Source organism: Geodermatophilus tzadiensis, from assembly GCF_003002915.1.
Lineage (GTDB): Bacteria > Actinomycetota > Actinomycetes > Mycobacteriales > Geodermatophilaceae > Geodermatophilus > Geodermatophilus tzadiensis.
Genome location: NZ_PVTG01000009.1, coordinates 1 through 115,343 on the forward strand (window position 1 = coordinate 1; position 115,343 = coordinate 115,343).

97 protein-coding genes and 5 pseudogenes (1 of these 102 running past the window's edge) are annotated in these 115,343 nt (G+C 74.1%); 55 read left to right on the forward strand and 47 right to left on the reverse strand.

Going from position 1 to position 115,343, the window contains the following annotated elements; all coding sequences use genetic code 11:
• Positions 1-654 precede the first annotated feature (654 nt).
• A complete protein-coding gene (locus tag LY71_RS12580; RefSeq protein WP_106277994.1) occupies positions 655-1,443 on the reverse strand; it encodes a zinc metalloprotease in 789 nt (262 codons plus the stop codon).
• Between the two features lie 235 nt (positions 1,444-1,678).
• On the opposite strand from LY71_RS12580, the gene LY71_RS12585 reads away from it, so the two are divergent.
• Complete coding sequence (locus LY71_RS12585) at positions 1,679-3,496, forward strand: matrixin family metalloprotease (RefSeq protein WP_106277996.1); 1,818 nt, start codon at positions 1,679-1,681, stop codon at positions 3,494-3,496.
• A 165-nt stretch (positions 3,497-3,661) separates the two neighbouring features.
• Positions 3,662-5,494, forward strand: a complete 1,833-nt coding sequence (locus tag LY71_RS12590) for a DNA/RNA non-specific endonuclease (protein ID WP_106277999.1) — start codon at positions 3,662-3,664, stop codon at positions 5,492-5,494.
• Between the two features lie 24 nt (positions 5,495-5,518).
• Here the strand turns inward: LY71_RS12590 and LY71_RS12595 are convergent, their stop codons facing one another.
• Positions 5,519-5,827, reverse strand: coding sequence for a hypothetical protein (locus LY71_RS12595; protein WP_106278002.1), 309 nt, complete (start codon positions 5,825-5,827; stop codon positions 5,519-5,521).
• Between the two features lie 30 nt (positions 5,828-5,857).
• Positions 5,858-6,823: a zinc metalloprotease gene (locus LY71_RS12600; protein WP_211297308.1), complete on the reverse strand. Its 966-nt coding sequence runs from the start codon at positions 6,821-6,823 to the stop codon at positions 5,858-5,860.
• 261 nt (positions 6,824-7,084) lie between these two features.
• On the opposite strand from LY71_RS12600, the gene LY71_RS12605 reads away from it, so the two are divergent.
• The 4 genes from LY71_RS12605 to LY71_RS12620 all read left to right on the forward strand — a co-directional run bounded on the left by LY71_RS12605 (position 7,085) and on the right by LY71_RS12620 (position 11,910).
• Positions 7,085-7,861, forward strand: coding sequence for a hypothetical protein (locus tag LY71_RS12605; protein ID WP_106278004.1), 777 nt, complete (start codon positions 7,085-7,087; stop codon positions 7,859-7,861).
• A gap of 14 nt (positions 7,862-7,875) precedes the next feature.
• Positions 7,876-8,280: a hypothetical protein gene (locus LY71_RS12610; protein ID WP_106278006.1), complete on the forward strand. Its 405-nt coding sequence runs from the start codon at positions 7,876-7,878 to the stop codon at positions 8,278-8,280.
• A gap of 173 nt (positions 8,281-8,453) precedes the next feature.
• Positions 8,454-8,840 (forward strand): hypothetical protein, encoded by a 387-nt coding sequence (locus tag LY71_RS12615; RefSeq protein ID WP_106278008.1) that lies wholly within the window; start codon positions 8,454-8,456, stop codon positions 8,838-8,840.
• Between the two features lie 1,492 nt (positions 8,841-10,332).
• Positions 10,333-11,910: an esterase/lipase family protein gene (locus LY71_RS12620; protein ID WP_170121332.1), complete on the forward strand. Its 1,578-nt coding sequence runs from the start codon at positions 10,333-10,335 to the stop codon at positions 11,908-11,910.
• A gap of 149 nt (positions 11,911-12,059) precedes the next feature.
• Here the strand turns inward: LY71_RS12620 and LY71_RS12625 are convergent, their stop codons facing one another.
• The gene (locus LY71_RS12625) at positions 12,060-12,812 is read right to left on the reverse strand and encodes a transposase (protein WP_425433029.1); all 753 of its coding nucleotides are present in this window, start codon (positions 12,810-12,812) and stop codon (positions 12,060-12,062) included.
• Positions 12,813-12,916: 104 nt separating this feature from the next.
• Positions 12,917-13,089: pseudogene (locus tag LY71_RS24700) on the reverse strand (transposase); the annotation flags it as partial.
• 154 nt (positions 13,090-13,243) lie between these two features.
• Between LY71_RS24700 and LY71_RS12630 the strand changes: the two are divergent.
• The 4 genes and pseudogenes from LY71_RS12630 (at position 13,244) to LY71_RS12640 (ending at position 19,830) form a co-directional block, all read left to right on the forward strand.
• Positions 13,244-14,220, forward strand: a pseudogene (locus LY71_RS12630) (IS481 family transposase).
• A gap of 224 nt (positions 14,221-14,444) precedes the next feature.
• Positions 14,445-14,732: pseudogene (locus tag LY71_RS24705) on the forward strand (DUF3616 domain-containing protein); the annotation flags it as partial.
• A gap of 64 nt (positions 14,733-14,796) precedes the next feature.
• Positions 14,797-15,477 carry a DUF3616 domain-containing protein gene (locus LY71_RS12635; RefSeq protein WP_281261604.1) on the forward strand — a complete coding sequence of 227 codons (681 nt, stop codon included), beginning with the start codon at positions 14,797-14,799 and terminating at the stop codon, positions 15,475-15,477.
• An 846-nt stretch (positions 15,478-16,323) separates the two neighbouring features.
• A complete protein-coding gene (locus LY71_RS12640) occupies positions 16,324-19,830 on the forward strand; it encodes an NACHT domain-containing protein (protein ID WP_146146133.1) in 3,507 nt (1,168 codons plus the stop codon).
• Between the two features lie 58 nt (positions 19,831-19,888).
• Here the strand turns inward: LY71_RS12640 and LY71_RS12645 are convergent.
• Positions 19,889-20,810 (reverse strand): annotated as a pseudogene (locus tag LY71_RS12645) (IS5 family transposase).
• A gap of 215 nt (positions 20,811-21,025) precedes the next feature.
• Between LY71_RS12645 and LY71_RS12650 the strand changes: the two are divergent.
• Entirely contained in the window at positions 21,026-22,288 is a 1,263-nt protein-coding gene (locus LY71_RS12650) for a hypothetical protein (protein ID WP_211297311.1), read from the forward strand.
• A 68-nt stretch (positions 22,289-22,356) separates the two neighbouring features.
• The gene (locus tag LY71_RS24145) at positions 22,357-22,764 is read left to right on the forward strand and encodes a hypothetical protein (RefSeq protein ID WP_146146134.1); all 408 of its coding nucleotides are present in this window, start codon (positions 22,357-22,359) and stop codon (positions 22,762-22,764) included.
• Positions 22,765-22,835: 71 nt separating this feature from the next.
• Here LY71_RS24145 and LY71_RS24710 read toward each other — a convergent pair.
• From LY71_RS24710 to LY71_RS12675, 4 genes and pseudogenes are all read right to left on the reverse strand, one after another.
• Positions 22,836-23,078 (reverse strand): annotated as a pseudogene (locus tag LY71_RS24710) (RraA family protein); the annotation flags it as partial.
• A gap of 207 nt (positions 23,079-23,285) precedes the next feature.
• Positions 23,286-23,612 (reverse strand): integrase core domain-containing protein, encoded by a 327-nt coding sequence (locus tag LY71_RS12660; RefSeq protein ID WP_170121334.1) that lies wholly within the window; start codon positions 23,610-23,612, stop codon positions 23,286-23,288.
• A gap of 162 nt (positions 23,613-23,774) precedes the next feature.
• Positions 23,775-24,062, reverse strand: coding sequence for a transposase (locus LY71_RS12665; RefSeq protein WP_106278016.1), 288 nt, complete (start codon positions 24,060-24,062; stop codon positions 23,775-23,777).
• 1,538 nt (positions 24,063-25,600) lie between these two features.
• On the reverse strand, positions 25,601-25,963 hold the full coding sequence (locus LY71_RS12675; RefSeq protein ID WP_106278021.1) for a hypothetical protein: 363 nt from the start codon (positions 25,961-25,963) through the stop codon (positions 25,601-25,603).
• A 552-nt stretch (positions 25,964-26,515) separates the two neighbouring features.
• Here LY71_RS12675 and LY71_RS12680 point away from each other — a divergent pair.
• The 5 genes from LY71_RS12680 (at position 26,516) to LY71_RS23770 (ending at position 29,514) form a co-directional block, all read left to right on the forward strand.
• Positions 26,516-27,460 carry a diacylglycerol/lipid kinase family protein gene (locus LY71_RS12680; RefSeq protein ID WP_245887864.1) on the forward strand — a complete coding sequence of 315 codons (945 nt, stop codon included), beginning with the start codon at positions 26,516-26,518 and terminating at the stop codon, positions 27,458-27,460.
• A gap of 487 nt (positions 27,461-27,947) precedes the next feature.
• Positions 27,948-28,730: an SAM hydrolase/SAM-dependent halogenase family protein gene (locus LY71_RS12685; RefSeq protein ID WP_106278025.1), complete on the forward strand. Its 783-nt coding sequence runs from the start codon at positions 27,948-27,950 to the stop codon at positions 28,728-28,730.
• A 180-nt stretch (positions 28,731-28,910) separates the two neighbouring features.
• Positions 28,911-29,075, forward strand: coding sequence for a hypothetical protein (locus LY71_RS23470; protein WP_170121335.1), 165 nt, complete (start codon positions 28,911-28,913; stop codon positions 29,073-29,075).
• A 52-nt stretch (positions 29,076-29,127) separates the two neighbouring features.
• Positions 29,128-29,283, forward strand: coding sequence for a Rossmann-fold NAD(P)-binding domain-containing protein (locus tag LY71_RS23765; protein WP_211297313.1), 156 nt, complete (start codon positions 29,128-29,130; stop codon positions 29,281-29,283).
• 3 nt (positions 29,284-29,286) lie between these two features.
• Positions 29,287-29,514, forward strand: a complete 228-nt coding sequence (locus tag LY71_RS23770; RefSeq protein WP_211297314.1) for an SDR family oxidoreductase — start codon at positions 29,287-29,289, stop codon at positions 29,512-29,514.
• A gap of 52 nt (positions 29,515-29,566) precedes the next feature.
• Here the strand turns inward: LY71_RS23770 and LY71_RS12695 are convergent, their stop codons facing one another.
• Genes LY71_RS12695 through LY71_RS12705 form a run of 3 tightly spaced genes read right to left on the reverse strand, consistent with a single transcriptional unit; the run spans position 29,567 to position 32,770 of the window.
• Positions 29,567-30,466 carry a carbohydrate ABC transporter permease gene (locus tag LY71_RS12695; protein WP_106278027.1) on the reverse strand — a complete coding sequence of 300 codons (900 nt, stop codon included), beginning with the start codon at positions 30,464-30,466 and terminating at the stop codon, positions 29,567-29,569.
• A gap of 14 nt (positions 30,467-30,480) precedes the next feature.
• A complete protein-coding gene (locus LY71_RS12700; protein WP_106278029.1) occupies positions 30,481-31,428 on the reverse strand; it encodes a carbohydrate ABC transporter permease in 948 nt (315 codons plus the stop codon).
• Between the two features lie 13 nt (positions 31,429-31,441).
• Positions 31,442-32,770, reverse strand: a complete 1,329-nt coding sequence (locus LY71_RS12705) for a substrate-binding domain-containing protein (protein ID WP_106278031.1) — start codon at positions 32,768-32,770, stop codon at positions 31,442-31,444.
• 367 nt (positions 32,771-33,137) lie between these two features.
• Here LY71_RS12705 and LY71_RS12710 point away from each other — a divergent pair, with 367 nt between their 5' ends.
• Positions 33,138-35,003: a glycoside hydrolase family 2 protein gene (locus tag LY71_RS12710; RefSeq protein WP_106278033.1), complete on the forward strand. Its 1,866-nt coding sequence runs from the start codon at positions 33,138-33,140 to the stop codon at positions 35,001-35,003.
• Between the two features lie 76 nt (positions 35,004-35,079).
• Here LY71_RS12710 and katG read toward each other — a convergent pair whose 3' ends face one another.
• Positions 35,080-37,299 (reverse strand): catalase/peroxidase HPI, encoded by a 2,220-nt coding sequence (gene katG, locus LY71_RS12715; RefSeq protein WP_211297315.1) that lies wholly within the window; start codon positions 37,297-37,299, stop codon positions 35,080-35,082.
• The gene (locus LY71_RS12720) at positions 37,296-37,766 is read right to left on the reverse strand and encodes a Fur family transcriptional regulator (RefSeq protein ID WP_106278038.1); all 471 of its coding nucleotides are present in this window, start codon (positions 37,764-37,766) and stop codon (positions 37,296-37,298) included. Before LY71_RS12720 ends, katG begins: the two co-directional genes overlap by 4 nt.
• Positions 37,767-37,933: 167 nt before the next feature.
• Here LY71_RS12720 and LY71_RS12725 point away from each other — a divergent pair, with 167 nt between their 5' ends.
• The 3 genes from LY71_RS12725 to LY71_RS12735 all read left to right on the forward strand — a co-directional run bounded on the left by LY71_RS12725 (position 37,934) and on the right by LY71_RS12735 (position 40,795).
• On the forward strand, positions 37,934-38,434 hold the full coding sequence (locus LY71_RS12725; protein ID WP_106278040.1) for a GtrA family protein: 501 nt from the start codon (positions 37,934-37,936) through the stop codon (positions 38,432-38,434).
• A gap of 29 nt (positions 38,435-38,463) precedes the next feature.
• Positions 38,464-39,657, forward strand: a complete 1,194-nt coding sequence (locus LY71_RS12730) for an NAD(P)/FAD-dependent oxidoreductase (protein ID WP_170121336.1) — start codon at positions 38,464-38,466, stop codon at positions 39,655-39,657.
• A 160-nt stretch (positions 39,658-39,817) separates the two neighbouring features.
• On the forward strand, positions 39,818-40,795 hold the full coding sequence (locus LY71_RS12735; RefSeq protein ID WP_170121337.1) for a universal stress protein: 978 nt from the start codon (positions 39,818-39,820) through the stop codon (positions 40,793-40,795).
• On the opposite strand, the gene LY71_RS12740 is transcribed toward LY71_RS12735, so the two are convergent.
• From LY71_RS12740 to LY71_RS12755, 4 genes are all read right to left on the reverse strand, one after another.
• Positions 40,764-41,225: a MarR family winged helix-turn-helix transcriptional regulator gene (locus tag LY71_RS12740; RefSeq protein ID WP_106278046.1), complete on the reverse strand. Its 462-nt coding sequence runs from the start codon at positions 41,223-41,225 to the stop codon at positions 40,764-40,766. The two genes, LY71_RS12735 and LY71_RS12740, sit on opposite strands and share 32 nt — an antisense overlap.
• Positions 41,222-41,503 (reverse strand): hypothetical protein, encoded by a 282-nt coding sequence (locus tag LY71_RS12745; RefSeq protein ID WP_106278048.1) that lies wholly within the window; start codon positions 41,501-41,503, stop codon positions 41,222-41,224. Before LY71_RS12745 ends, LY71_RS12740 begins: the two co-directional genes overlap by 4 nt.
• 87 nt (positions 41,504-41,590) lie before the next feature.
• Entirely contained in the window at positions 41,591-42,052 is a 462-nt protein-coding gene (locus tag LY71_RS12750) for a DUF1905 domain-containing protein (RefSeq protein ID WP_106278050.1), read from the reverse strand.
• Between the two features lie 59 nt (positions 42,053-42,111).
• A complete protein-coding gene (locus LY71_RS12755) occupies positions 42,112-43,845 on the reverse strand; it encodes a GAF domain-containing SpoIIE family protein phosphatase (RefSeq protein WP_170121338.1) in 1,734 nt (577 codons plus the stop codon).
• A 170-nt stretch (positions 43,846-44,015) separates the two neighbouring features.
• Between LY71_RS12755 and LY71_RS24150 the strand changes: the two genes are divergently transcribed.
• A complete protein-coding gene (locus LY71_RS24150) occupies positions 44,016-44,462 on the forward strand; it encodes an ATP-binding protein (protein WP_245887865.1) in 447 nt (148 codons plus the stop codon).
• 5 nt (positions 44,463-44,467) lie between these two features.
• Here the strand turns inward: LY71_RS24150 and LY71_RS12765 are convergent, their stop codons facing one another.
• On the reverse strand, positions 44,468-45,871 hold the full coding sequence (locus tag LY71_RS12765) for an amino acid permease (RefSeq protein ID WP_106278054.1): 1,404 nt from the start codon (positions 45,869-45,871) through the stop codon (positions 44,468-44,470).
• Between the two features lie 183 nt (positions 45,872-46,054).
• Here LY71_RS12765 and LY71_RS12770 point away from each other — a divergent pair, with 183 nt between their 5' ends.
• From LY71_RS12770 to LY71_RS12800, 7 genes are all read left to right on the forward strand, one after another.
• Positions 46,055-46,819 carry an SDR family oxidoreductase gene (locus tag LY71_RS12770; protein ID WP_106278057.1) on the forward strand — a complete coding sequence of 255 codons (765 nt, stop codon included), beginning with the start codon at positions 46,055-46,057 and terminating at the stop codon, positions 46,817-46,819.
• A gap of 10 nt (positions 46,820-46,829) precedes the next feature.
• Positions 46,830-47,633 (forward strand): TIM barrel protein, encoded by an 804-nt coding sequence (locus LY71_RS12775; protein WP_106278059.1) that lies wholly within the window; start codon positions 46,830-46,832, stop codon positions 47,631-47,633.
• A 229-nt stretch (positions 47,634-47,862) separates the two neighbouring features.
• Positions 47,863-48,522: a GntR family transcriptional regulator gene (locus LY71_RS12780; protein ID WP_211297316.1), complete on the forward strand. Its 660-nt coding sequence runs from the start codon at positions 47,863-47,865 to the stop codon at positions 48,520-48,522.
• Positions 48,523-48,742: 220 nt separating this feature from the next.
• Positions 48,743-50,167 carry an MFS transporter gene (locus LY71_RS12785; RefSeq protein ID WP_106278061.1) on the forward strand — a complete coding sequence of 475 codons (1,425 nt, stop codon included), beginning with the start codon at positions 48,743-48,745 and terminating at the stop codon, positions 50,165-50,167.
• A 26-nt stretch (positions 50,168-50,193) separates the two neighbouring features.
• Complete coding sequence (locus LY71_RS12790) at positions 50,194-51,084, forward strand: transketolase (RefSeq protein WP_211297317.1); 891 nt, start codon at positions 50,194-50,196, stop codon at positions 51,082-51,084.
• Positions 51,081-52,124, forward strand: a complete 1,044-nt coding sequence (locus LY71_RS12795) for a transketolase family protein (protein WP_106278063.1) — start codon at positions 51,081-51,083, stop codon at positions 52,122-52,124. Before LY71_RS12790 ends, LY71_RS12795 begins: the two co-directional genes overlap by 4 nt.
• A 34-nt stretch (positions 52,125-52,158) precedes the next feature.
• Positions 52,159-52,920 carry an SDR family NAD(P)-dependent oxidoreductase gene (locus LY71_RS12800; RefSeq protein ID WP_106278065.1) on the forward strand — a complete coding sequence of 254 codons (762 nt, stop codon included), beginning with the start codon at positions 52,159-52,161 and terminating at the stop codon, positions 52,918-52,920.
• 115 nt (positions 52,921-53,035) lie between these two features.
• On the opposite strand, the gene LY71_RS12805 is transcribed toward LY71_RS12800, so the two are convergent.
• Positions 53,036-54,496, reverse strand: a complete 1,461-nt coding sequence (locus LY71_RS12805; RefSeq protein ID WP_170121339.1) for a sodium:solute symporter family protein — start codon at positions 54,494-54,496, stop codon at positions 53,036-53,038.
• A 22-nt stretch (positions 54,497-54,518) separates the two neighbouring features.
• A complete protein-coding gene (locus LY71_RS12810) occupies positions 54,519-55,097 on the reverse strand; it encodes an MBL fold metallo-hydrolase (RefSeq protein WP_106278067.1) in 579 nt (192 codons plus the stop codon).
• 140 nt (positions 55,098-55,237) lie between these two features.
• On the opposite strand from LY71_RS12810, the gene LY71_RS12815 reads away from it, so the two are divergent.
• From LY71_RS12815 to LY71_RS12830, 4 genes are read left to right on the forward strand one after another with little or no spacing between them, the layout of a single operon-like run.
• Positions 55,238-56,758 (forward strand): MFS transporter, encoded by a 1,521-nt coding sequence (locus LY71_RS12815; RefSeq protein ID WP_245887866.1) that lies wholly within the window; start codon positions 55,238-55,240, stop codon positions 56,756-56,758.
• Complete coding sequence (gene nhaA, locus LY71_RS12820) at positions 56,755-59,433, forward strand: Na+/H+ antiporter NhaA (protein WP_170121341.1); 2,679 nt, start codon at positions 56,755-56,757, stop codon at positions 59,431-59,433. Before LY71_RS12815 ends, nhaA begins: the two co-directional genes overlap by 4 nt.
• Positions 59,430-61,124 (forward strand): NAD(P)/FAD-dependent oxidoreductase, encoded by a 1,695-nt coding sequence (locus tag LY71_RS12825; RefSeq protein WP_106278069.1) that lies wholly within the window; start codon positions 59,430-59,432, stop codon positions 61,122-61,124. The genes nhaA and LY71_RS12825 overlap by 4 nt, the downstream gene beginning before the upstream one ends.
• Positions 61,121-62,563: an ATP-binding protein gene (locus tag LY71_RS12830; RefSeq protein WP_245887867.1), complete on the forward strand. Its 1,443-nt coding sequence runs from the start codon at positions 61,121-61,123 to the stop codon at positions 62,561-62,563. The genes LY71_RS12825 and LY71_RS12830 overlap by 4 nt, the downstream gene beginning before the upstream one ends.
• 8 nt (positions 62,564-62,571) lie before the next feature.
• On the opposite strand, the gene LY71_RS12835 is transcribed toward LY71_RS12830, so the two are convergent.
• Complete coding sequence (locus tag LY71_RS12835; protein ID WP_106278071.1) at positions 62,572-63,489, reverse strand: LysR family transcriptional regulator; 918 nt, start codon at positions 63,487-63,489, stop codon at positions 62,572-62,574.
• A gap of 62 nt (positions 63,490-63,551) precedes the next feature.
• Here LY71_RS12835 and LY71_RS12840 point away from each other — a divergent pair, with 62 nt between their 5' ends.
• Entirely contained in the window at positions 63,552-63,752 is a 201-nt protein-coding gene (locus LY71_RS12840; protein WP_106278073.1) for a hypothetical protein, read from the forward strand.
• A 13-nt stretch (positions 63,753-63,765) separates the two neighbouring features.
• Here the strand turns inward: LY71_RS12840 and LY71_RS12845 are convergent, their stop codons facing one another.
• Both LY71_RS12845 and LY71_RS12850 read right to left on the reverse strand, forming a co-directional pair.
• Complete coding sequence (locus LY71_RS12845) at positions 63,766-64,614, reverse strand: SDR family oxidoreductase (RefSeq protein WP_106278075.1); 849 nt, start codon at positions 64,612-64,614, stop codon at positions 63,766-63,768.
• Complete coding sequence (locus tag LY71_RS12850; RefSeq protein ID WP_106278077.1) at positions 64,611-65,240, reverse strand: NAD(P)-dependent oxidoreductase; 630 nt, start codon at positions 65,238-65,240, stop codon at positions 64,611-64,613. The genes LY71_RS12845 and LY71_RS12850 overlap by 4 nt, the downstream gene beginning before the upstream one ends.
• A 57-nt stretch (positions 65,241-65,297) precedes the next feature.
• Here LY71_RS12850 and LY71_RS12855 point away from each other — a divergent pair, with 57 nt between their 5' ends.
• The 3 genes from LY71_RS12855 to LY71_RS12865 all read left to right on the forward strand — a co-directional run bounded on the left by LY71_RS12855 (position 65,298) and on the right by LY71_RS12865 (position 67,911).
• Complete coding sequence (locus LY71_RS12855) at positions 65,298-65,747, forward strand: MarR family winged helix-turn-helix transcriptional regulator (protein ID WP_106278079.1); 450 nt, start codon at positions 65,298-65,300, stop codon at positions 65,745-65,747.
• Positions 65,748-65,892: 145 nt separating this feature from the next.
• Complete coding sequence (locus tag LY71_RS12860) at positions 65,893-67,326, forward strand: aldehyde dehydrogenase family protein (RefSeq protein WP_106278081.1); 1,434 nt, start codon at positions 65,893-65,895, stop codon at positions 67,324-67,326.
• 138 nt (positions 67,327-67,464) lie between these two features.
• Entirely contained in the window at positions 67,465-67,911 is a 447-nt protein-coding gene (locus tag LY71_RS12865) for an ester cyclase (protein ID WP_106278083.1), read from the forward strand.
• Between the two features lie 52 nt (positions 67,912-67,963).
• On the opposite strand, the gene LY71_RS12870 is transcribed toward LY71_RS12865, so the two are convergent.
• From LY71_RS12870 to LY71_RS12885, 4 genes are read right to left on the reverse strand one after another with little or no spacing between them, the layout of a single operon-like run.
• Positions 67,964-69,409, reverse strand: coding sequence for a gamma-aminobutyraldehyde dehydrogenase (locus LY71_RS12870; protein WP_106278085.1), 1,446 nt, complete (start codon positions 69,407-69,409; stop codon positions 67,964-67,966).
• A gap of 40 nt (positions 69,410-69,449) precedes the next feature.
• Entirely contained in the window at positions 69,450-69,818 is a 369-nt protein-coding gene (locus LY71_RS12875; protein ID WP_211297318.1) for a hypothetical protein, read from the reverse strand.
• Positions 69,805-71,370, reverse strand: coding sequence for an FAD-binding oxidoreductase (locus LY71_RS12880; RefSeq protein ID WP_106278297.1), 1,566 nt, complete (start codon positions 71,368-71,370; stop codon positions 69,805-69,807). Before LY71_RS12880 ends, LY71_RS12875 begins: the two co-directional genes overlap by 14 nt.
• A gap of 8 nt (positions 71,371-71,378) precedes the next feature.
• Complete coding sequence (locus tag LY71_RS12885) at positions 71,379-72,881, reverse strand: (Fe-S)-binding protein (protein ID WP_211297319.1); 1,503 nt, start codon at positions 72,879-72,881, stop codon at positions 71,379-71,381.
• 129 nt (positions 72,882-73,010) lie between these two features.
• Between LY71_RS12885 and LY71_RS12890 the strand changes: the two genes are divergently transcribed.
• The 4 genes from LY71_RS12890 (at position 73,011) to LY71_RS12905 (ending at position 77,254) form a co-directional block, all read left to right on the forward strand.
• Positions 73,011-73,790 carry a FadR/GntR family transcriptional regulator gene (locus LY71_RS12890; protein WP_170121342.1) on the forward strand — a complete coding sequence of 260 codons (780 nt, stop codon included), beginning with the start codon at positions 73,011-73,013 and terminating at the stop codon, positions 73,788-73,790.
• Positions 73,787-74,506: a cache domain-containing protein gene (locus LY71_RS12895; RefSeq protein ID WP_106278089.1), complete on the forward strand. Its 720-nt coding sequence runs from the start codon at positions 73,787-73,789 to the stop codon at positions 74,504-74,506. The genes LY71_RS12890 and LY71_RS12895 overlap by 4 nt, the downstream gene beginning before the upstream one ends.
• Positions 74,507-74,669: 163 nt before the next feature.
• Complete coding sequence (locus tag LY71_RS12900; protein ID WP_211297320.1) at positions 74,670-76,211, forward strand: APC family permease; 1,542 nt, start codon at positions 74,670-74,672, stop codon at positions 76,209-76,211.
• Positions 76,208-77,254: an LLM class flavin-dependent oxidoreductase gene (locus LY71_RS12905; protein ID WP_106278092.1), complete on the forward strand. Its 1,047-nt coding sequence runs from the start codon at positions 76,208-76,210 to the stop codon at positions 77,252-77,254. The genes LY71_RS12900 and LY71_RS12905 overlap by 4 nt, the downstream gene beginning before the upstream one ends.
• A 239-nt stretch (positions 77,255-77,493) precedes the next feature.
• Here the strand turns inward: LY71_RS12905 and LY71_RS12910 are convergent, their stop codons facing one another.
• The gene (locus LY71_RS12910) at positions 77,494-79,002 is read right to left on the reverse strand and encodes a PucR family transcriptional regulator (RefSeq protein ID WP_106278094.1); all 1,509 of its coding nucleotides are present in this window, start codon (positions 79,000-79,002) and stop codon (positions 77,494-77,496) included.
• 138 nt (positions 79,003-79,140) lie between these two features.
• Between LY71_RS12910 and gabT the strand changes: the two genes are divergently transcribed.
• On the forward strand, positions 79,141-80,496 hold the full coding sequence (gene gabT / locus LY71_RS12915; RefSeq protein WP_106278096.1) for a 4-aminobutyrate--2-oxoglutarate transaminase: 1,356 nt from the start codon (positions 79,141-79,143) through the stop codon (positions 80,494-80,496).
• Positions 80,493-83,621, forward strand: a complete 3,129-nt coding sequence (locus tag LY71_RS12920) for an NAD-glutamate dehydrogenase domain-containing protein (RefSeq protein ID WP_106278098.1) — start codon at positions 80,493-80,495, stop codon at positions 83,619-83,621. The genes gabT and LY71_RS12920 overlap by 4 nt, the downstream gene beginning before the upstream one ends.
• 37 nt (positions 83,622-83,658) lie before the next feature.
• Here LY71_RS12920 and LY71_RS12925 read toward each other — a convergent pair whose 3' ends face one another.
• A complete protein-coding gene (locus LY71_RS12925) occupies positions 83,659-84,867 on the reverse strand; it encodes a saccharopine dehydrogenase family protein (RefSeq protein ID WP_106278100.1) in 1,209 nt (402 codons plus the stop codon).
• A gap of 109 nt (positions 84,868-84,976) precedes the next feature.
• On the opposite strand from LY71_RS12925, the gene LY71_RS12930 reads away from it, so the two are divergent.
• Positions 84,977-86,485, forward strand: coding sequence for an APC family permease (locus LY71_RS12930; protein WP_106278102.1), 1,509 nt, complete (start codon positions 84,977-84,979; stop codon positions 86,483-86,485).
• Between the two features lie 169 nt (positions 86,486-86,654).
• The gene (locus LY71_RS12935; RefSeq protein WP_106278104.1) at positions 86,655-87,149 is read left to right on the forward strand and encodes an Lrp/AsnC family transcriptional regulator; all 495 of its coding nucleotides are present in this window, start codon (positions 86,655-86,657) and stop codon (positions 87,147-87,149) included.
• Positions 87,150-87,246: 97 nt separating this feature from the next.
• On the opposite strand, the gene speB (LY71_RS12940) is transcribed toward LY71_RS12935, so the two are convergent.
• Complete coding sequence (speB, locus tag LY71_RS12940; RefSeq protein ID WP_106278106.1) at positions 87,247-88,203, reverse strand: agmatinase; 957 nt, start codon at positions 88,201-88,203, stop codon at positions 87,247-87,249.
• 129 nt (positions 88,204-88,332) lie between these two features.
• Between speB (LY71_RS12940) and LY71_RS12945 the strand changes: the two genes are divergently transcribed.
• The 5 genes from LY71_RS12945 (at position 88,333) to LY71_RS12965 (ending at position 93,679) form a co-directional block, all read left to right on the forward strand.
• Positions 88,333-88,932: a helix-turn-helix domain-containing protein gene (locus LY71_RS12945; protein ID WP_106278108.1), complete on the forward strand. Its 600-nt coding sequence runs from the start codon at positions 88,333-88,335 to the stop codon at positions 88,930-88,932.
• A 116-nt stretch (positions 88,933-89,048) separates the two neighbouring features.
• A complete protein-coding gene (locus LY71_RS12950; RefSeq protein WP_211297321.1) occupies positions 89,049-90,494 on the forward strand; it encodes an amino acid permease in 1,446 nt (481 codons plus the stop codon).
• A 2-nt stretch (positions 90,495-90,496) separates the two neighbouring features.
• Positions 90,497-91,294 (forward strand): carbon-nitrogen hydrolase family protein, encoded by a 798-nt coding sequence (locus tag LY71_RS12955; protein WP_106278110.1) that lies wholly within the window; start codon positions 90,497-90,499, stop codon positions 91,292-91,294.
• Positions 91,291-92,991 (forward strand): flavin monoamine oxidase family protein, encoded by a 1,701-nt coding sequence (locus LY71_RS12960; RefSeq protein ID WP_106278112.1) that lies wholly within the window; start codon positions 91,291-91,293, stop codon positions 92,989-92,991. Before LY71_RS12955 ends, LY71_RS12960 begins: the two co-directional genes overlap by 4 nt.
• A 301-nt stretch (positions 92,992-93,292) precedes the next feature.
• Positions 93,293-93,679 carry a type II toxin-antitoxin system VapC family toxin gene (locus LY71_RS12965; protein ID WP_106278114.1) on the forward strand — a complete coding sequence of 129 codons (387 nt, stop codon included), beginning with the start codon at positions 93,293-93,295 and terminating at the stop codon, positions 93,677-93,679.
• On the opposite strand, the gene LY71_RS12970 is transcribed toward LY71_RS12965, so the two are convergent.
• The 3 genes from LY71_RS12970 to speB (LY71_RS12980) all read right to left on the reverse strand — a co-directional run bounded on the left by LY71_RS12970 (position 93,676) and on the right by speB (LY71_RS12980) (position 97,354).
• Complete coding sequence (locus tag LY71_RS12970) at positions 93,676-93,978, reverse strand: hypothetical protein (RefSeq protein ID WP_106278116.1); 303 nt, start codon at positions 93,976-93,978, stop codon at positions 93,676-93,678. The two genes, LY71_RS12965 and LY71_RS12970, sit on opposite strands and share 4 nt — an antisense overlap.
• 395 nt (positions 93,979-94,373) lie before the next feature.
• Positions 94,374-96,314 (reverse strand): primary-amine oxidase, encoded by a 1,941-nt coding sequence (locus LY71_RS12975; protein WP_106278118.1) that lies wholly within the window; start codon positions 96,312-96,314, stop codon positions 94,374-94,376.
• Positions 96,311-97,354: an agmatinase gene (gene speB, locus LY71_RS12980; protein WP_106278120.1), complete on the reverse strand. Its 1,044-nt coding sequence runs from the start codon at positions 97,352-97,354 to the stop codon at positions 96,311-96,313. The genes LY71_RS12975 and speB (LY71_RS12980) overlap by 4 nt, the downstream gene beginning before the upstream one ends.
• A gap of 406 nt (positions 97,355-97,760) precedes the next feature.
• Between speB (LY71_RS12980) and LY71_RS12985 the strand changes: the two genes are divergently transcribed.
• The 3 genes from LY71_RS12985 to LY71_RS12995 all read left to right on the forward strand — a co-directional run bounded on the left by LY71_RS12985 (position 97,761) and on the right by LY71_RS12995 (position 101,359).
• A complete protein-coding gene (locus LY71_RS12985; RefSeq protein WP_106278122.1) occupies positions 97,761-99,293 on the forward strand; it encodes an APC family permease in 1,533 nt (510 codons plus the stop codon).
• Positions 99,294-99,417: 124 nt separating this feature from the next.
• On the forward strand, positions 99,418-99,714 hold the full coding sequence (locus LY71_RS12990) for an antibiotic biosynthesis monooxygenase (protein ID WP_146146136.1): 297 nt from the start codon (positions 99,418-99,420) through the stop codon (positions 99,712-99,714).
• Positions 99,715-99,808: 94 nt separating this feature from the next.
• The gene (locus LY71_RS12995; protein ID WP_106278127.1) at positions 99,809-101,359 is read left to right on the forward strand and encodes an APC family permease; all 1,551 of its coding nucleotides are present in this window, start codon (positions 99,809-99,811) and stop codon (positions 101,357-101,359) included.
• A gap of 4 nt (positions 101,360-101,363) precedes the next feature.
• On the opposite strand, the gene LY71_RS13000 is transcribed toward LY71_RS12995, so the two are convergent.
• Genes LY71_RS13000 through LY71_RS13010 form a run of 3 tightly spaced genes read right to left on the reverse strand, consistent with a single transcriptional unit; the run spans position 101,364 to position 103,990 of the window.
• The gene (locus tag LY71_RS13000) at positions 101,364-102,065 is read right to left on the reverse strand and encodes a hypothetical protein (protein WP_106278129.1); all 702 of its coding nucleotides are present in this window, start codon (positions 102,063-102,065) and stop codon (positions 101,364-101,366) included.
• 7 nt (positions 102,066-102,072) lie between these two features.
• Positions 102,073-102,954: a polysaccharide deacetylase family protein gene (locus LY71_RS13005; protein WP_106278131.1), complete on the reverse strand. Its 882-nt coding sequence runs from the start codon at positions 102,952-102,954 to the stop codon at positions 102,073-102,075.
• A gap of 52 nt (positions 102,955-103,006) precedes the next feature.
• Positions 103,007-103,990, reverse strand: a complete 984-nt coding sequence (locus LY71_RS13010) for an asparaginase (protein ID WP_106278304.1) — start codon at positions 103,988-103,990, stop codon at positions 103,007-103,009.
• 128 nt (positions 103,991-104,118) lie between these two features.
• Here LY71_RS13010 and LY71_RS13015 point away from each other — a divergent pair, with 128 nt between their 5' ends.
• The gene (locus tag LY71_RS13015) at positions 104,119-104,952 is read left to right on the forward strand and encodes an HpcH/HpaI aldolase/citrate lyase family protein (RefSeq protein WP_106278306.1); all 834 of its coding nucleotides are present in this window, start codon (positions 104,119-104,121) and stop codon (positions 104,950-104,952) included.
• Between the two features lie 41 nt (positions 104,953-104,993).
• Here the strand turns inward: LY71_RS13015 and LY71_RS13020 are convergent, their stop codons facing one another.
• The 9 genes from LY71_RS13020 to LY71_RS13055 all read right to left on the reverse strand — a co-directional run bounded on the left by LY71_RS13020 (position 104,994) and on the right by LY71_RS13055 (position 114,804).
• A complete protein-coding gene (locus LY71_RS13020; RefSeq protein WP_106278133.1) occupies positions 104,994-105,704 on the reverse strand; it encodes a class I SAM-dependent methyltransferase in 711 nt (236 codons plus the stop codon).
• 70 nt (positions 105,705-105,774) lie between these two features.
• Positions 105,775-106,710: an alpha/beta hydrolase gene (locus LY71_RS13025; protein WP_106278135.1), complete on the reverse strand. Its 936-nt coding sequence runs from the start codon at positions 106,708-106,710 to the stop codon at positions 105,775-105,777.
• A 41-nt stretch (positions 106,711-106,751) separates the two neighbouring features.
• Entirely contained in the window at positions 106,752-108,782 is a 2,031-nt protein-coding gene (locus LY71_RS13030) for an alpha-amylase family protein (protein ID WP_106278137.1), read from the reverse strand.
• Between the two features lie 56 nt (positions 108,783-108,838).
• Positions 108,839-110,125, reverse strand: coding sequence for a PP2C family protein-serine/threonine phosphatase (locus tag LY71_RS13035; protein WP_106278139.1), 1,287 nt, complete (start codon positions 110,123-110,125; stop codon positions 108,839-108,841).
• 90 nt (positions 110,126-110,215) lie between these two features.
• Positions 110,216-110,659 (reverse strand): DUF5313 family protein, encoded by a 444-nt coding sequence (locus LY71_RS13040; protein WP_245887868.1) that lies wholly within the window; start codon positions 110,657-110,659, stop codon positions 110,216-110,218.
• Between the two features lie 59 nt (positions 110,660-110,718).
• On the reverse strand, positions 110,719-111,213 hold the full coding sequence (locus LY71_RS23775) for a MarR family winged helix-turn-helix transcriptional regulator (protein ID WP_245887869.1): 495 nt from the start codon (positions 111,211-111,213) through the stop codon (positions 110,719-110,721).
• A 37-nt stretch (positions 111,214-111,250) separates the two neighbouring features.
• Positions 111,251-112,042 (reverse strand): hypothetical protein, encoded by a 792-nt coding sequence (locus tag LY71_RS23780; RefSeq protein WP_211297322.1) that lies wholly within the window; start codon positions 112,040-112,042, stop codon positions 111,251-111,253.
• A 4-nt stretch (positions 112,043-112,046) separates the two neighbouring features.
• Entirely contained in the window at positions 112,047-113,924 is a 1,878-nt protein-coding gene (locus LY71_RS13050; protein ID WP_106278147.1) for a bifunctional sugar phosphate isomerase/epimerase/4-hydroxyphenylpyruvate dioxygenase family protein, read from the reverse strand.
• On the reverse strand, positions 113,914-114,804 hold the full coding sequence (locus LY71_RS13055; RefSeq protein ID WP_106278150.1) for a shikimate dehydrogenase: 891 nt from the start codon (positions 114,802-114,804) through the stop codon (positions 113,914-113,916). Before LY71_RS13055 ends, LY71_RS13050 begins: the two co-directional genes overlap by 11 nt.
• A 176-nt stretch (positions 114,805-114,980) precedes the next feature.
• On the opposite strand from LY71_RS13055, the gene LY71_RS13060 reads away from it, so the two are divergent.
• Positions 114,981-115,343: the 5' portion of a TetR/AcrR family transcriptional regulator gene (locus LY71_RS13060; protein WP_106278152.1), read on the forward strand. It continues 318 nt past the right edge of the window; the window shows 363 of its 681 coding nt (coding positions 1-363); its start codon is at positions 114,981-114,983; its stop codon lies beyond the right edge, outside the window.

The window sequence follows — 115,343 nt, forward strand, 5'->3', positions numbered from 1 at the left end:
CTGTCGACCAGGGACACGGCCCGAGCAACGCCGCCGAGGCGAGACAGCCGTACTGAGGCCGCCACGGTAGGGCCGATGCGCCGGCCCCACCGCGGGGACCGAGGCCCGCACAGGACCCAACGGCTACGAGCAGGCCGGGCAGCCGCGCCTGTCCACGCGTGGACGATGCTCTTGGGTGGATGTGACGCATGGATGGCCCGATGCTGTCGATCCTCAGCGTGCGCGGAAGACTGATGTCAGGTCCCGGGCTTGTGGAGCCTTCGAGGACGCGGCGAGACGCCGACGCTCACCGCGCTCGTCCCGACCGCTCGGGCAGCGCGTACTCCGTCGATCAAGCGGTGGGCACGACGACGGCGCTCGGCGCCATCGCCGAGTTCGAGCGTGACCTGATGCACGAGCGAAACCCTCACCGGCCAGGAGACGGCACGGGTCTGGCGCCGGACGTGGAACGGTGCCAGCAGCACGCCGCCCTTGAGGACCACCTCGTCGGTCTGGGCGGAGGATCAGGACGCTCGTCCGCGTCCTCGACGAGGACACGCAGACGAGGACACGCACCTGGCCGCGGTGTGGAACCGGCTGTCCCGGGGGGTGGTGGCCCGGGAGCGGACCCGCCGGCCCCGCTCGGCCGGCGGGTAGTGGCCGGTCTGCGGACCGTCACGGCCGGCCGCTCATCGCGACGAGGCGCGCGGAGTCGGCACCCGAGGCGTTGAACGACCGGACGAGCCGGATGGGGGTGCCGTTGACCTCGGTCAGCCGTCCGCTCCAGGCCTCTTGGTACAGGACTGCCAGATCCGCCAGGTCCGCGTCGGTCAGCCTGCTCTCGCTGCCGTAGTTCATGATCGTGAAGGGCTCGTGCCGTCCGAACACCTCGGCCGGCCAGGCCTGCTCGCGCACCAGGGCGAAGAAGTGGCGGAGCCCGAAGACGTGACCGAGCTCGTGGACGAGCGTCTCGACCCGTTCTTCCTCCGTCTGGTCGAACAGGCGGGGGTAGATCACGAGCTCGTGCCGGCCCGCGTCGGGGAAGAAGGCCCGCGCCAGGACGCAGCCGGCGGGTGAGCACCGGTCGACGTCGCGCACCGAGACCTCGAAGTCCCACGCGTCGTCGTCCCGGGTGAACCTGACCGGTGCGGCCGCCCCCCACCCGAGGATCGCCAGGCCGAGCAGCCGGGTCAGGGCCTCGGCGGCCACCGCCGGCTCGGCGAAGGACTCGAGCGAGCGCTGCTGAAAGCGCCACCGCAGCGTCGTGTGCTCGGCCCAGAGCGGGACGAAGCCCTCGGTGGCGTCCACGACGAGTTCCAGGCGGGACAGGTTGCGCGGGGCCGCGGACCCCCGTGCCTCGGTGTCGCAGACCGCCCCGGGTCCGTAGACGTGCAGGCTCGGCTCGACCGCCCGGCTGGCCTCGCCGGCATCCCGGAGCCGGAATGGATCGTCGTCCTGGGACACATGGACCCTCCTTCGCCGGTGCCGCGTGGAGGCGCGACGCGTTGCTCGGGAACGACTGTGGGCTGCGCTCGTCACGGCGGCGTCACCGGATCGGTGTCCGCCGCGGTCCGACGACCTGGTGACGGCGCAGTGACGCCCGTGTGACGCACGCTCGGGACGCTGGGTCGGCCGCGCCGGGACGCCGAGCATCCGTCGGCGCCGCACGCCGCGAGCCCGGAGGAAGAGGAGCCGACCTGTGGCACAGGACGAGAACCGCAGCGACGGTGCCCGCGAGGCCGATCACGTCGAGCGCGCCGAGGACGTCCCGGCGGCGACGGTGGGCGCGGGGGAGGAGGCCGGCCTGGCGGGCCAGGTCCGGTCGGCGGACCTGGTGGCCGACGTCAACCTGGCGCAGGGCGTGACCTACACCCCCGGGGAGCTGAGGGTGCTCCGGACCGGCTACGTCTTCCGGGTCAACGACGTGATCCGGGGAGAGGTGCCTGGCGAGTACGTCACCGTCAACGACACCGGAGGCGTCCGTCCCGACGGCTCCACCGTCTCCACGGAGCGCTCCTTTCGGCTCGTCCCGGGCGAGCGGTACGTGGTGTTCGCCGACCGGGTCGGAGGCGAGCTGTGGCTCCGGGAGGTCCTGCAGGTCCACGACGACGGGGCGGTCGTGGCGGACGCGTCGGGCAGGGTGCTGGTGGGGTTCCAGGAGGGGGTTCCGCTCGCGGAGGCCGAACCCACCTTCGAGGCGCTGCGGTACGTGCGACCGGTGGCCCGGGCCTCCGCGCCGATGGAAGGCCCTCCGGACGAGGCGTCGGAGCCGCTGCCCGACCAGCAGGGAGGGGCTGCCCTCGAGGCCGGCCGGCACGCCCCGGTCGACCTCGGGGCGGTGGTCGACTACCTGCGCGCCGCTCAGCGCCAGGGCTCGGCCCCACCGGACGTCCTCCCCGGGCAGGGAGGGGGGAGCTCCCCGTCCGCGGCAGGACCACCGGTACGGGAGCCGCCGCACAACATCGAGGGCCACAGCCAGGAGTCGGAGCCGGGCCCTGCGGGTGCCGGTACCGCCGAGGCGGTGCTCTCGGGCAACTACGTCACCGCGTTCCAGAGCCACTTCCACTTCCTGCCGAACGACGACAACTGGGCGTGGAGCAACCACTGCCGGGGGAGCTGGAACGCGCTCGTCGACAACCGCCTCGGCCTGTTCGCATACAAGATCACCACGTCGGACGGCCAGCCCATCCGCGACCGGCTGCCGGTGGCCGGGAACGGCCAGAACAACGTGGGAGTGTTGTCGAACGCCCAGATGACCGCCGGCGGCTACGACACCTGGGACGTGCTGTCCGCCAACGGCGTCTGCTACACCTGGACCAGCGGCAACCGCGTCACCGAGACCGACATCCTCGTCAACCCGGCCATCGCCGGGGACGAGGCGCAGTTCCGGAAGACGCTGACCCACGAGTACGGGCATGCCCTGACGCTCGGCCACGAGTCCGCCCGGATGGCGCTGCTGTACCCGGGGACCTTCCGCCAGCCCCCCAACCACACCTCGCTCTGGTACTCGAGGGCGGACGACCACCACGGCGTGCGCAGCATGCTCGACTGGGTCAACGCGAACGTCGCCGAGGGAACGTGGTCCGTCGCCCGGTTCACCGACATGGCCACGTGGTCGCAGGCCCACGCGGCCCCAGGCACGACCGGGAACCTGGTGATGACGCGCCTCGTGCCCGAGACGGTCGCCCGCGGGGGCACCGCCGCCGTCCAGTTCGTGCACGTCGAGAACCGCGGCAACGTGCCGGCCCAGAACGTGCGGCTCACGTTCTACCTCTCGCCGAACGAGGTCGTGTCCGCCGGTGACCACGAGCTCGCGTCCTTCACCTGGAACACGTTCACGACCTGGTGGAGCGGATCGCTGACCGTCCGGATCCCCACCTCGGTGCCGGCGGGGCAGTACTTCTTCGGCTGGATCGTCACGACCGACACCGCGGAACGGTCGTCGTCCAACAACCAGGCGCTCCTCCTGCGCGATCACACGTCCGGGTTCGCGAAGGTCCGCGTCACCGTCACCTGACCGCGGCCCGACGCCGGCCGAACACTCGTCCAGCGGCGGACCCGCGCCGGGACGGCGAGGAGCAACGACCCGTCGGCAGGGGTTGCCGACGGCGGGACGCAGGGAGGGGCCATGCCCACCGATGCAGACAGCTCCGGGCGCGTCGCGACGACGGACCGCACGAGGATGACCACGGGCGAGTACGAGCGGCTGCTCGCCGCGCTGCGGCGGTTCATCCGCACCGAGGGCGAGAGGTACCTCGCCGATCCCAACATCACCTCCATCGGCATCGGGTACAAGGTCACCGACGGCAGGGAGACCCCAGAGCTCTCGGTCCAGTTCACCGTCGGCGAGAAGCTCGCCGAGCCCGAGTCGCTCGCCGCGCTGGGTACGTCGGCGGTGCCCGAGTCGATCGTGATCGACGGTGTGGCGGTCCCGACCGACGTGCTGGAGCGCCGCTACGCGCCGGCGTTCCGCCTGGTGGCCGAGCCGCCCACCGTCGCGCGGAAGGTCCGGCTCGACCCGGTCGTGCCGGGCATCAGCGTGGGGCACCCGTCCATCACCGCCGGCACGATCGGTGGCGTCGTGTACGACCGGCGGGACGGCACGCCGTACGTGCTGAGCAACTGGCACGTGCTGCACGGGCCGGACGGCTCGGTCGGTGACGACGTGGTGCAGCCCGGTCCGCGCGACGACAACCGCCTCGCCGCCAACCGGCTGGGCCGGCTGGTCCGCTCGTACCTGGGGATCGCGGGGGACTGCGCCGTCGCGACGATCGAGGACCGCCGCTTCGACGCCGTCCACCTGGGGCTGGGCGTAGTACCGGACCGGCTCGGAGAGCCGGAGCTGGGCGACGCGGTGGTCAAGTCCGGCCGCACGACCGAGGTGACGCGCGGGATCGTGCGACGGGTCGACGCGATCGTGCAGCTGGACTATGGCGGGTCCGTGGGGCTCAAGAACATCGGCTGCTTCGAGATCGGCCCGGACCCGGTGCACCCGGCCGCCCAGGGCGAGATCAGCCGGGGCGGTGACTCCGGGGCGATGTGGCTGTTCACCGACGCCGGGCAGCCGACGACCGTGGTGGCCGGTCTGCACTTCGGCGGCGAGGCCGGGCTGGACCCGGACGAGCACGCGCTGGCCTGCCTGCCCGCGTCGGTGTTCGAGAAGCTGGAGATCACGCTGCGCCCGCCGTCGCCCGAGGACGTCATGGTGCCCCACGGCTACGACCCCGGTTTCCTCGGCGTTAGCGTCCCGGCGCCCGAGCCCGGTGCCGCCATCCGCGAGGACGTGGCGTCCACGGTCGACGGCGACACCGTCGTCGAGCACACGCACTTCTCGCTGCAGATGAGCGCCTCCCGGCGGTTCGCGTTCTGGGTGGGTTGGAACATCGACGGCGGCAGCCTGAAGGCGCTCAGCCGCAAGGGGATGAAGTTCCTCAAGGACCCCCAGATCGCCGACGACCTCCAGGTCGGGAACGAGCTGTACGCCGGCAACGACCTCGACCGGGGACACATCGCGCGGCGGGCCGACCTGGTCTGGGGCAGCCTGCCCGTCGCCGAACGGGCCAACCGCGACTCGTTCTTCTTCACCAACATCGCGCCGCAGATGGACGACTTCAACCAGAGCGCCCAGGACGGCGTGTGGGGGAAGCTTGAGGAGGCGGTCTTCGCCGACGTGGACGTGGAGGACCTGAAGGTCAGCGTGTTCGGCGGGCCGGTCTTCGCCGCCGACGACCGGGTCTACCGGGGGGTGCGGCTCCCGCGCGAGTACTGGAAGGTTCTGGCCTTCCACGAGGCCGGTGCCCTGAAGGCACGCGCCTTCCTGCTCACGCAGTCCCTCGACCAGCTCGAGGCGCTGGAGCTGGACGAGTTCCGCGTCTTCCAGGTGACGGTCGCCGAGATCGAGGCCCGCTGCGGGCTGCGGTTCCCGGACGTGTTGCAGGAGGCCCAGCCCCTCGCGCCGGCCGATCAGACGGGGGAGCGGGAGCCGCTGGCCACGCTCGCGGACATCGTCTGGTGAACCGTCGGGCCGTCATCGCCCTGGTCAGGTCTCGACCCGGATGGTGACGCTACGCGTGACGGGCGCCCGGAACGGGTCACCGGTGATGACGTCGACGACCGCGCGCCCCGGCGACCGGGCGCGGAGCAGGACCGCGCCCGGTGCCCCAAGCGGGGTGAGGACCGACCCGTCGGTGCCGACGACGCTCTCGGAGAGCACCCCGAGCAGCTCGACACCGCTGCCCGACCGGATCCGGCCCCCGTTCGCGGCGACCCGGATCACGTCGCCCACGGCGACGACCAGCTCCGGCGGCAGGCCGTCCTCGTCCGGCCGGACGTCGATGAGGCGGCTCATCCGGCCCGCCGTCGGATCAGGACGTGCGGATCACGACGTGAGGACGACGTCCTCCTGCGGATCCCAGTCGACCACGGTCGGGGTGCGCGGGACCGGCACCTCCGCCGCCTCGGTCGTCGTTCCCGCGACCCCCTGGTCGCGGAGGATCTTGGGGTAGATGGTCGCGGTGAAGGAGGCGTCGAGGGGGTTGATGTCCAGCCCCCCGCGGATGGGCTTGCCATCCTTCGTGATCGAGCCGGGAAGCTGGTAGCACATGATGGAGTCCTGGTCGGCCTCGGTCCCGATGATCTTCGTGGGGTCGAGCGGGGTGAGCACCTGCTGGTCCACCATCTCCTTGGGCCAGCCCTGGGTCCGCTTGAAGTACTCGTAGGCCTTCTCCGGGTCGATGCGGTTCACGAGCGCCTGGCGCATGTGCTCGTGCGGGAACCCCAGCGTGTGGCCGGCCTCGTGGCGGACGACCCGGCGGTACTCCTTCTCGTCGGTGCTCATCGTGAACCCCTGCAGGTTCATGGTCTGCCGGTTCGCCGGGATGAGCTTGATGTCGGTGCCGAGGTAGGACCAGTAGCCCCCGGGGCCTCGGGAGATGCGGACGTCGCCGGTCCCCGAGGTCTGGGTGAAGGACATGCCGCCGTACTTCGCCCAAGCGTTCAGGTGTTCGACGATGCGTGCCCGCAGGTCCGCCGCGGTGGCCTCCATGAAGCTCACCGTCAGGGTCTTGGGCACCGGCCCCCAGTACCTGCCCGTGTAGATCGTCAGCTGCAGGGGGTCGAGCACGCCGTCGCCGAGGGCGAGCTCCTGCAGCGGCGCGTTGGTCGGGTTCTCCTTCGCCGCCACTTCCGCGGCCTTCGTCTGCAGCCGGTCGGGCAGGGCCATGACACGGCAACCGGCGTCGGCGTCGAAAGCCCCGCCTCCGTCGGACGAAGCCTGGTCGCCGACCGCCTCGCCCGCGATGCGCGCGATGTCCCGCAACGCCTTCATGTAGCCGGTTTCGTCCATGTCAGTCTCCTCGCAGATCCGGTTCCCAGGTGACGCCGGGAGGCGGAGGGGGCACGCCGGAGGGACCGCGCACAACCGCCCCACCCACCTCGTCCCGACGGCGCCAGAGTTCGCGTCCCCCGTCACCACGGCGTCACCACTCCGTCACGCGGCCCCTGGGGACCGGCAGGTGACGAAGCCGTGACGACGTCGTGACGAGGTGCCCACGACCCTGCCCTCGTCCTCCGCTGTGGCGGCCCGCGAGATGACGACGAGGGTGAGATGCGCTTCGACGGAGTCGAGATCAAGGTGACCCTCGGCCGGGACCTGACCGGTCAGGCGGTCGAGGAGCTCCAGCTCCCGGCGGAGGACCCCTGGCAGATCTGGTTCTGGGAGGACGTCACCCCGGGCGACGGCCCGGGGACGCCACTGCTGGATCGCGGCGTGATCCTGAGGGCTCGCGACAAGGCCCGTGGCGACGACGACGCGACCATCAAGCTCCGCCCCTGCCGGCGCTCCCAGCTGACCGATCGGTGGCTGGCCACCACGAAGGGCAAGACCGGCGGCGAGGAGTGGGAGCTGAAGCTGGAGGCCGATTGGTCGGGTGAGCGGAGGGTGCTCGCGGCCTCGTACAGCTACGACCGGCCGGGCGGCCTCGTGCGGGAGGCCGGTCAGGGGAACCGGCCGGTCCAGGACCTCTTCACCGCCGACCAGTTGCTCTTCCTGCAGGACTGCTCGGGCACCGCCATCAACCTGGCGACCCTGACCGCGCTCCCGCCCGTGACGGCGACCCGGTGGAAGGACGTCCCGGCGGCCCCTCACGGGCTCGATCCGCGGGCCGAGCGGTGGACCGTCGGCGACCTGGACTTCCTCGAGCTCTCGGTGGTCGCCGACCTGGGGCAGGCCTCCAGGCGGCAGGCCGAGCTGACCGCGTTCCTGTGGTCCCGCGGCCTCGCGATCGGTGCGCAGCAGCAGAACAAGACCCGTCAGGTGCTCGAGCACCTCATGGCACGTGCCGTCGAACCCACGTCGACCGGCCGGCCGGTCGAGCACCGGTGAACCGAGGAGGCCCGATGGCTTTTCTCCTGTGCGCGGACTTCTCCCTCTTCCCGGATGACACCGCGCTGGGACCAGGGTTCACCTTCGCCGCGATGGACTTCCAGGACGTCCCGGGCGGGTCCGTGGTCTCCTTCGTCAACGCGACGGCAGGTGAGCGTGGTCTCCAGTTCCCGCACTCCGGGTTGGAGATCGGCCTCCCCGTGCCGGTCCGGTGGGCCCGCCTGCGGATCGGTCAGTTCGCGGGGCCGTACACGGTGGACGGCCTGGATCTCGCGGGGGCTGCCGTCAGCACGTTCGCGATGAACTTCCCGAACACCTACCGGAACGTCCGGCTCCGGGGGCCGGACCTGTTCACCATCCGGTTCACCGGTGGAGACAGCGAGGGGAGCGTGGTGTCGGTCTGCGTTCCGGTCCCGTGAAGCCTCCGCCCGAAGGGACCCATCGCCAGCGAGGATCACACGATGCCGATCAGCTGCGCGAGTGGGTCCGTCACGCCGTCAGGCACCGACGGTGATGCGACCGTGACGCGGCATCCGCCATCCTCGCCTCCTCGGCCGACCCAGCGATGTCCCGTACACAAAGGAGGCCCTCGATGTCGGAGTTGAACCTGCCACGAGCAGCGGACGAGGAAACGCCGGCTGCCAACGTGGCGGCGGCGAGCCGTGAGGACGACGACGCGCGCGTCATGTACGCGGTGGTCGACGCGAACGGCACGCTCGCACGTGGGCGCAGAGCCGTGTCGGCTGCACGACTCGGGACGGGCACCTACGAGGTGGTCTTCCGCAGGGACGTGCGGAGGAGCGCGTACGTCGCGACCATAGGGCTGTCCGGCGCGGCGGGCGCGTCACTCCCCGGCGAGATCACCGTCGTGGGGCGTGCCGGCAACGACCGCGGCGTCTTCGTGACGACGCACAGCAGCGGAGGCGCCGCCGCGGACCTCGGTTTCCACCTCGCCGTCCTCGGCGCGGACGACGACTGACGTCACCGGCCCCGCCGTCTCACGCCCGGTGGTCCGAGCGCCGGCGACCCGTCGTCAGCCGGCCAGGGATGAGGGCGGGGTCCGGCCGACGGTCGAATCGAAAGATGACGACCTCGACCAGCTCTGCCAGCAGGGACATGCGTTCTCTCTTCACCGTGGGGACGCAAGGTCCGGTCCGGTGCGGAGATGGCAGGACTATGACGGGACACGCCAGCGCCTATCTGGCGGTCAAGCTCCTGATCAGGCCTGCGTCGCCGGCCGGGCTGGCGCCGACGACAGCAGGCGTACAAGTTCGCAGCAGAGCACGAAGCCAGTTAGTGCATGGGTCACGCCCACTGTCGCCAACCGTCAGCTCACGATCAGCCAGTTGACCCGGCCATGCTCACAGTCAGGTCAGGTTAGGGGAGCCGTAGGGCGGGCGAGGACACTTTCGATGCCGTCCGCGCATCACCCGCTGCCTGACGTCGTGGGGATGGCGAGCCCACCCTCGAGGGGGCCGAGAGTGGGCTACCTTGGCCCAGCTGGCTGTCGGCTACTAGAAGTTGACCATGCCCTACGCCCCGGCCCTGCTGGGAGGAGAACCGCCCGGCGGCGTTCGAGTTCATCGAGCGCGTCCTGGACCGACCGGAGCGCTGACCGATCGTGATCCGTGCCCAGACCACGTCCGACGCCGCGGTGAGGCATGCCGCCGAGGCCGGGGTGCGGTGACCACGGGTGAGGGCGACGAGCCGGTGGTCGCCCGCGTGACCCCGGAGTCCGGCCGCAGCGTCGCCGAGCTGCTCGGCATGTCCCTGGGGCTCGACGTCTGAGAGCGTCACGTGGATTTCCTGGTCGTCGCCGCGTCCGAGAGTCGGTTGGGCGAGCTGGAGCGGCGTCGGCTGGCCCGGGTCGACCGCTGGGCCACCGCGGCGGACCACGTGACACGGATGCAGGCCCGGCCACCGGCCGACGACGGAGGGGAGTCGCCCGAGGACGAGGATCGACCGTAGACGTCGGAGGTCATGGAGGTGTGGGCGTGCCCGAGTCGGTCTGCCGTTGCCCGAGGGGACAGTCCGGCGCGATCCATCAGCGTGGCCACGGTCTCGCGGATGGACGTGGGTGGTGACCCCGTCGAAGGACGGCCGACCGTGTCGTGCAGAGGCGGACGTCGCCCGGTCCGCTCGGCAGGAGCAGGAGGAAGCGGCTCATGGACGGCGATCCCGTCGAGGTGGAGCCTTCTCGGGTGCCCGTGCCGCCCGATCCGCTGACCACCTACTTACCGCGGGGGCCGGCAGTGCCCGTGGGGCAGGCTCCCCTGGTGACCTCTCCAGCCGCGTGGACGCGTCATTACGACGCCGCCGCGAGAACAGTGCCAACGGTCATCAGTCGCTGCTGAACCGAAGATGCGAACGCGATCCAATCCGTCCGTCCCGTGCAGCAGGGGATGGACGCCGGTACCGCCGCCGCTCCATGCTTGTCCGTGCCCGGTCTTCGGCTGCAGGGGGAGAGCGCCATGGCGACCGCGACCAATCAGCACCTGCCGATCATTCTCGTCCGGGGATTCGGCGGGCTCGACGTCAGTGACGAGAAGCGAATCGCCTACCAGGGGTTCAACAACGGCACGGTATATCCGGGCAAACGTGGCGAGAACTACATCTATGAGGGCATGGTCCTCAAGTTCTTGAAGTCCGACTACACCTACTACGACGCGACCAACGTCATCGGTTACTACGCCGATGCGGTCACCGATCATCCGGAGATCCCGAAGGAGCTCGTCGACCGAAATATATCCGAGAAATTCTTCACTGGCGACCTGGTGATTGATCCCGCGACGGCACTCGCGCTCGTCCGGCGGCCGCCGGAGCAAGTACGTCGCACGTTGTGGGTCTTTCGGTACTACGACCTGCAACGAAAATTTACAGTCTACGCGGAGGCACTCGTGCGGCTCATCGACTTCATCCGGGCACTCGCCCGGGTGGAGGGGGAGACGCCGCCGATGGTGAACATCATCGCCCACTCCATGGGCGGCCTGATCGTCCGCGAGGCGCTGCAGATAACCTATCCGGGTAAGAACAAGAACCCTGAGGACTTCGTCAACAAGGTCGTCACCCTCGGGACGCCGCACAGGGGCATCACATTCCAACTGCTCTCCAAGTGGGTCGGTGTCGACGCCGACGATGAACTGAACCGCTTCAACCCGCAAAACCAGGAGAACGAGAGGTGGCCCGGGTCGTACAAAGATCTACACAAGCATTTCGACCCGCGCCGGATCCTCACGGTAGTCGGTACGAACTATCGTACCTACGACAACCGCATCTCATCCGGGCTCAACCGGCTGTTCTCAGCAGGTGGCGAGTTTGGCCCGCTCTATAACCGCAGCGACGGCCTGGTGAAGCAGCATAGCGCTCAGCTGCCCGGCGCCCCGCGCACCTTCGTGCACAAGTGTCACGGCGGCGAGGACTCACTGGTGACCTCCCGTGAGGCATACGAGATCGCGAGCCGATTCTTCTTCGGCGACGTGCTCGTGCGACTACGGTTGCTCACCGCCGAGATCAAGCACGGCGCGGATCCGCTCGGCGGATCCGAGTTCTTCCTCGGCGCCTCCATCAAGGCCCGCGACGTCGACTTCGAGCTCTTCCACCAGAGCCGTGATGCCGAGAACTGCTACGGGCCCTACCGCCGCGCGACGCTCGACGACGCAGAGCAGGGCGCAGAGGTGGCGTTCCCGCCGCTGCCGGATTGGACGCTGTGGGAGGGCTGGATGGACCGTTCCCGGGTCACCCGTGACACGGGGGACCTGGTGTTCCGGCTCGAGTTGTACGTCGCTGAACGGGACTCCTTCGGGGTGCGCTTCTCCGACGATGTCATCCTGCACAGGCAGCTGTTCGTGCGGGTCGCCCCCAAGGACGGGGGGACGGTGCAGGAGGGAATCGGTGGGATCTCCTGGACCGAGAACCCACGGCTGAGCTCGGACGGCACACTCGGCAAGGAGGCCGAGCCGATCAACGGCGACGGGAACGGCTGGAGGATCAGTCTCGACTATGCCGACTTCTCGGCCACGTTCGCCATCGAGTTGAAACCCGCGGGGTAAGTAGCGAAGTAGATGTGGGACCAGTTGGTCTCTGGTGACGCGCGGGCGAGCGCGCTGCCCGTCCTGTGGGCGGCCGCACTCGACCGTACGACCTCAAGGGCGGCGGCCGGTCCTCAACGGGTGGCCGAAGAAGGCTCATTGATTGAGGGTCAGGGTGTCGCCCGACGATGCGGTGGATCCAGGCGAGCGCCCTCGTCCCCCGGCCTCAGCCTTGGCGGCTTTAAGCGTGTCTGCGCCACATAGGCAGTTGGTGCTGCTGATGTTCGCCGTGCCAGTTGGATGAACTGATCGCTAAGGCCTGTCCTGCGGATCTTCGCGGAGCCAGAGGACGACGGCGGCGAGGACGAGCAGCGCCCGGTAGTAGGCGGCTCGTTTGGCGTAGCGGGTGGCCAGGGCGCGGAACTGCTTGAGTCGGCGAAGCAGCGCTCGATGACGTTGCGCCCGGCATAGACCTGCTGGTCGAAGGCTGGTGGACGGCCGCCGGCCGAGCCTTTGGCCCGGCGGCGGGCGAGCTGGTCGATCCGCTCCGGGCAGGTGAACCGGACGTGCCGAGCACGCAGCGCCGCGCGGGTGGAGGGATGGGAGTAGGCCCGGTCGGCGATCACCCGCTCCGGTCGGCGGCGCGGGCCGCCGGGACCGCGACGAGCCACCGTCACCTGCGCCAGCAGCGGCAGCAGCTGCGGATTGTCGCCGGCCTGCCCGGCGGTGAGCAGCACGGCGATTGGCAGGCCGCGCCCGTCGACGGCCAGGTGCAGCTTGGTGGTCAGTCCGCCGCGGGAACGCCCGAGTGCTTCGCCATCGATGGCGAGGACCTCGACCGAGGCGCTGCAGCCCCCTTTTTCCGCGCTCCGGCGGCGTGCTGATGAGCGCGCACGGCGCTGGAGTCGACGCTGACGGTCCACTGCACCGCGCCGACCGCGTCGTCCTTGGTTACCACCTCGGTGAGGATCCGGTCCCAGGTGCCGTCGGCGGTCCACTTGCGCAGCCGCTCGTGCGTGGTCTTCCTCGGCCCGTAGCGCTCGGGCAGATCCCGCCACGGCACCCCGGTCGCGGCCTGCCCAGGATCGCGTTGATCACCTGCCGGTGATCCCGCCACCGCCCGCCCCGGCGCCCCGTGGCAGGCAGCAGCGGCTCGGTCCGCGCCCAGGCTGCATCGGTGAGCTCATGCCGGCCGACCATGAGTCAGCCTGGCCCACATCGACGAAAGATCGCCAGGACAGGCCCTAGATCTACCTGGCCAGGACGTTGGTGACGGCCGGTCGGGCTTGAACGAAGGAGAACCTCCGAGTGGGGTGTGGCTTGTCGAAGGCCCAGTCCCTGCTCGGAGGTTCTCGTGTCCCACGCTAATGCCCGCACGACCGTCCATGGCCGGAAGCTGATCGTCGAGCGATTCGTCGAGCGATGGCAGCGCGGCTGGCGGCCGGCGCACATCGCCGCGGCGATGGGCATCTCCCGCAAGTGTGTGCGGACCTGGACACTCGCTACGCCGCCGAGGGCGAAGCCGGGTTGGCCGACCGGTCCAGCCGCCCGCACAGCAGCCCGCTACGCACCCCCGTGCAGGTGGAAGACCAGATCGTCGAGCTCCGCACACGGGAGCGCCGGGGCCCGGCGTGGATCGGCGCCGAACTCGACGTGCCGGCGCGCACCGTCTCCCGCGTGCTGACCCGCCGCGGGTTGCCCCGGCTGGCCGCCTTGGACCCGATGACCGGGCAGATCATCCGGGCCTCGAAGACCACCGCGACCCGCTACGAGCGGGCTGTTCCCGGCGAGCTGGTGCACATGGACGTCAAGAAGTTGGCGCGCATTCCCGACAGCGGCGGCTGGCGCGCACACGGCCGCGCCGCCCGCGAACAGACCCGGAACCGCAGGGTCAAGGTCGGCTATGACTACGTGCACTCACTGGTCGATGACCACTCCCGGCTGGCCTACTCCGAGATCCTCACCCACGAGAAGGGCCCCACCTGCGCGTCTTTCCTCGGCCGCGCCGCGGCCTACTTCGCCGCCCACGGCATGCCCCGCATCGAGCGGGTGATGACCGACAACGCCTGGGCCTACCAGCACTCGCTCAAGGCCGTGTGTGCCCAGCTGGGAGCCCGACAGAAGTTCATCCGCCCGCACTGCCCCTGGCAGAACGGCAAGGTCGAACGCCTCAACCGCACCCTGGCCACCGAGTGGGCCTATCGGCAGGTCTTCACCAGCAACGACCAGCGCGCCGCCGCACTCGCGCCCTGGCTCGAGCACTACAACACTCGACGCCGCCACAGCGCACTCGGCGGCCACCCACCCATCAGCCGCCTGGCACCGACCTAATGGCCAAGTACACCTAGATGTCCTGACCGGCAGCGTCGGTGACACAGGCTGACGAGCCTCGCCGCCCTCCCCGCTAACGGGACGACACCGGCGAAACGCCCGCTGACGGCCCTCGCTTCGAGTCCGGCCCCCCCTACGGCGGGCGTCGCGCCGTGACGCGCCGGTGACGATGGTCGAGCAGGCTAGACCAAGCATGACCGGAAGCCGACGCGCGGAAGAGCACAATGACCGCTGGACGTCAGGTCGAGTTGCGATTCGGGGCGGGGGCAGGATCCGACGAGGCCCTCAAGGACCTATCGGCGGTCTGCCACGACGGGGACTTGTTGTGGATCGCCGGGGACGAGGCGCCCCGGCTGGAGCGACTCCGCATGACGGAGGACGGGTCGTACGACGAGCACCGGTCGTTCCTCCTAGGGGACTTGGTGGACCTGCCCCAGGGTCCGGAGGAGGAAGTCGACGTCGAGGGGCTGGACCGCGCTGGGGACCACCTGTGGCTGGTGGGTTCGCACAGCCGGACGCGCAAGCGGATCAAGAAGACCGACGACGACGCCGAGGTGGCTAGGAACCTACGAAACCGTGCGGTCCCATCCAAACCGGCACGTCGTCATCCGGTTCCGGATCGACGACGGCACGCCGGAGCGGGGCGCGCTGCTCGGGAGCGTCGGGGGACTGGCCGACGCGCTGTCCACCGACGAGCACCTCGCCCCGTTCCTTTCCGTCCCGAGCAAGGACAACGGCCTCGACGTCGAGGGCCTCGCCGCCGTCGACGACGGCACCGTGCTCGTCGGGCTGCGGGGACCGGTGCTGCGCGGCTGGGCCGTCGTCCTGGAGCTGAGGCTCAACGAGGTCCCCGGGCGACCGGACCGATTGGCCCTCCGCGACTGCGACAAGTACTTCCTGCGGCTGGACGGCCTCGGGGTGCGGGACCTGTGCCGGGACGGCGACGACCTCCTGGTGCTCGCCGGCCCGACGATGGACCTTGACGGACCGACCCGGCTCTACTGCTGGCACGGCGCAGTCCGGAAGCGGAAGTCGCCGGTGGTCCGCAATGAGCAGCTCACCCGCCTGGACGTGCCGCTGCCGCTGCGCCCGGACAGGGTGGAACCGGAGGAGGGACGCGACAAGGCCGAGGGCGTCACCCCGCTCCCGGATGCCGCCGAGCCCGCGGTGCTGGTCGTCTACGACACTCCAGCCGATGCCCGCCGGCGGAACGATGGCCGGACCGTCCTCGCCGACGTTGTGCCGCTGCCCCGCTGATCGGGTCGGCCGACCGGGGCGGGGCGGTCGGACAGCACCCCGCTGCGCCCGCCGCCGCGTGGTCCTCTTCAGCAGCTCCACTACACGTCCGGAGGTCCTCCCACGACAAGATCCCTCAGTCCGATCCTGTGGTCGCACACACTCGACCAATGTCTCCGGTCAGTGCTCCTAGACCCGCGCGCCGCCTGTCCGGTCGAACGACGGCGGGCCGACAGCCGGTAGTTGTCGCGACCCGGGCGCGCGGCCACCGACGTTGCGGCGGCGCCCGGCTGCACTTCGGGACGCGGATCGGCGTCGGACGGCAGGTCCTCGACCTCGCCGACGGCGGCCCGCGGCGCGTGGCCTGGCCGGGTGCCGCGTCGGGCCTCGCACACCGGTGTGCCTGTCAAGCCGTTGTTCACAGGTGCCTCGGCGGAGGTCGGTTCAGGACACCTCCGCGGGACGTCACCCGCCGCGGTTCGCGGAGTGTTTGAGCTGAGCAAGCTTGGTCGGTCGTTGGCGGCTCGGTGACACAGCGGTGACGGCGGGCCGAGATGATGCTCTCCTGCTGCATCCCGAGGGGCTCCGGTGCCAGCCCAGGCTGGCCGGCGCCGACCAATTAGGACAGGAAACGGTGCCCTGGAACCCTCCTACTGATCGGGGGGACCGCTGGTGATTGGGACCACGCCGACGCCGAGAGCCCGTGTAGTCACTGGCGAGCCGGAAGGAGGTCCCATTCGCGCCGCGTGGGCGCGTGCTCGTCGGCCGTTGATCGCGACCTTCTGGCGGCTACGCCGACGGTGGCTTCTCGACCGTGGTGCCGTGCACGTGCGACGTTGGGGTTCGTCGCCACGCGCAAGAGTGGGCATGGTCCTCAGCGCGCTGCTCACCCTCATCCTTCTAACCTGGGTGCTCCGCGGGATCATCGTCGTCACCTTCTTCAACAAGAAGGACGTGGCGTGGTCGTGGCGCGACTTCAATCCGGATCTGGGGTGCCAGGACGTGCCCACCTCCTGTGCCGCGATCACCGGCGTCCTGATGCCTGTTCTCTTCCTGGCGTGGACGACGGTGCTCTTCCTGTTCTGGCGGCAGCGGCGCGTGCTGCGCTACTACGCACACAGGGCGAAGACGGAGCCGTACCGCCTCGTGCAGACCGCGGGGAGCCTCACCGACGAAGTCATCGGACGCGACCAGCTCTGTGACGCTCTGATCAACAACCTGCGCGATGCCAAGGCTCGCCGCCCGCACGTCGTCGTCGGATCGGTCGGTGTCGGCAAAACTGCGGTGCTGGTCCACCTCACCGCGCGTCTCGCCGCCAAAGGTGCGGTACCCGTGCCCATCCGCATGCGGGACGTCCAAGATGAGGGACACCTCGACTTCTGCGAGCTCGCCCGCGTCCGTTTCACCCAGATCGTGCAGCCCGTCGTCCGGTCCTCTGCCGAGCAGGACCGGATCTGGCGGTGGTTACGGCAGCGGGCCGGCCGCGTTGTCGTGGTCGCGGACGGTCTGGAGGAAGCCCTCGCCGACGAGACGATGGCCGGACAGCGCGACAACCTAATCCGCACCGCGATTCGCAACGCAGACGACGAGGGACTGCCACTCGTCATCGCTTCTCGGCCGCACGACCCGCTGCGGGCCATGCAGGCGGCCATTACCGATCTGGAACCGCTGAGCGAGGAAGCGGCAATGCGTTACATCGCCGCTGGCGGCAGCTGGCGCTCCGAGGCGGTGCTGCTCGACCGCGTGGTGGAAGCGGCCAAGATGGGCGAGTCACCCCTCTACATGCGGTTGGCGCGGGACCTCCACCGTCAGGATCTCCTCGAGCCGTTGTGGCTTGAGGTCGGTGGGCTGGACGTCGTGATGCTGGACCGCTGGAGCTTCCGGCAAGATCTCCTGCAGGCCTGGTTGGACGCGCTGGTCGACGGCAAGATCCATCCCGAGCTGCCCATCGACCAGCGCACGCGGAAGGCGGTGATCGAGTATCTCTCGGCCTTGGCGTGCATCGGGTTGAGGTCGGACAGTGCCACAGTGGCGCTCCGCGACCTAGACCCGTTCCTGACGGCCGGATCAGCGGCTCAGCCGGACACTGAGGCGCGGCCCGATGACTCGGGCCGCGCGTGGAATCGCAGCGTCGCTGCCTACGTCGACGACCGTATCAAGCGCCTGCAGCAGGCCACAAACGACCGGCTGGACGTCGTCGGGGCTGGGGTCGTACAAAGCCCGTGGATGGACGTCCGCCTCGCCGCGACCTGGGGCACCCGGATGGGACTCGTCCGCGAGTACGGCCGCAGCGCACACGGCCCGGCCGGGGGAGGCACCGTTGCCAACGCCACCGTGCATTTCCAGCACAGCATCATTCAGGCGTTTCTGGGGTCACGGGCCTTACGCGGCGTCCTCGGTGAGGTGCGGTCGCCCGTCCCCTCTGGTGGCGGCACTGTCTCGGAATCCTTGGCCGAGCGGAGGAGGATGGTTAGCGCGGCCCTCGACCGCTGTGGCCGCGAGCTGCTCATCGCCTTCGTGCTGAACTCGCGCTCATTGGACGGGCGGTGCAACTGCGTAGGTCCGGACGACGTTCCTACGGACGGGTGTCCGACGCGTTTGGTGAGGGACGCGCTGCAGAACAAGACACTCCGTCTGCTGGAAGAGGCCACCGCATTGCAGGATGTCCTGAAGCGCCAGGCGCGCCAAGAGCGTGAGGAACGACGGAGGATCGGCGAAGCGGCAGGGGAGGTCTTCCGGCACGGTCTACGACTCTGGGCCCTGGAGGTCTTCGGCGCATGCGTGGAGATCGCCAGCGTGGAAGCGGGGCCGGGCCTGGCGGATCTAGTGCATCTAGCCGAGAGCCATTGGGAGCAGTTCGGAGCGGGCGAGGATCCCGTCCGGCTTCGCGAGGAAAAGCTGACCGTAGTCGAGCAGTGCGGAGCCGCCGCCAGCCGAATCGGCTCGGATAATGATGGGCGGGGGACCTACCGGAAGCTCTTCGAGATCGGCTGTGCTGAGCCGGATTACCGCGTGCGACTGGCTATCGCGCAACGTATAGGAACCGGCGGAGAACGGGCATTCAGCGCGGTCTACGACGTCATTCATCAGCACGAGATCGTCGTCAAGGGGGATCGGCCGAAGCGACCTCCGGCGGAAGAACTCACGACAACCCCCGGGCAGCTCGACCCGCGGATGTACCGCGCCTGGTGCAGTCGTCACCAACGCGCGATGCAGCGGCGCGAGCGGGAGTTGGCTGACACGGAGGCGGAAGAGGAGCGGAGGCGTTGGTACGCCGAGACGATGCGGGCGTGGGTGCTACCGATGCTCGTGGACTCGGCGAAGTTGACTCGACACAGCGGCAGCCCATGGGACGACTTAGAGAACTGGATCGTCGATGCCACGAAGGCGAACGAGCCGCGCAACGGAAGGCTGCTGTCGCCAGGCGAGCGGTGCGACCTCGGTGTGGCGCTGGCCCAGGGCTTCAAGTACGCAGCCAACCGGCGGCCCGGCCCACACTCGAACCAGGAGAGCCGGGAGTTCTTGGTCAAGCAGGCGCAGGAGTTGCTCAAGCGCAGCTCCTACTGGTACACCCGGCTGACCCTGGTCCAGGCGCTAACTCTCTGGGCTCTCCCGGATGATGTGAGTGCACCTCAGGCCATCAGGGGTCACGGCGCGGACCCGGCGGGCCAGGTGAGGGAGTGGCTCAAGCTGGAAAGGGACCGCCGTGAGCACCCACTCGTGCAGGAGGCGGGCAAGCTGGCCGTACGCGCCTTACAGACCCGCCGTCCCGAACGCTTCCTCTGGGTGGACGACGGCGCCGTGGCCTCCCAGCTCGGCACGGAGGCTGGCTTCTCGGCACGGCCGAGGTTCCACAACCTCTGGATTCACCCCTCGACCGGATGGACCTCCCTGGACTTCAAGGCCCAGCAGCTCTTGGCCGACGCTCTCCTGCTACTGGTTCTCGGTGAGCGGGGCTACCGGCCGAAGGACCTCTTCCGGTTTCTCGAGCGGGTGACTTCGGACGAGTCGCGACTGCCGTCCTGTCTGACGCGGGACCGAACGAGACTGGACCCCGTGCGGGCGGTGGAGAGCGCGGTGACGCCGGGGGAGTTCTGCCGCGACGATTGCGGTCTGCGGATGTGTCCCTACCCGGCCAAGGCCGAGAAGTACATCCGCCTAGAATTCAACGAGCTGTTCTGCCTGCACCAGCGGGAGCTGCTCCGGACCTGGCAGCCGCGGTCGTGGCTGAACTTCCGCTTTCGTCGTAAGGCTACCTGGCAGCGACGCGTGCCGGTCGCCGGGATGCGCCGGTTTTGGGACCAGATGGGCGAACGGGCGCGGGACGTCGACCCGGACCACGTGCGCGTCTCGGGACGCAATGCCCATCGCTGAGGCGTGATCTACGCCGCGGCTTCGAGATCCGGGCGTGCCCTAGGGAGCGTCTGACGGATCACGGGAGCCAGGTCAGTAGCGCGGCGAGGTTGAGAGCGCCGGCGTAGTTGCGGGCGTGCTTGTCGTAGCGGGGTGGCCAGTCCGCGCCACTGTTTGACCTGGCAGAAGCCGCGTTCGACGACGTTGCGGCGGGCGTAGCGGCCGGTGTCGAAGCCGACCGGGCGGCCGCCGGCGGACCCCTGGCGGCGCCGGTTGGCGGCCTGGTCGCGGGGCTCGGGAATAGTGTGGGCGATGCCCCGGCGGCGCAGCAGCGCCTGATTGGCCCGACTGCTGTAGCCCTTGTCCGCGACCAGGTAGTCCGGGCGGGTCCGCGGCCGTCCCGGACCGGGCGGCCAGCAGCTCGGTGAACATGGTGGTGTCGTTGACGTTGCCCGCGGTCAGCAGCACCACCAGGACCCGTCCGCGGCCATCGGTGAGCGCGTGCACCTTGGTGGTCAGCCCGCCGCGGGAGCGGCCGATGGCGTGATCGGCGGGCTCGGCGAGTACGACTTCGGCCAGCGAATCAACCTCCTCCGGGGCGCCGGCCACGCTCCTGATGGCCTACCCGCGGGCGGTGGCGGCGTTGCCGCCGAGGCGCCAGGCAGCCGCGCCGTGCTGGTGCACCCGCACCAGCGTGGAGTCCGCCGCCACCAGCCAGTCCAGCTCACCGGCGGCGTCGGCGTCGGCTTGGGCCCAGGCCAGCAACTTCGCCCAGGTGCCGTCGCTGCTCCAGTGGGTCAGCCGCTCGTAGGCGGTCTGCCAGGGCCGAAGGACTCGGACAGTTCCCGCCACGGCGAGCCGGTGCGGTACTTCCACGCGATCGCCTCGATCACCTGCCGGTGATCGCGCCACCGCCCGCCCCGGCGTCCGGTCGAGGAGGGCAGCAGCGGCTCCATCCACGCCCACGCCTCATCAGAGACCACGCATCGATGCTGTCGCATCGCCTCGTGACGTTCCGGTGACGGAGGCACCGGATCATCCGGTACCACCTGTTGCCGCTCGGTGAGTGCTGCCGAGGGTCGACACGGACCCGCGCTCCGGAGGGAGTGGCATCCCGATGAGCTCCTCCCGCCGGCCTTGGCGCTGGTTCCGGACCCAGGACGAATCGATAGGGCCGCCACAGGCCGCGGCGGCCGCTATCACCGCGGACACCGCGATGACGCCCGACGCCGGGGGCGCGGGCAGCGGAGGCGACGGGGACGGGCGAGGCAACGGGGACGGGCGAGGCAACGGGGACGGGCGAGGCAACGGGGACGAGCTGAGCGGGGCCGGGCTGAGCGGGGGCGGGCACCTAATCGAGCTGACCACCCGTGCCTGGCGGGAGGAGGCACTGTCGCGGGCCGACGAGATCGAGACCCTATCGCAGTGGATCTGCCACCTGGACGTCAAGGAGCGGGGCATCACCGAAGAGAAGGCCGACAAGCGTGTCGCGGAGGCGATCCGCGGTCACGTCCGGGCGATCAGGTCCGCCGCCCACAGCGGCGGACCCTGGATGCGCAACGGCGCCCGCCTGGGTCGGGTGGCGAGCCATCTGCACGCCGCCGAGGTCGACCTGCTGCGCCGCGCGCCCTCCACCTATGTGCTCGGCGAGGTGCCGAGCCTGGAAGCGCACGTCCGTCGGCACCTGCCGGCGGACGACCCGCGCCGTGTCCGGATGGAGGCGATCGCGCGCAAGGTCGCGGACCGCTGGCCAGCGGATCCCAGAACGGCGAACGGTAGGGCGACGTCCGTCGAGGCGACGGACAGCGCGGCAAGGGGGGCAGCCGCCGGCGCGGGGCTAGACCAGCAGGACCGCGAGACGATCATCGCGGTCGTGCGGGCGGCGAGCTCGGCCGCGGAGCGTGAGCAGCAGCGGATCCGGAGCTTCCGGACCATCGTCGCCGTGGCGACCGTGCTCCTGGTCGTGATCGCCGGCCTTGTCGCCCTGCTGGGAGCGCTGAAGCCGACCCTGATGCCGATCTGCTTCACCCCTCAGCCCACGCCGCCCGACGCGCAAAGGGTCGTGGTCTGCCCCACCGGGCAGTCGCCGCTCGACGGAGACGTGGACGATGTCATCCTCGACACCGTCGACGCGTGGGACATCCCGCTGATCGAGATCGTCGGCGTCGTGACGGCGGGGGTCACCGGCGCCCTCGCCCTGCGCCGCCTCCGCGGATCCTCGTCGCCCTTCGGCGTGCCCGTGGCGCTCATCGCGTTGAAACTGCCCACCGGCGCGCTCACGGCTCTGCTCGGACTGCTGCTCATGCGGGGCGGGTTCGTCCCCGGGCTGAGCGCGCTGGACACGTCGCCGCAAATCCTCGCTTGGGCGGTCGTCTTCGGCGGCAGCCAGCAATTGTTCACCGGGCTCGTCGACCGGCAAGCTCAGACCGTCCTCGACGCGGTCGGCGGCAAGACGTACACGGCCACCGGCGGGAGCTGACGTCCGTGAGCGGGTCGGCTCAGCGGCCTGGTGGATCGCCCTCCCGGATTCGGAGGGCGGCGGATCGCGTGCGGGACGCGATCCTGCACCGTCCCGTGGTGGTCGGGCTCGTGGTCTTCGTCCTGTCGGGGGCCGCGGCCCTGTGGGCTTCAAGGGACGGACCCCTGTGGCCCGCCATGAGCTGGTCGGTGGTGCTGTCGCCGCCGGTCATCGCGGCCGCCTTCGGTCTCACGGCCTTCCTCGTCGCCCGTCTGATGAGGACGTCGGCGGAGGACGGTCGGATGGCGAGGCAACGCGCGGGAGCCTGGCTCGGGGTGCTCGTGGTCGGCGGGGCGGTCGTGGTGCTCGCGTGGAGCCTCGAGGGGTTGCGCCACTCGCCGCACGTCGGCGAGTGGATCGGTCTCGGCCTGGGGCTCCTCCTGGGGTTGCTCACCTGGCTGCTGCTCTGGGAGTTGCGCAGCAAGCAGCGGCGGTGAGCGGTCGACCCGGAGGAGCCGGCTTCCCCGGCGACCTGCAACAAGCCTTCCGGGCGGAGCACGACGACGCCGTCGTCGTCGGACCAGACCCGGTCGCCCGGGTGGAACGTGGCACCGCCGAAGGTGACCGGGATGTCCTGCTCGCCCGCGCCGGTCTTGTCGCTCTTGCTGGGGTGGGAGCTCAGCGCCTTGATACCGATCGGCATGCCGGCGAGGGCGGTGACGTCGCGCACCGCACCGTGGATGACGACCCCCGCCCACCCGTTGTCCACGCCCAGCTGGGCCAGGAGGTCGCCGAGGACCGCCTTGTGCACCGACCCGCGGCGTCGACGACCAGGACGGCGCCGTCCCCGGCTGCTCGAGCACCGACCTCAGCAGCGCGTAGTCCTCGTGGCAGCGGACCGTCCTCGCCGGGCCGGGGAACGGTTCGGTGCCCGTCGCTACATCGCCCTGGGCGTCGATCAGGGCGTCTCCGTCACGAATGTGATGGGCCGGCTAGCTGTACTGACCGGGGAGGTTGGTCAAGCGGCTGATAGGTGGATGACCTCCGATGCCGGTGTGGGCTGGTGGTGGTTATACAGGTGCAGCCAATCAGGAAAGGCCGTACGGCGGGCGGCTTCGCCGATGAACGACTGGGCAAAGGCCCACTCGCTGCCCACCGTCCGTTTGAAGCGCTCGACCTTGCCGTTGGTCTGCGGTCGGTAGGGCCAGGTGCGCTTCGGGTTGACGCCCAGCTCGGCGCAGGACATGGCCCAGTCGCGGCTGTGATAGCAGCCGCCATTGTCGGTGAGCACCCGGCGGGCGGTCACTCCACGGGCGGCGAACCACCCGGTCGCCTGGCGCAGCACGTCGGCGGTGGTTGGGCCGGTCTCGTCCTCGCCAGAGCCGGGGCGCCGCGGCGGGCGGCCCAGTCGTAGAACGCGGACTTGCTGACACCGAGGATCCGGCAGAGACGGCGCACGCCGTAGGTGGCCTTCTCCGCAGCGATGAAGCCGAAGACCGCGCCCCGCTCACCGCCATGTCTCCCGCGAAGAAGACCGCGGCTTTCTCAGGATCTCTTTCTCAGGTTCCAGCTCGGCCACGCGACGCCGCAGCCGGGTCAGCTCGGCCCGCTCATCGTCGCTGACCGGCTCACCGGGCGTGGCCCGCTCCCGCGTGAGCGCACCCACCCGGTTGCGCAGCGTGTCGTGATTGACGTCGAGCTCCCGAGCGACGTCACGGACCGGCCGGTGGTCGTCCACCACGAGCATCGCCGCCTGCTGCCAGAACTCGTCGGAGTACTTGCTGAACCTGCCCAACCGGGACCTCCTCCCTGGCTGCTGCCAAAACTGGAGGTGTCCGGCCCGCAGGGGTCACTTCAGCCGCGGACCGCCCGCGTCTGGTGGTCGCGGGTGGGACGGTGGATCGGGCAGCTCGACCGCACCGCCGCGCACGAGGTGGTCACCTGGCGGGACCGCACGCCCGACGCCCTCCTCGAGGACCGCGCCCTGCTGAGCCGCCGGATGTCGACCGACGCCCCCAGCGGGGACGTGCCGGTCGGCCAGGCGGACTGGGACGCGCGCGGGTCCGCGAGCAGGAGGATCTCGTCCTGGCCAGGGGCCGCACGGTGCTGTCGGCCCTCGCGGTCCGGGACGGCCGGCTGGTCGCCGTCACCGACCTGCACATTCCGCTGGCGCAGCCGCACACGCCCGCCAGGCCGGCACGCTGGTGCTGGGCGAGCACCGCGGGCACCGGCTCGGCGCCCGGGTGAAGACCGCGGTCCTACGCGAGCTCGCCGCGACACTGCCGGAGGTCCGCCGCATCAGCACCCACAACGCCGGCAACAACCGGGCCGATGGTGGCAGTCAATCAAGCGCTCGGCTCCACCGTCGCGGGTGCGCTGTCCACGTGGTCGACCCGGCTCTGGCCGGTGGGCTGCCATGCTCCGACCCGCCACGGGGAGTGGACCGGGGTGCGCGGAGGCAGCCGACAGACTCATCGCGTTCACGCGCTCCGGGAGGTCGTCGTGTGTGGCCTCCGGGGTCGATGACCGGGATGAGGGCTACTCGGTGGCGTCGGGAGCGGCGTCTTGAGGGGGGAGACGAACCAACACACCTCGTGCCGGGTCCGTTGCATCCGGGCGGACAGTCCAGCCGCGAGGCAACTCACGACCAACAAACCACCCTCGACGCCCGACGATGGCCAACGTGAGCCGACGTGGTGAACCGGCTCTGACCTGCGTGTTCATCAACAATCAAGCGCCGCCGACACCCCCAAGATCAACTCGCAGGGTCATTGGTTCGAGTCCAATCGGGGGAGCAACACCGCAGGTCAGCGGCCTGATGTGGTCGCGGGACCGCGCCCCACAACCAATCTACGACCAACAAACGAGCGGACCGCCCACCTCGGGCGAGGGCATCCTTCCCCGAGCGGCGATCACCGAGCGGGTCGGCGAAGAGGACCTACTTGAACCGCGGCGGTCGACCTCCCGAGCTGTGCGACGGGGTCGGAGCGGCTCACCGCGCCCGGAGGCGGACACGCCCCGGCGGCACACTCGTGAGGTGACGGCCCCAGCCGTAGTCGTGCAGCTGCCGCCAGGTGACCGCGGCGCGCCAGCCGAACCCCTCATCGCACAGCCGCTACGCCGTCTGCTCCCCGGACCACCACGGACCGCCGTTCTCCACCTCGACGTCCCGCGGCGGGTCGAAGCGGCGCTCGTCCAGCAGGCGGATGGAGATCGTCACTCGGCGGGACGTCACCGGCTACAGGGCGACTCGGCTGAGTACCCGCCCGGCCGCAACGACCTCCCGAGTAGCAGCGCTCCGTCGGATGTCGCGCCGCTGCTGCACCGGCGCGCTCAGCTCCCGGTCAGACGTCCAGCGTGCTCCTGTTCCTCCGGTCGGACCTCCGATGCCCACGTACCGACGAGCCGCCACGAGACGGTCCCGTCCTCCGGGGTGACGCCCATGCCCGCGGCCAGAGCGTCGTCGATCATCGCCCGCACCCGCGATTCCTCGTCCGGCTCGGCCGCGAAGAGCACCCGCAGCCGAACCTCGTCCCCTGCGCGCTCGGCCCGGGTGTGGTGCGGAGCGAGCGGGCACGGCGGCTCGTGTTCCCGGCTGCCGCACAACGCGACGGTGATGACGCCGCCCGGCGCACGGTCGTCCGCGCCAAGCTCGATCGACAGCAACGCGTCGTGCGCGAAGCGCTCCTTGGACATGTGCTGACTGTGGCAGCACGTCGACGCACCTCGAGGAAGGACGGAGGCGGCACATCCCACCTGGCGCTGAGTGGGCTGCTCGGGGACAGCGGCTCGGGTTCGCCGTGAGGGCCCATGGGCACCCCTTCGCCTGCAGGCAGTCGCGCCCCGAGAAGGCGCTGACGGTCCGGGTGGCGATCTGCCGCCTCGTGGCGATCGCCATGGAGTCACCTGTCAGCAGGGGACGGACCGGACGGACCGCAAGCCCATTCCGGACGCCGAGATGGGCGCGGTCCCCCGTCGCCTCTCCGGCCGTGGCTCCCGCGCATGTCGATGACCCACCGCGGCCGACACCGCTCGCTGAGCAACCCCCAGGAATCCGAAGCAATCTGACCCTTCCTGAAGCCGCCCTCAGGGACTTGCCAGAGGGCCTGCGTTCACCGTCGCAGGAGAGGAATCCTTGACGGACGGGGCTTCCCGGCCTCGGATGAAGGGTCCCGCCGAGGGGTCCGCCGCTGCCGTCTGGCGGCGCTCGAGCGGGGCGGCCACCGCGCCGGGAGGACGGAGATCGTGGTGACGGAACCTGTGCGTCAGCGGTCGAAGACGGCGCTGGACGCCGACATCCGCGTCCGGCGCCGTACCGCGCTGGTCGTCAACGTCCGGTCCCGCCGGGGACGCCGTTCCTTCCCGGCGGTGCACCAACGGCTGCAGGCCACCGCGGAGCTGGTCGACGTGCGCCCGGTCGCCGACCCTCGGGGCCTGCCCGAGGCGCTCGCCGCCGCGGCCGACAGCGGCGCCGACCTCGTGGTGGTGGGCGGCGGCGACGGCACGCTGAGCGAGGCCACGCACCAGCTCGCCCACCGCGACGTCTGCCTCGGCGTGCTCCCGCTCGGCACGACCAACAACTTCGCCCGCGGCCTCGGCCTGCCGCTTCGCCTGCCCGCCGCCCTGCGCGTGCTCACCGACGGCAAGGTCGCCGACGTCGACCTCGGCCACGTGGCCGGGCGGCACTTCGCCAACCTGACCAGCCTGGGGCTGTCGGTGCAGGTCGCCGAGCACGTACCGCACCGGCTCAAGCGGGTGCTCGGCCGCGCCGCCTACCCGCTGACCGCGCTCGCCCTGCTGCCCGGCCACCGGCCCTTCACCGCGCGCCTGCGCATCGGCGACGAGGTTCACGAACTCACGACCCATCAGCTCAACATCGCCAACGGCAGTCACCACGCCGGCCGGGCGATCGCCTCCGACACCGGCCTCGACGACCGCGAGCTGGTGGTGTACCGGCTGGGCGACGCCAACCGGCTCCGGCTGAGCCTCGCGACCGTCCGCCAGACGGTCATCGGACCCCGCCGGCCGCTGGACCGCACCCGGTTCCTCACAGCCGGCGAGGTGTGGCTGGAGACCGACCCGCCCCTCGCGCTCGACGTCGACGGCGAGATCCGCGGACGCACGCCCGTGCGGATCGTGCTCGAGGCCAACGCGCTGCGGGTGATGGTCGGCAGGGACTTCCCGGACCGCTGATCACTGCTCTCCTCGCGGTCAGGGGCCGCTCCTGGGACGAGGAGCGCCGGCTCCGTCCGCCACGGAGCAGGGTGAGTCGTCCGCACCGCCGCCCGCGGGCTCTCCTGTTCTGCGCGTCGGTGACCGCGCCGTGCTCATCGCTTGCACCCTGCAGGCGCGGACGTGGGCCGAGCATCGCTACAACCCGCCTCACGCGGTCGTCGAGGCGTGCGGCGGCTACCGAGGAACCCTGGGCGGCAGGGCGGAGGCGTTGTCCCGCAGGGAGGCGCACAACGGCGACGTTCGGGCGGAGCGGACGGACAAGCGCCGGTGCCCCGCAGGGGATCCCGTCCGGGACACCGGGGAGTGGGATCGCAGCTCGCCACCGGCCGCCCCGGAAGCCGGTCGTGTCGTGGGACCGGACCGGGGTGCTGAGCCCGGCGAGCAGGCCTCCCACAGAGAAGGCGCCAAGCGGTCATGACCACCAGGGCGGCGGGAGACTGCAACGATGCTGCTGCACCTGATCGCTGACTACGGTATGGGAGACCTCGCCTTCGCCGAGGTACGACAGCGCCTGGGGATGCTCCTGCCCGACGCCGCGGTCGTCGTGACGTCCGTGGGACCGTTCGACACGCTCGGCGCCGGCTTCTGCATCGGGCAGCTCGCGCTCAACGACGGCCCGCAGGACATGGTCCTCTACGCGAACATCGCTCCACGACGGGATGAGGAGGACCCGCGGCGGAACAATGCGGGGGAACGGCTCGTCGCAGCCCGGCTGCCCTCGGGCGTCCTGGTCGTGGCGCCGAACGCGGGGTACACGTTCTCGTTCCTGCGGGACGAGGCCGAGGAGCTGCGCGAGGTGGAGGTGCCGGAGTCAGGCTCTCAGTTCCGGTCGCGGGACCTGTTTCCCGACGTCGTGGCCCGGCTGGCCCGGGGAGACGTCGGCCCGTTGGGTCCGCCGCTGCCGAACGAGGCCGTACCTGCGTTCCCCGAGCGCGTCGTCGCCTACACGGACGGATACGGCAACCTCAAGACCACCTGGACCGAGCTGCCGGCCCCACCCGGTACGCGGGTCGGGATCGCAGTCGGTGACCAGCGGGGTTTCGCCGTGGTGAGCGACGGTGCCTTCGAGGTGCCGGTCGGCGAGACGTCCTTCGCGCCGGGGAGCTCCGGGTGGCGACGGCGGTCCGGGGGGTCGGCCGCGTTCCTCGAGCTGTTCCGGAGGGGGAGCAGCGCGGCCGCCATGTTCGGGCACCCGCCGGCAGGTACCCCTGTTGAGGTCGTCGGGTGAGCCTGCGGGCGCAGCGCGTGCCGGGGCGCTCAGTCCCGCTCCAGCTTGGTGAGGGCCTTGACGGGTCGCGCGCGAACGGGGCACTCGCTCGCCCGCCAGGGTGATGCGAGCCGTCCTCGGGTGGCCCGCATCGCCCCGTAGCACGGATCGTTCCCTCCCCACGGGCGGAGGGGAACGAGGATGTGGCTGTGGAACGGCTGGGCCGAGGCGCTGCAGGTGTGGCTGGTCATGGCCGGAGGGGCGGTCATCTTGCTGGCTCTGATCGCCGCCGTGGCATGGCACACGCACGACCGGACCGCGGCAGGTGACGCCGAGGCAGGCCTGACTGGGGAACTGCCGGGGTGAGCATGGCCACCTACCGCGCACCTGGCAGACCGCGGCGGCAGCGGACCTCCGGGTGGTCGAGGAGGCGCTGGCGGTCAACGTCGTCGGCGCGTGGCGGACGGCCGTGGCACTGGCACCGCTGCTGCGACCGGGCGGCCGCCTGGTCGACGTCTCCAGCGGCGCCGGGTCCTTCGCGGAGACCGCGGGCGCCGGTGGTGCGCCCGCGTAGTCGGTGTCCAAGGCCGCGCTGGACGTGCTCACGGTGAAGCTGGCCGCGGACCTCCGCCGCCGCGGCGTGCTGGTCGACGCGGTCTGTCCCGGGTGGGTCGCCACCGACATGGGCGGTGCCGGTGGGCGCCCCGTGGCCGAGGGCGCCGCGAGCGTCCTGTTCGCCGTCGACGTCCCCGACGACGGGCCCAGCGGGGGCTTCTTCCGCGACGGCCGCCCCGTCCCCTGGTGACCGGGCCCCGGGGGCCGCTGGTCGCCGCGTCGCGGAGGACGCTGCTCCGGGGCTACTTGATGCCGGTGTTCGCGACCCCCTGGGCGATCTGCCGCTGCAGGACCAGGAAGACGGCGAGCAGGGGCAGGATGCCGAGGACGGCGGAGGCCATGGTCTCGGCGTACTGGATCGCGGAACCACCGACCAGGCTGCTGAGCCCCACGGGGATGGTCTGCGACTTGGTCTGGGTGAGCACCAGCAGCGGCCAGAGGAAGGCGTTCCAGGACGTGATGAACGTCAGGATCGCCACCGCGGAGATCGCCGGCCGGGACAGCGGCATGGCGATCTGCGAGTAGATCCGCCACCAGCCGGCACCGTCGAGCCGGGCGGCCTCGATGAGGGCCACCGGGATGGCCCTGATGAAGGAGTGGAAGACCAGCAGGGCCACGGGGAGGGCGACCGAGGGCAGGATGACCGCCCAGTAGGTCCCCAGCAGTCCGAGGGTCCGGAACTCGAGGAACTGCGGCAGCACGAGTGCCTCGACGGGCACCATCAGGCCGGCCAGGACGAGCCCGAACACGACGTACTTGCCGCGGAAGTCGAGGTTGACCAGGGCGAACGCGGCCATCGAGCAGACCACCACGGTGAAGACGACCGTCAGGGTGGAGATGACGAAGCTGTTGACGTACCACCAGCCCAGCGGGCTCGAGTTCCACGCGTAGCTGTACGCGTCGAGGTTCCAGTCGTCCGACCACGGGGTCGTGGGGTTCGCGGCGATCTCCTCGTTGGGCCGCAGCGACGTGATGAGCGCCCACAGGAACGGGACCAGCCAGATCAGGGCGAAGAGCGTCACGCACGTGGCGGCGAGCCGGTTGAACAGCTTCCCGCTCGCGTCCTGCTCGCCGCCCCGGCGCGGGCGCCGGGTGCCGGAGCTCTCGGTACCGGCCGCGGGCGCGGCCACCACGGTGGACATCGTCGGGGCTCCCCTCAGGCGTCCGCGGAGTTGCTGCGCCGCCGGACCAGGAACCAGGCGACGCTGACGACGACCAGGACGACGAAGTAGACCATCGTCGCGGCGGCCGCGTAGCCGCCCCGGTAGGCGGAGAACCCGGTGTCGAAGATGTACTGGATGACCGGACGCGTCGTGTAGTTCGGACCGCCGGTCAACAGGATGTAGATCTGGTCGAACACCTTCAGGGACGAGAGGACCTGGAGGATCAGCACCAGGCCGATGGTCGGACGCAGCAGGGGGATGGTGATCATCCGGATCTGCTGCCACGGCCCTGCGCCGTCGAGCGTCGCGGCCTCGTAGACCTCCTCCGAGATCTCCTGGAGGGCCGCGGTGTAGAGGATGAAGTTGAAGCCGAACGTCCACCACACGGTGAGCAGGACGACGGCGAACCAGGCACCCGAGGTGCTGCCGAAGAAGTCGGGGGCGGTGAGCCCGAACCAGCCGAAGGCGTTGGTGATGAGCCCGGTCTCGGGCGTGTACATGAACGCGAAGATGAGGCACACCGCGGCCGAGGGCACGACGTACGGGGCGAAGAAGGCGAGCCGGAAGAACCACTGGTTGCGGGACATTCGCGAGACGAGGACGGCGAACAGCAGCGGCAGCAGCACCAGGATCGGTGTGGTCAGCAGCGTGAACAGCGCCGAGTGCCACATCGAGGCCCAGAAGTCCGCGTTGGTGAGGACGTCGGCGTAGTTGGACAGGCCCACCCAGCTGCCCACGCCGGCCCGCACCGTGGTGGTGTTGAAGAGGCTGATCACGAGCCCGATGACCACCGGACCGATGAGGAAGGCGAGGTAGAGGGCCAGGAACGGTGTGGCGAACAGCCACCCCGCCCGGTTCTCGGACCGCGGGGCCCGCCCCGCGGTCGCCGGCCGCGTGGCCTCGACTCCCGACCTGGGCGCCGGCAGAGCGGTGGCGGTCATGTCGGTCTCCGTCCTACACGGGTGGCCGGGCGGTGGAGAACGTCTGCAGGCTGCTGGTCAGGGCGTCGACGCCACCTGCGGGGTCGGTGGCACCGGTCAGCACGCTGGCGACGACGGAGCCCATGGCGGTCTGGAAGTCCGAGCCCGCTCCGGTGTACCAACCCGGCGGGTCGTAGACCGCGTCGAAGGCCGCCTCCGTGTAGTTGCTCTGCGGCTCGAGCGCGAGGAACTCCTCACTCTCCTGCACCGGCAGCCAGGCGGGGACGTGCCCGCCGTCCGCCCAGGTCGAGCTCTGGTCCAGCAGGCCCCTGACGAAGCGCACGGCGTTCTCGGTCCGCTCGGCAGGGCGTCCGGGACTCGCCGGGACGACCAGCGCGTGCGAGTCGGCGTAGGCGACCGGCTCGGGGCCGAGGAGGGCGGGGAAGGGGACGACGTTGAAGTCGAGGCCCTCGACGTCCCGGTACGTCGGGATCTGCCACACGCCGTCGAAGAGGAAGCCGACCTCGCCGTTGCTGAAGAGGGTCGACGACGTCGTCGCCGTGGCGGTGCGCGGCATCAGCCCCCGCTCCCCGGTGAGACCCTGCAGGAAGGCGAAGGACTCCTCCATCGCGGCGCGGTCGATCGTGACCCGGGTACCGAGGTCCTCGACGATCGGTCCGGCCAGACCGGAGTAGGTCATCAGGAAGAGGCGCCAGCAGGTCGAGGGGTCCACCGTGATCGACGCGACCGCCGCGTACTCGTTGCCGGTCGAGTCCTTCATCGTCTGGAGGGCGGCGACGAAGTCGTCGCTGTTCCTCATCGGCTTGAGGTTCTCGCCGGTCTCGTCGAGCAGGCCGGCCTGCTCCGCCAGTGCGGTGTTGTAGTAGAGGACGAAGGGGTGGGTGTCGAGCGGCACCGCGTAGGTGGTGCCGTCCACCGTGGCCTTCTCCCAGGCGGCGGGCGTGAACTCGTCCTCGGTGATCCCCGCGGCGGCGAACTGGTCGGCGACGGGCTCGAGCAGTCCGGCCTGCGCCAGCAGCGGCACCCGGGACAGGTGCGCGACGGTCACGTCGGGCGGGCGGCCGCTCGAGGTCGACAGCGCCAGCTTGGTGTAGAAGGGGTTGCCCCAGGAGAGCAGCGAGGACTCGACCGACAGGCCGGAGGACTCGCGGAAGGTCTCCAGCATGGTCGCCATGTTCTCGCCGTCACCGCCGCCGAACAGGTGCCAGAAGATGACGTCGGCCGTCCTCGGCTGCCCCCCGGAGAAGCTGGTGGCGATCGGTGACGCGCACGCCGACAGGGCGGCGGCGACCGAGAGCCCACCCCCGGCGGCGAGGAACTGGCGACGTGAGAGTCCAGTCATGGGTACGTCCAGTCCTCGCCCGGCTGCCGGTGTCCAGGACTCTGCACGGCTTCCCGGGGGAGGGCAACAGGAGGATCTTCGCCGCGGCGGGGGTGGGGCCGGACGGCTTCCGGAGGTTCCCCCACCGCGGGGGCTCGATCGACGGTGTCCGCGCTGGTGGCCTCGTCGCAGGCGCCTCGACGGGCCGTCCCGAGGAGCCACCCGACCCCGCCGCGCCGGCGCCGAGGAGGTCGACGGCCTCGACCGGACACGCCGGTGTCCGGCGGGATCCGGGGCACCTGCCAGCATCGACGGTGTGGGCATCGCCACCGGACGGCCGGCCCGGCCCGGGTGACCCGCTCGTCGACCCCCGACCCGAGGAGTGACCATGCCCGTACGCGCCAGCCGGCAGGACGGCACCCACCCCCGCCCGCAACTGGTGCGCGAGGGGTGGACCGACCTGTGCGGCACCTGGCAGCTGGCCTACGACGACGCCCGCGAGGGACTCGACGGGCACTGGGCCGCGCTGGTCGACCTCGCCGACCGCGGCGTCTTCGACCGTGACGTCACCGTGCCCTTCCCGCCGGAGTCCGAGGCGTCGGGCATCGGCGACAACGGTCCCCACCCGGTCCTGTGGTACCGGCGTGCCCTGCGGCTGGCCGACGTCGACGGGGCCGACGCGGTGCACGAGCACGGGCACCGCGTCGTCCTGCGCTTCGCCGCGGTCGACTACCGCGCGCAGGTCTGGCTGGACGGCACGCTGCTGGGCTCGCACGAGGGCGGCCAGACGCCGTTCTCCTTCGACGTGACGGACCTGCTGACGGCCGGGGACGCCGACGAGCACGTCCTGGTGGTGCGGGCGGAGGACGACCCGCGGGACGTGACCCAGCCTCGCGGCAAGCAGGACTGGCTGGACGAGCCGCACGTCATCTGGTACTCGCGCACCAGCGGCATCTGGCAGCCGGTGTGGTGCGAGGTGGTGCCGGCCGTGGCCGTGGAGCACCTGGCCTGGACGCCGGACGTCGCCGCCTCCGCCGTGCACCTGGGCCTCACCCTGCGCGAGGTGCCGGCCCGGCCGGTGACGGTGGCGGTGCGGCTGGAGCTGGAGGGCACGCTGCTGGCCGAGCACCGCGTCCGCGTGCACGAGCAGCGGACGCGGACCACGGTGGCCGTGCCCGCGCTGCTCAACGGCCAGGCGCGCCAGGACGTGACGTGGTCCCCCGAGACCCCACGTCTGGTCGACGCCACCGTGCAGGTGCTCGACGACGGAGACGGCGACGGCGGGGAACGGGTGGTCGACGAGGTCGCCAGCTACCTCGGCCTGCGCACCGCCGGCGTCGGCGGCCGGGCGTTCCTGCTCAACGGCCTGCCGTACTACGTGCGGTCGGTGCTGGAGCAGGGGTACTGGCCGGACTCGCACCTGACCGCGCCGGACGCCGGGGCGCTGCGCCGTGAGGTCGAGCTCATCAAGGAGCTCGGCTTCAACGCCGTTCGGGTGCACCAGAAGGTCGAGGACCCCCGGTTCCTGTACTGGGCCGACCGGCTGGGCCTGCTGGTGTGGGGGGAGACGGCCAACGCGTTCGCCTTCTCCCCGGAGGCCGTGCGGCGGCTCACCGCCGAGTGGCTCGAGGTCGTGCACCGCGACGTCAGCCACCCCTGCATCGTCACCTGGGTGCCGATGAACGAGAGCTGGGGCGTGCACGACGTCGCCACCGACCCGGCCCAGCAGGCCTACACCGTCGCGCTGGCCGCCCTGACCCGCGCGGTGGACCCGAGCCGGCCGGTGGTGAGCAACGACGGCTGGGAGCACACCGACAGCGACCTGTGGACGGTGCACGACTACGCCGACACCGGGGCGGTCCTCGCGCAGCGGTACGGGTCCCCCGAGGTGCGGGCCACGCTGGAGGACTTCTGGCCGGCCGGGCGCCGCGTCCTGCTGCCCGGCGCCGTCGACCGGGGGCAGCCGGTGATGCTCACGGAGTTCGGTGGCGTCCGCTACACCCCCCGGCCGCCCGAGGAGGTGCCCGTGGAGCGCACCTGGGGGTACTCCAGCGCCGAGGACGCCGAGGACTTCGCCGCGCGGCTGGAGGACCTGCTGTCGGCCGTGCACGCCTCGCCGGTGCTGGCCGGGTTCTGCTACACCCAGCTCACCGACACGATGCAGGAGGCCAACGGCCTGCTCGACGAGCGGCGGGAGCCCAAGCTGCCGATCGAGCGGCTGCGCCGGATCATCACCGGCCGCCGCGAGGACTGAACCCCGATCGCGTCGGCCGGACGCGCGGACGCCCCGGCCCGCGGGTGCGGGCCGGGGCGTCCGGTGGAGGGGGCGCCTACCGCAGGTCGAAGCGGTCGTTCTCCATGACCTTCACCCACGCCGCGGCGAAGTCCTGCACGAACTTCTCCTTCGCGTCGTCGGCCGAGTAGACCTCGACGATGCCGCGCAGGATCGAGTTCGAGCCGAACACCAGGTCGGCGGCGGTGGCGGTGCGCACGACGGTGCCGTCGGCGTCCAGCCCCTCGTAGACGCCCTCGGTGTCGACCGAGGTCCGCCACGAGACGCCCAGGTCGAGCAGGTTGCGGAAGAAGTCCTGCGACAGCACGCCCGGGCGGTCGGTGAACACGCCGTGGCGCACGCCGCCGGTGTTCGCGCCGAGCACCCGCAGGCCGCCGACGAGCAGGGTCATCTCCTTGGCGGTGAGGCCGAGCATGTAGGCCCGGTCCACCAGCAGCGTCTCCGGCTCGAGCTTGCTGCCCGGCGCGATCCAGTTGCGGAAGCCGTCGGCCCGCGGCTCGAGCCAGCGGAAGTTCTCGACGTCGGTCTGCTCCTGGGAGGCGTCGGTGCGGCCCGGGGAGAAGGGCACGGTCACCGGCACGCCGGCGTCCGCCGCGGCCTTCTCCACCGCCGCGGTGCCGCCGAGCACGATGAGGTCGGCCAGCGAGATCCGCTTGCCGGTCTGCTGCTCGAACTCCGACTTCACCCGCTCGAGCACCGGCAGCACGTCCCGGACGCCCTCGTTGACCGCCCAGCCGAGCTGCGGCTCGAGGCGGATCCGGGCGCCGTTGGCGCCGCCGCGCATGTCGGTGCTGCGGTACGACGCGGCCGACGACCACGCGGTGTGCACCAGCTGCGGGACGGTCAGGCCGGAGGCGAGCAGCCGCTGCTTGAGGTCGGCGACCTCCGCCTCGCCCACGAGCTCGTGGTCGACGGCGGGCACCGGGTCCTGCCAGATGAGCTCCTCGGCCGGCACGTCCGGGCCGAGGTAGCGGGTCTTGGGGCCCATGTCGCGGTGCAGCAGCTTGAACCAGGCGCGGGCGTACTGGTCGGCGAAGTACTCGGGGTCGTTGTAGAAGCGCTCCGAGATCGCGCGGAACCCGGGGTCGGCGACGAGGGCGATGTCGGTGGTCGCCATCATCGGCGGGTTCTTCTTGCCCTCGACGTGCGCGTCGGGCACGAGCTCCTGCGCCTCGGGGTTCTTCGGCTTCCACTGCTTGGCGCCGGCGGGGCTCTCGGTGAGCTCCCACTCGTAGCGGAAGAGCATCTCGAAGTAGGTGTTGTCCCACGTCGTCGGCGTCGGGGTCCAGGCGCCCTCGAGGCCGCTGGTGATGGTGTCGGACCCCTTGCCGGTGCCGTGCTGGCTGATCCAGCCCAGCCCGTTGCCGTGCACCGGGCAGCCCTCGGGCTCCGGGCCGACGAGCTCGGGGTTGCCCGCGCCGTGCGTCTTGCCGAACGTGTGGCCGCCGGCGATGAGCGCGACGGTCTCCTCGTCGGTCATCCCCATCCGGCTGAAGGTCACCCGGATGTCGTGGGCGGAGGCGGTCGGGTTCGGCTGGCCCTTCGGGCCCTCCGGGTTGACGTAGATCAGGCCCATGGTGACCGCGGCGAGGTGGCCCTCCTCGAGGTCGAGCGGGGCGTCGCCGGCGTAGCGCTCGTCGCCGAGCCAGGTGTCCTCCGGGCCCCAGAAGACCTCCGGGGGCTGCCAGGTGTCCTCGCGCCCGAAGGCGAACCCGAAGGTCTTCAGGCCCATGTCGTCGTGCGCGACGTTGCCGGCGAGCAGCAGCAGGTCGGCCCAGGACAGCTTGCGGCCGTACTTCTGCTTGATCGGCAGCAGCAGGCGGCGGGCCTTGTCGAGGTTGGCGTTGTCCGGCCAGCTGTTGAGCGGGGCGAAGCGCTGCGCGCCGGTGTTGCCGCTGCCGCGGCCGTCGGCGATGCGGTAGGTGCCGGCCGCGTGCCAGGACATCCGGATGAACAGCGGGCCGTAGTGGCCCCAGTCGGCCGGCCACCAGTCCTGCGAGGTGCGCATGACCTCCACGAGGTCGCGCTTGACCGCCTCGACGTCGAGCTTCGCGAACTCGGTCCTGTAGTCGAAGTCCTCGCCGAGCGGGTCGGAGCTCTTCGCCGGCCGGTTGAGCACCGACAGGTCGACCTGGTTGGGCCACCAGTCCCGGTTGCTCTGCGGCCGCCGGTTCGTGGCGGGCGTCGGCGACTTGATCGCCGGGTTCTCGCTCTCGCTGGTGCTCTCGCTGTTGACCTTGTCGACCTCGTTGGTCACGGTCTCCCTCTCTCTGCTGGGGGGTGGGCGGGCGAGTCGGGGAGCTGACCGGCCGCGCAGGACGGGCAGCGTCCCCAGTAGACGACCTCGGCCTCGTCGATCACGAAGCCGCCGTCGTCCGAGGGGGTCAGGCAGGGCGCGACGCCGGTGGCGCAGTCGACGTCGACGATCGCGCCGCAGGACCGGCAGACCAGGTGGTGGTGGTTGTCGCCGACGCGCGCCTCGTAGCGCGCGACCGAGCCCTGGGGCTGGATGCGCCGCACCAGCCCGCTGTCGGTCAGCACGCGCAGCACGTCGTACACGGCCTGGTGCGACACCGCACCCACGCGCTCGCGGGCGGCGCCGATGAGCGTCTCGGTGTCGACGTGCGGATGGGCGTGGACGGCGTCGAGCACCGCCAGGCGCGGGCGGGTGACCCGCAGCCCGGCCGCGCGCAGGGCGCGCTGGAGGGCTGCTGCGTCGGGCACGGCGGCATCCTGGCGCGTTTCCTGGAACGAGTCAAGAAACGAGCCGGCACCGGCTGTGTCGCCCCGGCCCCACCGGGAGGTCCCGGAGCCGGCCGGCGGCCGGGAACCGGGGGACGCCCCGGGTCCTCCCCGATGTGCCGCACCCGGTCGGGCAGCAGCCTGGACGCATGGCACGAACCGCCCCCGGCCGAGCGGCGACGGGCGCGTCCCCGCCGCTCCGTCCGGCGCCCACGCCCGCCGGCGACTCCACCCCGGCCCAGTTCGCCCGGTTCGTCCTCGTCGGCGGCTCGGCGAACGCGGTCTACGCCGGCCTCTTCCTGGTGCTGGCCCCGCTGGGGGACCAGGCGGCCAACCTCGTCGGCGTGGTGGCGTCCACCGCGCTGGCCAACGAGCTGCACCGCCGGCTCACCTTCCGCGCCGGGGACCGGGCCGGCTGGGCGGCGGCGCAGTGGGCCGGTGGAGGCCTGGCCGTCGCCGGGCTGGCGACCTCCAGCCTCACCCTGGCCGCCCTGGAGAGCTGGGCGGACCCGGCCGGGCCGCTCGTGCCGGTGCTGGCGGTCTGCGCGGTCAGCGGCGCGGTGGGGCTCGTCCGCTTCGGAGGGCTGCGGTGGGTCCTGGTCGTCCGTCCGGGACCGGGCGCGCGGGTGCCTGCGGTACACACCTCCTGACAGGAGCACCGACCAGGAGGGAGGCGCACGTGACCCGTGGCCCGGTCCCGCTGTGGCAGGACGAGCCGTACCGCCCGCGGTCCCCGCTGGCGGGCGAGGTGCGGGCGGACGTCTGCGTCGTGGGTGCCGGCGTGGGCGGGCTGGCGACCGCCCGGCGGCTGGCCGACGCCGGGCTGTCGGTGGTCGTGCTCGACCGGCACGAGGTGGCCTCCGGCGCGAGCGGCCGCAACGGCGGCTTCTTCATCGCCGGCGCCGCGCCGATGTACCACGAGACCCGCCGGCTGTGGGGCCGCGAGCGGGCGGTCGCCGTCCACGCCGCGACCCTGGCCGCGCAGCGGGAGATGCTCGCGGTGGCCGACGCCGTCGGCGCGCGCTCGCACTTCCGCGTCGGCGGGCTGCTCCGGCTCGCCGTCGACGCGGCCGAGGCCGACGACGTCCGGGCCAACGCCGCGGCGCTCGCCGAGGACGGCTTCCCGGGGCAGCTGGTGGCCGGCGACGACCTGCCGGCCCCGCTCGCGCGTCCCGGCCGGGCCGGGCTGTTCTTCCCCCACGACGGGTCGGTGCACCCGGTCCGCTGGCTGCGGGCGCTCGCCGGCGCCCTGGAGACCCGCGGGGTGCGGTTCTTCGAGCACTCACCGGTGGTCGCGCCCCCGGCCGGCGACGGCGACCGCGTCTGCGTGCGGACCGCGGCCGGTGCGGTGCGCTGCGACCGGGCCGTGGTGGCCGTGGACGGCGACCTCGCCGCGCTGGTGCCGTCAGCGGGAGCGGTGCGCCCGCGGCGGCTCACCATGCTCGCCACGGCACCGCTGTCCCGGACGGTGCTGCCGTTCCCCGTCTACGCGCGCTTCGGCCACGAGTACGTGCACCAGACGGCCGACGGCCGGATCGCGCTCGGCGGCTTCTCCGACCTCGACGGCGACGCCAGCTGGACCGATCGCGCCGAGGTCTCCGCTCCGGTGCAGGCGCGCCTGGAGCGGTGGCTGGCCGAGGAGCTCGGGGTGGACGCGCCGGTGACCCACCGGTGGGCGGGTGTCGTGGGCTTCGCCGCGGACCCCCTGCCGCGGTGCGGGCCGGTGCCCGGCAGCGACGGGCGGGTGTTCGCCCTCGGCGGCTACAACGGCACGGGGCACGTGCAGGCCTGGGTCGCCTCCCGCGTGGTGGCCGACCTCGTCGTCACCGGCGGCAGCCCGTCCGCCGGGCTGTACGCGGCCGTCGACGCCTGAGGGCCGGTCAGCGGCCCTGCCGGCGACCGGCGGGCGGGGCGCCGGCGTGTGGGGCCGCCGATCCAGCGCGGCGAACGGACCCCGTCCGGAGGTGGTGTCGCGTTACGGTCCACCCGCTGCGAGCCGGGCCACGGCGAGGCCCCTGCAGAGGAGGTCGATCGTGCGCGACGACGACGGACGGGCCACCGGGGCGCTCCCCGGCGGCGGGCGGCCGGTCGTGGTCGGCCTCGGCCCGGGCGACGACGACGGCGACGCGCTCGTCTGGGCAGCCGCCGAGGCCGCGGTGCGCCAGGTGCCACTGCGGGTCGTGCACGTCGTCGCGCACCGGTTCGTCCTCGACCCGTGCGGCGTCCTCCTGTCGGTCGACGGCCTGTCCGGGGTCACCGCCGCGGCCGCCGAGGAGGTCGGGACGGCCCTCGACCGGGTCCGGTCCGTGGCGTCGGGGACCCCGGTGTCCGGGCGCGTGCTGGTCGGCGCGCCGGTGCCGCTCCTGTTGGCGGAGAGCCGGGCGGCGGGACTGCTGGTGCTCGGCGGCCGGGCCCGTCGCCCGGCCGGCCGGGTGTCGTCCCGGGTCGCCGCGCGCGCCGCCTGTCCCGTCGTCGTGGTGCGCGACCGGCCGCGGGTGCCCGCGGGGCCGTGCCGGCCGTCGGTGGTGGTCGGGGTCGGGGCGACCGGGTCGTGTGCCCCGGCGCTCGGGTTCGCCTTCGCGGCGGCGGCGCAGCGCGGTGTCCCGCTGACCGCGGTGCACGCCTGGGGGGTGGACCTCCCCGCCGACCTGGAGGGGGCCTGCGGCGCGCCGGCGGTGGCCGAGGGGGAGGCCCGGGAGGCCCTCGAGCGGGCGCTCGCCCCGCTGCGCCGGCTCTTCCCCGACGTCCCGGTGCAGCGGCGGGTGCCCTGCGCCGACCCCGCGGCGGCGGTGACCGCGGCGTCGTCCGGTGCCGCGCTGGTCGTCGTCGGGGGCCGCCGGCGCGGCCCGCTGCGCCGGGTGCTGTCCCGCTCGGTCGGCCGCGAGGTCGCGCTGCGCGCACCCGCCCCGGTGGCCGTCGTCGGCGCCGACCTGGCCGCGTACCGCGTCCCGCCCGTGCCGGGCGCGCGCCCGCAGGCCGTCAGGCGGTCTCGTGCCAGGCCGGCAGGGTGAGCGCGGCGTCCATCCGCCGCAGCTCGTCGCGGTGCAGCGCCGCGAGCCGGCCGAGGAGGGCGTCCCCCCGGGCGGTGAGGGCGACCCGCACGGCCCGGCGGTCGTCGGGGTCGGGCGTCCGCGCGACGAGGTCCTGACCCTGCGCGCGGGTGACCAGCTCCACCACGCTGTGGTGCCGCAGCTGGAGCCGCTCGGCCAGCTCGCGGACGGTGGCCCACTCGCGTCCGGGGAAGCCCTTGAGGGCGAGCAGCAGCTGGTACTGCTGCGGCGTGACGCCGTGCTGCCGCACGGTCTCCTCGCTGAAGCGCAGATAGCGCCGGATGGCGGCGCGGAACCGGGCCAGCGCCTCGAAGTCCTCCTTGGTCAGGGGGTGGTCGGAGGTCGTCCCGGAGGGGTCCCGCCCGTCATCGCGCGCGGGCCCCGCGGTCACGACTCCCCGGCGGGGCGGACGGCGTCGAGGTAGCCGTCGTAGCTCGCGGCGACGTCCTCGAGCTCGACGACGTCGGGGAAGTCGGCGGCGTCCTGGTGCTGCAGCAGGAAGTCGACCGTGCGGCGGACGAGGTCCTCCTCACCGTCCGGGCCGACGCCGAGGTCCTCCAGGACGCCGGGGGAGAGGCGGAACCAGGACTCGGTCCCCTCACCGTCGCCCTGTAGGCGGACGACGAACTGGTGGTCGCCCTGCGCCTCGACCTCGACGGCCTCGCTCATGCGTGCGGTCCCCTCTCGCGTGTCACCGGCGGTACCTCGGGTCACGATACGCCCGGCGGGGTCCGCGCCGGCCGCACCGGAGGCAGGTCAGGCCAGGGCGGCGAGCACCTTCCCGACCCGGCGGGCCCGGGTCTCGTCCGTCGTGGCGCCGGCGACGGACTCCGCGTGCGCCCGCTGCCTGCTCGGGGAGAGCGCGCCCCAGGCCGCGGTGGCCGCGGGGTCGCCGGCGAGCGCCGCGGCCAGGGCGGGCGGCACCTCGACCGTGCGCGGCGCGTCGTCGACCCGGAGCCGGACCTCGACCTCGTCGCCGGCGTCCCGGCCGGTGGCCGCCCGCGTCGCGGCGTTGAACGACACGAGGTACCGGCCGCCCATCGAGGCGATCGTCGTCCGGTAGGTGTACCCGCCGTCGACGGTCACCTCGACCGGGACCCGCTTGCCCCGGCCGAAGCCGAGCACCACGTCCTCGGGGACGACGATGCCGACGTTGTTGCCGCCGGCCGCCCACAGCGTCGTGCGGAAGACGGCCTCGGCCGGGGGCGGGGTGCTCATCGCGGTCTCCTCGTCAGTCGTGCCGCTCGTCCTGCTGGGACCGGTGGCGGACGGCGGACTCATCGGTCCCCCCCGCCCGCCGGCGCGGTGCGGACGGCGAGGACGGCGATGTCGTCGTCGGCCCGGGCGCCGAGCCGCTGGAGGAGCAGGTCGCACAGCTCGGCGAGCCCGAGCCCGCCCGGCGCCAGCTCGGCGGCCACCTCCGCCAGGCGGTCCAGGCCGGCGTCGAGGTCCTCGCCGCGCCGCTCGACCAGCCCGTCGGTGTAGAGCAGCACGGTCGCGCCCGGCGGCAGGGCGGCGGTGTGGTCCCGGCGGACCGGGCCGGCGCCGTCCAGGTCGAGCCCGAGGACCGGGTCGGGGCTGGTCTCGAGCGAGGACACCGCGCCGTCGGGGGCGAGCAGGAGCGGCGGCAGGTGCCCGGCCGAGGACCAGACGAGCTGCCGGCCGTCGTCGGACACCTGGGCGACGAGCGCGGTGGCGAAGACGGCGGCGTCGAGCGCGCCGGTGGCCGCGTCGACGGCGTCCAACACGGCCGCCGGCGAGCGGGACCCGTCGTGACCGGCCACCCGGACCATCGTGCGCAGCTGGCCCATCAGCGTCGCCGCGTGGATGTCGTGCCCCGCGACGTCGCCGATGACCAGCCGGGTGGTGCCCGCCCGGTCCCGGTAGGCGTCGTACCAGTCGCCGCCCACGACCTGCGCGTTGCCGGCCGGCACGTAGCGGGCGACGACCTCCAGGCCGGGGAACCGGGGGAGCGCGGTGGGCAGCAGGGCCCGCTGCAGGTGGGTGGACAGGCTCCGCTCGTGGTCGTAGGACAGCGCGCGGTCCAGCGCGAGCGCCGCCCGCTCGGCCACCGCCTCGGCCACCTCGACGTCGTCCGGGCCGAAGGGCGCCCGCCGCGACGTCCGGACCAGGGTGAGCACGCCGAGCAGCTCGCCGCGAGCCCGCAGCGCCACGCTGATCTCGCTGGCGGCGTCGAAGCGGTCCCGCAGCGCGCGCTGGCCCTCGGACAGCCCGTCCAGGTGGTCGAGGTCGGGCAGCAGCTCGGTGGCGCCGGTGACGAGGACGCGCCCGGCCCCGTGCCGGTCGCCGCGCCGGCGGGTGAGCACGCCCGCCAGGGCCGCCAGGGGAGGCTGCCGCTCGCGGCTGCGGTGCTCCGCGGCCTGCACGCGCAGCGCCCCGTTCTCCTCGACGGAGGAGACGACGGCGAGGTCGGCGAGCACGGGGAGGGCGACGCGGGCGATCGTGGCCCAGCTGTCGGCGAGGCCGGCGCCGACGGGCAGCACGTCGCCGATGCGGGACAGGAACTGCGAGCGCGCGCGGGCCGCCTCGGCGTCCACCGCCAGCGCCCGCAGCGCGACCTCCTGCGACGCGACGTCGGCGAGCCGGCCGAGCACCTCGACGTCCCGCGCGGTCCAGGCGCGTGCCGCGGTGTCGGCGGCGCACAGCACGCCGGCCACCCGGCCGTCGGGGGCGCGCACCGGGAACCCCGCCCAGGCGAGCACCCCGGTGCGGGCGACGGGGTCCTCACGTCCCCGCTCGTCGGCCCGGACGTCGTCGAGCACCAGCGGGCGGCCCGTGCCGACGACGGCGCGGCAGAGCGGGTCCGGCACCGTGTCGTGCGGCGCGGCACCGGTGACGGTGACCGCGGCGAGCGGCGCGCCGGTCAGCAGCCGGACCAGCGCCGCCAGCCGGTCCCGGCTCGAGCCGGCGCCGTCGTCCGCGGTCGCGACCTCGTCCGGCCGGGCGGGGGAGCGGACCCCGCCCGGGTGCCCGCCCGATCCGTTGTGCACGAGCCGATCATGCCAGGCCGACCGGTGGGGGCCGGTTGCGCGGGCCGAGCGCGGGTACGAGTTCTCGGTCGGGCCTGTAGCAGGACGGGCCGGCCGGACCCCGCACGCCGGTGCGCCCCGGGGCCGCCGAGCCCGCCTGCTCGGCCGAGACCGGACACCGAGGGGACGACGTGCGCGACGAGATCTGGTCACACCGCTCGGCGCCGGCAGCGTGCGCCGCGGACGTCCTGTGGCAGTGCGCCCCGGCCACCGCGTCGGAGCTGACCGACTCCCGCGCCCGGTTGCGGGAGCGGCTGGCCGACGGCGGACCCGCGGCACCCGGCGAGGAGCGGCTCGACCTGCTGATGCTGGCCTACGAGGAGCTGGGCTCCAACGCGCTGCGGCACGGCCTGCCACCGGTGGAGATCACGGTGACGCTGTCGTGCGGCACCTGGGTACTCGACGTCAGCGACGGCGCGCCGGGGCGGGAGCCCACCCCGGCGGTCGACCGCGACCCCGCCGCCGGCGGCCTGGGCCTGCACCTCGTCGCGCGGCTCGCGGCGGCGCACGGCTGGGACAGCCACGACGGGCGCAAGCACGTGTGGGCCTGCATCGACGCCGTCCCCGACGGGGACTGACCCGCTCAGCGTCGCGCCGCGCGCTCCCCGACGTCCTGCCCGGCCGGCGCCACCGGACCGGCGGCCCGGCGCCGGACGACGTAGGCGACGAGCACCAGCGCCCAGGCCAGCAGGCTCAGCACCAGCTGCGAGCGGGTGTCGTCGCGCACCGCCATCTGCACGAGCACCGCGACGATCGCCAGCGCCGTCAGCACGGTGAGCACCGGGTAGAACCACATCTTCACCTTCAGGCTCTCCGCCGGGACCATCCGCCGCAGCCGCAGCTGCGACAGGCAGATGAGCAGGTAGACGAAGAGGATCACCGCGCCGGAGGAGTTGAGCAGGAACAGGAAGACGGTGTCCGGCGAGACGTAGGCGGCGACCACGCACAGGAAGCCGACGACGGTGGAGGTGAGGATCGCCCAGGTGGGCACGCCGCGCCCGCTCAGCGCCAGCATCCGCTGCGGCGCCTCGCGCCGGCCGGCCAGCACGAAGAGCATGCGCGAGGCGGTGTAGAGGCCGGAGTTCAGGCAGGAGAGCACCGCGGTCAGCACGACGACGTTCATGATGTCGGCCGCCGCGGGGATGCCGATCGTCTCCATGGCCGCGACGTACGGCGACTCCCCGAGCTCGGTCGAGTCCCACGGCAGGATCGTGGCCAGCAGGAAGATCGAGCCGACGTAGAAGACCGAGATCCGCAGGACGACGGAGTTGGTGGCCCGCGCGATGCCCCGCTCCGGCTCGTCGGACTCCGCGGCGGCGATGGTGGCGATCTCGGCCCCCACCATCGAGAAGATCACGATGACGATGCCGCCGAACAGGGCCCCGACCCCGTTGGGGAACAGCCCGCCGTGCTCGGTGAGGTTGGAGAGGTCCAGGTCGCGGCCCGGCCACAGGCCCAGGACGAACAGCGAGCCCAGCGCGAGGAACACCACGATCGCGGCGACCTTGATCCCGGCGAACCAGTACTCGAACTCGCCGTAGGAGGTGACCGAGAACAGGTTCGTGGCGGTCATCAGCACCATGAGCGCGAGCGCCATCAGCCACAGCGGGACGTCGGGCAGCCAGCGCTGCAGGATGCCGGCGCCGGCCACGGCCTCGAAGCCGACGACGATGACCCAGAAGTACCAGTACAGCCAGCCGACGCTGAAGCCCGCCCAGCCCCCGAGCGCCCGCCGGGCGTAGTCGGCGAACGACCCGGTCGAGGGGTTGGCCACCGCCATCTCCCCGAGCATCCGCATCACCAGGACGATGAGCACCCCGGTGAGCGCGTAGGTCAGGAACGCGGCGGGACCGACCTCGGCGATGATCGCCCCGGACCCCACGAACAGGCCCGCGCCGATGACACCCCCGATCGCGATCATCGTCAGGTGCCGCTGGCGGAGACCCTTGTGCAGGTCTCCGGGGTCGGTGACGGGGCCGTGGGCCATGTCCGCTCCTCTCCTCCGGGGACGGGGCCGCGGGAGGGGTCGGTGACCGGGCCGCTGCTCGGCCAGGCAGCATCCTGCTGCGGCGTCCGGGGGCTCGCCACCGCACGGCCCCCGGGCCCGGGAGTGTCGGCGGCCGGTCCGGTCTCGGTGGTCGGCGGGCCGGTCGCCCACCACGATGGGCCCGTGGACGACCTCGCACCCCCGGCCGCAGCCCCCCGCACCGCGGTGGTGACCGGCGCCGGCACCGGGCTCGGCCGGGCCATCACCCGGGCGCTGCTGGCCGACGGGTGGGCCGTGGCCCTGCTCGGGCGGCGCCGCGAGGCCCTCGAGGAGACGGCGCGGGACGCCGCGCACGCGCTCGTGCTGCCCGCCGACGTCGCCGACGAGCAGCAGGTCGACGCCGCGTTCGCCGCCGTCCGCGACGCCTGGGGCCGCCTCGACCTGCTGGTCAACAACGCCGGGACGTTCGGCCCGTCGGGCGGGGTGGACGAGGTCGACGTCGCGGACTGGCGGGCGACGGTCGAGGTCAACGTGACCGGCGTCTTCCTGTGCGCCCGCGCGGCGGTGCGCCTGATGAAGGCGCAGGACCCGCCGGGCGGGCGGATCGTCAACAACGGCTCGATCTCCGCGCACGTGCCGCGGCCGGGCAGCGTCGCCTACACCGCCACCAAGCACGCCGTCACCGGCCTGACGAAGGCGATCGCGCTCGACGGCCGCGCGCACCGGATCGCCTGCGGGCAGGTCGACGTCGGCAACGCCGCCACCGAGATGACGTCGGGCATCGCCACCGGCGCCCGCCAGGCCGACGGCTCGGTGCGGCCCGAGCCCACCTTCGACCCCGCACACGTCGCCGACGCGGTGGTGCAGATGGCCCGGCTGCCGCTGGAGGTCAGCGTCCCGTTCACCACGATGCTGGCCACCGGCATGCCCTACCTCGGGCGCGGCTGAGGCGACGCCGGTGCGCTTCGCGGTCAACACCTCGATCCTCTTCGGCGACCTGCCGCTGGAGCGCCGCCCGGCCGCCGCGCGGGAGGCGGGGTTCACCGCCGTGGAGTCGTGGTGGCCCTTCGGCGCCGTCGTCCCCGGCGACCGCGAGGTCGAGGCCTTCGCCCGGTCGGTCGAGGACGCCGGGGTGCGGCTGGTCGCGCTCAACTTCCCCGCCGGTGCCATGGCCGACGGCGAGCGCGGGCTGGTGTCGGTGCCGGGCCGGGAGGCGCAGTGGGGCGACGCGGTCGCGGCGACCGTCGGCGTGGGCGAGCGGCTGGGGGTGCGGCTGTTCAACGCGCTGTACGGCAACCGGGTCGAGGGCGCCGACCCCGCCGCGCAGGACGCCCTCGCCGTCGAGCACCTGGCCCTGGCCGGCCGGGCGGCGGCGCGCATCGGCGGCACGGTGCTCCTCGAGCCGCTCAGCGCCGCGCCGCGCTACCCGCTGCGGACGGCGGAGGACGCGCTCGCCGTCGTCGACCGGGTGGCGGGGGAGGCCGGCGTGCGCGACCTCGGCCTGCTGCTGGACCTCTACCACCTGGCGGTCAACGGCGCGGACCTCGACCGGGAGGTCGCCGTCCACGGACCGCGGGCCGCGCACGTGCAGGTGGCCGACGCGCCGGGGCGCGGTCCGCTGGGCTCCGGCGCGCTCGGCCTCGAGCGGCACCTGCGCCGGCTGGAGGAGGACGGCTACGCCGGCTGGGTGGCGCTCGAGCACCTGCCCGGGGAGGGCGACCCGTTCGCCTGGCTGCCGCGCGAGCAGCGCGCCGCGGGCTGACCGGGGCCGCGGTCCGTCCGGTGCGCGAGGTGTGCCCGTGTCGCGGACGGGGACGTCCCCGGCGCGCGGCGTGTGCACCTGGCGCGGACCGCGGGCGACCGGTCCTCCCGGGCACCTCTCCGGTGTCGAGACACCCGGCGGGTGCGACCCGCCCGGGTGAGCCGCTGTCGACTGTCGCCAGTCCACACCGGGCCGCCGGTAGGATGAGGGCCGACGAGGAGGCTGGTCCGTGAGCGTGGAGTCACTGTCGGCCCTGGACCGCAGCACCCTGCGGGAGCGGTCCCTGGAGGCCCTGCGGGCGGCGATCCTCTCCGGGCGCTACCGCCCCGGCGACCACCTCGGGGAGGTCGAGCTGGCGGGGTCGCTCGGGGTCAGCCGCGGCACGGTCCGCGAGGCCCTGCGCCACCTGCAGCAGGAGGGCCTGGTCACCGCCGGCACCCGCGGCATGCTGCGGGTCAACAGCCTGACCCCCGCGGAGGTCCACGAGCTGTTCCGGGTCCGCGCCGCGCTCGAGGCGCTGGCCGTCCGGGAGGTCGTCGCCTCGCCCCGGCGCGAGGCGGCCGCCGCCGCGCTGCGCGAGGCCGTCGAGCAGCTGTCCGACGAGGCCGACCCCGCGGCGCGCATGGAGGCCGACCTGGCCTTCCACCTGCAGCTGTGCCGGCTGTCGGGCAACTCCATGCTGGTCGAGGCCTGGCAGCGCCTGGAGGGGCGCATGCGGGTCGCGATCCTGAACGGGGCCGACTGGCAGGCGCCGATGATGGCCCGCGAGCGGCACGTGCCGATCGTCGAGGCGATCGAGCGCGGGGACGCCGAGGCCGCCGTCCGCGTCGTCGACGACCACATGAGCGACGCCGCCGAGCACTTCGCCGCGGCCTCCCGCCCGGCCTGACGTCCCCGCGCCGGGGGCGACCCCGGTCGCGACGTCCTCCGCCGGGACGACCGGAGGGCGGGCGCGCCGTCGTCCATCCGTGCTCCGACCTGCACGGACGCGGGTGCCGCTCGCTCGACCCTTGACACGGTGACCCGGGCCACTCACTCTAGTCGCCAGTTGACTGTTAACAGTCAACGACCAACGGGGATCCGACACCCACCGCCCACTGGAGGTCATCGTGACCGAGCGGCACCCACCCGTCCGCGACGGCCACCTCGAGGAGGTCGCCGCCTGGCACCCGATCGAGGGGACGCCGGAGAAGAAGAAGGTCGCCATCGGCTGCTCCGTCGGGGCGACGATCGAGACCTACGACTTCATCGGCTTCGGCATCGCCGCGGCGCTGTACTTCAACACCGCCTTCTTCCCCGCCGACGACCCGCTGTCGGGCACCCTGCTGTCCTTCGCCACGCTCGGCATCGGGTTCGCGGTCCGCCCGCTCGGCGGGATCATCGGCGGCTACCTCGGTGACAAGATCGGCCGCAAGCCGGTCCTCGTCGGCTCCCTGCTGCTCATGGGGATCGCGACGGTGCTCATCGGCGCCCTGCCCACCTACGAGCAGGTCGGCGTCTGGGCCGGGGTCCTGCTGGTCCTCGTCCGGGTCGTGCAGGGGCTCGCGTTCGGCGCGGAGTGGGGCGGCGCCATCCTCATGTGCTTCGAGCACGCCCCCTGGCGCAGGAAGGGCCTCTACACCGGCATCACCCAGGCCGGCTTCCCCGTCGGCCTGCTGCTGGCCAACCTCGCCTTCCTGATCAGCGTCCCGCTGGGCGGCACGTGGGCGTGGCGGGTGCCGTTCCTGCTGTCGGCCGTGCTGATCGTCGTCGGCATCGTCATCCGGCTGAAGGTCGAGGAGTCCCCGGAGTTCGAGGAGCTCAAGGAGGAGGGCGAGCTCTCCAGGAACCCGCTCCTCGAGGTGCTCCGCGACGACTGGCGCAACATCCTGCGGGCCTTCTGCCTGCGGATCACCGAGACCGCCGGCTACGCGGTGTCGGTCACCTTCATGCTGTCCTACGTCGCCGCCGAGGGGCTGGCCGACCGCTCGGTCACCCTGACCGCGACGATGGTCGCGGCCGCCCTCGGCATCGCCGCCACCACGGCCTGGGGCGCGCTCACCGACCGCATCGGGCGGCGCCCGGTCTACCTGCTGGGCACCGCGCTGCACCTGCTGTGGGGCATCCCGCTGTTCCTCGTGGTCAACACCGGCGCCGCCGTCGCGATCGTCGTCGCCTTCGTCGTCAGCTACGCGGTCCTGCAGAACTGCCTGGCCGGCGTGCAGGGCGCCTGGTTCTCCGAGCTGTTCGCGACCAAGACCCGCACGACGGGCGCCTCGCTGGCCTACCAGCTGTCGGCTGTCGTCTCCGGCTTCACCCCGCTCATCACCACCGCGCTCTACGCCGGCTACGGCTGGATCGGCCCGGCGCTGCTGTTCAGCGGCTACGGCCTGCTCGGCCTGGTCGCCGCCCTGCTCACCCGGGAGACCTGGGGCCGCGCCCAGCGCGACGACGTCGCCGCGCTCGAGCGCGCCCTCGCCACCCGGTCGGGCGTCCCCACCCCGCGCTCCGGGACCCCCGAGCGCCACACCACGGCCGCCTCGGCGACCGACTGACCCCCGACGACGACGAGGAGGACACCATGACCTCGCTGACCACACCGACACCGACCACACCGGAGGCCGCGCCCCGCACCGGGGACCGCGCCGAGCGGATCGAGCGCATCCGCCGGGCCGCCCACCGCATCCGCCACAACGCCCTCGACATGGGGGAGGTGCAGGGGCAGGGCTACATCGGCCAGGCGCTCGGCGTGGCCGACGTGCTCGCCACCGTCTACACCGACCAGCTCCGCTTCCGCCCCGAGGACCCGCACTGGCCCGACCGGGACCGCTTCCTGCTCTCCATCGGCCACTACGCGATCGCGCTCTACGCGGCGCTCGCCGAGGCCGGGACCGTCCCGCTCGAGGAGCTGGAGACCTACGGCTCGGACGAGTCGCGGCTGCCGATGTCGGCCATGGCCTCCTACACCCCGGGCGTGGAGATCTCCGGCGGCTCGCTCGGCCACGGGCTGCCCGTGGCCACCGGGATGGCGCTCGGCCTGCGCCACCAGGGCAACGGGGCGCGGGTGCTGAACCTGCTCTCCGACGGCGAGCTCGACGAGGGATCGACCTGGGAGGCGGCCCTGGCCTGCGCCCACCACGGCCTGGACAACGTGACGGCGATCGTCGACGTCAACGCCCTGCAGGCCGACGGCCCCACCGCCGGCGTGCTGCGCACCGAGCCGGTCACCGACAAGTGGCGCGCCTTCGGCTGGCACGCCCTGCGCGTGGACGGCAACGACGTCGGCGCGCTCGTCGACGCCTTCGACGAGCTGCGCGCGCACCGCGGCTCGCCCTCGGTCCTCGTCTGCGACACCCGCATCGGGTGCGGCGTGCCGCTGCTCGAGAGCCGGGAGAAGGCCCACTTCATGCGGGTCGAGGAGCACGAGTGGCAGATCGCCCGCGACCAGCTCGAGGAAGGACTCCCCCGATGACCAGCACGACACCGAAGAAGCGGCTCACCACCTCGGCGATGATCGCCTCGTTCGCCGACCCCGGTCAGCGGACCACGAGCGCCCCCTTCGGGCACGCGCTCAACCGGCTCGCTGAGCAGCGGCCGGAGGTCGTCGGACTGTCGGCCGACCTCGCCAAGTACACCGACATGCACGTCTTCCGCGACGCCCACCCGGACCGCTTCTTCCAGATGGGCATGGCCGAGCAGTCGCTGCTCGGCGCGGCGGCCGGCATGGCCGAGGTCGGGCTGGTGCCCTTCGCCTCCACCTACTCGGTGTTCGCCACCCGGCGCGCCTACGACTTCCTCTGCCTCGACATCGCCGAGCCGGGCCTCAACGTCAACGTGGTGGGCGCGCTGCCCGGGCTCACCACCGGCTACGGGCCCAGCCACCAGGCCACCGAGGACCTCGCGATCCTGCGCGGCTGTCCCGGCCTGACCGTCGTCGACCCCTGCGACTCCGTCGACATCGAGCAGGCCGTCCCCGCGCTGGCCGACCACCCCGGCCCGACCTACCTGCGGCTGCTGCGCGGCGCGGTGCCGACGGTGCTCGACGAGTACGACTACCGGTTCGAGCTCGGGAAGGCCGCCGAGCTGCGCACCGGCCGCGACGTCGTGCTGATCTCGACCGGGCTGATGACGATGCGGGCGCTGCAGGCGGCGGCCCGGCTCGAGGCCGACCACGTCGACGTCGCCGTCCTGCACGTGCCGACCGTCAAGCCGCTGGACACCGAGGCGATCCTGCGCGCGGCCCGGACCGACCGGCTCGTCGTCACCCTGGAGAACCACACGGTCGTCGGCGGCCTGGCCGAGGCGGTCGCCTCGACGCTCGCCTTCGCCGGGGCGACCACCCGCGTGGTGCCGGTCGCGCTGCCCGACGAGTTCCTCGCCGCCGGCGCCCTGCCCACCCTGCACGACCGCTACGGCCTGTCCACCGACGCCGTCGTCGCCCGCGTCCGCGCCGAGCTCGGCGGCGCGACCGCACCCCGCTGGGTCTCCGAGCCCGCCCCCGCCACCGCCTGACCCCCACACCCCGAAGACATCCCGGAGGAACACCGTGACCGTCACCGACAAGACCGCCGTCGTCACCGGCGCCGCGTCCGCCCGCGGCATCGGCCGCGCCACCGCCCACGCCCTCGCCGCCGCCGGGTGGCACGTCGCCGTCCTCGACCTCAACGAGGCCGGTGCCAAGGAGGCCGCCCACGAGATCGCCGACCGGCACGGCGTGCAGGCCGTCGGCACCGCCTGCGACGTCACCGACGAGGCGTCGGTCGAGGGCGCCCTCGCCGTCCTCGACGCCGCGCTGCCCCCGGTCGGCGCGCTGGTCAACAACGCCGGCATCACCTCGCCCACGCCCTTCCTCGAGGTCAGCGGCGAGGAGTGGGACCGCATCTTCGCCGTCAACGTGCGCGGGTCGTTCAACGTGACCCGCCGCCTCGCGCCCGGCATGGCCGAGCGCGGCTTCGGCCGGATCGTGTTCCTGTCCTCGGTGTCGGCCGAGCGCGGCGGCGGCGTCTTCGGCGGGGTGGCCTACTCCGCCGCCAAGGCCGCCGAGCTCGGGTTCACCCGCGCGCTGGCCCGCGAGCTGGGGCCGCACGGCGTCACCGTCAACGCCGTCGCCCCGGGGCTGATCGACACCGACATCACCGGCGGCGCGCTGGAGGGCGAGCGCAAGGCCGCGCTGGTCGCCGGCATCCCGGTCGGCCGCAACGGCCGGGTCGAGGACGTCGCCGACCTCATCACCTACCTCTGCCGCGAGGAGACCGGGTACGTCACCGGCGCCACCTACGACGTCAACGGCGGCTCGCACATCTCCTGACGAAGGACCACCCTCCTCCCCACGCCTCGCACGCTCGGCGCGGGCCCCTGGAGGGCGGCCGTTCCAGCAGTCCCCTGCGCGGCCCGTCCCTCCGGGGGCGGGCCGCGCAGTCGGGTCAGGGGGTCGCGGACGGCGTCCGGGCCGTCTCCCGGCCGGTGAGCCGGCGGTCCCAGGTGGCCAGCACCTGCGGGTCGGTGGGCCGCGAGGCGAGGCTGCCGGCCAGGTAGCCGACCAGCGCCGCGGCCAGGCCGTAGTAGATCGGCTCGTTGGCGTAGATGTCGCCGACGACGACCATCGTCACCAGCGTGGCCACCGTGCCGGCGGCCATCGACACCAGCGCGCCGACGTTCGTCCCGCGCCGCCACACCAGGCCGCCCAGGATCGCCACCAGCAGGCCGCCGACGAGGATGTCGTAGGCGATGGTGAGCGCGGCGACGACGTCCTGCAGCACGCACGCGATCGCGATCATCACCACGCCGAAGCCGGCGACGTAGAACCGGTTGCTGCGCACGTGCTCGTGCTCGCTGCCGGCCTCCGGGTCGCGGCCCCGCAGGCGCGCCACGATGTCCTGGCTGAACACCGTGGCGGTGGCGATGAGCGCGCCGCTGGAGGTGGACATCACCGCGGCCAGGGCGGCGGCGAGCACCAACCCGGCCAGCAGCGCCGGCATGGTGGCCTCCACGACGGCGGCGAACGCGTCGTCGCGGGCGTCGAGCGCCGGCAGGACCACCCGCGCGGCCATGCCGATCACCGCGCCGGCTACGCCGTAGAGCAGGCAGTAGACGCCGGCGGCCGTGCCGGCCCAGCGCGCGACCCCCGGGCTGCGCGCGGTGAACACCCGCTGCCAGATGTCCTGCCCGATGAGCAGGCCGAAGGTGTAGACGACGAAGTAGGTCACGATCGTGCCGCCGCCGATCGTGGTCAGCGACAGGGCATCGGCGGGCAGGCCGTCGGCCAGCCCGCCGAACCCGCCGGCCTCCAGCACGACGACCGGCAGCAGGATCAGGAAGATCCCGACCGTCTTGACCACGAACTGGACGAAGTCGGTCAGCGTGATCGACCACATCCCGCCGAGCGTCGAGTACAGGACGACGACGGCGCCGCCGACGACGATCGACGGCACCCGCCCCAGGTCGAGCAGGGCGCCGAAGATGGTCGCGTAGGCGATCGTCGAGGTGACCGACAGCATCAGCGTGTAGCCGAACATCACCACGCCGGAGAGCACGCTCGACCCGGGGCCGTAGCGCAGCTCGAGCATCTGGCTGACGGTGTAGACGCCCAGGCGCTGGATGCGGCCGGCGAACAGCAGCGACAGCGCCAGGATGCCGGTGCCGATGGCGACCACCAGCCACATCCCCGACAGCCCGTACTCGTAGCCCAGCCCGACGCCGCCGATCGTGGAGGCGCCGCCGAGCACGATGGCGGCCATCGTCCCGGAGTAGAGCAGCGGGCCCAGCCGCCGCCCGGCCACCAGGAAGTCCGACTGGGTGGTCGCCCGGCGCTTCCCCCAGAAGCCGAAGGCGATCATGGCGGCCAGGTACAGGCCGACGACGGCCGTGTCCAGGTGGCTGTCCACTGCGGTCCTCCTCGGGGTCGGGTCAGCGCGGGGTGGCCCCGCTCGGGCGGAACGGCGCGCCGTGGCCGGGGACGACGAGGGTGGCCAGGCCCAGCACCCGCTCGCGCTGGCGGCGCAGCTCGTCGCGGTCGGGGGAGTAGGGATCGTCGGCCGGGCCCTCGCCGGTCCACCACAGGTGGGTCAGCGCGACCACGTCGTCGGCCGTGCCGACCAGGGTCGTGACGTCCTGCGGGGTGTGCCCGGGGGTGGCCAGCAGCCGCACCGACGGGGTGAGCTCGACGCCGTCGGCGGGGCGGCGGGTGAACACGTCGCCCTCGATCACCGACTGGAAGTCGTGCACCGGGACCACCGGGAACAGCGCCACGTTGAGCGTGTGATCGAGGTGGTGGTGGCTGACGACGACGTCGGTGACGTCCCCCGGCTCGACGCCGAGCTCGCGCAGCGGGCGCAGGATCAGCTCGCGGTCGGCGACCATCCCCGGGTCGACGACGACCACCCGGCCGGCGTCGCGGACCAGGCTCACCGTCCCGGCCACGTTCGGCAGGCGGGCGTAGCCCTCGACGAGCACGTCGACGCGGGCGCTGCGGGAGAGGTCGGCCACGCGGCGGACCGTAACAGCGCTGCTCACCCCGCACCGGTCCGCGCACCGGCCATGCGCGACGGTCATCGGGCGGGCTATTGGACAGCACCGCACCGGGAGGACGAGGCTGCCCGGGGAGCGGTCGCGTGGGAGGGGGTCCGGTGACGACGACGGACTCCGCGGGCCTGCGGATGCACACCCCGCAGGCCCGCTGGGTGCTGCTCACCACCGTCCTGGGCTCGGGCCTGGCCATGCTCGACGCGACGGTGGTCAACGTCGCCCTGGAGCGCATCGGCACCGACCTCGGGGCCGGGTTCACCGGGCTGCAGTGGACGGTCAACGCCTACACGCTGACCCTGGCCTCGCTGATCCTGCTCGGCGGCTCGCTGAGCGACCGCTTCGGCCGGCGCCGGGTCTTCGTCGTCGGGGTGACCTGGTTCGCCGCGGCCTCCCTGCTGTGCGGGCTGGCCCCCGACACCGGGACGCTCGTCGCCGCCCGCGCGCTGCAGGGCGTCGGCGCGGCGCTGCTCACCCCGGGCAGCCTGGCGATCATCTCGGCGTCCTTCTCCGGCGAGGACCGGGCGGCGGCGGTCGGCGCGTGGTCGGGCCTGGGCGGGGTCGCCGGCGCGGTGGGGCCCTTCCTGGGCGGCTGGCTGGTGGAGTGGAACTGGCGGGCGGTCTTCCTGCTCAACCTGCCGCTGGCCGTCGTCATCGTCCTCGTCGCCGCCCGGCACGTGCCCGAGACACGCGACCCGGACGCCGCGCCGCGGCTGGACTGGGCGGGCACCGTGCTGGCCGCGGCCGGCCTGGCGGCCCTCACCCACGCGCTGACGACGGCGGGCCGGCCCGGGCAGGGCGCCGTCGTCGCCGCCGGCACCGTCGGAGGGGTGCTGGCGCTCGCGGCGTTCGTCGCGGTGCAGCGCCGGTCGGCGCACCCGCTGGTGCCGCCGGCGCTGTTCGCGAGCTCCCGGTTCACCGCCGCCAACGCGGTGACCTTCCTCGTCTACGCCGCCCTCGGCGTGCTGTTCGTGCTGCTCGTCCTGCAGCTGCAGGTCGTGTCCGGGTTCAGCCCGCTCGCCGCCGGGACCGCGCTGCTGCCGGTCACCGCGCTGATGCTGCTGTTCTCCGCCCGGGTGGGCGCCCTGGCGCAGCGGATCGGCCCGCGGCCGCTGCTGACCGGTGGTCCGCTGCTGGCCGCCGCCGGGCTGCTGCTCATGCTGCGCATCGGTCCGGGGGCGTCCTACCGGGCCGACGTGCTGCCCGCCGCGGTGCTCTTCGGCGCCGGGCTGACCCTGCTGGTCGCGCCGCTGACCGCGACCGTGCTCGACTCCGCGGAGGCCCGCTTCGCCGGCGCCGCCTCCGGGGTGAACAACGCCGTCGCGCGGGCCGCCGGGCTGCTCGCGGTCGCCGCCGTACCCGCCGCGGCCGGGATCGGCGGCGACGACTACACCGACCCCGAGACCTTCGCCGACGGCTTCCGGGTCGCACTGCTCATCTGCGTCGGCCTGCTGCTCGCCGGTGCCGCCGTGGCCGCGACGACGCTGCACCGGCCGCTCGGCGACGTGCCCGCGCCCGCCGCAGCCGGGGAGGCGCGGCTCCGGGTCGAGGAGTGCCCGCACTGCGGCATCAGCGGGCCGCAGCTGCACCCGTCGCGGTCCGGCGCGGGGAGGGGTCCGCGGTGAGCACCGGCACGGGCGAGACGGCCGGCACGACCCGGTCCGGCGACCGGGGCGTGCTCGGGCGGCTGTCGCCGCTGCGGCGCTCGCTGCGCACCGAGGCCGGCGGCGCCGGGCTGCTGCTGGCGGCCACCGTCCTCGCACTCGTCTGGGCCAACTCGCCGATGGGCGAGGGGTACACGGCCTTCTGGCACACCGAGTTCGCCGTCCGGCTCGGCGGCACCGAGCTGGCCCTGGACCTGCAGCACTGGGTCAACGACGGCCTGATGGTGTTCTTCTTCTTCGTCGTCGGGCTGGAGATCAAGCGCGAGCTCGTCATCGGCGAGCTCACCGACCGGCGCCGGGCCGCGGTGCCGGCGCTGGCCGCCGTCACCGGGCTGGTGGTCCCGGCGCTGGTCTACGTGGCCTTCACCCTCGGCGACGAGGCGGCGTCGGCGTGGGGGGTGGTCATCTCCACCGACACCGCGTTCCTGCTCGGCGTGCTCGCCCTGGTGGGGCCGGCCTGCCCCGCGCAGCTGCGGCTGTTCCTGCTGACCCTCGCCATCGCCGACGACGTCGGCGCGCTCACCGTGATCGCGCTCTTCTACACCGAGGACCTGCGGCTGACGCCCCTCGGCCTGGCCGTCCTGGGCCTGGCGCTGATGATCGGCCTGCGCCACCTCAACGTGTGGCGGGGCCCGGCCTACCTGGTGCTCGGTCTCGGGGTGTGGGTGGCCATGCATGAGTCGGGCGTGCACCCCACCCTGGCCGGGGTCGTCATCGCGCTGTTCACCCCCGCCTACGCGGCCCGGCGCGACGAGGTCGCCGACGCCGCGCGGCTGGTGCGGGCCTACCAGCAGTCACCCAACCCGCAGTTCGCCCGGGCGGCGCGGTTGTCGATCGACCGGTCGGTGTCGGCCGGCGAGCGGCTGCAGCAGCTGTGGCAGCCGTGGACCAGCTTCGTGATCGTGCCGGTGTTCGCCCTGGCCAACGCCGGTGTGCCGCTCACCGGGGAGACCCTGCGCGCCGCGGCGTCCTCGCCGGTGACGCTCGGCGTGGTGGCCGGGCTGGTGCTCGGCAAGCTCGCCGGCATCCTGCTCGGCACCGGCCTGGCGGTCCGGCTGGGGCTCGGCCGGCTCGCCCCGGGGCTCACCCCGGCGCAGCTGGCCGGCGGCGCCGCGCTGTCGGGCATCGGCTTCACCATCTCGCTGTTCATCGTCGACCTCGCCTTCGACGACGCCGAGCAGCGGGCGGCCGACCAGGCGCGGGTCGGCGTCCTGGCCGCCTCGGTGCTGGCCGCGCTGCTCGGCTGGGCGCTGTTCCGCCTCGCCGACCGCCGCCGTCCCGCCGGCACCGGCCGGCCGGTGCTGCTCGACCCGCCCGTCGACCCCGACCGCGACCACGTGCGGGGACCGGTCGACGCGCCGCTCACCCTCGTCGAGTACGGCGACTTCGAGTGCCCGTTCTGCGGCCGGGCCACCGGCGCGGTCGACGAGCTCCGGGAGCGGTTCGGCGACCGGCTGCGCTACGTGTTCCGGCACGTGCCGCTGGCCGACGTGCACCCGCACGCCCGGCTGGCCGCGGAGGCCGCCGAGGCCGCCGCCGCCCAGGGCCGCTTCTGGGAGCTGCACGACCGGCTCTTCGCCGAGCAGGACCGGCTCACCCCCGGCGACCTGCTCGAGCACGCCGCCGCGGTCGGCCTCGACGTGGTGCGCTTCTCCCGCGACCTCGGCTCCGGCCGGTACGCCCGGCGGGTGCAGCAGGACGTCGAGTCGGCCGAGGCCAGCGGGGTCGAGGGCACGCCCACCTTCTTCGTCGGCGACCGCCGGCACGCCGGGCCCTACGACGCCGACTCGCTGGCCGCCGCGCTGCTCGAGGCCGCGGGCGGGGACGGCGCGCTGCCGGCACCCCGCGAGGAGCCCGGGACCCCGGTGCTGCCGGCGCTGGGCCCGCGGCGCCGCGACCCGGAGACCGCCCCGGGGACCGCGCCGGTCCCGCTGCCGGCCGACCTCGAGGAGACGCCCGACCGCGACGGCGCCTTCCCGCGGCTGCTCGACGAGCAGCTGGCCCTCCTCGAGCGGCACGGCACCCGCCGCACCTGGGCGCCGGGGGAGACGCTGTTCCGGGAGGGCGATCCCGGCTACGACCTGCAGGTGGTGCTGTCGGGCCTGGTGGCCGTGGTCGAGCACCACGGCCACCCCGACCAGCGGGTCGTCTCCGTGCACGGCGCGCGGCGCTTCCTCGGCGAGCTCGACCTCTTCAGCGACCGCCCGGTGTTCCTCACCGCCGTCGTGCTGCAGCCGGCCGAGGTGGTCACCGTCCCCGACGCGCAGGCGCGGCTGGTCTTCGCCGAGGACCGCGCGCTCAAGGAGACGGTGCTGCGCGCCTTCCTCATCCGCCGCTCGATGCTGCTGGCGCTGGCCGCCGACGTGCGGATCGTGACGAGCGGCCCGTCACCGGAGACCGACCGGCTGCGGCGGTCCGCCGAGGAGCGGGGCCTGAGCGCCGTCGTCGTCGACGTGGAGGCGGAGGACGACGTCGCCGCGCTGCTCGCCGGCCTCGACGTCACCGAGGAGGACCTGCCCGTGGTCGTGTGGCGCTCCGAACGGGTGCTGCGCCGCCCCACCCCCGCCGAGCTCGCCGCGCTCGACGACGCGCCGGACGGCGCGCCGCGCGAGCCGGCCGTCCAGGAGGGCCCGTGACCGAGACCGCCGACGTCCCCGGCCGGGCCGGCCGCCCGGGCCGCCCGGTGCTGCTGACCGTCGACGACGACCCCAACGTCTCCCGTGCCGTCGCCCGCGACCTGCGCCGCCGCTACGGGGAGGACCACCGGATCGTCCGGGCCTCCTCGGGCGAGGAGGGGCTGGCCGCGCTGCGCGAGCTGACGCTGCGCGGAGAGCCGGTCGCCGTGCTGCTGGCCGACTACCGGATGCCGCGGATGAACGGCATCGAGTTCCTCGAGCAGGCGATGGACCTCGTGCCCCGTGCCCGGCGGGCGCTGCTCACCGCCTACGCCGACACCGACGCCGCGATCCAGGCGATCAACCTCGTCGACGTCGACCACTACCTGCTCAAGCCCTGGGACCCGCCGGAGGAGAAGCTCTACCCGGTCGTCGACGCCATGGTCGAGACCTGGCGGGCCAGCCCCGACACCGCCGTCCAGGACGTCCGCCTGGTCGGGCACCGGTGGTCGGCGCCGTCGTTCGCCGCCCGCGACTTCCTCGCCCGCAACGCCGTGCCCTACCGCTGGTACAGCGTCGACGAGCCCGAGGGGCGGCGGCTGCTGGCCGCGGCAGGCGCCGGCCCCGACGACGTCCCGGTGGTCGTGCCGCCCGACGGGCAGCCGGTGCTCAGCCCCACCGAGGCCCAGCTGGCCGCCGCCGTCGGGCTCACCGTCGAGCCCAGCACCGACTTCTACGACCTCGTCGTGGTCGGTGGCGGCCCGGCCGGGCTGGGCGCGGCGGTCTACGGCGCCTCCGAGGGGCTGCGCACGGTGCTCGTCGAGCGGCAGGCCACCGGCGGGCAGGCCGGGCAGAGCAGCCGGATCGAGAACTACCTCGGCTTCCCCGACGGCGTCTCCGGCGGTCAGCTCGCCGACCGGGCGCGCCGCCAGGCCGGCCGCTTCGGCGCGGAGGTGCTCACCACCCGGGACGTGAGCGCGCTGGAGGCCCGCGGCTCGGCGCGGGTGGTGCACTTCGCCGACGGCGGCAGCATCGCCGCCCACGCGGTCGTGCTGGCCACCGGCGTCTCCTACCGGCAGCTCGACGCCGAGGGCGCCGGGGCGCTGACCGGCCGCGGCGTCTACTACGGCTCGGCGCTCACCGAGGCGGCCGCCTGCGCCGGGCAGCACGTGTACGTCGTCGGCGGCGCCAACTCCGCCGGCCAGTCCGCCGTCTTCTTCGCCCGGCACGCCAGCTGCGTGACCCTGCTGGTGCGCGGGCCGTCGCTGGAGGCGTCGATGTCGCACTACCTCATCGAGCAGCTCGCGCAGCTGCCCAACGTCGTCGTCCGCACCGGGACCACGGTCGCGGCCACCCGGGGCGGCGAGCACCTCGAGGAGCTCGAGCTGCGCGACCGCACCGGCCGGGTGGACACCGTCCCGGCCAACCACCTGTTCGTCTTCATCGGCGCCGCGCCCCGCACGGACTGGCTCGACGGCGTCCTCGCCCGCGACGAGCGGGGCTTCGTGGCCACCGGCCCGGACCTGCTCGTCGACGGGCAGCGGCCCGCCGGCTGGCCGCTGCAGCGCGACCCGTACTTCCTGGAGTCCAGCGTCCCCGGGGTGTTCGTCGCCGGTGACGTGCGCGCCCAGTCGGTCAAGCGGGTGGCCTCGGCCGTCGGCGAGGGCGCGATGGCCGTCACGCTCGTGCACCGGTACCTGGAGGAGCGGTGACCGCGACACCCCCCGACGCCCCCGCCCGCCTGGTACCGGACCGGCTGCGGGAGCTGTTCCTCTTCGCCGACCTCGACGAGGCCCAGCTGGACTGGGTGGCACGGGCCGGCCGGGTCGAGTCCTTCCCCGCGGGCAGCGACGTCTCGGTGGAGGGCGAGCCGGCGGAGTGCTTCCACGTGCTGCTGTCGGGGACGCTGCGCATGGTGCGGCGGGTCGGCCGCGACGAGGTCGAGACCGTGCGGTCGGACACGCCGGGGGTCTACAGCGGGGCGGTGCAGTTCTACCTCGGCGACCAGGTCGACCAGGTGTACCCGGCCACGGTCCGGGCGGTCACCGACTGCTCCTTCCTGGCGCTGCCCGCGGCCGAGTTCGCCGCGGTGTTCCGCCGCTGGTACCCGATGGCCGTGCACCTGCTCCAGGGACTGTTCCTGGGCACCCGGAACTCCGAGGAGCTGGTCGGCCAGCGGGAGCGGCTGCTGGCGCTGGGCAAGCTGACCGCCGGCCTGACCCACGAGCTGAACAACCCGGCGGCCGCGGCGTCGCGGGCCACCGCGGCGCTGGGCGAGCGGGTGGCCGGGATGCGGCACAAGCTGGCCCTGCTCGCCGAGGGCCGGGTCGACGGCGAGCAGCTGCGCCGGCTGACCGACCTGCAGGAGCGCTTCGTCGACCGGATCGGCACCACCGGCGAGCTCGACGCGCTCGAGCGGGCCGACCGGGAGGACGAGCTCGGCGACTGGCTCGACGACCGCGGCATCGACCGGCCGTGGGACCTCGCCGCGGTGTTCGTGCCGGCCGGGCTGGATCCCGAGTGCCTGGAGGAGGTGGCCGGCGCCGTCGGGGAGGACTTCCTCGAGCCGGCGCTGCGCTGGCTGGCCTACACGGTGGAGACCGAGACGCTGCTGCGCGAGGTCGCCGAGAGCACCCGGCGCATCTCGCACCTGGTCGACGCCGCCCGGCAGTACTCGCAGCTCGACCGCACCCCGCACCAGCCCGCCGACCTGCACGAGGGCCTCGACGCGACCCTCGTCGTCCTCGGCGCGAAGATCGGCCCGGGCATCCGGGTGGTCAAGGACTACGACCGGGACCTGCCGCGGGTGCCGGCCTACGCCGCCGAGCTCAACCAGGTGTGGACCAACCTCATCGACAACGCGCTCGCCGCGATGGAGGGGCGGGGCACGCTGACCCTGCGCACCGCGGTGGACGGCGACTCGGCGCTGGTCGAGGTGGCCGACACCGGCCCGGGCATCCCGGAGGAGCTGCGGCGGCGGGTGTTCGAGCCGTTCTTCACCACCAAGCCGGTGGGGGAGGGCACCGGGCTGGGCCTCGACGTCGCCTGGCGCGTGGTCACCGTCCGGCACGGCGGGGTGATCACGGTCCGCTCGCAGCCGGGGGACACCCGCTTCCAGGTGCGGCTGCCGCTCGCCGGGAGGGACGGGTGACCGTGCGGTCAGGCGGCGCCCGGGCCGACCGCCGACGCCGCGGCGGCCGCCGCCGTGCAGCTGAGCACGAAGTCCTGCACCGGCGCGCGGCTGTCGCCCTCCCGCCAGACGACGGCCAGGTGGGCCGGCGCCAGGCCCCGCACCGGCCGGACGACGAACTCCGGGCGGCGGTAGATCTCCGCGTTGCCGCCGCTGATCAGCGCCACCCCCAGGCCGCGGCCGAGCGCCTCGACCACCTCCTCGGGGCCGTGCACCACGGAGGCGACCCGCGCCGGGCGCCCGCCGCGCGCGTCCTCGCCGAGCCAGAAGGACCGCAGCGGACCGGCCGACTCGGGGATGGCGAGGAACGGCTCGTCGACCAGGTCCTCGACGGTCACCTCGGCGCGCGCGGTGAGCCGGTGGTCGACCGGCAGGGCGACCAGCCGCGGCTCGGTGAACAGCACCCGGTGCCGCAGCCCCGCGTCGCCGGGGAGGGGCAGCCAGCAGAACGCGACGTCGGCGTCGCCGTCGGCCAGGCCCACCGTGGCGTCGCCGAAGCCGACCTGGCGCAGCTCCACGCGCACCCCGGGGTGGCGCTCCTGGAAGGCGCGGGTCGCCGCCGGCAGCAGGCCCCGCCCGACGCTGATCGACAGCCCCACGACCAGGACGGTCGACCGGGCGGCCACGGCCTCGGCGACGGCCGCCTGCGCCTCGTCCCAGGCGGCCACGACGCGGCGCGCGTGGTCCTGCAGCAGCCGGCCGGCCGCGGTCAGCGCCACCCCGCCCGGCCCGCGGACGAACAGCGGGGTCCGCAGCGTCCGCTCCAGCGCCCGGATCTGCCGGCTCAGCGCCGGCTGGGAGAGGAACAGGCGCTGCGCGGCACGCGTGAAGTGCAGCTCGTCGGCGACCGCCAGGAAGGAGCGGAGGTCGCGCACGTGCACGTCCACGGGGCATGGCTACCACCGCGGACGCCCGGTGTGCAGGGCCCGGCCCCGGTGGGCGGCGCGCGGTGAGCGGCTGGGTGCTCGCGGCCCTCGTCTGGGCGGCGGTCGCGCTGGTCGCCGGCGTCGTCGTCGGCCGGGCCGTGCGGGTCGGCGACTCGCGCGAGGGGACGGACGCCTCGGACGGCGCGCGGCCCGCCCGCGGCCGGCGGGCCCGCCGGGGCCCGGCCGCCGTCCGCGCCCCGGTCGACCCGCGCCGTCCCGGCTGACCGCGCCGACCGCTCACCGCCAGGCGTCGGCGTGCTCCTCGACGAACCGGCGCAGCGTCGTCGGCGAGCGGCCGAGCAGGCGGCCCAGGTCGCCGGTGGTGCGGCTGGCCAGCCCCAGCCGGGTGACCGTGTAGAGGACGGTCATGACGGCGGCCAGCGCGCCCGGGGTGCCGGTGCACCGGGCCCGCCGGAGGAAGGCGAGGGCGCCGGGGTGCCGGTAGACGACCGGGCGGCCCAGCACGGCCGACAGCGTGGCCGCGACCTCCGACCACGTGGGCGCCTCCGACCCGGTCAGCTCGTAGGCCCGGCGCTCGTGACCGGGCCCGGTCAGCGCCTGCACCGCGACCTCGGCGAGGTCGCCGACGTCGACGACGGCGGTGCGCCCCTCCCCGGCCGGCACGGTGATCTCCGAGCGGTCACGGATCTCCGCCCGGTGCACGGTGAGCAGGTTGGACAGGAAGTAGGCCGGGCGCAGGTGCGTCCAGGCCAGGCCCGTCGCCTCCACCCGCCGCTCGAGCGCCCGGTGGGGGAGCAGCGGGTTGCGGCCGGCCGCCTGCACCGAGAGCACCACGACGTGCTCCACCCCGGCGGCCACGACGGCGTCCAGGAACGGCTGCAGCCGGGAGGCCCGCGCCACGTCGGGCGGGCGCAGCAGGAACAGCCGCGAGACCCCGGCGAGGGCCGCGGGCCAGGTCGCGGCGTCCTCCAGGTCCAGGCGGGTCACCGGCACCCCGGCGGGCAGCAGCGCGGCCGCCCGGTGCAGGTCCCGGGCGCCGGCGCGCAGATCGGCGCCCACCGCGACCAGCCGGCGCACCACCGCGCTGCCGACCGTGCCCGTGGCGCCGGCGACGAGGACGGTCACCGGCCCTCCGCGACGACGAACGGGGCCGCGTGCAGCCACTCCCGGCCCTCGGCGAGCTCGACCATCGCCAGCGCGACGTCGGCCTTGCTCACCGCCGCCGCGCGCAGGCCCGGCGCGGCGTCGGTGAGTCGGTAGCGCCCGGTCCCGGGCCGGTCGACGAGCCGGGGCGGGCGCACCTGGGTCCAGTCCAGCGGGGAGGCGGCCAGGACGGCGTGCTCGCCCTCCTTGTCGACGACCAGGTCGCGGGCCAGCCGGTGGGTGAGCCCGGAGACGAGGCGGGCCCCGGCGCCCTTGCGGTCGCCGGGCAGGTCCGCGCCGGCGCCGGAGACCCCCACGAAGCGGCGCACCCCCGCCCCGGTCATCGCGGCCACCAGCAGCGGCAGCGCCGCCCGGCCGACGTCGCCGCCCGACCGGCGGGTCACGCCGACGCACCACAGGACGGCGTCCGCCCCGGCCACGGCCCGCGCCGGCAGCCCGGCGTCCCGGACGTCGCCGGCCAGCTCCTCCGCCGTCCCCTCGCCGGCCGGGGTGCGGGCCACCGCGAGCACCGCGTGCCCGCGCTCCCCGGCCAGCCGCACCGCGGCGCGGCCCACCCCGCCGGCCGCACCGAGCACCACCACGCGCATCGTCCGCTCCCTCGTCGTCAGGTTCCCTGACGCCAGGGTGTCAGGTAACCTGACGACGTGTCGAGCGGAGGACCGCCCCTGGCCGCCCTGCTGCTGATGGCCAGCCGGCAGCTCGACGCGGCGGCCCGCGAGGAGCTCGCCGCGCGCGGCTGGCCGCGGCTGTCGGGGGCGCAGTCGCTGGTGTTCGCCTTCCTCGACCCCGACGGCACGCCGCCGGCCGAGCTGGCCCGCCGGCTGGGCAGCTCCCGCCAGGCCGCCCAGGACCTCCTCGCCGGGCTGGTCCGTCTGGGACTGCTCGAGGTGGTCGCCGACCCGGCGCGCCGCCGGGGCCGGCTGGTGCGCCTCACCGGCTCGGGTCGCGACCTGGCCGCCGACGCCGGCGCCGTCCTGGCCGGCCTGGAGGCGGGGCTGGGGGAGCGGGCGGTCCAGCTGCGCCGCCTGCTCACCGCGCCGCTCGACCTGCCGGCGCCCGCACCGGCCGACGTGTCCCGCCACGAGGCCGGCTGAGCGCAGGGCCCGGCCGTCGGGCGCGGCCGGCCGTCGGGTGCCAGGACGGCGTCCCGGCAGGTGTCAGGTGGACGGAGCGGAGCCTCGTCTCCGGCCGTGCCGTCCGCGACGCTCGGGGCCGGTTCCCACTCCCGAGGAGGCGCGCATGTCCACCCCCTACTGGGTCGCCGGCCGGCCGGCCACCGGCACCGAGGTGCTCGAGGTCCGCTCGCCGCACGACGGCGCCCTCGCCGGCGCGACGACCACCGCCACGGACGAGGACGTCGAGGCCGCCGTCGCCGCCGCCGACCGGGTGCGCGCGGAGCTCGCCGCGACCCCCGCGCACGTGCGCGCCGCCGCCCTCGACTCCGTCTCCCGCCGGCTGGCCGAGCGCAGCGAGGAGGTCGCGGCGCTGATCACCGCCGAGTCGGGCAAGCCGCTGAAGTGGGCCCGGCTCGAGGTCGCCCGCGCGGTGTCGACGTTCCGCTGGGGGGCGGAGGAGGCGCGGCGCTGGTCGGGCAGCCTGCAGCGGCTGGACACCGACCCGGCCGCCTCCGGCCGCCTGGCCCTGGTCCGGCGGGTGCCGCGCGGCCCGGTGCTGGGCATCGCGCCGTTCAACTTCCCGCTCAACCTGGTCGCCCACAAGGTCGCCCCGGCGATCGCCGTCGGCGCGCCGATCGTGCTCAAGCCCGCCCCCGCCACGCCGCTGACGGCGCTGCTGCTCGGCGAGCTGCTGGCCGAGACCGACCTGCCGGCCGGCGCCTGGTCGGTGCTGCCGGTGCCCAACGAGGTCGCCGCGTCGCTCGTGCAGGACCCCCGGCTGCCGGTCGTCTCCTTCACCGGCTCGGTGCCGGTCGGCTGGTCGATCCGCGAGTCGGCGCCGCGCAAGCACGTCACCCTGGAGCTGGGCGGCAACGCGGCGGCCGTCGTGGCCCCGGACCAGGACGACGCGGCGCTGGACTGGGCCGCCTCGCGCATCGCCACCTTCGCGATGTACCAGGCCGGGCAGTCGTGCATCTCGGTGCAGCGGGTGTTCGCCCACCGCGCCGTCGCCGAGGCGCTGACCACCCGGGTGGTCGAGGCCGTGGGCAAGCTGGTCACCGGCGACCCCACCGACGACGCCACCGACGTCGGCCCGCTGATCGACGAGACCGCCGCCCGCCGGGTGGAGAGCTGGGTGGACGAGGCGGTGGCCGCGGGCGCCCGCGTGCTCACCGGCGGCAGCCGCGACGGCGCCTCCTACGCGCCGACCGTGCTCACCGACGTCCCGGCCGGTGCGAAGGTGTCGCGCGAGGAGGTGTTCGGACCGGTCGTCGTCCTGGACACCGTCGACTCGGTGGACGAGGCGTTCGCGCGGGTCAACGACAGCCGCTTCGGGCTGCAGGCCGGCGTGTTCACCCGCGACCTGCAGGTGGCCTTCCGCGCCGCGCAGGTGCTCGAGGTCGGCGGCGTGGTCGTCGGCGACGTGCCGAGCTTCCGCGCCGACCAGATGCCCTACGGCGGGGTGAAGGACTCCGGCACCGGCCGCGAGGGCGTGCACGCGGCGATGGAGGACCTCACCGAGGAGCGGGTCCTGGTGCTCACCGGCATCGCGGTCTGAGGGCGGACCCCGTCCGCCGAGTGGGCAGTCGTCGCCGCCGGTGACGGCGTGCCGCCGCGTGTCGGCGGCGACGACTGCGCTCTCGGCGCCGCGCCGTCGGCACTGGTGGCCCTCCTCCGAGCGGGCCACCCTGGACCGGTGGCCGCTCCCACCACCTTCGACGTCCAGCGTCTCCTGCGGCTGTGGACCGAGCCGCTGCCGGACGGGCCCGCCGCGGAGGAGGCCTTCCGCGCGGTCTACACCGACCCGGTCACCGTCAACGGCCGGGCGCTGACCGCCGCCGACCTGGTGGCCCGCGCCCGCGCCGTCCAGGGGACCTTCGAGGAGGTCGGGCGGGAGGTGGTCGCGGTCGTCGAGGACGGCGACCGGGTGGCCCTCGCCTTCCGGATGGGCGGCCGGCAGGTCGGCCCGTACGAGACGTCGGCCGGACCGCTGCCGCCGACCGGCCGGGACCTGCAGCTGCGCGTCATCGACGTGCTCACGCTCACCGACGGCCGGATCAGCGACATCTGGATGGTCGCCGACGAGCTCGGTGCCCTCGCCGCCCTCGACGCCGTCCGCCTGGTCGCCCCGACGACGCGCTGAGCGCCCCCTCCCGCGCGGGGAGGGGGCGCTCGGCGCATCCTCGAGCGGCCGGTCAGCTGTCGATGTTGGCCATGACGTGCTTGACGCGGGTGTAGTCCTCCAGGCCGTAGAGCGAGAGGTCCTTGCCGTAGCCGGAGTGCTTGAACCCGCCGTGCGGCATCTCGGCGACCAGCGGGATGTGGGTGTTGATCCACACGCAGCCGAAGTCCAGCCGCTTGCTCATCCGCATCGCGCGGCCGAAGTCCTTCGTCCACACGCTGGAGGCCAGCCCCAGGTCCACGCCGTTGGCCCAGCGCACCGCCTCGTCCTCGTCGGTGAAGCGCTGCACGGAGATGACCGGGCCGAACACCTCCCGCTGCACCATCTCGTCGTCCTGCCGCAGGCCCGCGACGACGGTCGGCTCGACGAAGAAGCCGCGGTCGCCCTGGCGGCGGCCGCCCGCGGTGACCTCGGCGTGGCCGGGCAGCCGGTCGAGGAAGCCGGTGACGTGGGCCAGCTGGTTGGCGTTGTTCACCGGCGGCACCAGGGCGTCGGCGTCGTCGGCGCCCTTCTCGTAGGTGGTGGCCGTGGCGCGGGCCTGCTCGGTGAGCGCGGCGACGAAGTCGTCGTGGATGCCCGGGCCGGCCAGCACGCGGGAGGCGGCCGTGCAGTCCTGCCCCGCGTTGAAGTAGCCGGCGACGGCGATCGCCTCGGCGGCGGCCTCGAGGTCGGCGTCGTCGAAGACCACCACCGGCGCCTTGCCGCCGAGCTCGAGGTGCACCCGCTTGACGTCCCTGGCCGCGGCGCCGGCGACCTCCATGCCGGCCCGCACCGACCCGGTGATGGCCACCAGCTGCGGCGTCGGGTGCTCGACCAGGGCGCGGCCGGTGTCGCGGTCGCCGCAGACCACGTTGAGCACGCCGGCCGGGAAGGCCTCCGCGGCCAGCTCGGCCAGCCGCAGCGTGCTCACCGGGGTGGTGTCCGACGGCTTGAGGACGACGGTGTTGCCCGCGGCGAGGGCCGGGGCGATCTTCCAGACCGCCATCATCATCGGGTAGTTCCACGGCGTGACCTGCCCGACGACGCCGATCGGCTCGCGCCGGATCCACGAGGTGTGCCCGGCCAGGTACTCGGTCGCGGCCTTGCCCTCCAGCGTCCGGGCGGCGCCGGCGAAGAACCGGATCTGGTCGACCATCGGGGGGATCTCCTCCGAGGCGGTCAGCCCGGTCGGCTTGCCGGTGTTGCGGCTCTCCAGCGCCACCAGCTCGTCGCCGTGCTCCTCGACCAGGTCGGCCAGGCGCAGCAGCGCCCGCTGCCGCTCCGACGGCGTGGTGTCCCGCCAGGTCTCGAAGGCGTCGGCGGCGACCCGGTAGGCGCGGTCGACGTCCTCGGCGCCCGACACCGGCGCGGAGGCGAACACCTCTCCGGTGGAGGGGTCCACCAGGTCCATCCGGCGGCCGTCGGTGACGTCGACGTGCTCGCCGCCGACGAAGTTGCGCAGCTCGAGCTTCTCGCTCACCGCAGGTCCCTCTCGTTCGACAGTGGTGCTGATCCGGTGGTCATCGTGCCCCGAGACCGTCGGTAGATCCAGTACCGGGGGCCGGTTCTTGCGGATTCCGCACTCCGGCCTCCGCCTCGACCTCCGCCAGGAGCTCCGATCCGGTCACCACCCGCTCCGCGAAGTGCCGGTGCATCCACGCCAGGTGGTCGTGCCGGCTGCGCATGATCCGCAGCGTGTCCCAGTTGGGGAACACCTGCTGCAGCACGTGCTCCTGCATCAGCCGCGGATCGACCTCGTAGACGTGCTCGAAGGTCGTCTGCGCCACCTCGCTCGCCCGCAGCGGGGCCGGCGGGGTGTGCTGTTCGGCGAAGCGGTAGGGGGCCGTGGCCGCCGGGCCGGTGGGCTGGGGCTGGTCATCGGTTCTCATCGGTCGTGTCCCTCCCGTAGGCCCGGTCGAGCAGGTACTTGCCCGGGTTCATCACGTTGTTGGGGTCCAGCGCCCGCTTCACCTCGAGCATCACGTCGAAGCCCTTGCCCAGCTCCTGCGGCAGCAGGTCGACCTCGCCCTCGCGGCAGGACCCGTGGCAGGCGCTCATCGAGCCGCCGTGCGCGATCGCCACCGCGGCGATGTCCCGCTTGGCCTGCACCCAGGCCGCCCAGGCGGCGTCGTCGAGGCGCTGCTCCCAGATGCCGACGTCGATCTCGGTCAGGTAGTCGACCCCGGTGCTGGCCGACGTGTAGGCGAACATGCCCCAGTCGTCGAAGACGTCGGTCTTGCGCCGCAGGTCGGCCAGGATCTCGTGCCAGGCCCGGCTGACCGCCGGCACGTTCGAGAAGTTGACCGCGGCGTCCTCGCAGTGCCACGACATCGGGATGACCTGGCCGTCCTTGGTCCGGCCGTGCAGCGGGGTGGCGTAGCGGTCGTGCCGCGCGGCCCAGTCGCCCTCGGAGATCTCGTCGCCCAGGTAGCGGGCACCGTGCTCCTTGGCGATCCGGAACAGCCGCCTGCCGCCGGCCCGGACCTCGTCCTCGTAGCCGTAGGCGACCGCGCAGACGAGGGCGCGGACGTCGGTGGGCTGGGGGATGTAGGCCTCGTCGTCGCGGCGCAGGTAGGCGACCTTGTGCTCGTCGAAGAGCACCGCGCCGGCGAAGGTGGCGATCCCCGCCCGGGCCAGGGCGCCGGTGCAGGCGTGCGCGGCGGCGTAGTCGTCGAACGCCCAGAACGGCGACAGCTCGGCCTCGGGCTTGGGGAACAGCTTCAGCGTCGCCTTCGTCGCGATGCCGAGCGTGCCCTGGTGCCCCATGAACAGGTGCTTGAGCTGGTAGCCGCTGGAGCTCTTGCTGATCTTCCGGCCGATCCCGTCGCCGACGTGCAGCACCTCGCCGGTGGGCAGCACGTGGTCGAAGCTCAGCACCAGGTCGCGGGTGTGCCCGTAGCGGGAGCCGATCAGCGACCAGCCGCTGGTGCCGATCCGCCCGCCGACCAGCGAGCACGGGTAGGACGCCGGGTCGTCGGGGTAGAACAGCCCGTGCTGGGCCAGCCGCTCGTTGAGCTTCATCATGCTGATGCCCGTGCCGACGGTGACCGTGCGGTTGACCAGGTCCAGCTCGTGGATCTGGTTCATCCTCTTGACGTCGACGACGATGCCGCGCCGCATGGGCACCGCGCCGTCGGTCAGGCCGGTGCCGCCGTCGCGCGGGACGACGGGCACGCGCAGCTCGTTGGCGACCTTGACCACCGCGGCCACCTGCTCGGTGGAGGTGGGCAGGACGACCACGTCGGGGACGCGCTCGGACCAGCGGTGCACGGGGAAGGGCGCCGGCACCCGGGCCCGGTTGTAGCGGTCGGTCTTGGCCAGCAGGATCTGGTCGTCGCCCAGGATCGGCCGCAGCGCGGCGACCAGCTGGTTGAGCCGGTCCTCGCTGAGCGGCTCGCGGCTGAACGGCTCGGTGCCGATCGTGGGCGTGGGCTCGGTCATCGTCATGGTCAGTGCCCTCCGCACCCGCAGCCGCCGGAACCGTTGCCGGACCCACTGCCGCACCCGCCGCCGCAGCCGCCGCCCCCGCAGCCGCCGCGGGAGCTGCCGTGTGCCCGCCGGGCCCGGCCGGGGACGCCGGTGCGCTCCTGGGCCAGCCGGCGGTCGCCGACGTCGCCGCGGGAGCCGCCGACGGTGATGCCGAGCGACTGGGCGAACAGCTCGTGCAGGTCGACGACGTCGATGTCCTGCGCGTCACCGGCCTCCGACAGCGGCCGCTCCGACCACGGGCAGGCGCTGACGAGCGTGTCGACGTCGAGCTCGGCGGCCCGCTCCAGGCGCATCGCGCTGATCTTTGCGGTGAGCTCAGGCTTCTCGATGGGCAGGCCGCCACCGCCGCCGGAGCAGTAGGACCACTGGGTCACCCGGTCGACGTCCTCGAAGTGCAGGCCGGGGATGGCCCGCAGCAGCTCGCGCGGCTCCTGCCAGATCCCCTTGCGCTTGTTGAGGCGACACGGGTCGTGGTAGGTGATCGCCCGGTCCACCGGCACCGACGGGGTGAGCCGGCCCTCGCGCAGCAGCTGCGCCAGGACCTCGATGACGAGGACGACCTCGATGTCGAACTCCTCGCCGAAGTACTTCGGGTAGTCCTCGGTGAAGCTGATGTAGTCGTGCGGGTCGAGGACGAGCAGCCGCTTGGTGCCCGTGGCCCGCCAGTTGTCCAGGTTGTGCCGGGCGAAGCGCTGCGCCTGCTCGGCGTAGCCCATCTCGGCGGCCGGGCCGCCGCAGCACCACTGCTCGCCCATCAGGCCGAACTCGTAGCCGGCCATCTGCAGCATCTGCGCCACCGCGCGCGGCACCGAGGTCCGGTAGAAGGCGGCCTCGCAGTCGACGAACAGGACGGTCTCGCCGCCGATCGGGATGTCGAGGCCCTCGGCCCAGTCGCGCACCTTCTCCTGGCTGACCGGCGTCTCGCCCAGCACCGGCTCGTGCGTGCGCAGGTCGGTGCGCTCGTTCCAGATCTGCCAGCTGGGCTGGTGGACGCCGCTCTCGACCGCCAGCGACCGCACCGCCTTGACGACGTCGACCGTGCGGGTGCGGAACCGGTAGAAGTCGCCGGTGAACAGCGTGTTCGGACAGCGCAGCTCGCAGGCGCCGCACTGGGTGCAGTTGACGTAGTCGGCCGCGATGTCGGCGATCTCGAGCTCGCCGCGCTCCATGGCGACGACGTTGGCGTGGAACGCCGTCGGGGTCCACGACTCGTTGCGCTCCACCTGGGTGACCGGGCAGACCTCGCGGCAGAACTTGTGGCCCGAGGAGAAGCAGTTGTACGAGGTGTTGCGCCACTGCTCGACGAACGCGGCCGTCTTCGGGTCGGCGACCGGCGGGGGCACCGGCCCGGCGAGGGTCTCCGGGAAGTCCGCGAGCTCGGGCGGGTTGGACGGGGCCCCCGGGGTGAACGGCTCCGACAGGGCGTCCGCCCCGGGCGCCCGCTCGGGCTGGACCTGGGTCACTGCGTGCTCCTCGTCACAGGGTGGCTGGGGTCCGGGTCACGCTAACGGCTAAAACCTATGGAATCAACGGTTAACGCTCCGCGCTCCGGGTGGGACACTCCCCGCAGGAGCCGGTCACGGGAGGCGACGGTGCAACTGCTCAGCGGTGACGCCCGGCGGGCGGTCTTCGCGCCGCTCGACGACGGTGCGCTGCGCAGCGAGGCCGTCGTCCGCCGGGTCGGCAGTGCCATCGCCCTCGGCCTGCTCGGGGACGGCGAGCAGCTGCCCACCGAGACCGACCTGGCGACGATGCTGCGGGTCTCCACGGTCACCCTGCGGGAGGCGCTGGCCGAGCTGCGCAAGCTCGGGCTGGTCGAGACGCGCCGCGGCCGGGGCGGTGGCAGCTTCGCGCGGGCGCGGGAGGACGTGCTCGGCGAGCTCGCCGACGCCCGTCTGGCCGAGCTGGGGACCACGGACCTGCGCGAGCTCGGCGACGTGCACGGCGCGCTCGCGGCGGCCGCGGCCCGGCTCGCCGCGTCCCGGGCCTCCCGGACCGAGATCGCCCGGCTGCGCGACATCGTCGACCGGCTGGCCGAGGCCGGGACGGTGACCGGCCAGCGCCGTACCGACGGCCGGTGGTACGTCGAGCTGGCCGCCTGCGCCCAGTCGGTGCGCCTGACCATGCAGGAGATGGACCTGCACCTGGAGCTCGGCCAGCTGCCGTGGCCGCCGGCGCACGCCCCGGGACTGCTCGACGTCATCGTCGCCGGCCACCGGGCCGTCGTCGACGCCATCGAGGACCGTGACGCGGCCCGGGCGCGGGCCCTGGCCGAGGCGCACATCGAGACCCGCACGCTCTGGGCGATCGAGCTGCGGCTGCAGCGGCTCGGCGGCGCCGGCGCAGTGGTCGCCCAGCGGGACGTGTCGTGAGCCGTCCCGGGGCCGGCGAGCTCGCCCGCGTCGGAGCGGCGGTCACCGGCGTCGTGGAGCGGGTCTTCGCCACGGTCGCCCGCGTGCACGACGCGGCGCTGCGCTCGGTCGAGCGCGAGGGTCTGCTGGCCGGCCGGGCGGTGCTCCCGACGGCGGTCCGCGAGCTGCTGCACGAGCCCGGGCAGCTGGCCGTCGGGCTGGGCCTGGTCGTGGCACCGCGGCCGGCGGAGGGACTGCCGCTGCGGCTGGAGTGGTGGCAGGTCGACACCGAGCGCGGGGACCTGCGGACGCTCGAGCCCGACCTGCGGCCGAGCAGCCTCGGCTACTACGACTACACGGCCACCGAGTGGTTCGACGTCCCGCGGCGCACGGGGCAGCGGCACGTCGTCGGCCCGTTCGTCGACGTCCACGGCACCGGGCGCTACGTGCTCACGCTGACCGCGCCCGTCGTGGCCGGCGGGCAGTTCGTCGGCGTGGCTGGCGCCGACGTCCCGGTGCGCCGGTTCGAGACCCACCTGCTGGAGGCGCTCGGGTCGCTCCCCGCGCCCTTCGTCCTGCTCAACGACGAGGAGCGGGTGGTCCTCTCGACCGCCCCGCGCTTCCTCGTCGGCAGCCTGCTGCCACCCGACACCGGGACGCCCGGGGAGGGCACCCCGGTCGCCGGGGCGCCCTGGCGGCTGCTGATGGTGCGCGACGGGCACCGCCTCGCCGGCTGAGCCCGGGGCGGCTCCGCTCGCCGACCGCCACCCGATCGGGACGAGAAGACGGCGTGCGGTGTCTTGTCCTGTGACCTATGGCTCTATAGGTTTTCGCCCGACCTTGTGGCCTGGGGCACAGCGACGTCCGTCGCCCGCCCCGCCACCGAGCCGAGGAGACCCGGTGACACCACCCGGAACGCACGCCGGCGGCACCGCCGACGACGCCCAGCTCGCTGCACTGGGCTACACCGGCCAGTTCGAGCGCAGCATGGGCCTGTGGGCCAACATGGCCCTGGGCTTCACGTACCTGTCCCCGCTGGTGGGTGTGTACTCCCTGTTCGCCTACAGCCTCTCCATCGGCGGGCCCCCGGCGATCTGGTGGATCGTCATCGTCGGCGTCGGCCAGCTGCTGGTGGCGCTGGTCTTCGGCGAGGTGGTCTCCCAGTACCCGCTGGCCGGCGGCATCTACCCGTGGACGCGGCGGCTGTGGAACCGGCGCTACGCCTGGATCGTCTCGTGGGTCTACATCTGGGCGATCATCGTCACCGTCACCGCCGTGGCCGAGTTCGGCGGTGGCTTCGTCGCCGCGCTGTTCGGCATCGAGGCCAGCCCCGGCGTGGCGCTGGCGACCGCGGTGGGGCTGCTCGTCCTCGCCTTCGGCATCAACTACAGCGGCACCCGCACGCTGGCCCGCATCGCGAAGATCGGCCTGGCCGCGGAGCTCGTCGGTGTCGTCGCGCTGGGCCTCTACCTGCTGCTGTTCCGGCGGGAGCAGCCGTTCTCGATCTTCTTCGACACCCTCGGTGCCGGCGGCGGCGGGGCGTACGCGGGCACCTTCCTGGCCGCGGCGCTGTCCGGGCTGTTCCTCTTCTACGGCTTCGAGGCCTGCGGTGACGTCGCCGAGGAGGTCGCCGACCCGACCCGCCGCATCCCGCGGGCGATGGTCCTGACCATCCTGGTCGGCGGGGTGTCGGGCCTCCTCTCCTACGCCGGCTACGTGCTGGCCGCCCCGGACGCCCAGCTGCAGGCGATCATGGCCGGCGAGGACGTCGACCCGATCCCGAGCATCCTGGAGAGCGCGCTGGGCACCGTCGGGTCGAAGGTCTTCCTCGTCGTCACCGTCGTCGCCTTCGTCTCCTGCGTGCTGTCCCTGCAGGCCGCCGGCAGCCGGCTGCTCTACGCCTTCGCCCGCGACCGGATGCTGCCGGCGAGCGGGTGGCTGTCCCACGTCTCCGCACGGCACGCCGTCCCCACGAACGCGCTGCTCGTGGTGTGCGTGGTGCCGGTGCTGATCTGCCTGTTCGTCTTCTGGCAGCCCGACTCCCTGGCCCGGGTCACCGCGTTCGCGGTCCTCGGCATCTACATCGCCTTCCAGGCGGTCGTCCTGGCCGCGCTGCGGCAACGGCTCAAGGGCTGGCGGCCGGCGGGCCTGTGGAACCTCGGCCCGGCCGGCCTGGTGGTCAACGTGCTCGCGCTGGCCTACGGCGTGTTCGCCATCGTGCTGCTGCTCAAGCCGGCCCCGGGCACCGAGACCCTCCTCGACCGCTGGATCGTCGCCATCGGCCTGGCCGTCGTCGCCGGGAGCGGGTTGCTCTACCTGTTCCTCGCCCGGCCGGACCGCCACTCCGCACACGTCCCCGAGGGCGACGCCCGCGAGGTCGCAGCACAGCTCCAGCAGATCCGGCGGAGTGCCGGTGTCCGGGTGAGTGAGGAGATCCGATGAAGTTCAGCTACGCGATGCTGCCCGACTACTCCCTCGAGGAGTGCCTGCGGGCGATCCGGCTGGCCGACGAGCTCGGCTTCCACGCCGTGTACGCCGCCGACGAGACCTGGCACAAGGACCTGTGGCTGCTCTTCGCCGCCGCGGCCGCCCAGACCTCGCGGATCCGGATGGGGCCGAGCGTGTCGCCGGTGACCCTCCGGGAGCCCACGCTGATCGCGCAGGCCGCGGCCACCCTCGACGAGCTCACCGGGGGACGGGCGGAGGTCGTGCTGTCCAGCGGCAACTTCGGGCTGCTGGCGCAGTACAAGCTGGACTGGACGAAGACCAAGCCGCTGTCGCGGGTCGTCGAGGCGGTCCACGTCGTCCGCACCCTGCTCGACGACGGGGCGATCACCTACGACGGCGAGTTCTTCCGCTACGACGGGCTGTTCACCTTCGCCCGGCCGGTGCAGGAGCGGCTGCCGGTCAAGATGGGCGCGATGCGGGGCCCGAAGTCGTTCGAGGCCGCCGCGGAGCACTCCGACGGCTGCCACCACGCGCTCAGCTACAGCCGGGAGGCCTACGAGTACGCCGCCGAGCACCTGCGGATCGGCGCCGAGCGGGCCGGCAAGGACTGGACGACGCTGGACTTCGGCGCCTGGGTGGTCGTCGCCGTGGGCCGGGACTCCGCGGCCGCGAAGGACGCCGCCCGCAGCATGGTCGGCATCTACGCCTCCTCCATGCCGGCCGAGCAGCTGGAGCGGCACGGGGTGGACGCGGCGGAGCTGAAGCCGATCGTCGACGCCATCGCCGCCGGTGACCTCGCGCGGGGCATCGAGCTGACCTCCCCGGAGCTCACCGAGAAGCTGTCGTTCTCCGGGACGCCGGAGGAGGTGACGGCGAAGATCAAGGAGATCGAGCCGACCGGCGTCAACCACCTGATCGCCGCGATCACCGACGCCTCGATCGTCAGGACCTTCACCGGGCGCGAGCTGCCCGGGGTGGCGTCGGTGGAGGAGCAGCTGCAGCTGATCCACGACGAGGTCATGCCCGCCTTCGCCTGAGCCCTGCGTGCACGTCCGCGGAGTTGCCCACGGGCAACTCCGCGGACGTGCACGGGGCAACTCCGCGGACGTGCACGGGGCAACTCCGCGGACGTGCACGGGGCAACTCCGCGGACGTGCACGGGGCAACTCCGCGGACGTGCACGGGGCAACTCCGCGGACGTGCACGGGGCAACTCCGCGGACGTGCACGGGGCAACTCCGCGGACGTGCACGGGGCAACTCCGCGGAGTTGCACGCTCAGGCGGTCGGCGGGTGCAGCGCCAGCCAGAGCTCGGCGCGGACGCCGGGGGAGTCCAGGTCGCGGCCCAGCAGCTCCTCGGCCCGGCGGATGCGCTTGCGCAGGGTGTGCCGGTGCACGCCCAGCCGGGCCGCGGCCGGCTCCCACTGGCCGTGCGCGGCCAGCCAGACCCGCAGCGACTCGACCAGGTCGCCGGGTCCGGCGCGGTCGGCGGCGGCCAGCGGCGCGAGGGCGGCCTCGGCGAAGGCGGTGGTGGCCGCCGGGTCGAGCAGCGCGCCCAGCCCGCGGCCGGCGAGGTCGGCGAAGGCGGTCACCGGCCGCCCGGCGGCGCGGCCGTGCCCGGCGGCCTGGCGGGCCTGCCGCACGCCGTCGGCCAGCCGCGCCCACGGCACGGGCGCGGCGGTGCCCAGGACCGCGCCGGGCACCCGCTCCGGCAGGTCGGCGAGCCGGCCGGCCAGCGCGCCGCCGGCCGGCACCAGGACGACGAGGGCGTCGTCGACCTCGGCCGACAGGACCGGCTCGCGCGAGGCGGCGGCCGCGTCAGCGGCGACGTCGACGGCGGCGGCGCGCTGCTCGGCGCTGCCCAGCACGGCGACGGTCAGCACCGGCTCGTCCGGCAGCCGCTCGCCCAGCGCCGCCACCACGGGCTCGGCCGCGGCGGTCTGCCCGGCCAGCAGCAGCCGCAGGATCGCCGCCCGCAGCGCCGCGGTGCCCGAGTCCAGCGCCCGCGACTGCTCCAGCCGCAGGGTCAGCAGCAGCGCGGCGGCGTTGACCACGTGCCGGTCGCCGGCCGGGAAGGGCCCGGGCCGGCCGACGGCGAGGAAGCCGCGCACCCGCGACCCGGTGCCCAGCGACTGCAGCAGCACCGTCTCCCCGGGCTGGGTGAGCGCGGCCCCGGCCGGCGGGCGGGCGGTGCGCAGCCGGTCGACCGCGCCGGCCAGCGCCCCGGCGCGTGACCGCGCCCCGGCCGGGGCGGCCTCCAGCGGCGTCCCGGCGGCGTCGAGCAGCAGGGCCCAGCCGCCGAGGTGGCGGGCCAGCCGGTCGACGACGGTGCCCGGGGCGCCCGGACCGACCGCGGCGCGGGTCAGCTCCCGCTGCACCGTCGACGTGCGGGCCACCGCCGCGTACTCCTCGGCGGCCAGCGCGGTGGACACCGTCCGCGACAGCGCGATGAACGGCGTCTGCCGCGGCACCTCGAGCACCGCCAGGCCGGACTCGTCGGCGGCGGCCACCAGCTCGTCGGGCACCCGCTCGTGGCTGAGCCCGGTGCCCAGGCCCAGGCCGACCACGCCCGCGCCGGCCAGCCGCCGCACGTACGCGGGGGCGTCCCCGGGGGTCAGGGCCAGGCCGGTGGTCAGCAGCAGCTCGCCGCCCTCGAGGAACGGTGTCGGGTCGGCCAGCTCGCTGACGTGCACCCAGGAGACGGCGCGGTCCACCGGCGCGCTGCGGGTGTGCAGCGCCAGCTCCAGCGACGCGGTCCCCAGCAGGGTCGCCACGGTGACCGGCACGGACGGACCTCTCGACGAAGTGGACACCCGGTCGCCCCCGGGGTGCCGGTCCGGACGGTACCGGGAGAGACGTGCCTCACCCACCCTGGAGGCCAGGACGTCCCCCGTCGGGGGAGACCGACCCGCGAGGAGAGAGCCATGACCACCCTGCTTCCCGGACCGGACACGATCGCCCAGGAGCGGCGCCTGGTCACCGAGCTCCCCGGCCCCCGCTCGCGCGAGCTGGCCGCCCGCCGGTCGGCCGCGGTCACCTCCGCCGTGGGCAGCGTCCTGCCCGTCTACGTCGAGCGCGCCAGCGGCGGCGTGGTCGTCGACGTCGACGGCAACTCCTTCATCGACCTCGGCTCGGGCATCGCCGTCACCAACGTCGGCCACGCCGCCCCCGAGGTGGTCGCCGCCGTCCAGGCGCAGGTCGCGGCGTTCAGCCACACCTGCTTCATGGTCGGTCCCTACGAGGGCTACGTCGCCGTCGCCGAGGAGCTCGACCGGCTCACCCCCGGCGACCACGAGAAGCGCTCGGCGCTGTTCAACACCGGCGCCGAGGCCGTGGAGAACGCCGTCAAGGTGGCCCGGGTGGCCACCGGCCGCTCCGCCGTCGTCGTCTTCGACCACGCCTACCACGGCCGCACCAACCTCACGATGGCGCTGACGGCGAAGAACATGCCGTACAAGAACGGCTTCGGGCCCTTCGCCGGCGAGGTCTACCGGGTGCCGATGTCCTACCCGTTCCGCGACGCGCCCGGGATGACCGGCGAGCAGGCCGCCGCGCGGGCGTTCGACCTGATCGAGACGCAGATCGGTGCCCACAACGTGGCCGCGGTGCTCATCGAGCCGATCCAGGGCGAGGGCGGCTTCGTCGTCCCGGCGCCGGGCTTCCTGCCGGCCCTGAGCGAGTGGTGCCGCCGTTCGGGCGCGGTGTTCATCGCCGACGAGGTGCAGACCGGCTTCTGCCGCACCGGCGCCTGGTTCGCCGCCGAGCACGAGGGCGTCGTCCCCGACCTGGTGGCCACCGCCAAGGGCATCGCCGGCGGCATGCCGCTGGCCGGCGTCACCGGCCGCGCCGAGCTCATGGACGCCGTGCACACCGGCGGCCTGGGCGGCACCTACGGCGGCAACCCGGTGGCCTGCGCCGCCGCGCTGGCCACCATCCGCACGATGCGCGAGCAGGACCTCAACGCCGCGGCCCGCGCCATCGAGGCCACCATGCTGCCGCGGCTGCACGCCCTCAAGGAGCGCACCGGCGTGGTCGGCGACGTCCGCGGCCGCGGTGCGATGCTCGCCGTCGAGCTGGTCAAGCCCGGCACGACCGAGCCCGACTCCGCGCTGACCAACGCCATCTCCAAGGCCTGCCACGCCGAGGGCGTCATCACGCTGACCGCCGGCACGCACAGCAACGTGCTGCGCTTCCTGCCCCCGCTGGTCATCGGGCAGGACCTGCTCACCGAGGGCCTCGACGTCCTCGACGCCGCCTTCGACGCGCACGCCGGGAAGTGAGCGCCCCGGCCGCCGGCGCCCGCCGCCGGCTGACCCTGCGACCGGAGGGCCCGGCCGCCGGCGGCCGGGTCGGCGGCCTGGTCACCTGGCCGGCCGACCGCCCGCTGCTGGCCGACGTGGTGCCGGTCCTCGACCGGCTCGGCGTGCGGGTGGCCGACGCCGTCGCCGTCCCCGGGGACGGCGACGCGCCGGCCACCCTGCTGGAGCTGCTGCTGCCGGCCGGGACGGCGCCGGCCACCGCGCTGCCCCGGCTCGAGCAGGCCCTGGCCGCGGCCTGGGCGGGGGAGACCGAGCTCGACGGGCTGTCCCGGCTGACCGTCGGCGCGGGCCTGCCGGTGCGCGACGTCGCCGTGCTGCGGGCCGCCTGCCGCTACCTCGCGCAGGTGGGCCTGGGCCTGTCCCGCGGCTACGTCGAGGAGACGGTGCTCGCCGCGCCGGAGTTCGCCCGCGCGCTGCTAGCGCACTTCGCCGCCCGGCACGACCCCGACGCCGCCGACCCCGCGGCCGCGGCGTCGGCCGCCGACCACCTGGCCGAGCTGCTCACCCGGACGACCAGCCTGGACCAGGACCGCATCCTGCGCGGTCTGCGCGACGTGCTGGCCGCCGTGGTGCGCACCAACCGCTACCAGGTGGACGCCGCCGGGGCCCCGCGCCCGGCGCTGGCGCTGAAGATCGCCTCGGCGCGGCTGGACCTGCTGCCCGCGCCGCGGCCGGAGGTGGAGACCTTCGTCTGCTCGCCGGTCGTGGAGGGCCTGCACCTGCGCGGCGCGCGGGTCGCCCGCGGCGGGCTGCGCTGGTCCGAGCGCCCCGAGGACTTCCGCACCGAGGTGCTCGGCCTGGTCAAGGCGCAGATGGTGAAGAACGCCGTCATCGTGCCGGCCGGCGCGAAGGGCGCCTTCGTCGTCCGGGAGGACCTGCGCGGCCTCGACCGCGCGGCGGTGCAGCAGCGGGTGGCCGCCGCCTACCGCACGTTCGTCGGCGCGCTGCTCGACGTCACCGACGACCGCGACGGCGACCGGGTGGTGCCCCCGCCGCGCACCGTGGTGCACGACGGCGAGGACCCCTACCTGGTGGTGGCCGCCGACAAGGGGACGGCGACGTTCTCCGACCTGGCCAACGAGGTCGCCGAGAGCCGCGGCTTCTGGCTGGGCGACGCGTTCGCCTCCGGCGGGTCCAGCGGCTACGACCACAAGGCGATGGGCATCACCGCCCGCGGCGCCTGGGTGTCGGTGCGCCGGCACCTGCGCGAGCTCGGCGTGGACCCCGACGGGGAGCTGACCGCGGTCGGCGTCGGCGACATGTCCGGCGACGTCTTCGGCAACGGGATGCTGCTGTCCGACCGGCTGCGGCTGGTGGCCGCCTTCGACCACCGGCACGTCTTCCTCGACCCCGACCCCGACCCGGCGCGATCGGCGGCCGAGCGGCGGCGGCTGTTCGCGCTGCCCGGCTCGTCGTGGGACGACTACGACCGCACCGCGCTGTCGGCGGGCGGCGGCGTGTACCGCCGCGACGCCAAGAGCGTGCCGCTCTCCCCGCAGGTGCGGGCGCGGCTGGGGGTGGACGCCGAGGAGCTGTCGCCGGCCGAGCTGGTGCGGGCGGTGCTGCGGGCACCGGTCGACCTGCTGTGGAACGGCGGCATCGGCACCTACGTCCGCGCCGCCGACGAGACCGACGCGCAGGTGGGCGACCGGGCCAACGACGCGGTGCGGGTGACCGCCGACGAGCTGCGCTGCCGCGTGGTGGGGGAGGGCGGCAACCTGGGGCTGACCCAGCGCGCCCGCACCGCCGCCGCGCGGGCCGGCGTCGCGCTCAACACCGACTTCATCGACAACTCCGCGGGCGTGGACACCTCCGACCGCGAGGTGAACCTCAAGATCGCGCTGTCGGGGGTGCCCCGCGCCGAGCGGGACGCGGTGCTGCGGGCGGTCGAGGACGAGGTGGCCGCCGCGGTGCTGGCCGACAACGCGCTGCAGGCCCGGGCGCTGTCGGTGTGCGCCGCGCAGGCCCCGTTCCTGCTCGACCGGCACGCCCAGCTCATCGGCGACCTCGAGCGGCACGGCCTCGACCGCGACCTGGAGGGGCTGCCGTCGGAGGCGGACGTCGAGCGGCTGCGCCAGGCCGGTGCCGGCCTGACCCGGCCCGAGGCCGCGGTGCTGCTGGCGCACTCGAAGAACCTGGTGCGCCAGGAGCTGCTGGCCAGCGACCTGCCCGACGACCCGTCGGTGGCCGGCGTGCTGGCGGCCTACTTCCCGCGGGCGGTGCGCGAGCGCTGGCCCGACCGGGTGGCCACCCACCCGCTGGCCCGCGAGATCACCGCCACCCAGCTGGCCAACGACCTGGTCAACCGGGTCGGCCCCGGCTTCCTGCTGCGGCTGGAGGAGCGCCACGACGTGCCCACCGCGGTGGCCGCCCGCGCCTACACGGTGGCCACCCGCGTGCTCGACCTCGACCCGCTGTGGGCCCTGGTCGACGGCCTCGTCGGCAGCGAGGTGCCGCTGGCCGTGGAGCGGCTGGCGCTGCCGGAACTGCAGGCGGCCACCGAGCGGGTGGCCGACCGGCTGCTGGCCGCCCACCGGGACCCCGCGGCGCTCACCGCCGCCGCACCGGCGCTGCGGGCCGTCGTCACCGGGCTGGACGCGGCCGGGTGGCTGGCGCGGCCCGGGGCAGCGGGCGAGCGGGCGCGCGCACTGGCCGCGGAGCTCACCGCCGCCGGGGCGGGCCCGGAGCTGGCCGAGCGGGTGGCGGTCCTGGGCTGCCAGGCCGACGTGGTGGACCTGGCCCGGGTGGCCGGTGCCGCGGACGCCGGGCGCGCGCTGGCCGCCGACGCCGAGGTGGAGCGGCTGCTCGGCCTGCCACGGGTGCACGCCTGGACGGTGGAGCGGGCCGGCGACTCGCACTGGGTGGTCGCCGCCCGGGCGGCGCTGCGCGAGGAGGTCGACCGGATGCACTGGGCGCTGGTGGCCGCGGTGCTGCGCGACCCCGACGTGCTCACCGGGCGGCACGGGGCGGCGCTGGCCCGCTTCGCCGCCGTCCGCGACCGGGCCGGGTCCGCGCGCGACGACGTGCTGGGCCGGGCCTGCGTGGTGGTCGCGGAGCTCCGCCGGCTGGTGGAGGCCGTGGGCTGAGGGCGGCTGAGGAGGGACCCCGTGCGGGGGTCCCTCCTCAGCCGCCCTCGCGCATCCCCCAGGGGGAGCCGTAGGCGGTCAGCAGGTCGAGGAACGGGACCGCGTCGAAGGCCTCCGGGCCGAGCACCCCGCTGCCCTGCCACCGTCCGGTGGCCCGCAGCTCGAGGGCGACCACGGGGTTCACCGCGGTCTGCCAGACGACCGCCTGGGCTCCGTACTCGGCCATCGACCAGGCGTTGTCGACCACGTGGTACAGGTACACCTGCCGCGGCCGGCCGTCGGTGCCCGTCCCGCTCACCCACACCCCCGCGCAGGTCCGCCCGGTCATGAGCCCGCCCAGGGAGGCCGGGTCCGGCAGCGCCGCGGCGACCAGGTCACGCGGCGCGACCGCCACGTCGCCGACGCGGACCGGCGTGGTGGAGTCCAGACCGGTCTCGTGCAGCACGCGGAGCACCTCGATGACGTGCGCGCCGAGGCCGTACTTGAAGGTGACGCGACCGGCGTCGATCCAGCGCGGCACGAGGAGCACCTCCTCGTGCTCCACGTTGACGCACTCCACCGGGCCGATGCCCTCGGGGAAGTCGAAGACCTCCGGTTCGCTGAACGGCTCGGTGGTGTACCAGCCGCGGTCCCGCTCCCACACCACCGGCGGGTTGAGGCACTCCTCGATCGTGGTCCAGATGTTGAACGACGGCGCGAACGCGTGGCCCCGCACGGTCAGATCCGCCCCGTCGCGGACGCCGATCTCGTCGATGGTGGCGAACAGGTGGTCGGCGGCGTACCGGGCGAAGACGTCGGACAGGCCCGGCTCCACGCCCATGCCCACCAGCGCCAGCCGCCCGGCCGCCGCCCACTCCGCGGCGAGCGCGAACTGCTCGTCGCCGAGCTTGACCCCGGTCAGCTCGTACGGGCGCTCGGGGTGCGGGCGCGACAGCGACATCGCCATGTCCAGGTAGTCGACGCCGGCGGCGAGCGCCGCCCGGAACAGCGGCACGACGAACCGCGGGTCGGTCGCGTTGAGCAGCACGTCGCAGCCGTGCCCGGCGAGCAGGGCCCGCACGCCGGCCTCGTCGGAGGCGTCGACGCCGGCGGCGACGAACCGCGGGTCGCCCGCCGCGGCGACCGCCTTCCCGGCGCGGGCGGGGTCGACGTCGGCGACGACGAGCCGGTCCACGAAGTCCCGACGCGCCGCGATCGCGGTGACCGCGCTGCCGACGCCGCCGGCACCCACCAGCAGGATGCGCATCGTCCACCTCCACGGGTGGCGGACACCCTAGCGACCAGTTCCCTGGTCAGGGCGGGTCCGCGGGCGCCGGACCCTTGTCCGACGGGTGCGGCGCTGCGATAACCGTCGGATGCAGCCGGACCCCGCCGACTCCGCCGTCCGCCCGGGGGAGGAGGCCACCCTCCGCCCGGGCGTCATCGGGTTCGTCGACGCCCTCGTGATCGGCCTGGCCTCCACCTCGCCGGCCTACACGCTCGCGGCGATCATCGGTGCCCTCGTGGCCATCAGCGGGGTGCACGCCCCGGGCGTCCTGCTGGCCTCGTTCGTGCCGATGGTGCTCATCGCGTCGGCCTTCGCCGCGCTCAACCGCGTGGACCCCGACTGCGGGACGACGTTCTCCTGGGTGACCCGGGCGATGGGGCCGTGGGCCGGGTGGATCGGCGGCTGGGCCATCGCGATGACCGGCGTCCTGATCGTCGGGTCGCTGGCGAACGTCGGCGTCGTCTTCACGCTGCGCCTGCTCGGCCTGGACTCCCTGGCCGGGAACACCGCCGTCGTGCTCGTGCTGACCGTCGGGCTGGTCCTGCTCATGACGTGGATCTGCGTGCTGGGCACCGAGCTGTCGGCGCGGCTGCAGAACGTGCTCATCCTCGCCCAGACCGGGGCGCTGCTGGTGTTCGCCGGGGTCGCCACCTACCGCGGGGTCACCGGCGACAGCCCGCTGGGTGGCCTCGACCCGGGCTGGGACTGGCTGAACCCGTTCGGCGCCGGCGGCGCGGCGCTCAGCGGCGGGCTGCTGCTCGGCGTGTTCGCCTACTGGGGCTGGGAGTCCGCGGTGAACCTGACCGAGGAGACCCGCGACTCCACCACCGCGCCGGGCCGGGCCGCGATCGCGTCCACCGTCGTCCTGCTGGTCACCTACGTCGCCGTGGCGGTCGCCGTCCTCGCGTTCGCGGGCACCGACTACCTGGCCGGGAACGCCGACGAGGAGGAGGCGGTCTTCGGGCTGCTGGCCACCGAGGTGATGGGCGGCTGGGACTGGGTGGTCCTGCTGTCGGTCGCCACGGCGGCGATCGCGTCGACCCAGACGACCATCCTCCCGGCGTCGCGCACCGGCCTGTCGATGGCCCGGCGGTACGCGCTGCCGCGCCGCTTCGGGCACGTCTCGCCGCGCCACCGCACGCCCGACGTGTCCACCTGGTGGGTCGGCGCCATCGCCAGCGTCTGGTTCGTCGGGGTGAGCCTGGTCAGCGAGAACGCGCTGTTCGACTCGATCACCGCGCTGTCGCTGCTGATCGCCTTCTACTACGCGCTCACCGGCATCGCCTGCGCGGTCTACCACCGCCGGCAGCTGACCCGCAGCGTGTCGAGCCTCCTGCTCATCGGGGTGGGCCCGCTGGTCGGGGCCGGGCTGCTGGTCTGGCTGCTGGTGCTGTCGATCCGCGACCTCGCCGACCCGGGGAACTCCTACACCGGCCAGGCGTGGCTGGGCGTGGGCCCGCCGCTGGTCATCGGCGTCGGCATCTTCGTGCTCGGCCTGGTGCTGATGCTGGTCTGGCGGAGCCGGGACGGCCGCTACTGGCGGGAGCGGCCCGGGATCGCCGGCGACCGCATCCAGGTCGACGAGGACCTGCGCTGAGCACCGTGCGGGAGTGACCACGGCTGCTTCGGATCCCGTCGTCGGCGCCGGCTCCCGGCGTCCGAAGCGTGGCGGCGGGCCACCCGTGCGGGCCATGTGGTCGACCGCGTGGCCTGGCTACGATCCGGGGGGCCGGGTCGCCCGGGACGCTGCACGGGGGAGGACCGGCATGAGCATCCGTCGCCAGTTCGTGCTCGACGACGTCTCCCGGGCGATCATCGAGCAACTGCAGGAGGACGGCCGCCGTCCCTACGCGCGGATCGCCACGGCGGTCGGGCTGTCGGAGGCCGCCGTCCGGCAGCGGGTGCAGCGGCTGCTCGACGCCGGCGTCATGCAGATCGTCGGCGTCACCGACCCGCTGCAGGTGGGCTTCTCGCGGCAGGCGATGGTCGGCGTGCGCACCAGCGGCGACGCCCGCACCGCGGCCGAGCGGATCGCCGCCTTCCCCGAGGTCGACTACGTCGTCATCACCGCCGGGACGGTGGACGTGCTCGTCGAGGTGGTCTGCGAGGACGACGACCAGCTGCTCGACGTCGTCGCGCGCATCCGCGGGGTGGAGGGCGTGGAGTCCACCGAGACCCACCTCTACCTGGGCCTGGCCAAGCAGACCTACGCGTGGGGCACCCGCGGCCCGCAGGGTCCCGCGCCCGCCGCCGGCCTCTGAGTCGCGGGCCGGACCTCCCCCTGCGCACCGTCTCCTGCGCGTCGTCGTGCGCTGCCCACCGACTGTGGGCAGAGCACGACGACGCGCGGGAGGAGGATCAGGCCCCGGCGCGGTTGAGCGCCAGCACCGAGAGCAGCTCGTAGCCCACGTGGGCCGCGGCGATGCCGGTGAGCTCGGCGTGGTCGTAGGGCGGGGACACCTCGACGATGTCGGCGCCCACGACGTCGAGGCCGACCAGCCCGCGCAGCGTGTTGAGCAGCTCCCGGCTGGTGAGCCCGCCTGCCTCCGGCGTGCCGGTGCCCGGGGCGTGCGCGGGGTCGAGCACGTCGATGTCGACCGACACGTACACCGGCCCGCCCGCCAGCCGCCGCGTCATCCGCTCGACGATGCTGCGCACGCCGTCGACCTCGTAGTCGTCGGAGCGGATCACCTGGAAGCCCAGGACGGCGTCGTCCTCGAGGTCCTGCTTGCTGTACAGCGGGCCGCGGATGCCCATGTGCAGCGAGCGCTCCAGGTCGATCAGCCCCTCCTCGCTGGCGCGGCGGAAGGGCGTGCCGTGCGTGTAGGGGGCGCCGAAGTAGGTGTCCCAGGTGTCGAGGTGGGCGTCGAAGTGCAGCACCGCGACCGGCCCGTGGTCGCGCGCGAGCGACCGCAGGATCGGCAGCGCGATGGTGTGGTCGCCGCCGAGGGTGAGCAGCTGGGCGCCGTCGGCCCGCAGCGCGGTCACCTCGCGGTCGATGGTCTCGATCGCCTCGCCGAGGTCGAAGGGGTTGACGCCGATGTCGCCGGCGTCGGCCACCTGCTGGGTGCCGAACGGCGTGGCGTCGAGCGCGGGGTTGTAGGGCCGCAGCAGCTTGGAGCCCGCCCGCACGTGGCCCGGGCCGAAGCGGGCGCCGGGCCGGTAGCTCACGCCGGAGTCGAAGGGCACCCCGAGGACGGCGACGTCGGCACGGGACACCTCGTCGAGGCGCGGCAGCCGCGCGAAGGTGGCCGGGCCGGCGTAGCGCGGCACGCGGGTGGCGTCGACGGGGCCGATCGGGGTCTGCTCCTGCACGGGTGCTCCTCCGGGACGGTGCGGTGACGGGCTCCCCCGTCCGGGTCGCCGGTCACTGTCAACTCGTGTTTCCCACTTGTCAACTCCCCGGCGCGGCGAACTAGGGTCGCGGGGGACCGGGGAGGTGCGGTGGAGGCAGTGCTCGACGACGGGGTGCCGCGGATCGGGGCGCGGCTCAAGGCCGTCCGGCAGGCGCGTCGGCTGACCCTGACCGACGTGGCCGACGCCAGCGGCCTGACCAAGGGGTTCCTCAGCAAGCTCGAGCGCGACCAGGCGAGTGCCTCGGTGGCCGCGCTGGTCCGCGTCTGCGCCGCGCTGGGCATCTCGCCGGGCAGCCTGTTCGAGGCCGCGCCCAGCGGGGAGGTCGTGCGGGCGGGCAGCTACCCGCCGATCTCCTTCGGCGGCCAGGGGCTGACCGAGTACCTCCTCACGCCCTCCGGTGAGCGGCGGCTGCAGGCGCTGCTCTCCGAGGTGGCGCCGGGCGGCGGCAGCGGCGCGGAGACCTACGCGCTGCCGGCCGAGGTGGAGTTCGTCTTCGTCCTCGAGGGCGACCTCGAGGTGACCGTCGCCGGCGAGGTCACCGCGCTGGGGACCGGGGACGCGTTCACCTTCTCGCCGGGTGCCGAGCACGGCTTCCGCTCGCTGCGCCCCGACGGTCCCACCCGCGTGCTGTGGGTGTTCGCCCCCGCGCTCTCCGAGGGGCGGGCGGGCGCGTCGCCGACGGTCTAGGAAACCGTGGTTGACATCTGGGCAACCGGTGGTGATGCTCCCTGCGACCCACGCCACAGGAGTCCGTCGGAGGACCCTGGGTGGACGACGCCGGACACGGCCGCAGAGGAGCGCACGTGCACACCACCAGGAGCGGGCCGGGCACCGTGGCCCGGACCCGCCGCAGCCAGCTGTTCCGGCTCAAGCCGGTCGACGCCATCGTCGCCCAGCACGAGGAGGACGGCGGGCACGGGCTGCGCCGGTCGATGAGCCTGTGGCAGCTCACCGCGCTGAGCATCGGCGCCACGCTGGGCACCGGCATCTTCGTCATCCTCGGCGAGGCGGTGCCGCTGGCCGGCCCGGCCGTCGTCCTCGGCTTCGTGCTCGCCGCGGTGACCGCGCTGTTCTCCGCGCTGTCCTACGCCGAGCTGGCCGGCAGCATCCCGGTCTCGGGCTCCTCGTACTCCTACACCTACGCCACCATGGGCGAGCTCGTCGCCTGGGTCTGCGGCTGGTGCCTGATGCTCGAGTACGGCGTCTCGGTGGCCGCGGTCGCCGTCGGCTGGGGCGCCTACATCGACGACCTCGCCTCGAACACCGTCGGCGCGGTGCTGCCCGCCGCGCTGTCGGCGCCGCCCGGCGACGGCGGGGTCGTCAACATCCCGGCGATCGTCGTCGTGCTGCTCGCGATGGCGCTGCTGCTGCGGGGCACCAGCGAGAGCGCCCGCGTCAACGCCGCGATGGTCGTGCTCAAGGTCGGTGTCCTGCTGTTCTTCTGCGCGGTCGCCTTCACCGCCTTCCGCGCCGGCAACCTCGCGCCGTTCGTGCCGATGGGCCTCGCCGGCGTGACCGCCGCGGCCTCGCAGGCCTTCTTCTCCTACATCGGCTTCGACGCCGCCTCCACCGCCGGTGACGAGGCCCGCGACGCCCGCCGCGACCTGCCGCGCGCCATCATGCTGTCGCTGCTCGTGGTCACCGTCGTCTACTGCCTGGTGGCGCTGTCGGCCGTCGGCGCGGTGCCGTGGCAGCAGATCAGCGGCTCGGACGCGGCGCTCGCCGACGTGCTGAGCCTGGCCACCGGCCAGACCTGGACGGCGGTGCTGCTCTCGATCGGCGCGGTCGTCGCCATCGCCAGCGTGGTGCTCACCGTGCTCTACGGGCAGACCCGCATCCTCTACGCGATGTCGCGTGACGGCCTGGTCCCGCCGGTGTTCTCGAAGGTCAGCGCCCGCCGGCGGATCCCGGTGGCGAACACCGTCATCGTCAGCGTGCTCATCGCGCTGCTGGCCGGGCTGGTCCCGCTGGGCGAGCTGGCCAACGCCACCAGCATCGGCACGCTGTTCGCCTTCGCGCTGGTGAACGTGGGCGTCGTCATCCTGCGCCGCACCCGCCCCGACCTGCCGCGCACCTTCCGCACGCCGCTCTACCCGGTCACACCCGTGCTGGGCGTGCTGTTCTGCGTCCTGCTCATGTTCGGCCTCGGCGCCTCGACCTGGGTGGTCTTCGTCGGCTGGATGCTGCTCGGCCTGGCCGTCTACCTCGGCTACGGGTACCGCCGCTCGGCCCTGCGCACGGGCGCCTGACCGTGCGGATCGCGCTGCTGCAGGGCCCGGCGCACACGCCGGACCCGGAGGCCGGGCTGGCGGCGGTCGCCGACGCCGCCGCCCGCGCGGCCGCGGCCGGCGCCCGGCTGCTGGTCACCCCGGAGATGTCGCTGACCGGCTACGCCATCGGCGCCGACCGGGTGGCCGCGCTGGCCGAGCCGGTGCCCGGCCCGCTCACCGACCGGGTGGCCGCGATCGCCGCCGAGCACGGGCTGGCCGTCGCCGTCGGGCTGCCGGTGCGCACCGCGGGCGGGGTGGCCAACACCGTCGCCGTCCTGGAGCGCGACGGCAGCCTGCTGGCCACCTACGCCAAGGCGCACCTCTACGGCGACGTCGACCGTGACGCGTTCGTGCCCGGCGACGTCGGCGTGGTGCAGTTCCGGCTCGACGACCTCACCGTCGGCCTGCTCGTCTGCTACGACGTCGAGTTCCCCGAGGCGGTGCGCGCCCACGCGGTGGCCGGCACCGAGCTGCTCGTCGTCCCCACCGGGCTGATGGACCCCTACGGCCACGTCGGCACGGTGCTGGTGCCCGCCCGCGCCTACGAGAGCCAGGTGTACGTCGCCTACGCCAACCGCACCGGCACCGAGGGCGAGTTCGTCTACTGCGGCGCCAGCTGCGTCATCTCGCCCGAGGGCACCGAGCTCGCCCGCGCCGGCCGCGGCGAGGAGCTGCTGCTGGCCGACGTCGACCCCGCCGTCCTGGCCGCGTCCCGCCGGCTCAACACCCACCTGACCGACCGCCGTCCCGAGCTCTACCCCACGGAGACCCGCGCATGACCTCCGCCATCCCCGTCAACGCCCACGAGCCGGGCGAGGAGCGCCCCGCCCGGCCGCTGACGATGTTCGGCCCGGACTTCCCCTTCGCCTACGACGACTGGCTGGCCCACCCCGCCGGGCTCGGCGAGGTGCCCGCGGGCGAGCACGGCACCGAGGTCGCCGTCGTCGGCGGCGGCCTCTCGGGCATCGTGACCGCCTACGAGCTGATGCGGCTGGGTCTCAGGCCGGTCGTGTACGAGGCCCACGAGATCGGCGGCCGGCTGCGCTCCACGCCGTTCGAGGGGCACCCCGGCGTGGTCGCCGAGATGGGCGCGATGCGCTTCCCGCCGTCGTCGACGTCCCTGTTCTCCTACGTGCGGCAGCTGGGCCTGCGGACGACGCGCTTCCCCAACCCGCTCGACGTGTCGACCCCGAGCACGGTGGTCGACCTCAAGGGCGAGACCCACTACGCGCAGTCCCTCGACGACCTGCCGCCGCTCTACCGCGAGGTGGCCGACGCCTGGCACGAGACGTTGGTCGACCGGGTGCGGCTCGAGGACATGCAGGCGGCGATCCGCGACCGCGACGTCAAGACGATCAAGGCGATCTGGGACGAGCTGGTCGAGCGGCTCGACGACACGACCTTCTACGGGTTCCTCGCCGCGTCGCCGGCGTTCCGCTCCTTCCGGCACCGCGAGGTGTTCGGCCAGGTCGGGTTCGGCACCGGCGGGTGGGACACCGACTACCCGAACTCGATGCTGGAGATCCTGCGGGTGGTCTACACCGCGGCCGACGACGACCACCTGTCGATCGTGGGCGGCAGCCAGCAGATCCCGGTGGGGCTGTGGCGGCGCGAGGTCGAGGCGCCGGTGCACTGGCCGGCCGGCACCAGCCTGGCCTCGCTGCACGCGGGCGGGCAGCCGCTGCCCGGGGTGACCCGGCTGCACCGGACCGCGCCCAACTGCTTGACCGTCACCGACGCCGCCGGCGGGATCCGCACGTTCCGGGCCGCGGTGTTCACCGCGCAGAGCTGGAACCTGCTGTCCCGGATCGCCTGCGACGAGAGCCTGTTCCCGATCGACCACTGGACGGCGATCGAGCGCACCCACTACATGGGCTCGACGAAGCTGTTCTGCCTGGTCGACCGGCCGTTCTGGAAGGACGTCGACCCCCGGACCGGCCGGCACCGGATGAGCATGACGCTGTCGGACCGGATGACCCGCGGCACGTACCTGCTCGACCAGGGCGAGGGCCGGCCCGGGCTGATCTGCCTGAGCTACACCTGGGCCGACGACTCGCTCAAGTGGCTGCCGCTGTCGGCCACCGAGCGGATGGAGGTCATGCTCGCGTCGCTGCGCGAGATCTACCCCGACGTCGACCTGCGCCGGCACGTCATCGCCTCGCCGGTGACCGTGTCGTGGGAGTCCGAGCGCGACTTCATGGGCGCGTTCAAGGCCAACCTGCCCGGCCACTACCGCTACCAGCGCCGGCTGTTCACCCACTTCCAGCAGGACGAGCTGCCCGAGCAGTACCGGGGCCTGTTCCTCGCCGGGGACGACATCTCCTGGACCGCCGGCTGGGCCGAGGGTGCGGTGCAGACGGCGCTCAACGCGGTGTGGGGCGTGGTGCACCACCTCGGCGGGCGCAGCCACCCGGACAACCCGGGCCCCGGCGACCTGTTCGACGAGCTCGCCCCGGTGCGGCTGCCCGAGGACTGAGCGGCGGGCCGCGAACACACGCTGAGCGCCCGCTCCGCCGTCCGGAGGGGGCGCTCGGCGCGTGTTCGTCCCGGCCGGGACGGAGGGAGCGCCCGCTGTCCGACGATGCCCGACTCCGCCGGTCGCTCCGGGCAGCGGCTCCCACCGCGGACCGATGGCGACGACGGGCACCGGTGCGGGAGGAGGCGGTGCTGGCACGGCTCCCGTGTGAGCTCCGGGGACTGGCGGCGGCAGTGCCCGCCTCGCGGTCCCTGGTCGACGAGCTGCTGGCCGAGCGCCGCGCAGCTGCCGCATCCGGCGAGTGACGGTCCTCGACGCCTCGGCGGTCCTCGCCCTGCTCCACGACGAGCCCGGCGCCGACCTGGTCATCACGGCCCTGGCCGGATCCGTGCTCGGGACGGCGAACCTCGCCGAGGTGGTCGGCAAGCTGGTCGATGCCGACGTCGGCGCCGATCCAGCGCGCCTCCGTCAGCTGCTGGCCGCCGCAGGTGTGCGGGTCGAGCCGGTCACCGAGGCCGATGCCGAACTGGCCGGTGCGCTGCGCGCGCTGCCGGGTGGACGTTCGCTGTCACTGGGCGACCGGTGCTGCCTGGCCCTCACCGTGCGGAGCGACCCGCCCGAGGTGCTCACGGCTGATCCGGCGTGGTCCGATCTGGACCTGCCGATCCGCGTCCGGCTGATCCGCTAGGGACGACGCAGGACCGGGCTCACGGCGCCGAGCCCGCGGACGGCGGCCAGCAGCAGCGCGACCACCGCCAGCAGGCCCGCGACCGGCCCGGCCCAGGCGGCCAGGCCGGTCGCGGCGGAGTGCACGTGACCGCCGGCGACCGGCGGGTGGGCGAGCAGCATCGCCGTCGTCAGCACGACGTGCGCCGCCCACGCCGCCCGGCCCGGCCGCCGCCACAGGTGCACCGCGCACACCAGGCAGGCCGCCGACAGCAGCGCCGTCCCGGCGTGCGGTGCGGCGAGGAGGGCCAGGCCGTGCACCGCGGCGCAGCCCGCCGCGGCCCCCGCTGCGCTGTGCGCGAGGAACCGCGGCAGGGCCGCCGCACCGAGCGGCAGCAGGACGTCCGGCCCCGCTGCGGGGGCCCGCCGCGAGCCCGCGAGCGGTGGGAGGCCGGGAGTGCTTGTCCGCGGCCCCGCTGCAGGGTCCCGCCGCGAGCCTGCGAGCGGTGGGGGGCCGGGAGTGCTTGTCCGCGGCCCCGCTGCAGGGTCCCGCCGCGAGCCTGCGAGCGGTGGGGGGCCGGGAGTGCTTGTCCGCGGCCCCGCTGCAGGGTCCCGCCGCGAGCCTGCGAGCGGTGGGGGGCCGGGAGTGCTTGTCCGCGGCCCCGCTGCAGGGTCCCGCCGCGAGCCTGCGAGCGGTGGGGGGCAGCGGGGTCCTTCTAGTGGCACGTGCCGGGGGCCGGGGGAACGTCGAGAGCCGGGTTGCGGTCGAAGAAGCCCACCGGCTTGAGCTCGAAGCTCACCACGTCGACCGGCATGACCGGCCAGTCCTCCGGCCGCGGCACGTGGTGGATGCCGAACACGTGCCAGAGCACCAGCTCCGTGTCCACCAGCGAGCGGTCGGCCTCCTGCCACACCGGCAGACCGGCGTCGCGGCGGCTCTGGTTGCAGAACTCGCCCGAGGGCCAGCGCTGCTCCTCGTCGAAGCGGCTCACCCACACCGGGTGGTCGATGACCTGCGCGCGCTGCCGGAACGGCGCGTCGGCGTGCGCCATCGAGGGCAGCGCCGAGTTCGGGTAGAGCTTGTAGCCCGGCGCCGTCCCCAGCCGGTTGGGCTTCGTCCGGTTGACCACCTTGAACGACCGCTGGGTGGCGAAGTCGAGGTCGAGGCGCCCCTCGGACTCGCGCTCCACCGGCCGGCTCCGGGTGACGACGGCGAGCCCGTACGGGTTGTCCTCCGACACCGGCAGCGCCTCGCTCTCGGTGACGACGACGGTGTTCTCCGGGCCGTCGACCTCCATGTCGAGCCGCGCCACGACGAAGTGCTGGTGGATGGGCGCGTAGGTGCGCTCGTCGACGACGGTGCCGTAGGCCGGCGGGGTGCCCTCGAAGGCGCTGGTCACCATGATCCCGGTGGCGCGGACCTCGCACTGGATCGTGCCGTCCTGGTAGAAGCGCCAGTACGTCAGGTACTCGTAGTTGGCCACCGTCGCGTGGAACGAGACGACCATCCGCCGCGACCGGCGCACCTCCGAGCCGGCCTGCTCGTCGACGTGCTTCCACAGCACGCCGTCGTCCTCCTCGTGCAGGCAGATGGCGTTCTCGATGGTGTACGGCTCGCCGCGGGTGTCGTGCAGGACGGCGTCGACGTAGGTGATGTCGCCGAGGCAGTCACAGCCCAGCTTGAGCGAGGTGGTCATGAAGCCCAGGCCCCACTCGCCGATGTCGAAGGCGGTGCGCCGGTGGTGGTCGGGGCTCGGGTCGCGGTAGGGCACGACCATCTCGGCGAACGACATCCGGTGCGCCACGGGGCGGCCGTCGTAGGACACCCGGTGGATGACCAGGCCCTCGCGGTGGTTGAAGCCCAGCCGCATCGACCAGTTCTGCCAGCGCAGCTCGTGGCCGTCGAGCTCGAAGGAGACACCCTCGGGCTGGGTGATCTCCAGCGGCCGGACGTCGGTGCGCTGCTGCAGGCCCGGCACCAGCGCGGGCAGGTACTCGCCCATCACCGGGGCCGGCTGCGGCGGGGCGCTGTCCTCGGTGTGCAGCAGCTCCATCGTGTTGAGGTCGACGACGAAGTGCAGGCCCATCACCGGGTTGGCGTAGGGGTTGCCGTTCGGGACCGAGCGCCGCCAGACGTCGGTCCAGCCGACCCGGCGGTCCTGCAGCCCCTGCGGGATGAGCGAGTGGCCGTAGGCCCAGGTGTCGATGAGCACCAGGTCGAGGTCGGTGATGCCGCGCCGGGCCAGCGCCGCGACCACGTCGGGGTGCCGGATGAGCACCTCGTGGGCCTCGTGCCACTCGTCGAGGGTCATGTTGGCCTGCTCGCCCGGCACCGCCTCCCACGAGAGGACGGCGTCGTCGGTCAGCGAGACGACCGCCTTGTACGGCGTGCCCTCGTCGCGGCTCCACACGGTCACCCGGGCCTCGCGGCGGATCGGGTCGCCGGGGGAGAACGCGCGGACGACGTCCTTGGCCGGCTCGCGCAGCTCCATCGAGGCGAACCGCCAGCGCTCGTCGACCCCCTTGTCCCGGCGCAGGACCGCCGCCGCGGCGCGGAACTCCTCCGGTGTCAGCGGGTCCAGCGGGTGCGGGGTGCCGGCGGCCGCGCGGGCGCCGGCCGAGCCGGAGGCGTGGCAGGACGACGCGAGCTCGGTCATGACGGGTTCTCCTGGGGGGTGGTGTCGGGGCGGTTCGCGAGCAGGGGGACCGACGGGTCCCAGCGGGTGCCGTCGCGGGCGTCGCGCCGGCGGCGGGCCAGCGCCGAGAGTGCTTCGAGGACGACGCGGTTGGCCAGCGCCGCGGTGATGTCGGCGTGGTCGTAGGGCGGGCTGACCTCGACGACGTCGATGCCGACCACCGGCAGCTCCAGGCACAGCCGGCGGACGGCGTCGAGCAGCTGGCGGGCGGTGAGCCCGCCCGGCTCCGGCGTCCCGGTGCCCGGCGCGTGCCCGGGGTCGCAGACGTCGATGTCGACGGAGAGGAAGACGCCGTCGCACTCGTCGGTGGCGATGGCGGAGGCCTCGGTGAGGCAGGCGTCGAGCCCGCGGTGGCCGATCTCGGTCATCTCGTAGGACCGCATCCGCTGCGCGGCCATCCAGTCCAGCGTCTCCGGCGGCGGCCAGTAGCCGCGCAGTCCCACCTGCAGGAACCGGTCGCCGCGCAGCGCGCCGGACTCGATGAGCCGGCGCATCGGCTGACCGTGGCCCCACAGCGAGCCGAACTCGATGTCGCCGGTGTCGGCGTGCGCGTCGAAGTGGATCATCGACACCCGGCCGTGACCGAGGACGTTGGCCACCCCCTTGGCGTCGGCGAAGGCGATGGAGTGGTCCCCGCCGAGCACCACCGGGATCGCGCCGGACCGCGTGACGGTCTCCACCGCGGCCTCCAGCGCGGGCAGTGCGGTCTCGATGTCGCCGGAGTACATCTCCACGTCGCCGGCGTCGAGCACGCGCAGGTCGCGCAGCCCGTCGGTGCGCAGCGCCAGGCTGGGCCGCGACCCGTCGTGCGGCAGGTAGTCGGTCATCCGGATCGCCTGCGGGCCGAAGCGGGTGCCCGGGCGGTGCGACGTGCCGCCGTCGAAGGGGGCGCCGAGCACGACGACGTCGGCGCCGGCGAAGGAGGCCGGGTCGTCGAGGTCGCAGCGGTCGACACCCAGGTAGGTGATGTCGGGCCCGAACTGGGCGCCGTAGCGGGTCATGACGTCGAGGTCCGATCCGTGTGCGGTGGAGGACGGCGGGTCGGAGCGCTCCCGAGCCGTCAGGACGACGGAATCCGTGTCGCATGACACGTTAAGCGACGGTTTCCGCGATGCCAAGTGTCGGCGCCGGTGTCGGGCGATTCGGGTCACCCCCGGGGGTCGGCTGCCTCGACGGAATGAGTCACCGGTGCGCCGACACGCGCACGAAACAGCGGTGGTGCATGCTCCCGGCGCTCGGATCCGTGCCGACGTCCATGCCGGACTGTCGACGCGGGCCGGGCACGGTGTACATCGTGGCCTCTTCCGCGCCGGGCGGGGGAGTGGCCTCCTGTCCCGTGTGAGGCGCGGCACACCTGCCGTGTCCGGTGACCGGCCGCCGACGGCGGTGCGACGAGAGGAGGGCCGCATGGCGGTGGGACAGGACCGGGGGACCGGGCAGCAGACCGATCTGCGGACGAAGGGGCTGGCGGGCGGCTCGGTGGGGCTGCTGGCGAGCGTGGTCCTGGGGGTCTCGAGCATCGCGCCGGTCTACGCGCTCACCGCCACGCTCGGTCCCACGGTGACCGAGGTGGGCCTGCAGATGCCCGCGGTGTTCCTGGCCGGCTTCCTGCCGATGCTGCTGGTGGCCTACGCCTACCGGGAGCTCAACCGGGTGGCGCCGGACTGCGGGACGTCGTTCACCTGGACGACCAAGGCGTTCAACCCCTACGTCGGCTGGCTGGCCGGCTGGGGCGCGCTGCTGGCGACGATCATCGTGCTGTCCAACCTGGCCGGCGTCGCCGTCTCCTTCTTCTACCTGCTGCTCGGGGAGATCACCGGGTCGGAGTCGCTGGCGACCCTCGGCGACGACGCGGTCGTCAACGCCCTCACCTGCGTGGCGTTCGTCGCCCTCGCCACCTGGGTCACCTACCGCGGGGTGGAGGCCACCAAGCGCGTGCAGTACGTGCTGGTCGGCTTCCAGATGGTCGTGCTGCTGGTGTTCGCGGTCGCGGCGCTGGCCAAGGCCGGCTCGGCCCCGGGCGGGATCTCGTTCGAGTTCTCCTGGCTCGACCCGACGGCGATCACCTCCTTCAGCGCGTTCACCGCCGGCCTGTCGCTGTCGCTGTTCATCTACTGGGGCTGGGACACCTGCCTGACGGTCAACGAGGAGACCGCCGGCAGCGCCCGCACCCCGGGCCGCGCCGCCCTGCTCACCATGCTGGTGATCATCGTGACCTACGTCGGCGTGGCGATCGTCGTGCAGATGTACGCCGGCGTCGGCACCGAGGGCACGGGCCTGGGCAACCCCGACACCAGCGACAACGTCTTCGCCGCGCTGGCCGGACCCGTCCTGGGCCCGGGGCTGGCGTTCCTGCTGTTCCTCGCCGTCGTCGCCAGCTCGGCGTCGTCCCTGCAGACCACGTTCCTGCCGACCACCCGGACCATGCTGGCCATGGGCACCTACGGGGCCCTGCCGCAGCGGCTGGCCGAGGTGCACCCCCGGCACCGGGTGCCCTCGACGGCGACCCTGGTCGCCGGCGCCGCGACCGCGGCGTTCTACGTCGGGATGACGATCATCAGCGAGAACGTCCTCATCGACACGATCTACGCGCTCGGCCTGATGATCTGCTTCTACTACGGCCTCACCGCCTACGCCTGCGTCTGGTACTTCCGCCGCGAGCTGTTCCGCAGCGCCCGCGACCTGGTGTTCAAGGGCGTGCTGCCGCTGCTGGGCGCGCTCATGCTCACCGCGGTGTTCGTGCAGACCGCCGTCGACACCCTCGACCCCGCCTACGGCAGCGGCTCGTCGGTGTTCGGCATCGGCAGCGTCTTCGTCATCGGCATCGGCCTGCTGCTGCTCGGCGTGGTGCTCATGCTCGCCTGGCGGGCGCGGCACCCGGAGTTCTTCCGCGGGCAGACGCTGCGGGTGGACACCCCGTCGCTGGTCTTCGACGAGTGAGCCGAGGGGGCGTCGCGATGATCAGGTGACCTGATCCCCGAGCGTCCTACCCGACCGTGGGAGGTCGGGTAGGACGCTGCACGATCAGGTCACCTGATCATCGCCGCCCCCGAGGAGGAGATGCGTGTTCGCCGTCGTCTACCGCTGGCGCCTGCACCCCGGCGCCGAGGACTCCTTCGTCGAGGGCTGGCAGCGGGTCACCCGCGCCATCCACGCCACCTGCGGCAGCTACGGGTCGCGGCTGCACCGCGCGGACGACGGCACCTGGGTCGCCTACGCGCGCTGGCCGGACGCCGCCACCCGCGACCGCTGCCGGCACGGGGAGGCCGAGGGCGAGCGGATGATGGCCGAGGCCGTCGCCGAGCACCTCGGCGCGACCACGATGGTGATCACCAGCGACCTGCTCGCCGAACCCGGCTGAGCGGCCGCCGGGCCGGACCCGCGATACGGTCCCCGCCGACCAGGGGGCCCGTCGGGGGGGACGGCGTCCGCACCTCACGACCGGACGGACGGCCATGAGCGCGCAGCACCCGAAGGACGCCGACTCCCACCTCGCCCAGCTGGGCTACCAGCAGCGGCTCGACCGCAGCATCGGCGGCTTCTCCAGCTTCGCGGCCGGCGTCAGCTACATCTCGATCCTGACCGGCACCTTCCAGCTGTTCTACTTCGGCTTCGGTGCCGGCGGCGCCGCCTACGTCTGGTCCTGGCCGATGGTCTTCGTCGGGCAGCTGATGGTGGCGCTGTGCTTCGCCGAGCTGGCCGCCCGCTACCCGGTGGCCGGCTCGCTCTACAACTGGACCAAGCGCCTGGGCAGCCGGACGACGGCGTGGATGACCGGCTGGATGATGCTCACCGCGTCGGTCGTCACCCTGTCGGCGACCGTGCTCGCCTACCAGATCACGCTGCCGCAGCTGTGGTCGGGCTTCCAGCTCGTCGGCGACGGCACCGGCACCTACGACTTCGCCGTCAACGCGGTCGTCCTGGGCAGCGCGCTCATCCTGTTCACCACGCTGGTCAACGCCTACGGCGTCCGGCTGATGGCGCGGATCAACAGCGCCGGGGTGTTCATCGAGCTGGTCGCCGCCGTGCTGATCGTCGTCATCCTCGCGCTCGCGGTGACCCGCAGCCCGGTCGAGGTGCTCACCGACACCGGCGGCCGAGGCGCGGGGGAGGACGGCGGCTACCTCGGCGCGTTCCTCGTCGCGGCACTGGCCTCGGCCTACGTGATGTACGGCTTCGACACCGCCAGCTCGCTGGGCGAGGAGACGATCGAGCCGCGCCGCACCGCACCCCGGGCGATCCTGCGGGCGGTCACCGCGTCCTTCGTCCTCGGCGGGCTGATCCTGCTCACCGGGCTCATGGCGGTGCGCGACCTGGGCGACCCGGCGCTGTCGTCGAGCACCGGCGGGCTGCAGTACGTGCTGCTGCAGGCGGCCGGGCCCGGCCTGGGCAAGGCGTTCCTGGTCTGCATCGTCATCGCCATCACCGTGTGCTGCCTGGCGGTGCACACCGCCACCATCCGCATGGCCTTCGCGATGGCCCGCGACAACAACCTGCCCTTCAGCAGCCGGCTGGCGCGGGTGGACCCCAAGCGCAAGACGCCGGTGGTGCCGGCCGTGGTCACCGGGGTGCTCGCGGTGTCGATCCTGCTGGTCAACATCCGGCAGCCGCAGATCTTCACGGTGCTCACCAGCATCGCGATCATCATGGTGTACCTGGCCTACCTGCTGGTCACCGTCCCGATGCTGCTCGCCCGGCTGCGGGGACGGTGGCCGGGGCCCGAGGCGGCCGGCGACCGGCGCTGGTTCTCCCTGGGCCGCTGGGGCCTGCCGGTCAACGCGCTGGCCGTGCTCTGGGGGGCGGGCATGGCGCTCAACCTCGCCTGGCCGCGGCGTGAGGTCTACAACGCCACCGAGCCCCACCGCTGGTACCTGCAGTGGGGCGCGTTCGTGTTCATCGGAGCCATCGCGGCCGTGGGGCTGGCCTACTACCTGCTGCGTCAGCGGCACCGCACGGGCGTGCTGCCCGAGCACGCGCTGGTGACGGCGACGCCCGCGGAGGCCTGACCGCTCAGTGCCCGGCAGTCCCAGCGGCAGCGGCAGCGAAGGAGAGCACCCGCCGGCCCAGCGCTTCCAGCACCACCGGGGTCCCGTCGACGTCGACGGCCGTGCGGGTCCGCTCGTGCGGCGACCGGCCGGCCAGCCGCAGGGCCAGCAGCGCGGCCAGCGCCGGCACCCGGTCGACGGCGACCGCGCCGGGGACACCGGGCAGCCGGGCGGCGGTGCCCGGGCCGAAGACCTGCCCGACCAGGCCGGCGATCCGCAGCGAGCGGCGCAGCGGGTCGCTGAGCAGCCGGTCGAGGACGGCGGTGGGCTCCGCTGGTGCGGCCAGCACGAGCGGCGGCCCGCACGGCGGGACCCGCTCGGCCCAGCCGGCGTCGCGGGTGTCGACCGCGCCGTCGCCGTCCCCGTGCACCAGCGTGACGGGCCGCCGGTGGTCGGGCGGGGGCGGTTGCGCACCGGGCGCGGGCGGCAGCCCGGCGTCGGCGTCGGGGTCGGGTGCCGCGGCGGTGAGCAGGCCGCTCAGCGTGCCGACCACGACGGCCGCCCCTGTCGGGCGGCGCACCGTCCAGCCGCCGGGGACGGCGCGCACCGCCGTCCCCCGCGCGGCGGCGGCGGCGAGCACCGCCGCCGCGGCCGCGCGGGCCGGGCGCGAGCCGAGGACGGGCGAGGCCCAGTCCTCGGCCGGGGAGCCCCCGCAGGCGCCGCACACGTCGCGGTCAGGCCCGGCGCGGCGAGCGCGCGGCGAAGTCGTGGGCGATCTGGTCGAACGTGCACCAGCGCACGCCGGCGTGGGTGTCGATGTGCGCGATGAGCCGCTCGAGCATGAGCAGCACCTGCGGGCGGCCGGAGACGTCGGGGTGGATCGTGAAGGTGACCACGGCGTGGTCCATCTCCCGGTAGACCCAGTCGAACTGGTCGGTCCACATCTCGCCGAGGTGGCGGGGGCTGACGAAGCCGTGGCTGTTCGGGCTGGTCTTGACGAACATCATCGGCGGCAGGTCGTCGAGGTACCAGTTCGCCGGGATCTCGATGAGGTCGGTCTCCTCGCCGCGGACCAGCGGCTTCATCCAGGTCTCGGCAGGCTGCGAGTAGTCGATCCTCGTCCAGCTGTCGCCGACCCGGACGTAGTAGCACTCGAAGTCGCGGTGCATGAGCGAGTGGTCGTACGTGATGCCGCGCTCGAGGAGCAGCTCGTTGGTGACGGGGGAGAACTCCCACCACGGGGCGACGTAGCCGGTGGGCCGGCGGCCGGAGCGCTCCTCGATGAGCCCGATGCAGCGGTCGAGCACCGACGCCTCCTGCTCGCGGCTCATGGCGATCGGGTTCTCGTGGCTGTAGCCGTGCACGCCGATCTCGCAGCCGGCCGCCACGCAGGCGTCGAACGGCTCGGGGAAGGTCTCCACGGAGTGCCCGGGCCAGAACCACGTGCTCGGCATCCCGCGGCGGGCGAACAGCTCGAGCAGGCGGGGCACCCCCACCTCGCCGGCGAAGAGGCCGCGGGAGATGTCGTCGGGGGAGTCCTCGCCGCCGTAGGACCCGAGCCAGCCGCCGACCGCGTCGACGTCGACGCCGAAGGCGCACAGGATCTCCTTGGGCATGCCCTTCTCCTCTCGTGGGGCCTCCGTGGGGCCTCGGGTCGTGCGGGGTCGGTCAGCCGGCGGCCTCCCGCCAGCCGGCGCGCACCTCGTCGGGGTCGCGGTGCAGGCCGAGCAGGACCGCCAGCAGCACCCGCGCCTGCGAGGGGCGCAGCAGGCCGGCCGGGAGGGCCCCGGCGGCCAGCAGGTCGGTGCCACCGCCGTCGCCGTACAGCGCGGCCACCGGGCCGGCCGCCACCCGGGTGGAGGTGACGACGACGACCCCGGCGGCGGTGAGCTGGGCGACCGCCCGGCAGATGACCGGGTTGGCGTTGCCCGAGCCGGTCGCCTGCAGGACCAGGCCGCGGGCGCCGGCCGTGGCGAAGGCGTGCAGCGCGGTGGCGTCGGCGTCGGGGTGGCAGGCGACGACGTCGACGCGCACCCCGGCCGGGTCGAAGGCCGCCAGGTCGAACGGCGGGCGGCGCACCGGCCGCCGCTCGACGCGCACCGTCGCGCCGTCCACCCGCCCCAGCGGGCCGGCGTCCGGCGCGGCGAAGGTGTCGGCGGCCAGGGTGTGGCTCTTGCGCGTCCCGCGGGCGGGGAACAGCTGCCCGCCGAAGGCGACGAGGACGCCGAGGTCGCGGGTGGCCGGGGCGGCGGCCACGGTGACCGCGTCGGCGAGGTTGCGGGGGCCGTCGCCGTCGGGCGCGTCGGCGGGGCGCTGGGCGCCGGTGAGCACCACCGGCCGGGGGTCGGCGTGGAAGAGGTCGAGGAGGAAGGCGGTCTCCTCGGTGGTGTCGGTGCCGTGCGTGACGACGACGCCGTCGACGTCCGGGTCGGCGAGCTCGCCGGCCACTGCCCGGGCGACCTCGGTGGCCTGGGCCAGCGTCATGCGGTAGCTGCCGACGCGGAGCACGTCGCGGACCCGCACCTCCGGCAGGGCACCGGGACCCAGCCGGGAGAGGAGGTCGGCCCCGCTGTCCCGCGCGGTGGACACGCCGCGCTCGTCGGTGCGGGTGGCGATCGTGCCGCCGGTCGCGAGCACCGTCACGAGGGACACGGACGCGCCTCCGGTGGTCGCCGGTGTGACACGGGCCACCGTAACGGCCTCCTGCGCCGCCCGCCGGGGGGCGGCGTCGGCACCGGGTCCGCTGTGGCCTGGCGCACACCGCGAGGATGGTGGCCGTGATGGCACGCAGGAGAGTCGGTCCCGAGGACGCCCGTTCGTGGCTGCTGGTCAACGGCGCCCGCCCCGAGCTGTTCGACCCCGCGCACGGGTCGCGCGCCGACCAGGTGGTGCTCGACATCGAGGACGCCGTCGACCCGGCCCGCAAGGACGAGGCGCGCGCCGGGGTGTGCCGGTGGCTGTCCGACGGCGAGCGGTCGGCGTGGGTGCGGATCAACGACCACTCCACCCCGTACTGGGAGGACGACGTCGCCGCGCTGGCCGGCGTCCCCGGGCTGCTCGGCGTGGTGCTGGCCAAGACCGAGGCCGCCGAGCACGTCACCGAGACCTACGACCGCCTCGGCGGCGCCACCCCCGTGCTCGCGCTGGTGGAGTCGGCGCTGGGCATCGAGGAGTCGGTGAGCATCGCCCGCGCCCGCGGCACCTTCCGGCTGGCCTTCGGCAGCGGCGACTACCGCCGCGACACCGGCACCAGCGCCGACGACCTGGCGATGGCCTACCCGCGCTCCCGGCTGGTCGTGGCCAGCCGCATCGGCGAGCTGCCCGGCCCGATCGACGGGCCCACGGTCACCCACAGCCTCCCGGTGCTGCGCGAGCAGAGCGCGGTGACGGTCTCCCTGGGCCTCACCGGCAAGCTCTGCCTCGACCCCGACCAGGCGCCGGTGCTCAACGAGATCATCAGCCCGGCGCCCTCCGACGTCGCCTGGGCGCAGGACTTCCTGGCCGACTTCGACGCCCGCGACCAGGTCATCCGCGACGGCAGCGACCTGCCCCGGCTGGCCCGCGCCCGCAAGATCACCCGGCTGGCCGAGACCTTCGGCGTCCAGCCCGCCTGAGTCCGGCGGTCCGGCGGTCCCGCGGGGCCGCCGGACCGGCCTCAGACCGCGGTGGCGGTGACGAACGTGCAGACGCCGTCGCCGGAGCGGGGACGCCGGGCGCGGATCCCCAGCAGCGCCAGCACCGCCATCTCCAGCCGGAAGGCCAGCCGCATGGCGCCGCGGTAGAAGTGGTCGCCGCCGGTGCTGACCCGCAGGTCGTCGAACCCGGCCTGCCGGACGTGCTCGGTCAGCGCCCAGTCCGGCAGCAGCGTGATGTGGCCCGGTGCGTGGTAGAAGCGCGGCCCGAAGACGTAGGGCGCGCCGCGCAGCAGGGTGAGCAGGCGCGAGTGCGGGTGCGTCACGTTCGGCGTGCTCACCAGCAGCCGGTCACCCGGCCGCAGCAGCGCCCGGATCGACCGCAGCACCTGCCGCGGGTTCTCCACGTGCTCCAGCGTCTCGACGCACACCACCAGGTCGAAGGGACCGCGCGTCTCGTCGGTCCAGTCGGGGTCGTCGAGGTCGAGCCGGGCGATCCAGTCGTGCGGCGGGTCGAGGTCGGTGGGGACGACGTCGAGGCCGGCGTCGCGCAGCCGCAGCGCCAGCGCGCCGCAGCCCGAGCCCACCTCGAGCACCCGCCCGCCGTCGGGGAGCGCGGCCCGCACCAGCTCCAGCGCGTACTCGTGCACGCCGGGCGCGGCGTGGATGCCGTGCCCCTTGTAGCTGGACACGGCGGGGGTCCGGGATCCGCTGGCCTGCTCGACGTCTGCCACGCCCCCACCTTGTCAGTCCCGCCGTCCACCCGCCGACGGCACCCCCGGCGCGCCACGCCGCCGGGTGTGCTCAGGCCAGCGCGGCCGCCTGCTCCGCGCACAGCTCGGCCAGTGCCTGCGGCGCCGAGCGGCACAGCCGCGGGAAGGCGAGGAACCCGTGCGGCATGCCGACGTACTGCGTGAGGCGGACCGGCACGCCGGCCGCGCGCAGCACCTCGGCGTAGCGGTACCCGTCGTCGCGGATCGGGTCGTGCTCGGCGACCTGGACGAGCGCTGGCGGCAGCCCGGTGTGGTCGGCGGCGAACAGCGGCGAGGCGTGCGGCGCCCGCGGGTCCTGCCCACCCAGGTAGTGGTCGCGGAAGGCCAGGCAGTCGGCCGCGGTGAGGATCGGCGCGGAGGCGTTCTCGTCCATCGACGGGCTGCTCATCGTGAGGTCGACCGACGGGTAGACCAGCCCCTGGTGGGTGATCCGCGGGCCGGACCGCTCGCGCGCCATCAGGCTGACGACGGCGGCCAGGTTGCCGCCGGCGCTGTCGCCCATGACCGCCACCCGGCCGGCGTCCGCGCCGAACTCGGCCGCCCGCCCGACGACGTCCACCAGGGCCGCGTAGCAGTCCTCGGCCGCGGCCGGCCAGCGGTGCCCCGGCGCGAGCCGGTAGTCCACCGAGACGACGACGGCGCCGACCGTCGCCGCGACGTTGCTGCACAGCCAGTCGCCGGAGTCCAGGTTCCCCAGCGTCCAGCCGCCGCCGTGGAAGTGGACGACGAGCGGGAGCGTGCCGGCCGCGCCCGCAGGCCGGTAGGTGCGGACGGGCACCGGGTCCGCCTCGCCGCGCGCCGTCCCGTCGGTCAGGCCGACCCCGCGGGCCACGCCGCCCAGCAGGAGGTCGGTCACCGGGTTGTGGCCGATGCGCTGGGTCTGGGCGCGGCGCAGCCGCTCGTCGTCCATCGTCGCGACCGACAGCCGGGACAGGGCCCGGCCGAGCAGCCGCACCCGCAGGTCCATCCGTGCCACGCGTCCTCCTCGGGGTCGTGCAGGGCGTCGGGTCAGGGCTCGGCGAACCAGGCGAAGCCGAGCCCGGGGACGGTCAGCCGGCCGCCGCGCACGCCGAGCCGGCCGTCGCTGCCGTGCACCTGCACGAAGCTGCCGAAGCCGGTGACGGTGTCGGCGTCGACCTCCTGCGGGCGGGGCGAGAAGTTGGCGACGCCGACGAAGGCGCCGCTGCGCGGGTGCCGGCGCCGCCAGGCCAGCACCGCGTCGCTGCCGGCGTCGAGCAGCTCCGGCTCGGTGCCCCCGCGCAGTGCCAGCAGGGAGCGGCGCACCCGCCCGAGCTCCCGGACGGCGGCGAACACGCGGCCCTCCAGGCTGCCCGGGTCGGTGCGCCGGGCCGCGGCGGCCCAGTCCATGGGCGGGCGGTGCATCCAGCGGTTGTCCGGTGCCCGCGCGGGGTCGGCGACGTAGCCGGTGTCGTTGCGCAGGGCCAGCTCGTCGCCCATGTAGAGCAGCGGGATGCCGCCGAAGGCGTACGCGACGGAGTAGAGCAGCAGCAGCCGGCGGGTGCCGGCCTCGAGCGCCGCGGCGTCGTCGCGCTCCAGGGCGTCCTCGATGCCGCACAGCGACGCCGCCGAGCCCGAGACGCGGGCGTCGCCGGTGACCTCGTTCTCCTGGAACAGCGCGCCGCGGGCGAAGGAGCCGGGGAAGCGGCCGGAGTAGAAGTCGTTGAGGAAGCGCCGGTGGGCGAAGGCGTCGAGCCCGACGGCGGCGGCGTCGGCGTCGGTGATGGCCCACCCGATGTCGTCGTGGCCGCGCACGTAGGTGACCCACGACGTCGACGGCGGGATCGGCCGCATCCGGCCCAGCGCCTGGCGGGCCAGCCGCACCTCGCCGGTGGCCAGGCTGCTCCACAGCAGCACCATGAGCTGGTTGTGGTAGGCCAGCTCGCACTCCGGGCGGAACCGCTCGTGCGCGCCGAGGTACTGCACGAGGTCGTCGGGGGCGACGATCGCCTCGGCCTTGAACACGACGCCGGGCGCGGCCAGCCGGGTCACCGCGTGCAGCAGCTGCAGCAGCGTGTGCCCCTCGGGCTGGTTCTGGCAGGTGGTGCCCATCCGCTTCCACATGAACGGGACGGCGTCCATGCGGAAGACGTCGACGCCGCGGTTCGCCAGCCAGGTGATCTCGCCGAGCATCGCCAGCGTGACCTCGGGGTTGGTGTAGTCGAGGTCCCACTGGTAGGGCCAGAACGTCGTCCACACCCAGCCGCCGGCGCCGCCGCGGGCCTCGGGCACCCAGCTGAAGGAGCCGGGGGCGCGGTCGGGGAACACCTCGGGGATGGTCGCGTCGTAGGCGTCGGGCAGCGTCCGGTCGGGGAAGGCGGTGTAGAAGCCCGCGTACGCGGGGTCGCCGGCCAGCCACCCCCGTGCCCACGGGTGCTCGCGGGCGGTGTGGTTGAGCACCAGGTCGATGCACAGCGCCATGTCGCGCTCGTGCAGCGCCCCGGCCACCGCCTCCAGGTCGGCCATCGTGCCCAGTCGCGGGTCGACGGCGCGGTAGTCGGCCACCGCGTAGCCGCCGTCGTTCTCGCCCTCGCGCGGCCGGAGCAGCGGCATCAGGTGCAGGTAGGTGGTGCCCAGCTCGGCGAGGTGGTCGAGCTGCCCGGCCAGCCGGTCGAGGGTGCCGCAGAAGCGGTCGACGTAGCAGACGTAGCCCTGCAGCCGGGTGCGCTGGAACCAGCCGGGGTCGAGCTCCCGGCGGCGGTCGAGGCGGCGCAGCGCCCGCGGCCGGTCCGCCGCCGCGGCCAGGGCGGTGCGCAGGACCCGCGCGAACAGGTCGTCGGCCCGGTCGCCGTAGAGCTCGGCCAGCGGCCCGTGGACGTCGACCAGCGCCAGGTCGACGCGGGTGAGGAAGGCGTCGGCCTCGTCCTCGCCCAGCGCCGCGGTGGCCTCGTCGGACAGCCGCCGCCGCAGTGCCGACCACGCGCGGGTGGCGTCGTCCCGGGGGTCGGTCGCGGTGCCGGTGCCGCCCGCCGTCGTCGCTGTCGTCCTCGCCGCCGTCCCGTCGGTCTCCCCGCCTGCCACGGCTGCACCTTAGGAGGACCGCCGTGCGGCCCGCCCCCCGTGTGCCCGGTGTCGGGTCAGTCCGGCAGCAGGCGGACGGCGAGCACGGCGACGTCGTCGTCGGTGCCGTCGGGGACCACGCGGGTCAGCAGCCGGTCGCACAGCGCGTCGGCCGACAGCCCGCCCAGCCCGTGCAGCGCGTCGACCAGCCGCGCCATCCCGGTGTCGACGTCCTGCCGGCCCACCTCGACCAGCCCGTCGGTGACCAGCAGCACCGCCTCCCCGGGCCGCAGCACCGTCTGCTGGTCGCTGCGGCGCGCGGGCTCCTGGGTGCCCAGCAGCCGCTCGGCGGGGGAGGACAGCACCCGCACGGCGGCGTCCGGGGCGACCAGCAGGGGCGGCAGGTGCCCGGCCGACGACCAGCGCAGCGTGCGGGTGCCGTCGGCCGCGGGCAGCTCGAGGCGGGCGACCAGCGCGGTGGCCAGCGTGCCGGTGTGCAGCCCGGAGAGCACCCGGTCGACGCGGTCGAGGGTACGCGCCGGGCTGTCGGGGGAGTCGTAGGCCAGCGTGCGGACGGCGCTGCGCAGCTGGGCCATCGCGGCGGCCGCCTCGACGCCGTGCCCGGTGACGTCGCCGATGACCAGCAGCGTCGCGCCGTCGGGCTGGGCGACGGCGTCGTACCAGTCCCCGCCGACCAGGGCGTGCGAGCCCGCGGGGCGGTAGCGGACGGCGATCTGCAGGCCCGCGCGCTCCGGCGGCGGGGTGAGCAGGCTGTGCTGCAGGGTCTCGGCCACCCGCAGCTGCCGGCCGTAGCGGCGGGTGTTGTCCAGGGCCAGCGCCCCGCGGCGGGCCGCCTGCGCCGCGAGGTCGACCTCCTCGGGCGTGAGCGGCGGCCGGTCGCCGGTGCACACCAGCGACAGGACGCCGAACGCCGAGCCGCGCGCCTGCAGCGGGACCAGCAGGCCCGACCTCGGGTCCAGCCGCCGCCAGGCGTCGCGCACCGGGCCCTCGGGCAGCGCCTCGGGGCCGAGGTCGAGGTCGACCGGGTCGACCGGCACCGGCTCGCCCGACCGCAGCGCGGCGGTCAGCGCCGCCTGGTCGCGGGGCGCGGCCACCCGCCCGGCGAGGTAGGTGTCGACGTCGGCGAGCCGCCGGGGGTCGCGGTGGGCGCGGGCCGTGCGGCCCGGGGCGCCGTCGCCGGCCAGGACGGTGACCGTGGCCCAGTCGGCCAGCCGCGGCACCACCAGGCGGGCGAGCCGATCGGCGGCCCGGCCGGTGTCGAGCAGCTCGGCCAGCGACTCGGTCACCCCGGCGAGGAAGCGGACGCGCTCGTGCTCGGCCTGCTCGGGGGTCGGTCCGGTCACCTCGGCTCCAGGTCGCGGCCCCGGTCGGACGACCGGCGCTGGGCGGGGAGCCTACGGGAGCGGGGGCCGGGCGCCTGGCTGCCCGCGCCGTCAGCCGGACCGGCGGTCGCGGTAGCGGGCCGCCCGCCGGGCGGCCGCCGCGCGCCGGCGCTCGGTGTCGCGCACCTGCCGCTCGGCCGAGCTGCGGTCCCTCACCGCCTGGGCGGTGCCCGCCCGGTAGCCGGCCTTCTTCACCCGGTTCTCGGTGGCCTCGGGCATGTAGGCGATGGAGAACGCCAGGCCCAGGATCAGCCCGCCCAGTGCGGCCAGCCCGCGGATCCAGAACGGCCCGGGCACCACCAGCAGCACGAGCGCGATCGGGACGGCGAGCTGCACCAGGCTGCGGGCCACGTGACGCAGCACCCACGTGCGCGTCGTCGTGTCGTGCAGCACCCAGGTGCGGTGGCGGGGCGGCAGGCCGGCGCCCATCGCGTAGCCGACCCAGCGCACGACGCCGGGCCGCACGCGCTGGTCGGGGGACTCGGTCTCCGGCACGGGCTGCACCCCTCCTGTCTACACCGGGATACCGGGCACCCCAACCATTGGTGCCCCAATCAAGGTGTCGGCTCCGCCACGGGGACGTCGTCGTCGAGGGCGTGCTGGGCGGCGTCGATGACCCGGGTCAGGGCCGAGTGCAGCTCCTGCAGCTCCTCGACCGGCATGCCGAGGTGCTCGGTGATGCCGGCCGGGATGGCCGCGGCCTCGGCCCGCAGGCCGCGGCCGCGCTCGGTGAGGGTGATCGTCAGGGACCGCTCGTCCCGCGGGTCCCGGTCGCGCCGGACGAGGTCGGCCGCCGCGAGCCGCTTCACCAGCGGGGACAGCGTCCCGGGGTCCAGCTGCAGCAGCCGGCTGAGGTCCTTGATCGACAGCGGGCCGTGCTGCCAGAGCGCCAGCATGACCAGGTACTGCGGGTGCGTGAGCCCCATCGGCTCGAGGAAGCGCCGGTAGACCGCGACGACGTTGCGGGCCGCCACGGACAGCGCGAAGCAGACCTGGCGCTCGAGGGCGAGCGGGTCGGCGCGGAGGAGGTCGGCGTCGGGAGCGGGCACCCCTCGATCGTAGGGACGCGGCCCCACGACGCCCCGGTCAGCGGCCGGCGGCCAGTCGGTGGGCGCGGGCCCGCGGGTGCTCCAGCAGCGCGTCGACCCGCCCGTGCAGCGCGGCCAGCCGGGCGCGCAGGTCGCCGTCCAGGACGCCCGTCGAGTCGTCCCCGCCGAGGGCGACCGGCACGTGCGGCGGCAGCGTCGCCAGCAGCCCGGCGGCGTCCTCGCCGGCGGCGGCCACCTGCCGGGCGCTGAGCCGGACGTAGCCGAGGCGCTCGCCCAGCGCATCGGCCACCGCCTCGACCTCCTCGGCCGTGCCCGAGCCGACCGGCACGTCGAGGACGACGCCGCCCCCGCTGGGCGAGACCACCGCGACCGCGTCCTCGACCAGGTCGGGCCGGTCGGCCGGCACCGGGGCCAGCAGCGGCACCAGCCGGTAGGGCCGGGCCTGCTCGGCCAGCCGGGCGAAGACGTCGGCGCGCCGGCCCGGGTCCGGGGTGGTGAGGCGGGCGGTGACGTACCGGGCGCCGAAGCGGGCACCCAGGTCGAGGACCCGCCCGTGCGCGGCGTGCACGTCGTCGCGCGGGAGGTCGGCGCCCAGCTGCACCCGGCCGACGTCGAGCACGGTGACCCGCGTCTCCAGCAGCAGGGCCACCAGCCGGGCGAGGTTGCGCTCGCCGGCGCCGCCGTGCCACCACGGCTCGACCTCCGCGGTCCCGCCGACGTGCAGCCCGACGGAGTGCCACCCGGTACCGGGCAGCGCCCCGGTCAGCTCGAGGGCGTCGCGCGGGTGGACGAGGGACTGGTGGACCGCCAGGCGGTTCGCGGCGTGCACGCGGTCAGCCTCTCCCGGCCGTGCGGGCCTGGCGACGGCGGCGGTGCGCGGCCATCCGCACCGGCGCGTCGGCGGTCCCGTAGCCGTCGTAGCCGCCGAGGCGCTGCACGACCTCGAGGAACACCCGGTCGCCGAGGACGTCGGTGGCCAGGTGCAGGTAGCCGCCGTGCGCGTCCTCCTCGTACATCAGCCCGTGCTCGCGGACGGCGTCGAGCAGGTCGCCGGGCAGGTCGAGGCGGGCCGCAAGGTCGTCGGCGTAGTTGGCCGGCACCGGGAGCAGCGGCGCCCCGGCCGCCCGCAGCGCGCGGGCGGTGGCCACCAGGTCGTCGGTGGCCAGCGCGACGTACTGCGGCTCGGGCACGCCCGGCGCCCACCCGCCGCGGCGCAGCGCCGACACCGACAGCGCCAGCCGCACCGCCCGGTCGGGCCCGGTGACCGCGCGGGTGCGCACCAGGCCGAAGGGCGCGGCCAGCTCGGTCACCTCCTGCGGCTCGAGGCCCAGCACCGCCCGGTAGAACAGCCCCGCCTCGTCGAACGCGTCGAAGGGCTGGGTGAGCCCGACGTGGTCGATGCCGGTGATCCCGGCACCCGGCCCCGGGCGCTCGCCGGTGGGCAGGAAGTCCGCCGGCCAGCCGTCGGGGCCGGTGCGGGTGAAGAACACCTCGGTGCCGTCGGGCGCGGCGACGGCGGACAGCTCGGCCTCGGCGGCGCCGCGCGTGCGGGGGAGGACCGGCGCGCTCATCGCCTCGGCGCGCGCGGCCGACCGGCGCGGGTCGGCGCTCTCCAGCCCGAGCGCGGCCACCGACGCCGTCCCGGCCGCCGCGGACCGGTCGGCCGAGGCGTTGAGCAGCACCCGGGCGCGGGAGGCGGGGTGGGGCCCCTGCTCCCACAGCTGCACCGGCTTGGACCGGTGCCGGCCGGTGTGCGCGAAGCCCAGTGCGGCCAGCACCCCGCCCACCTGCGGCCCGGAGACGTCGTCGACGGCGAGCTCGGTGAACGACCAGCCGGTCAGCGGAGGCGCGGCCGGTGGCAGCGGCAGGCCCAGCTGCGGGCAGCGCAGCGCCAGCTCCTCCTCGAGCCACTGCAGCGAGCGCACCGCGTCGACCGCCGTCCGGGCCGGGTCGGCCTGCCGGTAGACGTCGTTGAACACCTCCAGCGACAGCGGCCCGGCGTAGCCCGCGGCGAGCACGCACTCGACGAAGCGCGGCAGGTCGAAGGCGCCCTGGCCGGGGAACAGCCGGTGGTGGCGGCTCCACTGCAGCACGTCCATCCGCAGCGCCGGGGCGTCGGCCAGCTGGAGGAAGAACAGCTTCTCGCCGGGGACCTCGGCGAAGCCGGCGGGGTCCCCGCCGCGGGAGAGCACGTGGAAGCTGTCCAGGCACAGCCCGAGGGCGGGGGAGCCGGCCCGGCGGACGGCGTCCCAGGACCGCTCCCAGGTGGACACGTGCCGGCCCCAGGCGAGCGCCTCGTAGGCGATGCGGGCCCCGCGCCCGGCGGCGTGCGCGGCGGCCGCGGCCAGCTGCTCGGCGAGCAGGTCGGCGTCGTCGACGGCGTCGGGCGCGACCGAGGAGCACACCAGCACGGTGTCGACGCCGAGGGCCGCCATCACGTCGAGCTTGCGGTCGAGCCGGCGCAGGTTGCGGGCGGCACGCTCGGGATCGGTGGAGTCGAGGTCGCGGAAGGGCTGGTACAGGTCGATGGACAGGCCCAGGTCGGCGCAGCGCGCGGCCAGCTCGGCCGGCGACCACGGCGCGGCGACCAGGTCGGGCTCGAAGACCTCGACGCCGTCGAACCCGGCGGCCGAGGCGGCGGCGAGCTTGTCCTCGAGCGTCCCGGACAGGCAGACGGTGGCGATCGACCGCCGGGGCCGCTCAGGGGACACGGACGTCGGGTCCCGGGTCGGCGACCAGCTCGGCGAAGTGCGCCAGCACCCGCCCGGCGTCGGGCTCCACGCCGGTGAAGAGGCGGAAGGCGTCGACGGCCTGGAAGACGGCCATGCCGCCGCCGTCGAGCACCCGGCAGCCGCGCGCGCGGGCGGTGCGCACCAGCTCGGTCTCCAGCGGCCGGTAGACGATGTCGGCCACCCACAGGCCGGGCCGCAGCAGCCCGGCGTCCAGCGGCAGGCCCGGGTGCGCGGCCATCCCGGTCGGCGTGGCGTGCACCAGGCCGTCGGCCCCGGCCAGCGCGGCCGCCACGGAGCCCGCGTCCCGGCCGGTGGCGCGCGCCGGGCCGAACCGCTCGCACAGCTCCCCGGCCAGCCGGTCGGCCCGCGCCGCGTCGACGTCCAGGACGGTCAGCCGGCGGGTGCCCAGGGTGAGCAGGGCGTGCGCCACGGCCGCGCCGGCGCCGCCCGCGCCGAGCAGCACGACCTCGTCCAGCCCGGCCTCGGGCAGGCCGCGGTCGAAGGCCCGGGCGAACCCCGACCAGTCGGTGTTGTGCCCGACCGCCCGGCCGTCGCGCAGCACCACGGTGTTCACCGCGCCGAGCGCCTCGGCGTCGGGGGAGAGCTCGTCGAGGTGCGGGATCACCAGCTGCTTGCAGGGGTGGGTGACGTTGAGCCCGTCGAAGCCGGTCAGCCGGGCCGCGGCGAGCACCTCGCCGACCGCCGTCGCCGGGCGGTGCAGCACGTCGAGGTCCAGCCGCCGGTAGAGGTAGCGCAGGCCGAGCTCGTCGGCCTCCCGCTCGTGCATCGGCGGGGTCAGCGACGGCCCGATGCCGCTGCCGACCAGGCCGACCAGGAAACTGCGCGCGCCGGACGTCATGGACCGCCCCCATCTATGTACCAGGTGGTGAGTTGCTCCCAGGGGACCACACGGAGCAGCGGAAGGCCAGCCCTCGCGGTGATCCGTGCCACCGCGGGCCCTCCTGCCCGGGTCGCGGTCGGGCGCGGGCGGTAGACCTAGGCTGCCGGGGTCGGCCGTCGAGCCAGGAGGACGTCGTGACCGCGCAGCACCCCCCGGAGCCGGCCGGCCGCACCGGTGCGCCCGAGCGGACGCGCGACGCCGACCGCACCCGCGCGGAGATCCTCGCCGTGGCCACCGCCGAGTTCGCCGACCGCGGCTACGCCGGCGCCCGGATCAACGAGATCGCCGACAAGCTGAGCACCACCAAGCGGATGATCTACTACTACTTCGGCGGCAAGGAGCAGCTCTACGTCGCCGTCCTGGAGCAGGCCTACAGCCGCATCCGCAGCCTCGAGCAGCAGGTGGATGTCGAGCACCTCGACCCCGTCGAGGCCATCCGCGAGCTGGCCGGCCTGACCTTCGACCACCACGAGGCGCACCCGGAGTTCATCCGGCTG

Excerpts from the sequence above, each read along its gene's own strand:
- LY71_RS12925 (WP_106278100.1), bottom strand. The coding sequence starts at position 84,867 with ATGCGCATCCTGCTGGTGGGTGCCGGCGGCGTCGGCAGCGCGGTCACC.
- LY71_RS12695 (WP_106278027.1), bottom strand. The coding sequence starts at position 30,466 with ATGTCCACCGTGGTGGCCGCGCCCGCGGCCGGTACCGAGAGCTCCGGC.
- LY71_RS13025 (WP_106278135.1), bottom strand. The coding sequence starts at position 106,710 with ATGGACCTGCGGGTGCGGCTGCTCGGCCGGGCCCTGTCCCGGCTGTCG.
- LY71_RS13005 (WP_106278131.1), bottom strand. The coding sequence starts at position 102,954 with ATGCCCAAGGAGATCCTGTGCGCCTTCGGCGTCGACGTCGACGCGGTC.
- LY71_RS12930 (WP_106278102.1), top strand. The coding sequence starts at position 84,977 with ATGCAGCCGGACCCCGCCGACTCCGCCGTCCGCCCGGGGGAGGAGGCC.
- LY71_RS12605 (WP_106278004.1), top strand. The coding sequence starts at position 7,085 with ATGCGCTTCGACGGAGTCGAGATCAAGGTGACCCTCGGCCGGGACCTG.
- LY71_RS12615 (WP_106278008.1), top strand. The coding sequence starts at position 8,454 with ATGTCGGAGTTGAACCTGCCACGAGCAGCGGACGAGGAAACGCCGGCT.
- LY71_RS12935 (WP_106278104.1), top strand. The coding sequence starts at position 86,655 with ATGAGCATCCGTCGCCAGTTCGTGCTCGACGACGTCTCCCGGGCGATC.
- LY71_RS12700 (WP_106278029.1), bottom strand. The coding sequence starts at position 31,428 with ATGACCGCCACCGCTCTGCCGGCGCCCAGGTCGGGAGTCGAGGCCACG.
- LY71_RS12590 (WP_106277999.1), top strand. The coding sequence starts at position 3,662 with ATGACCACGGGCGAGTACGAGCGGCTGCTCGCCGCGCTGCGGCGGTTC.
- LY71_RS12750 (WP_106278050.1), bottom strand. The coding sequence starts at position 42,052 with ATGAGCACCCCGCCCCCGGCCGAGGCCGTCTTCCGCACGACGCTGTGG.
- LY71_RS12710 (WP_106278033.1), top strand. The coding sequence starts at position 33,138 with ATGCCCGTACGCGCCAGCCGGCAGGACGGCACCCACCCCCGCCCGCAA.
- LY71_RS12850 (WP_106278077.1), bottom strand. The coding sequence starts at position 65,240 with ATGCGCGTGGTGGTGCTCGGTGCGGCCGGCGGGGTGGGCCGCGCCGCG.
- LY71_RS12610 (WP_106278006.1), top strand. The coding sequence starts at position 7,876 with ATGGCTTTTCTCCTGTGCGCGGACTTCTCCCTCTTCCCGGATGACACC.
- LY71_RS12650 (WP_211297311.1), top strand. The coding sequence starts at position 21,026 with ATGACGCCCGACGCCGGGGGCGCGGGCAGCGGAGGCGACGGGGACGGG.
- gabT (WP_106278096.1), top strand. The coding sequence starts at position 79,141 with ATGACCACCCTGCTTCCCGGACCGGACACGATCGCCCAGGAGCGGCGC.
- LY71_RS12790 (WP_211297317.1), top strand. The coding sequence starts at position 50,194 with ATGACCTCGCTGACCACACCGACACCGACCACACCGGAGGCCGCGCCC.
- LY71_RS12745 (WP_106278048.1), bottom strand. The coding sequence starts at position 41,503 with ATGAGCGAGGCCGTCGAGGTCGAGGCGCAGGGCGACCACCAGTTCGTC.
- LY71_RS12675 (WP_106278021.1), bottom strand. The coding sequence starts at position 25,963 with ATGTCCAAGGAGCGCTTCGCGCACGACGCGTTGCTGTCGATCGAGCTT.
- LY71_RS23470 (WP_170121335.1), top strand. The coding sequence starts at position 28,911 with ATGTGGCTGTGGAACGGCTGGGCCGAGGCGCTGCAGGTGTGGCTGGTC.
- LY71_RS12985 (WP_106278122.1), top strand. The coding sequence starts at position 97,761 with ATGGCGGTGGGACAGGACCGGGGGACCGGGCAGCAGACCGATCTGCGG.
- LY71_RS12960 (WP_106278112.1), top strand. The coding sequence starts at position 91,291 with ATGACCTCCGCCATCCCCGTCAACGCCCACGAGCCGGGCGAGGAGCGC.
- LY71_RS12795 (WP_106278063.1), top strand. The coding sequence starts at position 51,081 with ATGACCAGCACGACACCGAAGAAGCGGCTCACCACCTCGGCGATGATC.
- LY71_RS12860 (WP_106278081.1), top strand. The coding sequence starts at position 65,893 with ATGTCCACCCCCTACTGGGTCGCCGGCCGGCCGGCCACCGGCACCGAG.
- LY71_RS12600 (WP_211297308.1), bottom strand. The coding sequence starts at position 6,823 with ATGGACGAAACCGGCTACATGAAGGCGTTGCGGGACATCGCGCGCATC.
- LY71_RS12685 (WP_106278025.1), top strand. The coding sequence starts at position 27,948 with ATGCTGCTGCACCTGATCGCTGACTACGGTATGGGAGACCTCGCCTTC.
- LY71_RS12905 (WP_106278092.1), top strand. The coding sequence starts at position 76,208 with ATGAAGTTCAGCTACGCGATGCTGCCCGACTACTCCCTCGAGGAGTGC.
- LY71_RS12995 (WP_106278127.1), top strand. The coding sequence starts at position 99,809 with ATGAGCGCGCAGCACCCGAAGGACGCCGACTCCCACCTCGCCCAGCTG.
- speB (WP_106278120.1), bottom strand. The coding sequence starts at position 97,354 with ATGACCCGCTACGGCGCCCAGTTCGGGCCCGACATCACCTACCTGGGT.
- LY71_RS13055 (WP_106278150.1), bottom strand. The coding sequence starts at position 114,804 with ATGACGTCCGGCGCGCGCAGTTTCCTGGTCGGCCTGGTCGGCAGCGGC.
- LY71_RS13015 (WP_106278306.1), top strand. The coding sequence starts at position 104,119 with ATGGCACGCAGGAGAGTCGGTCCCGAGGACGCCCGTTCGTGGCTGCTG.
- LY71_RS12880 (WP_106278297.1), bottom strand. The coding sequence starts at position 71,370 with ATGACCGAGCCCACGCCCACGATCGGCACCGAGCCGTTCAGCCGCGAG.
- LY71_RS12595 (WP_106278002.1), bottom strand. The coding sequence starts at position 5,827 with ATGAGCCGCCTCATCGACGTCCGGCCGGACGAGGACGGCCTGCCGCCG.
- LY71_RS12875 (WP_211297318.1), bottom strand. The coding sequence starts at position 69,818 with ATGAGAACCGATGACCAGCCCCAGCCCACCGGCCCGGCGGCCACGGCC.
- LY71_RS12620 (WP_170121332.1), top strand. The coding sequence starts at position 10,333 with ATGGCGACCGCGACCAATCAGCACCTGCCGATCATTCTCGTCCGGGGA.
- LY71_RS12640 (WP_146146133.1), top strand. The coding sequence starts at position 16,324 with ATGGTCCTCAGCGCGCTGCTCACCCTCATCCTTCTAACCTGGGTGCTC.
- LY71_RS12765 (WP_106278054.1), bottom strand. The coding sequence starts at position 45,871 with ATGGCCCACGGCCCCGTCACCGACCCCGGAGACCTGCACAAGGGTCTC.
- LY71_RS12725 (WP_106278040.1), top strand. The coding sequence starts at position 37,934 with ATGGCACGAACCGCCCCCGGCCGAGCGGCGACGGGCGCGTCCCCGCCG.
- LY71_RS12975 (WP_106278118.1), bottom strand. The coding sequence starts at position 96,314 with ATGACCGAGCTCGCGTCGTCCTGCCACGCCTCCGGCTCGGCCGGCGCC.
- LY71_RS12705 (WP_106278031.1), bottom strand. The coding sequence starts at position 32,770 with ATGACTGGACTCTCACGTCGCCAGTTCCTCGCCGCCGGGGGTGGGCTC.